Raw genomic sequence first — 109,106 nt, forward strand, 5'->3', positions numbered from 1 at the left:
GATGCCCGCGCCAGCAAGAACGTCCGCCTCGGCATCGCCCTCGAAGGCGCCGCCGGCGAAAATACCCGCGAAGGAAAGGCATCCGTCCGGGTCAAGATCGGGTTCTAACGAACCTGTAACGCGGCGCGGGTATGGAATCCCTCTTTCCCCGCGCCGCGTTTTTCGGGGCCTGTCTTCAGGCTCCAAGATGTCCACAGATTATGCCGGGGATCATCTGGACAGGAAGGGGGGCTGATCGGTACCCGGCGCCATGCCAGTTATCGCCACCATCATGAATTCCACCACCGGCCAGCCCATCCAGAAGATGACCTTCGGGCGGATGCCAAAGCCATGGGCCTCCTTCACGCTCGAAAGCGGCGAGCTGGTGTCCGCGGACCGCGTCGATGTCGGCAAGCCGGCACCGGGGAAGGTCGTAGTGCCGGTCTCGGTCTGGGTGACGCCAAAGGGCTAGTGCGCAGCCCCCGGACCGACTGCCCGGCGCGGACGCGGGGTTAGCCAGATGATCATCGCCGCGCCGACGAAGACGACAGCCGAGACCAGGAAGATGTGGCTCGTCGCCAGTGCATAGGCTTCCTTATCGACCAGCTGGGCGATTACGCTGCGCGCCTGGTCGATCGAGAAGCCCTGCGCAGTCATCGCGTTGACCGTGCCGTCGCTGTTCAGCCGAGAAACGATCTCGCTGCGCGAGGCGCGGGCGCTGTCGTCCCATGCCGTGGTCGAGATCGAGGTGGCGATCGCGCCTGCCATCGTGCGCAGGAAGGCCATCACGCCCGCCGCGGACGCCGTTTCCTGCGGCTCGACCGAACCCAGCGCCAGCGTGGTCAGCGGGATGAAGAAGAACGGCATGCCGAAGCCCTGGAGCATCTGCGGAAAGGCAAGGCTCCAGAAATCGGCCTGGCTGTTCCAGTGGACGCGCAGCAGCGAGGTGAGGCCCAGCCAGAGGATGCCGAAGCAGACCAGCGCGCGCGGATCGACCTTCGAGCTGAGCTTGGCGACGATTGGCGACATGATCACCGCCGCCACGCCGGTGAAGGCAGTGGCATAGCCGGCATAGGTCGCAGTGTAGCCCATGCTCGTCTGCAGCCATTGTGGGATGATCACCGCAGACGAGAAGAAGGTCCCGAAGGCGAAGGAAAGGGATAGCACCGACACGGTGAACCCGCGGTGGCGGAACACCCGCAGGTCGACGATCGGCTGGCTGTCGGTGGCTTCCCAGGCGACGAAGGCCACGAAGCCGATCAGCGCGATCACGCCCAGCATCACGATCGTGCCGTCGTTGAACCAGTCATGCTCGCGGCCGAGATCCAGCATGATCTGCAGCGCGGCGATCCAAAGCAGCATCAGCATCAGGCCGACCCGGTCGACGCGCAGCTTGCTCGTCGGTGTCTCGACCTTGGAGAGCAGCCGCATCGCGCCGAACGCGCAGCCGGCGGCGACGGGGATGTTGATGAAGAAGATCCAGTGCCACGACCAGGAATCACTGATCGTGCCGCCCAGGATCGGGCCCAGGATCGGCGCGACGACGGTGGTCATCGCCCATACGCCCATCGCCTGGGCGCGCTGCTGGGGTGGGAAGATGCGCATCAGCAGGGTCTGGCTGAGCGGCATCAGCGGACCGCCGCACAGCCCCTGGCCGATACGGCAGGCGACGAGCATGCTGAGCGTGGACGACAGGCCGCACAGCACCGAGAAGACGCCGAAACCGATCATCCCGAAGGTGAAGGTGCGTACCGTACCAAAGCGCCCGGCGAGCCAGCCGGTGAGCGGCACGCAAACCGCCTCCGCTACGGCATAGGACGTGATGATCCACGTCCCCTGGCTCGACGAGATGCCGAGGCTGCCGCCGATATGCGGGACCGAGACGTTGGCGATCGTGGTGTCCAGCACGACCATGAAGTTGGTGAGCGCGAGCACCACGCCCGCGAGGATCAATGGCAGCCCGGCCAGGGGCGCCATTGTCTCGGTCTTGCCGTTCATCGGGCCGGTCCTCAGTTCTTCGAGACGTCGATCTCGGCGTCCATGGAAAGGCCGATGCGTAGCGGGTGGTCGGCAAGCTCCTTCGGATCGAGCGCGACGCGGACGGGCAGGCGCTGAACCACCTTGATCCAGTTGCCGGTCGCGTTTTGCGCGGGGATCAGCGCGAAGGACGATCCGGTGCCGCCCGACAGGCCGACGACCTTGCCGTGATATTCGACCTGGCCGCCATAAAGGTCGGACTTGAGCGTCACCGGCTGGCCGACCTTGACGCTGTTGAGCTGGCCTTCCTTGAAGTTCGCATCGACATAGAGTTGGGCAACGGGGACGATCAGCATCAGCTGCGTGCCCGGCGCTACGCGCTGGCCGACCTGGACATTGCGACGGGTGATGACACCGTCGACCGGCGCGCGGATCACGGTGCGCTGAAGATCGAGCTGCGCCTGCGCTACCTTGGCTTGGGCTGCTAGCACCTCGGGTGCGGAATTGGCGGTGGCGCCGCTGATCAGCGCGTTGTTCGCCGCGAGTTCGCCGCTGGCCGCGCCCTTGGTCGAGCTCGCCTGGGCAATACCGGCACGGGCCAGTTCCAGATTGGCCTTGGCCGAGGAGAAGGCATTGGTCGCCGAGGAGAGCTCCTCACCCGACACCGCGCCATTGGGGGCGAGGCGCTGGCGCCGGGCGAGGTCCACCCGCGCCTTCTCATAGTCCGCCTCGGCGGCTGTGAGCTGGGCACGGGCTCGGGAAATATCGGCGCTGCGGGCCTGGACCTGCGCGGCGAGGGCGACGCTGGTCGCGGACGCCTGGCCGAACTGGCGGCGCGCCTTGGCGAGTTCGGCCTCGGCCTGGGCAAGCGCGATCTTCGCGTCGCTGTCGTCGAGCTGGACGAGGACATCGCCCTTCTTCACCACATGGGTGTCGGACACTGCGACGCCGGCGACCTGAGCCGCGACCATCGGAGTCACGCTGGCGGTGTCGGCGCCGACATAGGCGTTGTCGGTGCTGATATAGTGGCTGCCGACCAGCGCGTACCAGCCGCCATAGCCGACACCGGCGATAAGCACGGCACCGGCGATACCAGTGAGCAGGCGCTTGCGCAGGCTGGACTTGGCGGGAGCGGCCTCGGCTTCGGCGTTCGCGATGTGGAGAGTGGGTTCGGCGTCAGCCATGGGTCGAGTCCTTGGTTGCGGCGGCAGCCGCAGAGTTGGTGGAAAAGCCTCCGCCGAGCGCGCGGACCAGCTGGACGTCGAGCGTGAAGGCCCGCGCCTGGAGGTCGGCAACGATCTGGCGGTTGAGGAGCACGCTCTGTTCGGCGCTCAGCACATTGAGGAAGGTCGACAGGCCGCCCTCATAGCGCTGGCGGGCGATCGAATAGGCGGCTTCGGAATCGGCGAGCGCCTGGCGGCTCTCGGCAAGACGGGTGACGAGCGCTTGTCTGCTGGTCACGGCATCGGCGACTTCGCGAAAGGCAGTGGTGACGGTGGCGTCATAGGTCGCGACCGCCTCGTCATAGCCGGCGCGTGCGCCCTTGTACTGGCCGGCAAGCGCGCCGCCGCGGAAGATCGGCAGGCTCACCGCCGGGCCGACCGAGCCATAGGTCGATCCGCCCTTGAACAGGTTGTCGAGGCCGAAGGCCTGGAAGCCGATCAGCGCGCTGATGTTGACCGAGGGGTAGAAGTCGGCGCGCGCCACCTTGATGCGGCTCGCGGCGGCCTCGACCCGGGCGCGGGCAGCGGCGATGTCGGGGCGGCGACCGATCAGGTCGGTGGTGACGCCGGCCGGAATCCCGTGCGCCTCGGTGGGGCCAGCGGGTAGGGTGATGGTCAGGCCGCGATCGGGACCCTTGCCGAGCAGCGCCGCGATGCGGTTGCGGGTGAGGCCGATCGCCTCGTCCGTGGCGGCGAGATCTGCGCGCGCTGCCGGCACGGCGGCAGCGGCCTGCTTCAGTTCGGCCTGGGTATCCAAGCCGTTGGCGACGCGGTCGCCGACCAGCTTCTGCGTCTGGGTGCGCAGCGCGAGCGCGCGGACTTGCACGGTGCGCTCGGCGGCGAGACGGGCAAGATCGGCATAGGCGCTGGCGATGTTGGTCGAAAGCACGAGGCGCGACTGCTCGAGTTCGATCCGCGCGGCCTCGGCATCCGAAGTGGCGGCGGCGAGCGAAGCGCGGTTCTTGCCCCACAGGTCGAGGTCGAAGCTCAGATTCGCGGCGACCTGGCCGCTGTCGTTCCAGCCCCTGGGCACGAAGGCGGCAGGGATGCCGTTATTGTAGCTCTGCTTGCCTTCGGTCGCGCCTGCCTGCACGCCCACCGAGGGGAGCAGCGCGGCGCCGGCCTGCTGGGCATAGCCCTGGGCCGAACGGAGGCGTGCGGCAGCAGCGGCGAGATCGGGCGAGTCGGCCAGGCCCTCGGCGATCAAGGTGCTGAGCTGCGCGTCGCCATAGCCGCTCCACCAGTCGGTAGCGGGCCAGCTCGCAGCGTCGGCGCGAGCGCCGAGCGACTGGTCGGCGGCATAGCTCGTCGCGGCGCGCACTTCGGGGCGGCTGCCTAGCTGCGGCACCGGCGCGCAGGCGGATAGAAGGGCGGTCCCGGCAGTGGCGGTAAGCAGCAGCGGGCGGAGAAAAAAGCGTGTCATGATTTAAATACCGTACTGTCTGGTACGGCGATCAAATGGGCGTGACCTGCATCTTGTCAAGCTGAAATCGTACCCTATAGTACGGTTATGGAAAAAATATTGGAGAAGGCGCCCGGCAAGCGCGAGGCGCGAAAGGAGGAACGGCGCGAGGCGATCCTGGCCATCGCCCGGCGCGTATTCCTTGATCAGGGCTATTCGGGCGCTTCGATGTCGGCGATCTCTGTTGAGCTGGGCGGCTCCAAGGGTACTTTGTGGAGCTATTTCCCTTCAAAGGAAGATCTGTTCGCTGCGGTGCTGGACGACGCTACCAAGGAATATCGCCAGCAACTCACCGACCTGCTCAAGCCCGGCGAGGACGTGCGCGCGACCGTGCTGCAATTCTGTCGCAGCTTCATCACCAAGATCACTTCGCCTGACGGGTTGCGCCTCCACCGGCTGGTGGCCGCGGAGATCAGCCGCTTTCCCGAGGTCGGCGCGATCTTCTACCGCCGCGCGCCGCTGCCCACGCAACAGCTGCTGACGACTTTCCTGGCGGGGGAGATGGAAGCGGGGACGCTGCGCCGCGATGATCCCCTGTCCGCTGCGCGGGCTCTCACTGGCCTGTGCATCGGTGTGCAGCAGCGCATGATGTGGGGACAGGAGATAACGGCGGAGGACCGCGATCTGGAGGCACGGCAGGCGGCTGATGTGTTCCTACGGGCCTTCGCGCCCGATCCGGAGCCCTAGTCAGTCCTGCGGCAGCGCGAACTTGCGGCAATGTTCCAGATAGCCTGCCTCGTGTGTCCCGGCGAGATCGACGATGCTGCGCCATAGCCAGGAGGGCGCGTCCAGCTCTCCTTTGCGGCGCGCGAGCAATGTCCGGCGCCAGTCCAAGCGTTGTTCGTCGGTCATCTGACGCGCATGTGCCACGCCCACCACAAAGGCCAGATAGGCAGCCGCGGCTACCGCTTCCTTGCGCGTGAACTGCTCGACTTCGATCTTGAGATCCTGGGGAGCGAGCTCGCGCATTACCACTGGCTTGTCGAGCAGCCGCGCCGCAATCATCCGTTCGCCGAGGTTCGGTGCCAGCGCCCTGGCGCCTTCCAGAACACATTGCGCGCGGCCTCGCGGCATCGCTGCGCCTTTCGCCACGGGTACCACCGACGGTCCTGCTTCCTTGATATCGACCAGCGCTAGATATTCCTTGTCGGAATCCTTCGCCGTAGCGCCCAACAACACTGCGTAGCGCAGCCTGCCGAGCGAACTGCAGCCCTTGCGCCAATAGGCGGCATCGACAACACGCAGGCGGCCCTTGCGCCCGAGACCGGCGAGTTCCATCGCGCGGGTCGCGATCTTCGGTTCCTCGAACAGGGCGTCGATGGCGGCCCGCTCATCGCGATCAAGCTTCCAGAATCGCTTGCCAATCGGGATGTTGGGCTCGACGTCCTGAATCCGCTCCTTGGCGAGATGACGCCATCGCCGGCCGGTTGCCATCCTGCGAACGGACCGCACCACATCGGGCTCCGCCGGATCATCGGACAGATCCGGCGTCATCGCACGCGCATAGCCATCAATCATCGCTTCGACCATGCGCGCCGTCGTGACTCCGGGCAGGTCGGAGCTTCGGGCCGCCGTCTCCAGCGAAAGGCCGAGCCGGATGAGGTCATGCGCGGGATTGCCGATCACTGTCTGATCGAGATCGCGTATCTGGATGTCGAGCTTGTGATCCGAGTCTGCCAGAGGGCCCAGATTACCGAGGTGGCAATCGCCGCAGATCCAGATGGCGGGGCCGTGCGGGATGTCATCCCAGACGGGCGATGCTTGCAACCATTCGTAGAATTTGGCGGTGTTGCCGCGGACGTAGGCGTGGACCGAGCGCGCCATTTTCAGCGCGCGCCGCTGGTCCAGCAGCTTTTTCCTTTCGGCGGGGACGCTCAACCTGGATTCCAGGAGAGGCAGCAAGGCTTGTAGAACATGTCCATTGCCGCGCTAACCAGTCGTGCGGTGACGATGTTCCGGCGCGCATGGCAATCGCCGCTGGCCGTCAGCTTTCGCTCGCCTCGCCGGTCAGCGGAATGCGCACGGTGAAGCGGCTTCCCTGGCCGGGGCCATCGCTGGCGACTTCGATGCTGCCCTGGTGCAGATCGACGAGCTGCCGGACGAGCGCCAGGCCAATGCCGAGCCCGCCTGCCGGTTGGTTGGGCTCGCCATCGACCTGGATGAAGATCTCGAAGATGCCGGCTTGCTTCGCAAGCGGGATTCCCACGCCATTGTCCTGCACCGCGATCTCGACATGCTCGCCCACTTGGCTCGCGCTGAGCGTGATGACGCCGCCGGGCGGGGTATAGCGCGCGGCATTGTTGAGCAGGTTCGCGACGATCTGGGACATGCGGGTATGGTCCGCCTCGAGCCAGACCGGCTCGTCGGGCACGTCCATCGTGAAGCTGTGGTCGGACGCGTCGATATTGGCCTGGCTCGCCTCTACCGCCGAACGCAGGATGGTCTCCAAATCGATCCGCTCCTTCTGGAGCGAGATCTTGCCTTCGCTGATCCGTGAGGCGTCGAGCAGATCGTCGACGAGACGTCGCAGATGCGCCAGCTGCCGCTCCATCCGTTCGCGGATATAGGGGGCCTGGTCGGTATCGGCGCGCTTCTTCAGCAGGTGCATGCCGGCATGGAGCGCGGCAACCGGGTTGCGCAATTCATGCGCGAGGATGGCGATGAACACGTCCTTGCGGCGATCCGCGGCCTTGAGTGCGCGCGCCGCCGCTTCCAACTCGTCGCGCTGGTCGGCGAGGAGCTGGCGCTGGCGGTACAGGTCGAAGAACACCTCGGCCTTGCTGCGCAGGATATCGGCCTCGATCGGCTTCTGGATGAAGTCGACCGCGCCAGCCTCATAGCCGCGGAAGCGGCGTTGCGCGTCAGCGGTGCCGGCGGTCACGAAGATGATCGGGATGTGCCGCGTGCGCTCGTTGCCGCGCATGAATTCGGCGAGCTCGAACCCGTTCATTCCCGGCATCTGTACATCGAGCAGCGCGAGCGCAACTTCGTGGCCGAGCAGCAGCTCCAGCGCCTCGTCGCCCGAGCGCGCCCTGAGGATCTCGAGATCCTCGCGCTTCAGCAGCGCTTCGAGCGACAGGAGGTTCTCCTCCAGATCGTCGACCAGCAGAAATTTTACCGGCTGGCTTGCGCTGGTCATGCGTCGATATCTTTCGTGAGGAACTCGGTGATCGCATCCAGCGTCAGGACGCGCGCCGAAGGGCAGGCCTCGATCGCCGCCAATGGCATGGCATCGGCATAGGCTGTTTCGGGCTCTTCGATAAGGGCAATGCCGCCGGCATCGCAAATCGCCTTCAGACCCGCGGCGCCATCGGCGTTCGCGCCGGTGAGGACGATGCCGACCAGCGCGTCGCCAAAGGCATCGGCCGCGCTTTCGAACAATACGTCGATCGAGGGGCGCGAATGGAGGACGAGCTCATCCGTCGACAGCGAGAGGTTCCCGTCGGTTTCGACGAGCAGGTGATAGTCCGGCGGGGCGAAATAGATGACGCCGGGAAGTGCGGGTTCCTTGTCCTCCGCCTCGCGCACCGCCATCCGGCACTTGGGCTGGAAGAGCGGCGCCAGGATATTGCTCCGGTCGGCGGGGATATGGACGACGATCAGGATGGGGAGGGGGTAATCGGCAGGAAGCTCGGGCAGGATGAGCGACAGCGCCTGGATCGCCCCGGCGGACGCGCCGATCACCACTGCGCGCGGCGGTACCCGGCTCATCCTTCGCGCCTCTGGTAGATCTTCTCGGCCCGGACGAAGTCCGCGAAGCTCTCGGCATGGCTCGAGAAGCGCAGATTCTCCTTGGAGCCGAGCCCCAGGAAGCCGCTGCGCACCAGCGAATCCCGGAACAGCCCGATCGCGCGGTCCTGCAGTTCGCGATTGAAGTAGATCAGCACGTTGCGGCACGAGATCAGGTGCATCTCGGCGAAGACAGCGTCGGTCACCAGGCTGTGGTCGGAGAAGACGACGCGTTCCCTCAGGCTCTTGTCGAACACCGCGCCGCCATAGGCAGTGGTGTAATAGTCGGAGAGCGACGACTTGCCGCCGGAGAGGCGGTGGTTCTCGGTGAAGGTCTTGATCCGGTCGAGCGCATAGATGCCGCGCGAGGCCGTCTCCAGCGCTTCCTGGCTGATGTCGGTCGCATAGAAGATCGTCCGATCCTCCAGCCCCTCCTCGCGGAACAAGATGGCGAGCGAATAGAGCTCCTCGCCGCCGCTGCACCCGGCGATCCAGATCTTCAGCGAGGGATAGGTGCGCAGGTGCGGGACAACCTTCTCGCGGATCGCGCGGAAATAGCTGGGGTCGCGAAACATCTCGCTGACCTGCACGGTGAGATAGGCGAGCAGCTTCGGCAGCATCGCCTCGTCATGGAGCAGTGCTTCCTGCATCGCGGAGATGTTGGGGAAGCCGAGCTGCTGGCGCGCCTGCCGCAGGCGCCTGCGGATAGAGGCCTGGGCATAATCGCGAAAGTCGTAATGATAGCGCCGGAAGAGCGCCTCCAGCAGCAGCCGGACCTCGATATCCTCGATGATGTCGGACAAATGCTGGATCCTAACGCGGCATCCAGACCCGGACGAGCGAAAGCAGCCTGTCCACGTCCAGAGGCTTGGCCATATAATCGTTGGCGCCCGCTTCGATGCAGCGTTCCTGATCGTCGGGCATCGCCTTGGCGGTCAGGGTGATTACCGGCAGCGTCTTCCAGCGCCCATCCTTGCGGATCTCGCGGGTTGCGGTCAGGCCGTCCATCACCGGCATCATCACGTCCATCAGCACGAGGTCGATCGCGGTGGCGCTATCGGCGCTGGATTTCTCCAGCATGTCCAGCGCCTCCTTGCCGTTGCGGGCGATCTCGACCACGGCGCCGCGCGGCTCGAGGATGTTGGTCAGCGAATAGACGTTCCGGACATCGTCCTCGACCACCAGGATGCGCCGACCCTCCAGGATGGCGTCGCGGTTGCGCGCCGTCTGGATCATCTTCTGGTGCTCGGGCGGCAGGTCGGTGACGACCTGGTGCAGGAACAGGGTGACTTCGTCGAGCAGCCGCTCGGGCGAGCGCGCGCCCTTGACGATGATCGAGTCCGAATAGCGCCGCAGCCGCTGCTCGTCGTCGGGGGACAGGTCGTGGCCGGTATAGACGATCACAGGCGGGAAGCTGTGCGCGCCGCCTTCATGCAGCGTCTCGAGCAAAGTGAAGCCCGAGGAATCGGGCAGCGTCAGGTCGAGCACCATGCAGTCGAACGTCTCGGTCTTGAGCAGCTCGAGGCATTCGGCGGCGGTGCCGACGCCGACCGTCTCGACTTCGCCCGAAGCGAGCAGCTTGGCGACGGCGTCGCGCTGTACCGCATCGTCCTCGACGATCAGCACGCGCCGCGCATTGGTCGAGAGCTTGGCCGCCAGCGCCTCCAGCACGCCCGAGAGTTCCTCGCGCTTCACCGGCTTCACCAGATAACCGATCGCGCCGAGCGAAAGTGCGGTGGCGCTATGGTCGGCGGCCGAGACGACATGGACCGGGATGTGCCGCGTCTGGATGTCGCGCTTGAGCCGGTCGAGCACGGCGAGGCCGGACTGGTCGGGCAGGCCGACGTCGAGCACGACGGCGCTCGGCTTGAACCGGCGGGCGAGGTCGAGTGCTTCCTCCGCGGTGCCCGCGATCAGGCACTGGAAGCCCATCTCGTGCGCCAGGTCGCGCACGATGCCGGCGAAATTGCTGTCGTCCTCGACGACGAGCAGGACGCGCTCGCCGGTGGTCAGCTTGTCGCGGTCGTCCGAGACCTTTCGCGCCGGGCGGGGCGTGCCGAGGCGCTTGGCCGGCACGGGCAGCGGTGCCGGCGCGGCACTGCTCGGTGCCGGCTCCTCGCGCGCGGCGACGAGCGCCGGGTCGTAGACTAGGGGGATCGTCAGCGTGAAGCGGCTGCCCTTGCCGGGGGTGCTCTCCAGCACGATGCCGCCACCGAGCAGGCGAGCAAGCTCGCGCGAGATGGACAGGCCTAGGCCCGTGCCGCCATATTTGCGGCTGATCGTCCCGTCCGCCTGGCGGAAGGCGTCGAAGATCTCGCGCTGCTGCTCCTCGGCGATGCCGATGCCGGAATCGATGACGGTGAGCGCGAGCCGGTCCGCGCCGGCCGGCGCGATCTCGAAGCGGACGCCGCCTTCCTCAGTGAACTTGAAGGCGTTGGACAGCAGGTTCTTGAGGATCTGGTCGAGCCGCTGGCGATCGGTGTCGATCGTCTCGGGCAGGTCGTCGGCAAGAACGATGTCGAAGTCCAGGCCACGCTCGCCGGCGATCGGCTCGAACAGCTGGCGCATGTCGGAAACGATGCGCTCCAGCCCGACCGCTTCGGGCCGCACCTGGACATGGCCCGCCTCGATCTTGGAGAGGTCGAGGATGTCGTTGATCAGCTGGAGCAGGTCGTTACCCGAGGACTGGATGGTCTGGGCATATTTGATCTGCTCGTCGCTCAGCGCGCCGTTCGGATTGTCGGCAAGCAGCTTGGACAGGATGAGCAGCGAATTGAGCGGCGTCCTCAGCTCATGCGACATGTTGGCGAGGAAGTCGGACTTGTAGCGACTCGCCTGTTCGAGCTCGCGCGCCTTCAGCTCGACCGAGGCGTTGGACTTGGTGAGGTCGTCGCGCTGCGCCTCCAGCTGCTGGGCCTGTTCCTCGAGCTGGGCATTGGTCTGCTCCATCTCGACTTGCTGCTGCTCGAGCCGGACCTGCTGCTCCTTGAGCGCATTGCCCTGCTCCTCCAGCTCCTCGTTCGAGACGCGCAGTTCCTCGCTCTGGACCTGCAGCTCTTCCGATTGGCGCTGCGTTTCCTCGAGCAGATTCTGCAGGTCGGTGCGGAAGCGCGCCGAACGCAGCGCCACGCCGATCGAGCCGGCGGCCTGTTCCAGGAAGGTCATCACGTCCGGGCCGATCGGCTGAAGGAAGCCAAGCTCGATCACGCCTTGAGCCGTGTCGTCGGCGATCGCCGGCGCGATGGTCAAATGGCGCGGCTTGTCCTGGCCCAGTGCCGAGCCGATGATGAGATAGCCGTCTGGAATGTCGCTCAGCACCGTAGCTTCGCGATCGGCGGCGACTTGCCCTAGCAGACCTTCTTTCAGCGAGAAGCGATCTGGGATCTTGGCGTCGCCCGGGACGCCTAATGCTGCGACGCGGCGGAAATGCCCGCCATCGCCGGCGAACAGCGCGCCGCCCTGCGCGCCGAGGAACTTGGTCAGGAAGCCGAGGATACTTTCGCCCAGCTCCTTGTCCGATTGCTCGCCGAGCATCGCGGTGGAAAGTCGTGCCTGGCCTGATTCCAGCCATTGCTGGCGCTCGCGTGCAGCGTTGGCACGGCGCAAGAGCAGGCCGACAATGAGAGTGAGCGTGACGCCGAGCAATGCGCTCAGGATGCCGGTGACCCAGGCTGTCTTGTACGCGCCCTCCATTTCGTCGCGGCGCTCCTGGCGCAGGCGCGCCTCTTCCTGCTGCATCAGGTCGAGCTGGGTGCGGATCGCGTCCATCTCTGCCTTGCCGCGGTCGCTGTTGACGATCTCGAGCGCGGCGGTCGCGCCGCCGCCACGGCGCAGATCGACGGTCTGCTTGAGTTCGGAGAGCTTCGCGTCGCTATGGCGGCGCAGCGTGACCAGCCGAGCCTGCTGCGAGCCATTGTCGCCGGTCAGCTTGCCGATATCGTCGAGCTTGCGGCCGACGCGTGCCACGGCGTCATTATACGGGCCGAGATACTGCTCGCGACCGGTGAGGAGGAAGCCGCGCTGGCCGGTCTCGGCGTCCTGTACGGTCGAAAGCAGTTCGTCGAGCGCGACGATCACGTCGTGCGAGTGCTGGATCCTGAGGGAGTCCGTGCGCAGGACATTGATGTTCTGGTACGCAACGGCACCGCTTATCACGAAGAAGAGGATGACGAGCGCAAGGCCAAGGCCGGCGCCAAGGTTCATGCCTGAGCGGGGGGCGCCTGCGTCACGTGCGTTCGATACTGTCATCAGTGCCCATCTTCCAGATTTTCGCTCGGGCACGGCTATCGGCGATTCACCAGCCAAATCAAGCTTATCCGAACCGTTCGAAGGATCTTCGACGGTCCGATGATCGCTTCCTGCCCCGGGCGTCGCCGAATGAACCCGATTTGGGGGCGCGCACTGGTAAATCCGCGCGGTCTTCCCATATCCCGCTTATCGCATCGTTTCGGTCACGAGCAGGGTGCGGCTGAGAGATGCGTGCGCTCCCGCTCTGACGGGGGAGCCCTGCGTGCTTCTATCATCCCAAAGCCATTCTGCGCCCGTTCTCCGTCTGGCGCCACGCGTGCCCGTGGAGCGTCTTCGGCGCGTCCTTTCGCTTTTTCCTTCTGAGATGTCGGAACTGCGCCAACCGCGCGAGGCTCTCCCTTGTCCCGCGCTCTGAACGTCGATGCCACCGTCGCCGATGTGATGGCGGTAGCGGCGAAGCACGGCGCGGCGATCAGCGCGATCGAGCCGCTTCTGCCGCGCGGGACGCGCGTCGTGTTCATGAACGCTGCCGATACGGTGCTCGTAGCGCGCGCCTATGGCTCCCGCGTTCTCACTGGCGCGGTTACGCGCGAGCCATGGCAACAGCAGCGGATCAACTGAGCCTTTGCCGTCGTCGACTCCAAGCAAGGAAACGTCATGCAACCGAGATTCGATCCAGAGGTCCGACCGGTCGCCGAGGACCCGGCGGAGGCGATGGCCACCTATGGCATCCAGCGCATCCCAGTCGATTACTTCCACTGGCACGGCTTCCGCTACAGCGCGCTCAACGATGCGATCGCGGCGGCTAGGCGTGCGCAACGCGTGGGCGTCGCCGATGGCTAATCTGCTTCATGCGCTGTTCGGCACGCACCTTCCGGATCCGGCGCATACTCGCTGGGTGCAGGGCCATTTCGCCAGTGTCTGCATCCGGTGCCGGCGCGACATGGTGCAGATACCAGGCCTGCCATGGCGTGCGGGCAAGGCCGACTAGTAAAGACGATCAGGCTGGCCCGCCGGCGCCTGCTGTCACCCATCTCGCAAAGGAATTTTCGATGAAGCCCACCGCCAGCATGTGCCATGCGCAGGAAGCGCGGCAGCATCTTCTCGCCGAGAATGCCGTGCTGCCCAATGTGAAGCAAATCGCAACGCTGGCTGCTTTTGCCTGGGCCAAGGAGGGGATTCTGGCTGAAAAGCGAGAAGCTCGAGTGTTGCACCAGAGAACGGCGCCCGGCGGGGAGGATCGCGGTTTCAGCGAAAACCCCGATCGCGGTCATGCCGAGGCGGCGGCGCACGCATAGGCGGACCCTCCATCTACGCGGCCGTATTGATTATTGCGGCGGCGTACCCATATCCGACTCGCTATCGTCGCCTGCGACGGAAACCGACGCTTCCGGGCCGACTCTTCCCTTTCACGCTTCCTGGCTCCGTGTGCACCTGCGCGCGGACACTTCCATGTTCGCGAAAGGAACATCCCATGCCGATCGGCACAGTCAAATTCTTCAATATCGACAAGGGCTATGGCTTTATTTCTCCCGAAGGCGGGGGCAATGACAGCTTCGTCCACATCAGCGCGGTCGAGCGCGCCGGCATGACGACGCTGCAGGCCGATCAGCGTATCTCCTATGAGATCGAGAACGACCAGCGCGGCAAGTCGTCGGCGGTGAACCTTCAGGCTGCCTGAGCCAGGCGCCATATCGCGGGGAGGATGCGGCGAAATCGCATCCTCCTCGTTATAGGTACTCGCTTCCAGGGTGAATGCCGCCCTATAAGACCTCGACACTTCCCGGAGCTTCTGACGACATGACAGCCTATCGTGCGCCCGATTTCAACGAGCGTATCGCTCTTTCGCGCCAGACCAAGCAGAAGGCGCTCGAGCGCCTCCGCGCCAAGCCCGCGCCAAGCGAAGCCGAACTGGCCGAAGCCAAGGCAGCGCGGTTGAAGCGCGAAGAGGAGCAGGCAGCCGAGCGCGCCCAGCGTGCCGCGGAGCAGAAGAACGCGCGCGCCGAGGAGCGCAAGCTGGCGGCCGAAGCCGCAGCCCGCGCCGCCGAGGCGGCCAACGTCCCCGAAAAGACCGAGGCTGAGAAGAAGGCCGAGCGCGACGCGCGTTACGCCGCGCGCAAGAGCCGCAAATAACCGCTATTTGGTGGCGATCTCGTTGGTTTCGGCGCGGAACTGCTCGCGGACGAATGTCTTGGCGGCGGTCTGGGTCTTGAACACGTCTTCCAGTACTTCGCTCGTGACGATCGGATAGCTCTGCGAATTGTAGCGCGTCGTGCGCACGGTCACGCGGAACACGCCCTCCTCATCCTTGGAGACGAGATAGGGACGGAGGGGGACTCTGGACATTGCGATACTCCTGGAAGGGATGGGATTGGTGAGGGTTAGAAGCCGCCCGCCGGCGCCATCTCGGGCGTGGCTGGCGAGGTGTCAGTGAATTCCACGATGGCGACTTCGGTGGTGAGCAGCAGGCCCGCTACCGAAGCGGCATCCTGCAGCCCCGATCGCACGACGAGCGCGGGGTCGATCACCCCGGCCTGAACCAGATTCTCGTAGCGCCCGGCCTGGGCGTTGAAGCCGATATCCTCGTCACCGCCGTCAAGCAGCCTGCTCGCGACCACGCCGCCGTCCAGGCCGGCATTCTCGACGATCTGGCGCAGCGGCGCCGAGAGCGCCTTGCGGATGATGTCGATGCCGCGGCTCTGGCCGTCATTGGCGCCGCGCATGCCCTCGAGCCGGCGGGAAGCATAAAGCAGCGCGGTGCCGCCTCCGGGCAGGATGCCTTCCTCCGCCGCCGCGCGCGTCGCGTGGAGCGCGTCGTCGAGCCGGTCCTTGCGCTCGCGCATCTCGACTTCAGTCGAGGCGCCGACGCGGATGACCGCGACACCGCCAGCCAGCTTGCTCATCCGATCCTGGAGCTGCTGCTGGTCATGCTCGCTGTCGCTAAGGTCTATTTGCGCCTTGAGTGTCGCCACCCGCGCGGCGATCGCCGCTGCATCGCCCGCACCATCGACGATCAGCGTGTCGTTCCGGTCGATCGTCACCCGCCGGGCGCTGCCGAGCATGTCGAGCGTCACGCCCTCCAGCCGCATGCCGAGATCGGGCGATACGACCACACCCCCGGTGAGGATCGCGATATCCTCAAGCATCGCCTTTCGGTGATCGCCGAAGCCCGGCGCCTTGACCGCCGCGATCTTCAAGCTGCCGCGCAGCCGGTTGACGACGAGCGTGGCAAGCGCCTCGCCCTCCACCTCTTCGGCGACGATCAGCATGGGGCGGCCCGATTGCGCAACTGCCTCCAGGAGCGGAAGCAATGCGCGCAGGTCCGACAATTTCTTCTCGTGGATCAGGACGTACGGATCCTGCAGTTCTGCCGTCATCCGGGCTTCGTCTGTGACGAAATAGGGGCTGAGATAACCGCGCTCGAACTGCATGCCATCGACGATATCGAGCTCGAAGTCGGTGCCGCGCGCGTCTTCGACCGAGATCACACCTTCCTTGCCAACCTTCTCCATGGCCGCGGCAATCATGTTGCCGATCTCTGCATCGCCATTGGCGGCGAGGATCCCGACCTGTGCGATCTCCTCGGTACCGGATACCGGCCGCGCCCGCGCCTTCAGCGCCTCCACCACATGGGCCACGGCGATATCGATGCCGCGCTTGAGCTCCACGGGGCTAACCCCGGCCGAGATCGATTTCATCCCCTCGCGGGCGATCGCCTGGGCGAGCACCGTGGCGGTGGTGGTGCCGTCGCCAGCATGGTCCTGCGTCCGCGATGCTACGCTGCGCACCATCTGGGCGCCCATATTCTCGTAGCGATCCCTAAGCTCGATCGCCTTGGCGACGGTGACGCCGTCCTTGGTGATGTGCGGCGCGCCATAGCCCTTGTCGAGGACGACGTTGCGCCCCTTCGGCCCCAGCGTCATGCGCACCGCATTGGCGAGCTTGTCGACGCCGCGCATGATGCCGTCTCGCGCGTCGCGCGAGAACTGGATGTCCTTGACTGTCATGGATCGGCCGTTTCGGTCGCTGGGTCGCGACGGAGTGTCGCTTTCACAACCGGAGGCCAGCGCCGCCACATGCGAATTGGCCAGCCGCGAAGCGGCCTGCCGATGAATAGCATGTGGGCTTTGCAGGGGTACATGGCAAGGGCGGCAGGCCTCCAACGGCCCTGTTCCTCGCAAATCTTCGCGGGCGATTGCGCTGGTGCGGGCCGCTACAACGGCCTAGGCCCGGAATGCTGCTCCAATCCGGGTCAGAGCGTTGGCCCTCGGGCTCGAACGTCAAGGAGGAGCAAGCCGATGGCCAAGGGTCAGCAAAAGGGCAACAAGGAAGCCCGCAAGCCAAAAAAGGCCGGACCGCCGAAGCAGAACGCGGCCAACCAGTCGACCAAGGAATCGCCGGTTCCCAATCTGGTGAAGCGCGTCTGACCCGACGGCGCGGCGGGCTCGCTCCGTCGCGCTTGACCTTCAGGCGCTCGCGCGAAAGCTGCTCGTCAGGCGCTGATCGGAGACCCCCGCGGGAGACGAGTCCGTGCCGACAGCCAGGTGGACATCGCCTGTGGTCTGTTCGCCGAAGTATCGCTCGACAACCGAACAGCGCACTATTTCGCCGGCCAGGCCGGCCACAATCGCCTCCAGCCCAGCGTCGAGATCATTCTCACGCCCGCACATGAAGATATCGACGCAGGCGGTGCCATATTCGGGCCAGGTGTGGATCGAGATATGCGATTCCGCGAGCAGGGCCACGCCGGTCACGCCCTGACCGGGTCCGAAACTGTGGAGCCGAACCTCGAGCAGTGTCGCCCCCGCGGCCGCCGCAGCTGCGACCAGGCATGCTTCGACGTAAACCGAGTCCGTGAGCCGCGTGGCGCTGCGGAGATCCGCGATGAGATGGTGTCCGGTCACAACAGGCTTTCATGGGCGTGATCGAGCAGCGCCATCGCGTGTTCGGCTGCACGTACGCCGTGATAATGGGCTTCCTCGAACAGCGACAGGCCGCTCAGGTCCGAATGGGCGAGAAATAACGGCGGCTCGGGCAGCAGCGCCTCGGCGCGCCAGAGGAAGCCCGGCGTCGGGCGGATCATCGCATGACCCCAGCGCCACAGCTCGATGCCACGAATCGCGTCGTCCAGCTCGGGATGCATCGCCAGCAGGTCGTCGCGCACCATGCGCTTCCAGTCATCGGCCGAGCGCTCGATGAGCAGCCGGCGCGCGACCACCGGCTCCATATCCGACAGCGGCAGGTACCAGGTGAGCACCGTACCTGCAGCGATCGCATCGGGGCCCTGGTGCGTCGCGACGACATAGCCGAGCGAATTGCTCGTGCTCGACACATTGTCCCAGGCGAGCGGAACGCCGCGGCCCTGCGGCAGGCGGTCCAGCGTGATGTTGGCGATCAGCCAGGGCGCATAGCTGAACTCCTTCGCGCTGCCGATCGCGGGACATACCCGCGCCGCGACAAAATGCGGCATCGCCAGGATCGCGGCGCGCGCGCGGGTGCGGACGGTCTGGTTCGCGGCGACGTCGAAGCTGTCGACGAGCACGCTTTCCCCCTCACGCGAGACGCGGTGGACGATGTGGCCGGGGGCGATGCGATCCGGGAAGAAGCCGGCGAGGCCGCGAACCAGGCGCCCATTGCCCTCTGGCCAGGTCAGCTCATTCTCGCCCGCGCCATTCGCCGCCCAGCCGCGGCGACCGGCGAAATAATGGATGCCGGCCCAGGCGGAGACGTGTTGCGGCTCGGTGCCGTAATCGTCGCGCATTGCGTACCGCACATGCGCGCGCAGCACCGGCGAGTGCCAGCGTTGCAAATCAAGCCAATGTGCGAAGTCGAGGCCATCGAGCGCAGCGAAGGAGGCGTCGCGCGAGCTATAGGCCATAGGCACTGCGAAGGCCGGCTTGCCGTCGCTGCCCACCATCCTGGAATAGGCAGCCATCGTCCTTTCGAAGGCTGCCAGGTCGGCGCGATCCTGGGCGCTGATCCCAGTGCGCGGGATCAGTCCTTCCTGCCAGCGCCCCTGCCAGAACAGCCGTTCCTGCATGTCGGCACAAAGCTGTTCGGGATCATAGACCGGTGCGCCATCGCTATCGCCGATGATCATGCCGAGCTGGCGCAGCAGGTGCTGGAGCGCCTTCGCTTCCTTGTTCGCCACCGGCAGGTAATGCGCGCCGAGCGGATAGGCGGAGACGGCGTTGCGCCCATTGCGGGCATTGCCCCCGACTTGGTCTTCCAGCTCAAGCAGTTTGAAGCGGGTGAAGCCGGCATCCTGCAGCCGCCATCCGGCCGAAAGCCCGGCGACGCCACCGCCGGCGATGACGAGATCGACGTCCTCGAACCGGCTCGGCTCGGGAAAGCCGCCGTCGCGCAGCCGGTGCCCGCGCGCCAGGTCCGCCCCGCCAAGCGCTCCCGGCGGTAGCGGCGCCTCGCGCTCCAGCGCATAGGCCAGCCCGCCGCCCGCCGCGGCGACCGCTGCCGCGCCCAGGCCGAGCAGCGTGCGCCGGTCAGCCTTCATATTTGCTCCACGCGTCGGCGAATTCGCGGACGAGCACCTGGTTGTCGAGTCGGTTCACAGGTGCCGGACGCCGAGCCATGTCGGGCGGAAAATCGAAGAGCTGCCGGTCACCGGCGGGAGTCAGGAAGCGTCCGCCAGGCAGGATGCGCGCCTGGTCGGGGATCGAGCCGGCGGAAGCGAGGACGAAGCCCCATTCGCCGAAGCTCGGCACATAGACATGATAGCCCCGCGTCTGCAGCCCTGCTGCCTCGAGGGTGGAGGCGACGGTCCAATACGCCATCGGTGCGATGAGCGGGGAGGTGCTCTGCACCACCATCGCCCCGCCCGGGGCGATCAGCTTGCGCACCGCCCGGTAGAAGGTCTCGGTATAGAGCTTGCCGACCGAGTAATCGACCGGATCGGGGAAATCGACGATGATCGCGTCATAATGCCGGGCCTTGCTCGCCCCGGCCTCCCGCGCCCATCGGAAACCGTCGGCGTTGACCAGCGTCATCCGCTTGTCGGTCAGCGATCCCTTGTTGAGATCGGTCAGCATCGCGGTTTTCGAAAAGAGCCCGGTCATCTCGTCGTCGAGATCGACCAGGGTGAGGTGCTGCACCTCGGGATGCTTGAGCACTTCGCGCGCCGCCAGCCCGTCGCCACCGCCCAGGATCAGCACGTTGCGCGGGTTCGCGACGCGGCCGAGCACCGGATGCACCAGCGCCTCATGATAGCGATATTCATCGCGCGACGAGAATTGCAGATTGCCGTTGAGGTAGAGGCGCAGGTCGTCGTCGCGGCGGGTGAGCACGATCCGCTGGTACTTGGTGCTCACCGCATAGATCACCGGTTCGCCATAGCTCGCGACCTCGGCCCAGCGCTGCAGCCGGTCCGATGCGACGAAGCCGGCGCCCAGGCCAAGCAGCACGAGCAGCGCGGTGATCTTCTCCATCCGATATCCCGCGGCGCGGGGCAGGGTGAGCAGCACCGCCAGCGCGACGGCGGCGTTGAGGATGCCGAACAGGAAGCCGGTGCGGATCATGCCGAGATGCGGCATCAGCAGCAGCGGGAAGAGCAGGCTGGCGACCAGTGCGCCGACATAGTCGAAGGTCAGGACGTTCGACACGGTCTCGCGGAAATCGAAGACGCGCAGGATACGGATTAGCAGCGGGATCTCGAGCCCGACCAGGAAGCCGATCGCGAGTACCACCCCGTAGAGCGCCACGCGGAAATGCTCGACCAGCGGGAACAGCACGAACAACGTCGCCGCCGATGCGCCGCCGAGAACCGCGATCAGCAGCTCCACGCGGATGAACAGCCTGAGCTCGTCGCGATGCACATAGCGCGAGCACCAGCTCCCGACGCCCATCGCGAACAGATAGGTACCGATCACGGTGGAGAATTGAGTGACGCTGTCGCCGAGCAGATAGCTGGCCAGGGTGCTGGCGAGCAGTTCGTAGATCAGCCCGCAGGTCGATACGATGAAGGCAGAGGCAAGCAGCGCGGCGGCGGGTGCCGACGCGCGAGGTTTCGGCGCGGCGGGGTCTCCTTCAGCCATGAATGGCGGCGGCGACGATGATCGCCAACCCGATCGCGACCGCGCCCGAGAAGATGGCGACGGCGATATTCTGGTTCTCGCGAATCTCCTGCCACAGCTTTCCCGGCGTCAGCAGATCGAGCACGACGAAGCCGATCACGAACACGATGATACCGAGGAACGCGTAGAGCAGGGTGGCGAGAAGCGCCGGAAGCGTGGTGACCATGTTCGTCTCCCTATTTGTGGTGGGGGCCGTAGAAGCCGTAATGTGCGCGCGCGCCGCCGCCTTCGGCGAAGGGCGACCAGGCGAAGATGCCGGTAAAGATGAACAGGGCGATCACGCCGAGGCACCAGAGCCCGTAGATAAAGCTGCGCGTGCTCATCAGTCATCGTCTCCCTGGGGCGCGAAATCGCTTTCGCCCCGGCGTGCCTTTTCGAAGCTGAGGTGCAGGCTGAGGGCGATCAGCCACGGGCCGGCGAGCAGGATCAGCGCGATCAGGATGTTAGAGCCGAACAGCGTGCCATGGCGCACCTCCACCTCGACCTTGGGCGCATTGGCCTGGTCCATCCAGCCGCCACCCGAATCGGCGGAATAGGGGTAGGTGGAGGAATAGCTCGACGCGCCGGTCCAGCGATTGCCCTTGTACTCGACGACCAGGTCGTAGGTGCCGGCCGGCACGCTGGCGATCGAGATGTCGGAGTTGCGCGAACCTTCGTTCCAGGGGCCGTCGGAATCGCTGCCCGAATAGCGTTCGGCCGCGCCATAGGCTTCGTAAACGCGCTGGGTCTTGCGGTCGACCAGGCTGTATTCGAGGTCGACCCAGCCATTTTCGAGGCGCGGCACGTCGGCGCGGATCTCGACGCGCTGATAGCCACCGCCGAAGGTGATCGGGCCCAGCGTCGCCGTCTGCTCCCGCCCGTCCGAAGCCACTGCCAGCGTGCCCGCCGCCGACCAGCCGGAGCCGCCGAAGAGGAGCGCGAAGACGAGCAGGAAGGCGAGCGCCGCGCCGCCGATCTTGGCTCCCGTCATCAGCCATCCGCCCCAGGGCGAAGGCTGGTGCGGCAGGGGCGGCCAGACGGTGCCCGACGCCGGAACGCCGAACGCCTTGACGATCTCCTTTTCAGGCACCCATTCGTTGAGCGTCCAGCTGATCTCGCGGCCGTCCTCCTCGCGCGAAAGCATGGCGCCGGGGCGTACCCAGTCGCCTGTCTTCACCTGCTCGCCCACCTTGACGCGCCAGTAGAACTCGCCGAGCACGTCATCGACCTGCGCTTCGCCGGCGAAGAAGCGGGTGTAATAGCCGGCGTCGAGTTGGAAGGTGTCGTAGGTGGACCATGCGGGCGTGCGGGTCAGCATCGTGCCGAAGCTCCAGCCGCCGCGCACGTTCACCAGCCAGCGATAGCCATGATAGGGATTGAAGAGGAGGTACTCCTCCCATCCATAATAGCCATTCTCGGAGCGCCGCAGCCAGCCGATCACTTCCCATTCGACGCCGCGCAGCGTGCCGCGCGTGCCCAGCGGGATGTCGAGCGCGGTGTTCGCCTCGGTATATTGAGTGACCAGCTTCACCTGCGGATCGGTGACGTCGAGGATCGAGCCGCAATATTGGCAGGCGACATGGACGGTATAGCCAGCGGCGCGCAGCTCTACCGTGCCGCCACACCCCGGGCAGGCGAGCGCGCGCGCCGCGGGGACGGGCGCATCGGAACGGGGGAGATCAGGCTGCATAGTCGGGCAGGGCCCATCCCTCGATCGTGCGAAGTCCCCGCGGCGCGAGCGCGTCAAGTGTCACGTAGCGGCCTTCGTAGAAACTGGTTTCGCCGCGGTCGCGCTGCAGGTTTGCGCATTCATCACCGGTCCCGCGCAGGTCGACGCTATAGATCCGCCAGCCTGCCGGCGCGGTGAAGGGCAGTTCGCCCTCGGCCGCGACGCAGAACACGTCACGCGCGTCGGAGATCGTCAGCTTGCGGCCATCCAGCTGTACCTCGGCTCCCACCACCGCTTCGCCTCCGTTCGCCACCGTCCGCAGCGCCTTGGTCCGTACGCCGTCGAACGGCCGCTCCCACAGCAGCATGAACTGCCCCATCGCCTCGCCCAGCCAGGCATTGCTGTTGTCGTCGAACAGCAACAACCACTCGTTCCAGGCGCCGTCGTTCCAGCTCCAGCGAACGCGGCCGATGACTTCGAAACCCTTCTCCTCGAAGCGTCCCCGCATGCCGATCTGCACCGGGCTCACGTCGAAGGGCAGCACCGCCGCCTTGCCGACCTGGGTGAGCCCGGAGTCGCTGCGCACCAGCATCGAGTGGCAATAGTCGCACACCCGGCTCGGCAGTGCGGGCGAGCGGAACACGACGTCGGCGCCGCAATTGGGGCAGGGCAGGTGCAAGCTCATCGACGGATCAGCGGATACGGCCGAGCAGCTCGGTCTTCTTGGCGTCGAACTCTTCCTGGGTGATCGCGCCGATCGTCATCAGCTTGTGGAGCTTCTCGATCTGGGCATAGGCATCCTCGCCCGGCGCGGCCGTCGCAGGGGCGCTCGCCGCGGCGCCCATGCCGCCCGCCATGCTCTGGCCAATCGCCATGCCCGCGGCCATGCCGGCACCGGCGCCGGCCACGCCGCCGGACTGCGCCGCTGCGGTCTCGATTGCCTCGGCGCTCTGGAAGCGGATGAAGCGGTCCAGATCGCCGACCATGCGCATCGAGCTCGCCTTGTCGAGATGCGCCTGGACTTCCTCGGGCAGCGACAGGTTCTCGATGTAGAAGCTGGTGCAGCTCAGGCCCCATTGCGCGAAGGCAGGCTCGACCGCGGCCTTAAGCTTGTCCGACAGCTGAGACTGGTTCGCGGCGAGATCGAGGAAGGCGATCTCACCACCGCCTAGCGCCGTGGCGATGGCCGTGGAGATCGCGGCACGCAGCTGCGGCTCGATATCGCCGACGGTCAGCCGCTCGAGCGATCCCATCATCTTCACGGAAAAGGCGGCGACATCCTCGATCCGGAAGCTGTAGCTTCCGAAGGTGCGGATCCGCAGCGGCCCGAACTCCTTGTCGCGCACCGTGATCGGCTGGGCGGTGCCCCATTTGAGCCCGGTCTGCTCTTTCTGGCTGTAGAAATAGACATCCGCCTTGAACGGCGAGGCAAAGCCCTTGTCCCAGTGCATCAGCGACGTGAGCAGGGGCAGGTTGCCGGTCTGCAGCGTATGGAGGCCGGGCAGGAAGGCGTCGGCGATCGCGCCTTCGTTGAAGAACAGCGCGGTCTGGCCGCTGCGGACCGTCAGCTGCGCGCCGTTCTGGATTTCGCGATCCTGCATCGGATAGCGAATGGCGAGCGTGCCGGGCTCATCGACCCAGTCGATGACGTCCACAAACTGCTTCGAGAGAAAATCGAAAATGCCCATCACGCGCCCTCCTGCGACATACGATAGGCAATAAATGGCCCGCGCAAAACTGCAAAGCGACACACGCGCCCTGTTAAGCGAGGCGAGCGCCGCTGCTCACGGCGCGCGGTGCATCGATTGCCATCTGTCCACGGCCCTCTATTCTGAATCCGGCTGGACTGGGGGGAGGGGCAAGATCATGCGGGGCGTGTTTCAACTCATCGCCGGGGCCTCGATCATCCTGATGTCTCCGCCAGCGAGTTCACTCGCGCCGCCGGGACGCGCGCCTTTTGCCGAAGAGGGGCGGATCGCCAGCGACGCCGCCTTCGACAAGCTGGCGCGCGTGGAGGGTGCCGGCCGGTTCTTCGAGCTGCCGCGCGTGATGTTCGCCATCGATCGTAGCGGCCCCCGGCCGCGGGTCCACTGGATCGACACCCGGCGCTATCAATATCATTTCGACTATCTCCAGGCCCGTTACCTGACGCTCGCCGATGCCGACACCTTCACCGCGGCCAATTATTCGCGGCCTGACCGGCGTTTCATCCTGGGGGCGGTGGCCCGCTACCCACGGCTCGGCCGCTACGGCGTGGAGCTGTGGGAGGGCGATGTCGTCGAGCCGGAGCTGATCGCCACGATGATGCGCGCGCTCCAGGCGAGCTTCCACGCCCCGCTGACGTTCAAACCGAACTCGACGCAGCAGAGCGAGGCGGCGCAAGCCGCCGGACTGAAGATGATCGGCATCGACGAAGCCTATGGCGCGCGTGAGCAACTCGTGCTCAATGGCGGCCGCGCGGTGGGACGGCTCGTCGTCGTGGCCGATGGCGCGGAAGAGGATCTCCTCCCCGGCGATATCGCCCTGCTCCGGGCGATGCCGATCCGGCTGCCGCCGGTCGCCGGGATCCTGTCGTCCACCTTCACCACGCCGATCAACCATGTCAGCCTGCTGGCCAAGACCTGGGGCATCCCGAACGCCTTTCGCGCCGATGCCGATCAATTGTGGGGCAAGCTCGAGGGGCGTCATGTCGTCCTCGATACCCGAGGCAAATCGGTGAGCGTTCGCCTGGCGACCGCGGCGGAGATCCGCGCGGCGGAGCGAGACCGCACCGCGCGGCGGATCCGGGCGCCGCGTTCGGACCTGGCCTTTTCCGGCCTTCCCGCCCTTGCCGAGCAGGATGCCCGCTGGGCGCCGCGCACCGGCGCGAAGGCGGCGAACCTCGGTGACGTTGCGGTGCTGGCGGGCAAGCGCCCCGATCTCGGTTTCGTGGTGCCGCCCGGTTTCAGCATTCCCTTCGCCTTTTATGACCGCTTCGTCGCCGCGAACGGGATTGCCCCGCAGATCGAGGCACTGCTCAAGGACGCGCGGCGCGGCGATCCGGCATGGCGTCGCGAGGCGCTGGCGGCGCTGCGTGCGCGCTTCGCCAGCGGAAATATTCCCAAGGCCGATCTCGCCGCGATCGTCGCCCGGCGCCACGGGCTGTTGGGCGACAAGGGCGTCTTCGTGCGCTCATCGACCAATGCCGAGGATCTGCCCGGGTTCAATGGCGCGGGCCTTTACGACACCGTGCCCAATGTCGGCGCAGGCGATGCGCTCGCGGCAGCCGTCCAGGCGGTGTGGGGTTCACTATGGAACGAACGCGCCTTCGCCGCGCGGGAGAAGGCGGGCATCGATCACCGCGCGGTGCGCGCCGCGGTCCTGGTCCAGACCGGTATCGATGCCGACGCGGCGGGCGTGATGACCAGTATCGATCCGTTCGACGAGCAATCCACGGAGCGGCGCGTCTTCATCGCCGCCAAGCGTGGCATCGGCATCCGCGTGGTCGAAGGCAGGAAGATCGCCGAGCAGTTGATCTACCGGCCGGAACTGGATTCGGTGCAGGTACTCACCCGCTCGCAGGACGATGTCATGCTGCATTTCTCGCCCGGTGGCGGCGTGCAGGAAGTCAGGATCGAGTCCGGTCGGGCAGTGCTCTCCGACGATCTGGTCCGGCGGCTGAGCGCGATCGGGCTGGCCATTCAGGAAAGGTTCGGCGGTAGGCCGCAGGATGTCGAATGGCTGATCGTCGGCGGGCAGATCATGATCGTCCAGTCCCGCGACTATGTGAAGGGATAACGCACATGCGCAACGCCATCGGCATCGCCGCCATCCTGGCCCTGCTTCCCGTCAGCGCGGGATCGTCGCCGGCACGGGTCTGGCATCCGCCGCAGACCGTCGGTCCGCCGGATCTGTTGCTCGGTCCGTGCCCGGTGCAGGTGACGATGCCCGGTGGCAAGCGTTCGGGCGTGGACATCCCGATCCCCGCGCTCCGCCTGGGCGCGCCGGTCGAGCGGAACGCGAGCTCCTTTGCCACGGGCGGCGGCGCGACCGCGAATGCGACCGAGCGCTGGCGCCGGCAGCAGGCCGGGCTCCAGGCGGATCCCAGGACCTTCGATGTCGCAGCGTCGGCAAAACCTTCGGTGTTCGCCATCGAGCCGTCACAAGTGCCGACGCCGTGGATCTATCAGCGCTTGCCGATAAAGGCGGCGGACACTGCCTATGGCAAGGACGGCATGATCTTCGCGCAGGCGACATCGCCTGGCAGCGGTCGAATCGCCTCGCTGGCGCTGACGCTGCCGGCGAAACCAGCGGCAATGCCAAGGCTGACGATCGCCGGCGGCCGTCCAACGCGGGAAGGGTGCAAGCAGGACAATCCGATAGACGTCTATGCACCCGCCATGACCGCCGCGCAGCTCCGCCGGCTGTTCAGCCCGTCGGCCTGCCGCTGGAATGCACCAGGCGATTGCACGCGCGACGAACGGCCGCGCGGCCGCGTGCTTTTCGTGCAGAAGCAACAGGGTGACGCGGGTTACGAATATCGCTGGGTCGATTATGACCTGCTTGCCGCCACGGGATCGAAGCGGCGGTAAACGGCTGAGCCCAGGCGTCTCGTGCGTATTGATCGCTCGTATCGGGCCGGGCAGCAATCAGGTCGATGACATGGCGCCCCGATATATCGGATCCTCGAGCGCGCGCCCGGCGCCGGTTGCCACGCACATCAGGGCATTCTCCGCGACCATGACGGGCAATCCGGTTGCCTTCGATAGCACATCGTCCAAATGCGCTAGCAGACTGCCGCCGCCGGTCATCACGATGCCCTGATCGAAGATATCGGAAGCAAGCTCCGGTTCGGTCTTCTCCAGCGCGGAATGGACTGCCTCGACGATCTGGGCCGTAAGGTCTGCAAGGGCATTCGCGATCTCGCCCTGGTTGACCTCCACTTCCGAGGGCATGCCTTTCACAAGGTCCCGGCCTCTGACCTTGGTGGTCAGGCCGATGCCGTTTTCCGGAAGCTGGGCGGTGCCGATCTCGACCTTTATCCGCTCGGCCGTGGCTTCGCCGATCATGAGATTGTGCTTGCGGCGGATAGCGGAGGCGATCGCTTCGTCCATGCGGTCGCCGCCGACGCGAATGGACGCGCTGTACGCCAGGCCCTTGAGGGAGAGGACGGCCACTTCGGTCGTGCCCCCGCCGATATCCACGACCATGGCACCGAGCGGTTCGGTGATCGGCAAGCCTGCCCCGATCGCCGCCGCCATGGATTCCTCGATCAAATAGACCTTGCGAGCGCCGGCATTGGTAGCCGCTTGCTGGATCGCACGCCGCTCGACCTGGGTCGCGCTGCTCGGGATGCTGATCGCGATCTCGGGGCGACGGCCGAGCCGCCGCGAGCCGCCGCGGACCTTGTCGATGAAATATTTGATCATCTGTTCGGCCACGTCGACATCCGCGATCACACCGTCGCGCATGGGGCGGATCGTGCGGACATTGTCGGGGGTCTTGCCCAGCATCAGCTTCGCCTCCGCGCCGACCGCGCGTACGCGCGAGATCCCGCCGGTCGTTTCCATCGCCACCACCGAAGGTTCGCTGAGTACGATGCCGCGGTCCCGCAGGTAGATGACTGTGTTTACCGTGCCGAGGTCGATCGCGAGGTCATAGGAGGCACCTGGGAAGAAACGAGGAAATCGCATCAAGTTCAATCTGTTGGCATCGCTTGCGCTTCGCAGGGTTGCGGGGAGCGATATCGACTGCGCGGGCCGGTGCGGTGGGCCGGCACTCCGCCCGGGTCAAGCCGTTAGCGGCTGGATGAGCGGCTGTGGCGCCGGTGCGAGCGCAGATGCTCATGAGGACATAGGCGCCCCAGCATGTCACCCCGGCGGACAAGGCCGGCGGCTGCGCCCTACGATTTCTGCCAAGTCATTGAAAGGATGGTGGACGCACTTGGGCTCGAACCAAGGACCCGCTGATTAAGAGTCAGCTGCTCTACCAACTGAGCTATGCGTCCATTCCGGGTTGTTTCGGCGCTCTTGGTGAGTGCGCCTCCGCAGTGGAGGGGCGCCTTTAGCGTCGCTGTTCGCGGCTTGTAAACCCCTAAATCCGGAAAAAATTACCAGCGCTGCACGCGGCGGCTCTGGCGGTCTATCGAGAGCAGGATGCCGAAGCAGATCATGAAGGTCATCACGGCCGTACCGCCGAAGCTGATCAGCGGCAGCGGCACGCCCACCACAGGCGCCAGGCCCATCACCATCGCCATGTTGATCACGCAGTAGAAGAAGATCGTCGCCGAAAGCCCCGAGGCGGTCAGGCGTCCGAAGCGGCTCTGTGCGCGCAGGCTCACGCCGATGCCCCAGCGGATCAGCAACCCAAAGGCGCCAATCAGGAAGAAGCCGCCCATCAGGCCCCATTCTTCCATCATCGTCGCGAGCGCGAAATCGGTATGGCCCTCCGGCAGATAGTCGAGATGGCTCTGCGTGCCTTGCAGAAAGCCCTTGCCGAACACACCGCCCGATCCGATTGCGATCTTGGACTGGCTGATGTGATAGCCGGTGCCGAGCGGATCGCTTTCCGGATCCATGAAGATCAGCACGCGGTTGCGCTGATAGTCGTGCAGCACGAAATTCACGGCCAGCGGTGCCGCCACCGCTACCGCCAGCGCGCCGCCGATGAACAGGCGCAGCGGAATGCCCGCCAGGAACATCACCGTCACGCCGCCGAAGCAGATCATCAGCGCGGTGCCGAGATCGGGCTGGAGCATAACGAGCGCGGCCGGCACGCCGATCAGCACGCAGGCCGGCCAGATCGCGCCGAACTTGCGGATCTCGCCCGCCGGCAGGATCTCGTAGAAGCGCGCCAAGGCGAGCACGATGAACGGCTTCATCAACTCGGACGGCTGCAATCGGATGAACCCCAGGTCGAGCCATCGCTGGCTGCCGCCTGCCACCGCGCCCAGCGCCTCCACGCCGATCAGCATCAGCACGATGCCGCCATAGATGGGCAGGGCGCCCAGCGCCCAGAAGCTCTCGGGCACGCGCGACATGGCGATCGCCATGGCGAGGAACACGAAGAAGCGCAGCCCCTGGTTGAGTGCCCAAGGGGTCATGCTGCCACTCGCCGCCGAATAGAGCACGACCAGCCCGAACATGCCGATCGCCACGACCAGGCCGATGATCCGCCAAGGCAGCTGGGCAAGCGGGCCGGGAACGATGCCCGAGGGACCCAGGCTCGAGGTATGCAGCGTGGCCATCAGTCTTGCTCCACGCTGCCGCGTTCGGCCGCGCTCGTGTCGATCGTGTTGCTGGTCGTCGCGTTGGCCGCCTCGGCGGCGACCGTGCTGGCGGCTTCGGCGGCGTCCTCCGGCGCTTCCGGCGGCGGCGCGTTCTGGGTGACTTCGAAGGCCTTCGCCTGGTCGGCCATCCGGGTGCGGTAATCGCCGCCCCAGGTCGGCTCCTCGCGGTGCAGCGATTCCATCGCGAGCTTACGGTCGAACAGGAAGGTCATGATGTCGCGGCCGATCATCGGCGTGTCGAGGTTGCGCACGGTATGGCCATTATGCTCGAGCACGATGCCCGCGGCGTATTTGGGATTGTCGGCAGGCGCAAAGCAGACGAGCAGCGCGTGGTCGCGCAGCTTGAACGGCAGCGATGCGTTCTTGAGCACGCCCGATGCGCGCTCCGCCATGGTGATGCGGCGCACCTGCGCGGTGCCGGTCTTGCCGGCCAGCGTCACGCCGGGCACCTGGATTCTCGCCGCGCCGCCGGTGCCGCCCGAATTGATCACGCCGAACATCGCGTCGCGGATGATCGCAAGCTGCTCGGGGGTCGAGGCGAGCGGTGGAGCCTCGACGCGCGGCGCGTCGGCGATCAGCCGGGGGACGAGTTGGCGCCCGGAGGCCAGCCGGCTGGCCATCACTGCGAGCTGCAGCGGATTGGCGAGCACATAGCCCTGGCCGATCGAGGCGTTGAGCGAATCCGCCACCGTCCAGGCCTGCTTGTAGCGCTTCATCTTCCAGGCGCCGTCGGGCACCGTGCCGAAGCGCTGGGTGGAAAAGGGCAGGTCGAACCGCTGCCCAAGGCCGAGCGCGCGCGCCATCGGCGCCACCGCGTCATAGCCCACGCGGCGCACCATCTCGTAGAAATAGATGTCGCAGCTCTGCATGATCGCATTCTTCAGGTCGAGCGCACCATGCCCACCGCGCTTGTGGCAATGGAACACGCCATTGCCGACGCGCATCGCGCCTGTGCAGACAACGCGGGCGTGCGGATCGACGCCCGCATGCATCAGCGCCAACCCGTTCATCGGCTTCACCGTCGAGCCGGGCGGGTAGAGGCCCTGCAGCGCCTTGTTCATCAGCGGAACGTGATCGTCCTCGCTCAGCATCTTCCATTCGTTGCGGCTGATGCCGTCGGAAAAGCTGTTGGGGTCGTAGGCCGGCATCGAGACCATGGCGAGGATGTCGCCATTGCTCACGTCGATCACCGTTGCCGATCCGGAGTTGGTGCCCAGCCGTCGCGCGACATATTCCTGGAGCAGCGCGTCGATGGTGAGCTTCACCGTCTCGCCCGGCGAATCCGGGCGCGTCGCCAGCTCCTTGACCAGCCTGCCATGCGCGGTGACCTCGACGCGCTTGGCACCCGGTGTGCCACGGAGGCGGTCTTCCAGCGTCTTTTCAAGCCCATCCTTGCCCAGCTTGAAGCCGGGGGCGACGAGCAGCGGATCCTTTTCCTTCTGATACTGCTCGGCTGAAGCAGTGCCGACATAGCCGACGAGATGCGCCACGCCGGCTGCGAGCGGATAATTTCGCGAGAAGCCGCGGGTGGGCTGCACGCCCGGCATCTCGGGCACGCGCACGCTCACCGCGGCGAACTGCTCCCAATTGAGATTGTCCGACACCTGCACCGGCTGGAAACCCGCCGCGCGCTTCAGGTCGGTGCGGATCCGCGCCATCTCTTCCTCGGACAGGCTCAGGATCTGCTGGAGCATGCCCAGCGTCTTTTCCTTGTCCTCCATCCGGTCGGGGATCATGTCGACGCGGAATGCGGTGCGGTTGTTGGCGATGGGGATGCCGCTGCGATCGACGATCCAGCCGCGCCGCGGCGGGGTGAGCGTCAGGCGCACGCGGTTGCTCTCCGCGGTCAGGCGGTAGCGCTCGTTCTCGAATACGGCGAGCCAGGTCATCCGTCCGGCCAGCGTCAGCGCCGCAGCGCCCTGGATCCCGCCCAGCACCAGCGCGCGGCGAGAGAAACTATAAGCCTGCGCTGCCTCGGTGATCCGTACCATTATCGCTGCTTCTTATCCCGATCCAGCCACGCGCAGAAGCGCGCGATTACGGGAAAGAGCGCCGCCGAGACGCAGATCTGGATGAGCAGAGCGGTATCGACATGCGCGGCAAAGGGCGAGGCGATCAGTCGCCCGGCGATCAGCACGAACGCGATCGCGCCGCTGGCGATCAGCCAGTCCTGCCAGAAATCGCGCCACACCAGCCTGGTATCGAGCACGTCGATCATCAGCACCGCGGCCGACCAGAGCAGCATCGCGCTGCCCAGCGGCTGGCCGCTCAGCATGTCGTCGAAGAAGCCGAGTGGCACCGGCATCCAGACCTTCATCGAATCACCGCGCACCAGCCGCCAGCCGAGCATCATCATCAGTCCGAACGGCGGCAGGAAGGGCACGGTGGCTACCAAGGGCAGCAGCGTCATCATCGAGCCGAGCACCACCGAGAGCGGCGCGAGCCACACGGCGCGCGGGCCCCGCTCGCGGCGGCCCAGCGGGATGAAGTCGGTCGCCACTATTTCTTGCTCGTCTTGGGCTTGGCGCTGGGCGAGGGGGCAGGGGTGGGGGCGGGCTCGGGCAGGAAGGTTGCCTGGACGAGCGCGAAATCGAGCGCGTCGGGATTGGCCGAGGGCTCTGCAACCGCGATGTCGCGCGAGGTGCGGATCACGCTTGCCACCGGGATATTGGGGGGGAAGATGCCGCCGGTGCCGGAGGTGACGAAGGTGTCGCCCGGCTGGAAGATCATCGTCGAGACACTCGCCGAGCGTATGTCGAGCAGTCCGTCGCCACGGCCGTTTGCGATCGCGGGCAGACCATCGCGCGTACGGCGCACCGGCACGATGCTTTCCGAATCGACGATCAGCAGCACGCGCGCCGTGTTGGGGCTGGTCTCCACCACCTGGCCGATCAGGCCGTCGGGCTGGCGCACGGGCTGGCCGGCCTTCACGCCTTGCCAGTTGCCGGCGTTGAGCGTGGCATAGCGGCGGGTGCTCGCCATCGAGCTCGCCACCAGCCGCGCCACCACCACAGCGTCGGTCGAGACGTCGCGCAGCTTCAGCATGTCGCGCAGGTGCCGGTTTTCCTGGTTGAGCGTCCGCGCGCGCAACACCAGCAGCTGATCATCGGCGATCTGCTTCTTCAGCCGCGCGTTCTCGCCGCGCACGTTCCAATAGGAGGACACGCCCGAAGGCACGCCGGCCACGCTGGTGCGCACCCAGGTGAAGCCGCTGGCGACGGGCGTGGTGATCTCCGAGAAGAAGCCACGCACCGCGCCGAAGGCCGGTGGGTTGAACGTCGAGAGCAGCAGCAGGGCGACGCCGACCAGCATGCCGCCGACCACGCCCACATATCCAAGGAAGAGCCCGTATTGCGCCCGTCGCGAAAACCCCGGGCGCCGGTTGCGTGGCGGCGCCATCTCCCCTTACCTTTCGCTCAGACCTGGATCAGCACGCCGCGGAACACCGGATCCTCGAGCGCACGTCCAGTGCCGAGCGCCACGCAGGTCAGCGGGTCCTCGGCGATCGTCACGGGCAGGCCGGTCTCGTCGCGCAGCACTTCGTCGATGCCCTGCAGCAGCGCGCCGCCGCCGGTGAGCACGATGCCCTGGTCGACGATATCCGCCGCCAGCTCCGGCGCGGTGTTCTCCAGTGCGATGCGCACGCCTTCCACGATCGTGCCGACGGGCTCGCTGAGCGCCTCTGCGATCTGGCCCTGGTTGATCTGGATTTCCTTGGGGACGCCGTTGACCAGGTCGCGGCCCTTGATGTGGATCGTCTGGCCGATGCCGTCCGCGGGCGGCTTGGCGATGCCGACTTCCTGCTTGATGCGCTCGGCCGTGGCTTCGCCGATCAGCAGGTTGTGGTTGCGGCGGACGTACGAGACGATCGCCTCGTCCATCTTGTCACCGCCGACGCGCACGCTGGTCGAATAGGCCAGGCCGCGCAGCGAGAGCACGGCGACTTCGGTGGTGCCGCCGCCGATATCGACAACCATCGAGCCGATCGGCTCGGTCACCGGCATGTCGGCGCCGATCGCGGCCGCCATCGGCTCCTCGATCAGCCACACCTGCGAAGCGCCCGCGTTCGACGCGGCGTCGCGGATCGCGCGCCTTTCAACAGAAGTAGAACCGGAGGGGACGCAGATCACGATCTGCGGCCAGCGCATGAAGCGCCGCTGGCCGTGCACCTTGCGGATGAAGTGCTTGATCATCTCTTCGGCGATGTCGATGTCGGCGATCACGCCGTCGCGCAGCGGGCGGATCGCCTCGATGCTGCCCGGGGTTTTGCCCATCATCAGCTTGGCGTCGTCGCCGACTGCCTTCACCTTCTTGACGCCGTTCAGCGTCTCGACCGCCACCACCGACGGCTCGTTGAGAACGACGCCGCGGCCACGCAGATACACCACGGTATTCGCCGTGCCGAGGTCGATCGCCATGTCGTGGGACATGAAATTGAAGAAGCGGGAAAAAGCCATCTATGTTTCCGTCCTGCCGCGCGGGCGCCCGCCACGCGGCTAATCACAAGATTCTAATCCGGCCCCTTCCGGGTCGGACATAAAATCCGGCCTGGTGCGATGCGGTTGGGGTCGCGGGATGCCGCCGCTTGGGCTAGAGCAACGACCATGTCAATACGCCGTCTGCCCGAACATCTTGTCAACCGAATAGCAGCGGGAGAAGTGGTCGAACGCCCTGCCAGCGCGCTGAAAGAACTGGTCGAAAACGCAATCGACGCCGGGGCCACCCGGATCGCCGTCAAACTCAGCGGCGGCGGCACCGATCTGATCGAAGTGACCGACGATGGCTGCGGGATGTCGCCGGCCGAAATGGCGCTCGCCCTGGAGCGCCACGCCACATCCAAGCTGCCCGATGACGAGATCGACCAGGTCACCACCCTGGGCTTCCGCGGCGAGGCGCTGCCCTCGATTGCCAGCGTCGCGCGGATGAGCCTGGAAAGCCGGGTGCGCGGTGCCGAGGGCTGGAGCCGCGTGGTCGATAACGGCGCCGTCGTCTCCGAAGGCCCCGCAGCCCTTCCGCCGGGCACCCGCGTCCGCGTCGAACAGCTGTTCGGCCGCGTGCCGGCGCGCCGTAAGTTCCTGCGCTCGTCCCGCGCCGAATATGCCGCCAGCCTCGATGTGATGAAGCGCCTCGCCATGGCCCGGCCCGACATCGCCTTCTCGGTCGAGCATGACGGGCGCAAAGCGCTCCAGGTCCAGGGTGGCGAGACCGGGCCCGAGCGTGTCGCCGGCCTCACCGACCGCGCGCTCGCCGAGAACAGCGTCGCGGTGGATTTCGAGCGGGAAGGGGTCGTGCTCGGCGGCGTCGCCGGCCTGCCGACCTTCAATCGCGGCGTCGCCGACCACCAATATCTCTTCGTCAACGGCCGCCCGGTGAAGGACCGCCTGCTGATCGGCGCCCTGCGCGGTGCCTATGCCGAGATGCTGGCGCGCGATCGCCACCCGGTCGTCGCGCTGTTTCTCGACGTCCCCGCCGACCAGGTCGACGTCAACGTCCACCCCGCCAAGACCGAAGTCCGCTTCCGCGATCCCGCGCTGATCCGCGGCATGATCGTCTCAGGGCTGCGCCGCGCGCTCGATGAAGCCGGCCACCGCAGCGTCCAGCGCCCGAGCGAGGCGGCGCTGGGGATGTGGACCAGCGAGACCAGTGTGGCCACGCCCCAGCTTTGGGATGCCGCGCCCAGCGCAGAGCCGGCCTACAGTCCCGCGCCGTCCTACAATTATACCAGCGTGATGGATCGCCGCCCGCACTTCTCGGCCCCGCCGCCGCTCGCCCGCGCCGAACCCGCCACCGAGCCGGTCCCGCAGAGCATCCAGCACCCGCTCGGGGTCGCCCGCGGCCAGGTCGCCAAGACCTACATCGTCGCCGAAGCCGAGGACGGCCTGGTCCTGGTCGACCAGCACGCCGCCCACGAGCGCCTCGTCCTCGAGCGGATGCGCCGCGCCATGTCCGAAGGCGGCGTCGCCAGCCAGGGGCTGCTGGTGCCCGAAGTCGTCGAGCTCGACGAGCCCGGTTGCGACCGTCTCGAAGCCCGCGCCGGCGAACTGACCGCGTTCGGCCTCGACCTCGAGCGCTTCGGCCCGCGCGCGATGCTGGTCCGCGCGGTCCCCGCCGCGCTCGGCAAGGGCGATGTCCACGCGCTCGTCACCGATCTCGCCGACGAGCTCGCCAGTTTCGACGAGGCGCTGAGCCTAAAGGAAAAGCTCGACCATGTCGCCGCGACCATGGCCTGCCACGGTTCGGTGCGGGCAGGGCGCGTACTCTCGGTCGCCGAGATGAACGCGCTGCTCCGCGAGATGGAAGTCACGCCGCATTCGGGACAGTGCAACCACGGCCGCCCGACCTGGGTGAAGCTGGCGCATGGCGATATCGAGAAGCTGTTCGGGCGGAAATAGGAGGAATTTATGCTAGCGCTTTTGCTGCTACTCGTCGTCCAAGCTGAGCAAAGTCCTGGCAACCTGGACGAAGAATTATACCGTGCGAGCAGTCGGGCAACGGGCGCGCGCCTCTGCGACCGTCAACATTCCATGCGCTACCAGGCTAAGTTCAATCGCCGCTATGCCGAACGTGTGCGAGCGCTACACGACTATCACATCGGCAAATTCGGTGCCGATCCCGAGTTCATCATCATATCGAGTTGTATCCTGCACAAGGGATCCTGGCGGGACTGGGATCGAGTGCAAGCGGTGGCCCTTGATGCCTTTGACGGCCAACTCCGTGACCTGGAACGCAAATACGGGCCGAAATAAACTACCGCCGCACCTTCCCAAAATGCCAGGCGCAATAGCTCCCCAGCACCAGCCAACCCGCGATCACTGGCCACACACCATAGATTCGCAGCGAAGTGCTGAGCAGCGCCGAGATCCCGATCAGCAGGTTCGCCGAGCCCCAGTAGAAGTTCATCAGCGGCGAGGAGTGCCCCACGCCGCGCGGCCGGGCGAAGGGCGTAGGAAAGGGCTCGCCGCGCAAGCCAGAGGCGAGGTGCGGGATCGCGTTGCAGAGCAGCGCGCCTGCAAGGAACAGTACCAGATAGCCCATTGGCGGTGATCCTCACCGATAAGTGAGCATCTGGCAATGGAGCTCAGCGCGTGGGCGTAGCCGGCATCCGGAAGACCTGGCCGCCGCGCGCCTTGGCCCAGGCCGGCAGCACCGGCGACCCGTCGGCGGTGCCAGCGAAATCGACCACGCAGATATTGCCGAAGCGGCGATGCGCGCCGCAGCCGACGCCGGCGAAGCGGAAGTCCGACTGGAACAGCAGCGCCCGGTGCCCGCGACTCCGCACGCCGTCGTCGACGATCAGGCTGCGCACCACCGCGCTTGCGCCGCCGCTGCCATACCAGATGCCTTCGCCGACATAGATGTCGCCGCCGCGCCGGCGCACCCGGTCGCCCGGGTTCATCCCGTCGCGCGAGACATGGCCGGTGCCGCCGAAGCTGCCCTGGTCGTCGGCATGGTCCTGCGCCGCCAGCACCAGCAGCTCGCCGCGGCTCAGCGCTGGCAGCGGATCCTGGCGCTCCAGGAAGTCGATCGCCTCGTCCACCGCGTCGGGGCCTTCATTGGTGATCACGCCGTTGCGGTCGCCCGGCAGGAACAGCACGCGGCCGTCGAAATAGCGGCGATATTCGCGCAGCGCCTCGGCATATTCGCGCGGATGCTGGCGCGCCTGGTTGATCTCGGCGAGCACGTCGCGCTCGAGGCGCGATGTATCGGTGGCGCGCTCGCCGGCAGTGGCGGCGGCGCTCGACAGCAGCATCCCGCACGCGCCCAGCGCGCCAAGCCAACGGCCCTTGGCAGTCATGATGAAGCTCCCCCCGGAGCCGCACGGGCCCCGCGCCCGTCCGTCATCTACCGGTAGCGATACTGGCTTAACCGCTTGAGAAGGCAAGCGGATATTCGGGAGTTAACCTTAGGGGCGTTCAGGGGTTTCCGTCGGGCTTGCGCCCCAGGTCCGCCACGCACATCACCCGGTAGTCCCGGTGCGGCCCGCACGCGACGCCCGCATAGGCCATCTCGGCGGAGAACAGCGTCTTGCGATGCCCGCGCCCAGGCACGGCATCGTCGACGATCAGCTGGCGCACCACCTCGATCGCGCTGGGCGGGCCATAGGTGATCACCTCGGCCACATAGGCGCCGCCGCCGCGCCGCTGCACGCGCGTCCTGGGGTTGCCGCCATCGGCCGAGATATGCCCGGTTGCTCCCGTCGGGCCCTGCTCGCGGACATGATCCCGCGCGGCGCGGGCGAGCAGGTTGGCGGAGGCGATCGGCGCCAGAGGAGCCTGCCGCTCGAGGAAGCGGATCGCCTCGTCCACCGCGCGCGTCCCTTCGGTGGTGCGCAGCCCGTCCGGATTGCCCGGATACCAGACGATCCTGCCCTTGAAGAACTTGCGGTACTCGCGCAGCCGCTCGGCATAATCGCGCGGCCGGGTGCGGGCGAAGTTGATCTCGGCGAGCACGGCCTCCTCGATCCCGGGCTGGGGTGCGGCGAGAGCCAACGCTAAGGGCAGGAGAAGCGGCATCGCGGCCCTATAGACCGGATCGAGGTGAACACGCCCCGAACAAAAGATTAACGTACGCTGCAACCTTGCTCGATTGGGCTCGTTTCATACTCCGAGCGACAGAAAAGGTCCGGGTTGAAATGGCTAAGGTTTTTCCAGTGGTACTTGCCCTGATCCCGCTATTCGCGGTGATCGGTGCCTGCGTTTCGTGCCCGTAACGCCGTAGCGTTACTTCGGAGGCGCGCGGATATACTCGGTTATTCGCTTCCCTCGGCGGTCGCACCAAGGAAAAAGGGCCGCCCCGGCATCCCGGGGCGGCCCTTTCTTTTTCTCGCGAAAGGCGATCAGCCCTCGGCGGTCTCGCCTTCGTCCGAAGCCGGAGCTTCTTCACGGACTTCGGCGGTCGCGCCCGGCTCGGCGTTGGGATCGTAATCCTCAACGAAGCCAGCTTCTTCCTTCTCGAACATCGCGGCCATCACGTCGACGCCCTGCGACTGCATCTCGGCCTCTTCCGGCGAGCGAGCGACGTTGACCTTGACGGTCACCGACACCTCGGGGTGCAGCGCGACGCGGACTTCGTACACGCCGATCGACTTGATCGGCTTGTCGAGGACGACTTGCGCCTTGTTGACCTTGTGGCCATCGGCGACGAGCGCCTCGACCAGGTCACGCGCGGCGACCGAACCATAAAGATGGCCGGCGTTCGAAGCCTGACGGATCAGAGTGATCGAAACGTCGTTGAACGAGCCGGCTTCCTTCTCGGCGTCCGAGCGACGCGAAGCGTTCTCGGCTTCGAGGCGCGCACGGTTGGCCTCGAAGACCTTGCGGTTCGCGGCGTTCGAGCGGAGGGCCTTCTTGTTCGGGAGCAGGAAGTTACGGGCGAACCCGTCCTTGACCTTCACCACGTCGCCGATGGCGCCGAGCTTCTCGACGCGCTCAAGCAGAATGACTTCCATGGGTCGAGCCTCCCTTACTTAACGATGTAGGGCAGCAGGCCCAGGTGACGGGCGCGCTTGATGGCCTGGGCCAGCTCGCGCTGCTTCTTGGCGCTCACCGAAGTGATGCGCGACGGGACGATCTTGCCGCGCTCGGACACGAAGCCCTGGAGCAGACGGACGTCCTTATAGTCGATCCGAGGAGCGTCCTTCGCGGAGAAGGGGCAGCTCTTGCGACGGCGGAAAAACGGGCGTGCCATGGTTCTATATCTCCCTTATTCGCCGCCGAAACCGGTGTTGCCGCCGGCATCGTCGCGATCGCGACGGCCACGGCGCTCACGGTCCTGGCCCTTGCGCATCATCACGGTCGGACCTTCTTCCAGCGCATCGACCTTGACGGTCATGTAGCGGATCACGTCTTCGTTGATCTGCGTCTGGCGCTCGAGCTCGGCGACGACACCCGCGGGGGCGTCGATTTCGAGCATCACATAGTGCGCCTTGCGGTTCTTCGCGATGCGATAGGCGAGCGAACGAAGACCCCAGGTCTCGGTCTTCACGACCTTGCCGTTGTTGTCCTCGATGATCTTGGTGGCGGCTTCCGCCAGGGCGTCCACTTGCGCCTGTGCCAGATCCTGGCGCGCAAGGAACACGTGCTCGTACAGAGCCATAATTCTCTTCCATGTTGGCCGATCGCTGACGCGCACCCCATGTGCAACGCCCCTCCGGCTGTCGTCTCAGTCAAGGTTTCGAAAGGGCGGGAATCGCTTCCCACGCGAACGAAGGCGGGCCCTTAGCTCAGGGCGCCTCCGCTGGCAAGCCTAGTAGCGGTCGGCCGAGCCATTGCCGCGTGGCCGCGGCTGGGGGCGGGGCGGTTCGCTGGAGGTGATGATCGGCGCCGGGCTGCGCGATAGCCAGCCGCCGTCATCGTCCACGCGCGGCTTGGGGAAGTCCTGCGGCGGGTGGATCGGGCCGCATGCCTCTTCGTCCCAGGCGATGCAGCGCAGCCGGTCGTTGAAGATCACGCCGTGCACATTGCCCGTGCTGCCGTCGCTCCGCGTGTAATGGCTGTCGAGATACCATTCGCGGTTCTTCTTGCGCTTGCCCGACTGGACCGGATCGGAGACCCGCCCCATGTCCACGCCGCGAAAGTGGCGCGAATAACTGTCGAGCTCCACGCCCGCGCGGAACCGCGATTCCGGGGCGCCGACTCCGTCGAGCTTCAACGTCAACCAGTTGATCCGCCGGTCCCGCCGCGCCTCTTCCTCGCCGAGCCTGGTGATCCAGCCGGTGTCGCGCAGGAACATGCCGACCGTCGAGAAGCTCACTTCGGATTGCTTGGGAATGCCGCGCACGGAGACGATCTGGCCCTGGAAGCCCTTGCTCCCGCAGGTCGTGGCCTGCCACATCGTGCCGTCCGCCTCGTAAAGCTCGCAGCCCACTGCGGTGCGCCGTCCGATTAGCGTGCCTTCGCGCAGTCCGTTCGGCCCTTCGAACCCGCCGACCGAATAATAGAAGCCGGTGACGTGCTCGCCGTCGAAGGTCAGCACCACCTTCACGCCGCCGCCCACGACCTGCTGGTAGCAGCGCTGGTCCTGATAGGGGCAGGGGCCCTGGTCACGCCGGCGCTGGTCCGCGGTGACGGAGGTCTTGCCGGTATAATTGCCGAAATAGGCGACCTGGCCCTCGAAATCGGGAGCAAGGCCGCCATCAGTGCGATCGTCCGCGAGTGCCGCGAACGGCATGAGCATCGCGATAGCAAGAGCCGTAAGGGCTGCCCGGAACATCCTGCACTCCTCCCAGTCGATTGCGTTAACCATAACACTAACGGGGCCGAAACGAGGAGTCGGATTCTTCTCATACCTGTAAAACGGCAGGGCATGGCCCTGCCGTTTCATGCATTTTCAGGTGTTTACTTAGCGGATCGCGTTGGCGAACACCGCCGCGATGATGCCCGAGGTTATTCCGACCAGCACCGCGTCATTGCCCGACTGCACATAGCGATAGCCGCGGGGCGGGGCGCGCAGGCCGCGATAGTGGCGGTAATCGACCTGGCGGTAGTTGCGGGCATAGCGGCTGTCGAAACGGTCGCCCTTGTGCCAGCTGCGATAGTTGGGCTGCTGCACGACCTTCTTCTTGACGATTACCTTCTGGACCGGCGGGCGGCCGTGATATTGCTGCGGGGCTGCGGCGAGCACCGGCGTCGCGACCAGCGATGCAACGGTAGCGGCGAGAATGAACTTCTTCATGGCTGCACTCCTCTTTCTTGTCGGCGCCGGTTTTGCTCCGGCGTTGAGGTCAATCTGGGGATGCCGTGTCGCAGGGGTTTGTCCCTGGCATTGCGAAATGGTCGCAATGTTTCGCAATCCTGTCCGGAGCGTTCATCTTGAAGGTTCGCGGGGTTGCGCGGGGCAGGGCAGGGTTCTAACCCGCGCCCCCAATATAGCGTCGCCGATTTAGGAGAGAGACATGCGCGCCTTCATCTTCCCCGGTCAGGGCAGCCAGGCCGTCGGCATGGGCAAGGCCCTTGCCGATGCGAGCGCCACGGCGCGCGAAGTCTTCCAGGAAGTCGATGACGCGCTCGGCCAGAAGCTGTTCAAGCTGATGAGCGAAGGCCCCGAGGATCAGCTGACCCTTACCGCCAATGCCCAGCCGGCGATCATGGCCAATGCCATCGCGGTGCTGCGCGTGCTGGAAAAGGAAGGCGGCATCGCCCTTGCCGACAAGGCCGATTTCGTCACCGGGCACAGCCTGGGCGAATACACTGCGCTCTGCGCCGCCGGCGCCTTCGATCTCGCCACCACCGCGAAGCTGCTGCGCATCCGCGGCGACGCCATGCAGGCCGCGGTGCCGGTGGGTATCGGCGCGATGGCCGCGATCCTCGGTGCCGACCGCGAGAAGGCCCAGGCGATCGCCGATGCCGCTGCCGAGGGCCAGGTCTGCACCGTCGCCAACGACAATGATCCGTCGCAGGTGGTGATCTCGGGCCACCGCGAAGCCGTTGAGCGCGCGCTGCCGATCGCCAAGGAAATGGGCGCCAAGCGCGCCTTGCTCCTGCCGGTCTCCGCGCCTTTCCACTGCCCGCTGATGCAGCCTGCCGCCGATGCGATGGCAGAGGCGCTCGCTGCCGTGGCGATCCAGGCGCCGCTGGTGCCGGTCTACGCCAACGTCACCGCCGCCCCGGTGGCGGATCCGGACACGATCGCCAGGCTGCTCGTCGAGCAGGTCACCGGCATGGTCCGCTGGCGCGAATCGGTGCTGGCGATGTTTGCGGCCGGCGTGACCGACTATGTCGAGTTCGGCGGCAAGGTGCTGGGCGGCATGGTCAAGCGCATCGCCCCCGACGCCGCGCCGGTGAGCGTGGTGACGATGGACGACATCGAAGCGCTGGTGAAGGTGCTGTAAGGTAGATTTGTTCGCGCAGAGGCGCAGAGAGCGCAGAGGAAGATGGCTTGGAGGATATCGATCGTATCAGTGGTGATGTGGTCGATGTCGCGATTCGAATTCATCGCGAACTCGGTCCTGGCCTCTTAGAGCGTGTCTACGAAACGATACTCGCTTCGCGTCTGGCAGCCATTGGGTATTCGGTGGCGCGCCAGCGCGCCATCAATATCGAGTTTGAAGGAACACTCATCGAGGGAGCCTTCAAGATCGATCTCTTGGTCGACGAAAGGCTGCTCGTCGAGATCAAGTCGCTTGAACGTCTTGCGCCGGTGCATGCGAAACAGCTGCTGACATATCTCAGGCTCACTGGTCAGCCCGTGGGGCTGCTAATCAATTTCGGCGGCGAGACGCTCAAAGAGGGCATCCGGCGGCTGGTCAACAACCACAACCCCTCTGCGCTCTCCGCGCCTCTGCGCGACTAAAAAAGGAACGAAACCATGTTCGACCTCACTGGCATGACCGCACTCGTCACCGGCGCTTCGGGCGGTATCGGCTCGGCCGTCGCCAAGGCGCTGGCCGCGCAGGGCGCCCGGCTCGCGCTTTCGGGCAGCAATGCCGAGAAGCTCGAGGCCTTCCGCGCCGAGCTTGGCGGCGATCATGTTGCGCTGCCTTGCAACCTGTCCGACGCGGCCCAGGTCGATGCGCTCGTCCCCCAGGCAGTGGAGGCGCTCGGCGGCAAGCTCGACATCCTCGTCAACAATGCCGGCGTCACCCGCGACAACCTCACCATGCGGATGAAGGACGAGGAGTGGGACCAGGTCATCACGGTGAACCTTGAAGCCGCCTTTCGCCTGATCCGCGCTGCAGCCAAGCCGATGATGAAGGCCCGATTCGGCCGCATGATCTCGATCACGTCGGTTGTCGGCGCCACCGGCAATCCCGGCCAGGCCAATTACGCCGCCTCCAAGGCCGGCCTGGTCGGCATGTCCAAGGCCGTCGCGCAGGAGCTCGCCAGCCGCAACGTCACGGTGAACTGCGTCGCCCCGGGCTTCATCCGCTCGGCGATGACCGACGTGCTGCCCGAAGCGCAGAAGGCCGCGCTGCTCACCCGCATCCCGGCCGGCGACCTCGGCACCGGCGAGGACATCGGCGCCGCCGTCGTCTATCTCGCGAGCAAGGAAGCAGGCTATGTCACCGGCCAGACCTTGCATGTGAACGGCGGGATGGCGATGCTGTGAGTCTGGCGGGGGCTGGAGTAATTAAGTCTATGCGTCTCTTCGGAATCGCGGCGCTCGCCGTCGTAGCCCTTTCAGCCCCGGCCCATGCCGCCGATCTCGCGACGATCGATTGCGTGATCGGCAAGCTCAAGCCCGCGCTCAGCCAGCAGATCGAGAAGGATATCACGCGCAACATGGGCGAGCCCGCGGTGCGGCCCACTTATGATCCGGCGGTGGGCAGCGGCATCTCTATCGCGGCCAGGGAATGCGCCGACGCGAATAAATGGTCCGATGCGGCGCTGGAGGCCGCGCGAATCTACACGCTCGCCAGGCTCGGCCAGCCGATCGCCGAAAAGTCGGTCGTCGCCCAGGGTTTCGAGACCGGCGAGCTCGAGGCGCAGTTCGACGCGTTGCCCGAAGACACAAGAAATCGCCCGCTTACCAATGAGGAAATGCAGCAGTTGGTGATCGCGTCGGTCACCGAGGAAGCGAAGCAGACTCGCGCAAACGCGTCGCTTCTCAACAAATATTTCCTCTTCCTCAGCACCGTGCGCTACGCTGCCTGGCAGTTTTCGCAGGCCTGAACCGCACGGTGCAGGCGCGCACCCTCTTGCAACGGCACAATGTGCGATCTAGGTGCGTTCCAACGAATTGAGCCCCTAGCTACAAAGGAAAACAGGGACCATGGCCACTCAGGAAGAGATCACCACCCGCGTGACCGCGCTTGTTGTCGATCATCTTGGCGTCGACAAGAACGATGTCACGCTGACGGCGAGCTTCATCGACGATCTGGGCGCAGACAGCCTCGACATCGTCGAGCTGGTGATGGCGTTCGAGGAAGAATTCGGCGTCGAGATCCCCGACGATGCGGCTGAGAAGATCAGCACCGTCGGCGACGCGGTCAACTACATCTCCGAGCACCAGGCGGGCTGATCGCCCTCCAGGCGATCGTGCCCGTATGGGCCGAGCTTGAATCAGCGGCTCCCCGTCCCGGGCTCGAAAAGAGTTGGGCGGGGAGCCGTTTTGTTTATGGCCATGGAGCGATTTCGATCGTTCCCATGCGCGAATATCGTGAAGTTTGACGGAGAAGACGGATGCGCCGTGTAGTTGTCACCGGCCTTGGCCTCGTCACCCCGCTGGGTGCTGACGTCGAGACTGCCTGGAAGAACATCATCGCCGCCAAGTCCGGCGCGGGCACGATCACGCGCTTCGACGCGACCGACTTCCAGAGCAATTATGCCTGCGAAGTGAAGCCGGCGGACCATGAATATGGCTTCGATCCGAACAAGCGCGTCGATCACAAGGTCCAGCGCCAGGTCGATCCGTTCATCATCTACGGCATCGATGCCGCCGGCCAGGCGATCGAGGATGCCGGGCTGCTCGACATGGACGAGGCGACCCGTTTCCGCGCCGGCTGCTCGATCGGTTCGGGCATCGGCGGCCTGCCGGGCATCGAGAGCGAATCGCTTGTGCTCGCCGAAAAGGGCCCCAAGCGCGTTTCGCCGCACTTCGTCCATGGCCGCCTGATCAACCTGATCTCGGGCCAGGTCAGCATCAAATACGGCCTGATGGGCCCGAATCATGCGGTGGTCACGGCTTGCTCGACCGGCGCCCACTCGATCGGCGATGCCGCGCGGATGATCGCGATGGACGATGCCGACATCATGCTCGCCGGCGGTGCCGAGAGCACGGTCTGCCCGATCGGCATCGCCGGCTTCGGCCAGGCCCGTGCGCTCTCGACCGGCTTCCGCGACGAGCCGTGGCGCGCCAGCCGTCCCTGGGACCAGGGCCGGGACGGCTTCGTCATGGGCGAGGGCGCCGGCGTGGTCGTGCTCGAGGAATATGAGCATGCCAAGGCGCGCGGCGCGAAGATCTATGCCGAAGTCGTCGGCTATGGCCTGTCGGGCGATGCCTACCACGTCACGGCGCCGCATCCCGAGGGTTCGGGCGCGTTCCGCTCGATGCAGATGGCGGTGAAGAAGTCGGGCCTGGCCCTTTCGGACATCGATTACATCAACGCCCATGGCACTTCGACGCCGCTCGGCGACGAGCTCGAGCTGGGCGCGGTGCGTCGCCTGTTCGGCGATGCGATCGGCGATCTCTCGATGAGCTCGACCAAGTCGGCGATTGGCCATCTGCTGGGCGGCGCGGGCGCGGTGGAGAGCATCTTCTGCATCCTGGCGCTGCGCGACCAGATCGTCCCGCCGACGCTCAACCTCGACGATCCGAGCGAGAATTGCGCGGGTGTCGATCTCGTCCCGCACAAGGCCAAGGAACGCAAGGTCAAGGCCGTGCTGAACAACTCGTTCGGCTTCGGCGGCACCAATGCCAGCTTGGTGATGAAGGCTGTCTGAGGAGACGCCAGCGCCGGCAGCACGGCCCGTCAGGCCCGCCAGGAAGCGGCGGCTTGGCGGCTGTGCGCTGCTCGTCGCGATCCTGGTGCTGGTCGCCGTCGGCATGGGCGTGCTCCAGCTCTGGGGCGGGGCAGGGCCTGCGAAGCAGAACCTCTCGGTCCTGATTCCCGAGGGTTCCAGCCTGTCGCGCGCTGCCACCGAGCTGGAAAAGGCCGGCGCGATCGGCTCAGCGCGCCAGTTCCTCGTGCTCGCCAAGATCCTTGGCGGCAAGGATCCAATCAAGGCGGGCGAATATCGCGTGCCAGCGCATCTCAGCCAGTCCGACATCCTCAAGATGATGCAGGGCGGCCGCACGCTCCAGCGCTTCGTCACCATCCCCGAGGGGACGCCCTCGATCGTGGTCTATGAGACGCTGATGAAGGCGCCGCAGCTGAGCGGCACGATCGAAGTGCCCGTCGAAGGCACCGTACTGCCCGACTCCTATGCCTATAATCGCGGCGACACCCGCCAGGGCGTGCTCGATCGCATGCAAAAGGCGATGGCCAATTACCTCGCCAAGGCGTGGGAGGCCCGCAAGCCGGGCATCGCGGTCAACGATCCCCGCGACGCGCTGACGCTCGCCTCGATCGTCGAGAAGGAAACCGGCAAGGCCGAGGAGCGCAAGACGGTCGCCGCGGTCTATTCGAACCGCCTGCGCCAGAACATGATGCTCCAGGCCGACCCGACCTTCATCTACCCGATCACCAAGGGCAAGCCGCTGGGCCGCCGCCCGCTGCTCTCCGAAGTGCACGCGAAGAACGCCTACAACACCTATGAGATGACCGGCCTGCCCGCCGGCCCGATAACCAACCCCGGCCGCGCCAGCATCGATGCGGTGCTCGATCCGGCGTCCTCGTCGGCACTGTACTTCGTGGCCGACGGCACCGGTGGCCATGTGTTCGCCGACACGCTCGAGCAGCACAATGCGAATGTGCAGAAATGGTACGCCATCCGCCGCGCGCGCGGGGAGATGTGATCCAAAACTCCCTCTCCCTTTGGAAGAGGGAAGGGCCCCGCCGCCGCAGGCGGTGGGAAGGGTGAGGGCAACCTCACCGCTCGACCCTCACCCTTCCGCCGCTTCGCGGCTCCCTCCCGCTCCCAAAGGGAGAGGAATTGGATCAAGCAAACCCCTCGCCCGGCCCCAGACCCAGCTTCCCGTGGTGATGGATCGCGATTCCGTTGAGGAAGCTGTTGGCGATCGTCCGGGCGCGTTCATGCACATGTTCGGCAGCATCCCCTCCGCCGATCTCGGCCAGCGTTGCAGCGAACAAGTCCAGCCAGCGCGCGAACATCGCCTTGTCGAGCCCGGGAATGGCCAGGTGCACCGGCATCGGCCGCCCGAGATACTCGCCGCTGCTGAACAGGATCGAACGCCAGAAGCGCTTCATCTGGGCGAGGTGCGGTCCCCAATCGGCGATCCGCTCGGCAAAGATCGGGCCGAGCACCGGATCGGCCTGGATGCGGCCGTAGAAGCGATCGACCAGTTCCGAGACGAACACGTCGTCGATCCCCATCTTGGCGGCCGCGCGCCGCTTCTCTTCGCGCATCGCGGTGGCGTGGGGAGAGGGGGTGCCGGTCTTTTTCATCGCGGCTATCTGGGGGCGCCGGCCGCCGATGCAAATGGGACATTCTGTCCCGTAGCACCCGCTCCCGCTGGGAGCGGGAACGCGCCCACGAGCGTAGCGAGTGGGAAGGGTGAGGGCAGCCTTGCCTCTCGACCCTCACCCTTCCGCCGCCTTCGGCGGCTTCCCCCCTCTCCAACGGGAGAGGGACCTAGGCCTTCAGCGAAGCCGCTTCGCGCGCTAGCGCCTCGACCTGCTCGTAGCTCGCGCCCTTCGGCGTAACCCAGCTGCCACCCACGCAAAGGATCGGATCGAACGCCAGCCACTCGGGCGCAGTCGCCGCCGAGATGCCGCCGGTCGGGCAGAACTTGCACTGGTAGAAGGGTGCCGCCAGCGCCTTCAGCGCCTTGAGTCCGCCCGACGTCTCCGCGGGGAAGAATTTGAAGTGGGTTAGCCCCAGGTCGAGCCCGCGCATGATGTCGCCGGCATTGGCGATGCCGGGCAGATAGGGCACACCGCTGCGAGTGATCGCGTCGCCCAGGCGATCGGTCAGCCCCGGCGAGACGATGAACTCGGCATCCGCCTTCATCACCTGCTCGAACTGGTCGGTGTTCACCACCGTGCCCGCGCCGACGATCGAGCCTTCGACCTTCTTCATCTCGGCGATCGCTTCCAGCGCCGCCTCGGTGCGCAGCGTCACCTCGAGCACGCGCAGGCCGCCCTTGACCAGCGCTTCTGCCAGCGGGCGCGCCGTGGCGGCGTCTTCGATCACGAGCACCGGGATCACCGGCGCGGTCTTCATGATGGCTTCGATATTCAAAGTGCGTGCTCCTGCGCGAACGCCGCGGCGGCACCGTACAGGCCCGGCTGCGGGTGCGTGATGAGCTTCACCGGAATGGAAGACATCAGACCCTGGAACCGGCCCTTGGCGACGAACCGCTGGCCGAAGCCCGACTGCAACAGATGGTCCTTCAAGCGCAACCCCAGACCGCCGGCGATAACGACGCCCTTGGGCCCGTGCGACAGCGCCAGGTCGCCCGCGACCGCGCCCAGGCTCAGGCAGAAGCGGTCGAGCGCGGCCACGGCCAGCTCGTCCTTGCCTTCCAGCGCCAGCGTCCAGATCGCCTTGTCGTCCAGCCGGCTGACCGGCTTGCCTTCCAGTTCCGCCAGCGTCTCGTACAGCGAGACGATCGCCGGTCCGGCCACCACGCGCTCCTTGGAAACGCGGTTGTAGATCTTGCGCAGCCGCTTCACGAGCGCGTCCTCGATCGGGTCGAGCGGGGCGAAGTCGCTATGCCCGCCTTCGGTGGCGATCACGTCATATCCGGCGCGGTGCCGGAACACCTGCGCGACGCCCAGGCCGGTGCCCGGCCCGCACACGGTTATCGATCCCTTGTCGGGCAGCGCGCTATCGGGCCCGCACAGGTGCAGGAAATGCTCCTCGCCCATCTGCGCGACCGCATGGCCGATCGCCTCGAAGTCGTTGACCACCGTCCAGGTGTCGGCGCCCAGCCGCTCGGGAATCAGGGCAGGGCGGATGATCCAGGGATTGTTGGTCAGCTTGATGATGTCGCCGCCCACAGGCGATGCCACCGCCAGCGCCGCCGCCTTGGGCAGCGGCCGGCCGAGCGCCTCGCCATAGGCCTGCCAAGCGAGCTGGAGGCTGGGATGCTCGGCCACCTTCTGCGTGATCGGCTCGCTGATCGAGACGACGCGGCCGTCCGCCACTTCGGCAACGGCAAAGCGGGCATGCGTCCCGCCGATATCGACCGCGACGACTTCCATGCCTTCTCCTCACGCCTCTCCACACACCGCCTTGGTATGGCAGCGTTGTCGGCGCCCTTCTCTAGGTTAGCGGCCCGGAAGTAAAGCGGCATCCGGTGTCGCGGGCGATCCATTTTTTGCGCGCGGTCAAGTTGCGGCGAGGGGCGCGGGCGTAACGCGACCTCCTCAACCAAGGAGACCCATGATGCGCCGCGCTTTCCCTCTCGCACTGGCACTCGCCGCCGGCATCGCCATGCCTGCCTACGCACAGGACGAGACCGGCATCGCGGCCGGCGACGTCCTCGTCCGCCTGCGTGGCATCCTGGTCTCGCCTACCGAAAAGGCCGGGCCGATCACTCCGGGCGTACCCACCGGCTCGGTCAAGGTCGATGACGGCTACATGCCCGAGATAGACTTCACCTATATGGCGACCGACCATATCGGCGCCGAGCTGATCGTCTCGACCACCAAGCACAATATCCAGGGCACCGGCGCGATCGCCGGCCTCGGCAAGGTCGCCGACACCTGGGCGCTGCCGCCTACGCTGACACTGCAGTACCACTTCGCCCCGAAGAGCCATGTCCGGCCCTATGTCGGCGCGGGCGTCAACTACACGATCTTCTATTCGAGCGATGCCAGCGACTCGCTCAACGGCGCGCTCGGCGCGACCAAGGTTAAGCTGGACGACAGCTTCGGCTATGCGCTCCAGGCCGGCGTGGACGTCGACATCACCAAAAAGGTCTTCGTCAACCTGGACGTCAAGTTCATCGACATCGACACCACCGCACGGCTGACCACCGGCGGTGCGGTCAACAAGATTAATGTCAGCCTCGATCCGTTCGTGTTCGGCGCGGGCATAGGGTTCCGCTTCTAGGGAGCGGGGGAGGCGTCTTTCGGGTTCACCCCAACCAAAGGGCCCGGAAGGCGTCGGGCGGCGGCTTGCCCAGGTCGCCGCCCGTTTTCCGTTTTAGAGCCCGGCTTCGGCCAGCATCGCCGATCCGCCCTTTTCGGCTTCGTCGCAGTGGTTGCGCAGCATCGCGAACAGCTCGCGGCCGGTGCCGATCGCCGGCGGCGGCGTCTCGGCCTGTTCGCGGGCATCCCACTCGGCCGCATCGACCAGCGCCGTCAGCACGCCTTCCTCTGCGCAGACGCGGACGATATCGCCGTCGCGCAGCTTGCCGATCGGCCCGCCGCCCAGCGCCTCAGGGGAGAGATGGATCGCGCACGGCACCTTGCCGCTCGCCCCCGACATCCGCCCATCGGTCACCAGCGCGACCTTGAAGCCGCGATTCTGCAGCACGCCCAGCGGCGGCGTCAGCTTGTGCAGCTCGGGCATGCCGTTCGCCTTGGGGCCTTGGAAGCGCACTACCACCACGATATCGCGGTCGAGTTCGCCCGCCTTGAAGGCTTCCTGCACGCTCGCCTGGTCCTGAAAGACGCGGCACGGCGCTTCGATCGTCCAGCGCTCGCGCTCGACGGCGGACACCTTGATGCAGGCGCGGCCGAGATTGCCCTTGAGGATGCGGAAGCCGCCTTCGCTCGAAAAGGGCTCGGCGGCCGTGCGCACGATCGTATCGTCGCCGCTTGCCGCGCCGTGCTCGGTCCAGACCAGTTCGTCACCGGCCATTTCAGGCTTGCGGCCATAATCGGCCATGCCGCCCTTGCCGACGGTCAGCACATCGCCGTGCATCAGCCCCGCGCCCAGCAGCTCGCGGATCACGAAGCTCGGGCCGCCGGCATCCTCGAAGCCGTTCACGTCCGCCGAACCGTTCGGATAGACCCGCGCCAGCAGCGGCACGACGCGCGAGAGCCGGTCGAAATCGTCCCAGTCGATCGAGATCCCCGCCGCCCGCGCGAATGCCGGCACATGGATCAGGTGGTTGGTCGAGCCGCCGGTCGCCAGCAGCACGATCGCCGCGTTCACGATCGCCTTCTCGTCCACGACATGCCCGATCGGGCGGTAGTCATCGCCGTTCCAGCCGATCTCGGCGAGCCGGTGTACGGCCGCGCGGGTCAGCTCCTGGCGCAGCTTGGTGCCGGGATTGGCGAACGCCGCGCCCGGCATGTGCAGGCCCATCGCCTCCATCATCATCTGGTTGGAGTTGGCGGTGCCGTAGAAGGTGCAGGTGCCCTTGGAATGATAGGCAGCGATCTCGGCGTCGAGCAGTTCGTCGCGGCTGACCTTACCCTCGGCATAGAGTTCCCGGATCTTGGCCTTTTCCTTGTTGGCCAGCCCCGATCGCATCGGGCCGCCGGGCACCATCACCATGGGCAGGTGCCCGAAGCGCAGCGCGCCCATCAGCAGCCCCGGCACGATCTTGTCGCAGATGCCGAGCAGCGCCGCGCCTTCGAAGGTGCGGTGCGAGAGAGCGATCGCGGTGCTCAGCGCAATCGTGTCGCGGCTGAACAGCGACAGCTCCATGCCCTGATAGCCCTGGGTCACGCCATCGCACATCGCCGGCACGCCGCCCGCTACCTGTGCGGTGGCGCCGGCCTCGTGCGCCCAGATCTTCATCTGCTCAGGGTATCGGTAATAGACCGCGTGCGCCGACAGCATGTCGTTGTACGCGGTCACGATCCCGATGTTCATCTTGCGCCCGGCCTTGAGCTCATCGCGCTGCTCGTCGGTGCCGGCATAGGCATGGGCGAGGTTGGCGCAGCCGAGCTTCAACCGGTCGTTGCCCGAGGCCAGCTCGGCCTCGACCAGCGCGAGATAGGCCCGGCGCTTGGCCTTGGACTTCTCGATGATGCGATCGGTAACCGCGGCGATTTCGGGATGCAGCGACATAAATTACTCCGTTCGCCCTGAGCTTGTCGAAGGGCGGTTCTTCCGACCCGTCGCGCTATGGTGCTTCGACAAGCTCAGCACGAACGGGTGTTCAAGTTCAGGCCGCCCAGTGGATATCCACCGGCAGCTCGACATCGGCGAGTACGCGGCCGACCGGGTAGGACGAAGATGCGCCCTGTTCGATCGCCGATTGGAGCACTTCCTTCTTGGTGTCGCCGGTGATCGCGATCATCAGCGCGCGCGCCGTGGTGATCGCCGCGCGCGACAGTGTCACGCGGGCAACCGGGGCTTCCGGGGGAAGCGGATCGGGCATCACGCCCAGCGCGCGGCGCTCCTTGGGGCCGTTCAGCGCCTCGTCGAAATCGGGCCCCGGGAAGATTGAGGCGCAATGCCCGTCGCCGCCCACGCCGAGCAGGCACAGGTCGAGCGGCCAGTGCACATCCTGGAGCAGCGCATCGGCCGAGCGGCCCGCCGCCTTGTAGTCCGGCGCCTTGTCGCTCACGAGCGGGATCACCCGCGCGCCCTTGGGGATGAAGATCTTGCCGATCGCGGTGACATTCGACAGCGGATCGCCGAGCGGCACCAGCCGGTCGTCGCCCGGGATGATTGTCACGCGCTTCCAGTCGATCTTGGCCTTGGCGAGCTTCTCGTAGATCGGAAGCGGAGTCTTGCCCCCCGCCAGCGCGATCACCGCGGCGCCGCGCGCATCGATCGCGCTCTCGATGATGAAGCCGATATCGCCCGCGACGGCCTCGGCCATCTCGTCGGCATCGTCATAATCCCACCATTCGATTTCGGTCGTCATGTTCTTTCCTTGCGCTTCAGGTGGGTATCCAGGGTTGAAAAATCATCGTCATGCTGAACTTGTTTCAGCATCCAACCCGCCCCCGGCGATATCCCTTGCGGAGAGTTGGACCCTGAAACAAGTTCAGGGTGACAGCTACCCCTCAAAAATCACTCGTTCCACGTCACCCCGTCGCGCTCCGTCAGCGCGACCGAGGCGCTCGGCCCCCAGCTGCCCGAGGCATAGGGCTTGGGCTTCACGCCGCTGGCCTTCCAGCCGTCGCGGATCGCGTCGATCCATTCCCACTGCGCCTCGACCTCATCGCGGCGGACGAACAGCGTCGGGTCGCCTTCGATCAGGTCGAGCAGCAGCCGCTCATAGGCGATGCGGCGCCGCGTGCCGGCGAATTCATGCTCCAGGCTCAGGTTCAGCGGCACTTCGGCCAGCCTTATCCCGTCGCGGTCGAGCCCGGGCTGCTTCGCCATCACCAGCAGCTGGATATATTCCTCTGGTTGCAGGCGGATCACCAGCGTGTTGGGCTTCAGCGCCCCGCCGCGCTCCTCGAAGATCGAGTGCGGCACCGGCTTGAAGGTGATCACGATCTCGCTGCGGCGCTCGGCCAGGCGCTTGCCCGTGCGCAGGTAGAAGGGCACGCCGTGCCAGCGCCAATTGTCGACATGCGCCTTGATCGCGACGAAGGTCTCGGTGTCGGAGGGCTTCTCCAGGTCGGTGTCGTAGGAACGGACGATCTCGCCCTTCACCGCGCCGCCGCCATATTGGCCGGTCACGGTCAGGTTGGGCACATCGGCGCCCTGGATCGGGCGGAGCGAGCGCAGCACCTTCACCTTCTCGTCGCGGATCGCGGTGCCGTTGAAGCGGGCAGGGGGCTCCATCGCGATCAGCGCGAGCAGCTGGAGCATGTGGTTCTGCACCATGTCGCGCAGCGCGCCGACATCGTCATAATAGCCCGCCCGGCCTTCCAGTCCGACCGTCTCGGAGACGGTGATCTGGACATGCTCGATGCCCTGCGCGTTCCACACCGGCTCGAACAGCGAATTGCCGAAGCGCAGCGCCAGGATGTTCTGCACCGTCTCCTTGCCAAGATAATGGTCAATCCGGAAGGTTCGGTCCTCCGGGAAGGCCTCCGCGACGATGTCGTTGACGACGCGGCTGGAGGGCAGGTCGAAGCCCAGCGGCTTCTCCAGCCCGATGCGCACGTTCGATCCGGTCAGCCCGGCCGATTCAAGCCCCTTGATCGTCGGCCCGAACAGCGAAGGCGCTGTCGACAGGAAGATCGCCAGGCCGCCCGAGATATCGCCCAGCTTCTCCGCCAGCGCACCGAAGCCGTCGGTCTTCGACGCATCGAGCGCCTGGTAGAACAGCCGATCAAGAAAACCCCCGACAGCGCTGTCATCCTTGCGGTCGGCAGGAAGGAAATGTTCGAGCGCTTCGCGGGCGAATTCGCGGAAGCCGGCATCGTCATGATCCGATCGCGCGGTGCCGGTGATCGTCAGGCCTTCGGGCAGCAGCCCATCGGCATGGAGGCCATAGAGCGAGGGGAGCAGCATCCGCTGGGAAAGGTCGCCGGTGGCGCCGAACAACAGCAATTTGCCCGCGGGCTGGCTCATGGGTCGCCTCTCTTCTTCGTTTCGCGCCCCGGAGACACCAACGCGCAGGAAAGATCAAGGCTGGTGGCAAAGGTTACTGACGGAAACCGGTGGCATCCATTCCGTCTTCCCGGCCTTTCCCTTCGTCATCCCCGCGAAGGCGGGGATCAGGATAACAGCGCGATGTCCTTCGTGGCTCTGGAGCCCGCCTCGCGGGGATGACGGGAAGAGAGCTTTTCGGCTTAAAGCACAAGTCCCTCGGTCTGTTCGAACCCAGCCATGATGTTGAGATTCTGCACTGCGGCACCCGCGGCACCCTTGCCGAGATTGTCGAGCGTTGCCACCAGCCGCGCCTGGCCGGTCTCGGCATTGCCGAACACCCTGAGCGATAGCCGGTCGGTGCCCGCATCTTCCTCGATCGTCACCGCGGTCACGTCGTTCGGCAGCACCCGCACGATCGGCGAATCCTTGTACGCTTCGCGCAGCGCGTTCTCGATCGCCTCCAGCGACGGCCGCCGGGTGAAGGCGTGGAGGGGCAGGGGCACTTCGACCAGCATTCCGCGATAGGTCCGCACCACCGCCGGCTGGAAGATCGGCGGATGCACGATACGAGCATGCTTGGTCATTTCGGGCACATGCTTGTGCCCCAGGCTGAGCCCGTAATTGCGGAACGCCGTCTCGGTATAGGTCGCGCCCTTGGCGTCCTCGAACTCGGCGATCATGTTCTTGCCGCCGCCCGAATAGCCCGAGACGGCGTTGACGCTCAGTGGAGCATCGTGCGGTACGAGCCCGGCACGGACCAGCGGGCGAATCAGTGCCAGGAAGCCGGTCGGGTAGCAGCCTGGATTTGAGACGCGCGCCGCCTCGGCGATCTGCGCCGCCTGGCCCGGCTCCAGCTCGGGAAAGCCATAGGTCCAGCCATCGGCGACGCGGTGCGCGCTCGATGCGTCGATCACGCGGACCTTGGCGGCCTTGATCATGTCGACCGCTTCGCGCGCCGCTTCGTCGGGCAGGCACAGTATCACGAAGTCCGCCGAATTGAGCGCGTCCTCGCGCTTTGCGGCGTCCTTGCGGTCCTTGTCGCCGAGGATGATCTGCTCGATTCCCGCGCGGCCATCCAGCCGTTCGCGAATTTCCAGGCCCGTGGTGCCAACGGCGCCGTCGATGAATACCCGGATGGTCATGCCGCCGGCCGCTCCAGCACCGAAGCCGGAACATAGCCCACCAGCTTCTGCCCCGGGGCGACACCCCAGGCATGGTCGCCGGCGAGCTCGAGCACTTCGAACACGTCGCCGCGCTGCAACTGGGTCAGCACGTCCGAATCGGGCCTGGGACCCGCATGCAGCGAAACGGTGGAGGCGATGGCACGTGGCATAGGTGCAGCATAATGGGGTGCGAACACCCGATCCGCCAGACGCACGTCTGCCAGGTCACGACGCACGGCATCGACCTTGGGATCGATGGCTACCGAACGACCCTTCAGCGAGAAACGCTTACGCGCTGGCCCTGCGGGCGACTGGCTCGGCGAGGTGCCCGCCGGCGAGGAAATGCCCGAATTCTGCAAGAAACTCTGCCCCTTCTGCGGTCTTGGCGACGAAGATGTTCCGCTTGTCGGTATCGTCGCGCTGACGGCGCAGATAGCCGAGCGTGCCCAGACGATTCAAGGCACGCGTGACGACGGGCTTAGAGACGTTCAAAGCCCGTGCCAATCCACGCACGGTATGGGGGCCGGGATCCAGATAGACGAGCATCAGCAGTGCCATTTGCCGATTGGTAAGGTCCGGTTCGCCAGATCGCACATAGTCGATCAGCGTGTTCTTCCACGAAGAAAGCGAGCTGTCGGTCATTGCGTTCACGGCATATACTCTGTTGTTACGCCCCCGGTACGCCAAGGGTCTTCATCTCAACGCGCATGAAACGATCCGGTTTCGCTCCGGCTGCGAAATGTTACATCTTTGTTGGGCATGTCCGGCATGAAGGGGCGAGCCGGTGGTTGATCGCGGCGGGCTGCTCCCCTATGTGCCGCCTTTCTTGAAGAGGTCCGCGCGCTACATGTTTACCTTCCTGCTCATCATCCAGGCCTTCATCGCGGCGGGTCTCGTCGGCGTGATTCTCGTGCAGAAGTCGGAGGGCGGCGGCCTCACTTCGAGCGGCAGCCCATCGGGCCTGATGTCGGCGCGCAGCGCGGCGGACTTCCTGACGCGCAGCACCGCGGTCCTCGCGACGATGTTCATCCTGATGTCGATCGCGCTCGCCTTCCTGGCGGCGAGTCGCCACGGCTCGACGATCGATGCGTCGCTCCAGCGCGCCACCCCGGCCACTGCGCCCCAGGCGCTGCCGACCTCGGCTCCTTCGGGCAGCGCGCCGTTCGCGCCGGCCCAGGGCAACGCCACCGTGCCCGCCGCTCCGGCGGCCCAGGGCAACAGCGCGGTTCCGATCGCCCAATAATTCGCCGACCCGGGGCGATCCCGGGTTCGTCCACAAAAATAGTGCCCGGTGGCGTGATTCGCACGCTTCCGGCGCGCGTCCATTCACGTTAGGCGTTTTCTCCCATGGCGCGGTATATCTTCATCACCGGCGGCGTGGTCTCCTCGCTCGGCAAGGGTCTCATGGCAGCGAGCCTCGCAGCTTTGCTCCAGGCTCGTGGCTATCGAGTCCGCATCCGCAAGTTCGATCCCTATCTCAACGTCGATCCCGGCACGATGTCGCCGCACCAGCATGGTGAGGTCTACGTCACCGATGACGGCGCCGAGACCGATCTCGATCTGGGGCATTATGAGCGCTTCACCGGCGTTCCCTCGCGCCAGAGCGACAACATCACCTCGGGCCGGATCTACAAGACGATCATCGAGCGCGAGCGCCGCGGCGACTATCTGGGCGCCACCGTCCAGGTGATCCCGCACGTCACCGATGCGATCAAGGTCTTTGCCCAGGCCGATACCGAAGACCTGGATTTCGTGCTGTGCGAGATCGGCGGCACGGTCGGCGACATCGAGTCGCTGCCCTTCGTCGAGGCGATTCGACAGCTCAGGAACGATCTCGGCCGCGGCAACTCGGTCAGCGTCCACCTGACCCTGGTGCCGTACATCGCCGCCGCCGGCGAGCTGAAGACCAAGCCGACCCAGCACAGCGTGCGCGAGCTCGCCTCGCTCGGCGTCCATGCCGATGTCATCGTCTGCCGCAGCGAAAAGCCGCTGCCGGAGAGCGATCGCGCCAAGATCGCGCTGTTCTGCAACGTGCCCGCCTCGTCGGTCATCCCGGCGCTCGACGCGAAGACCATCTACGGCGTGCCGCTCCAATATCATGCCGAGGGGCTCGACATCGAAGTGCTCCGCGCCTTCGGGATCGAAGCCGGCGAATCGCCCGATCTCACCCGATGGGAGCAGATCGTCGATCGCATCGAGAATCCCGAGGGCGAAGTCACGATCGGCGTGGTCGGCAAATATATGGGCGTGCCCGACGCCTATAAGTCGCTCACTGAAGCGCTCACGCACGGCGGCATCGCAAACCGGGTCAAGGTCAATATCCGCTGGCTTGACGCCGAGCTGTTCGAGCATGACGACCAGGAAGAGATCACTGCGCAGCTCGAGCCGCTGCACGGCATCCTGGTCCCTGGTGGCTTCGGCGAGCGCGGCAGCGAAGGCAAGATCGCCGGCGTGAAGTTCGCGCGCGAGCGGGGGGTGCCGTTCTTCGGCATCTGCCTCGGCATGCAGATGGCCTGTATCGAAGGCGCGCGGGCAGGCGGCGTAACCGACGCGTCCACCACCGAGTTCGGCCCCACCGCAGAGCCGGTGGTCGGCATGATCACCGAATGGATGACCACCGACGGCCTCCAGACGCGCGAGGCCGGCGGCGATCTCGGCGGCACGATGCGCCTCGGCGCCTATCCGGCCAAGCTGGGCGGCAATTCGGTGGTTTCCTCGATCTACGGCGCGGACGAGATCAGCGAACGCCATCGCCACCGCTACGAGGTCAACACCCATTACAAGCCGGTGCTCGAAGCCGGCGGCCTGGTTTTCTCCGGCATGTCGCCCGACGGGGCGCTGCCCGAGATCGTAGAGCGACCGGACCATCCCTGGTTCGTCGGCGTGCAGTTCCACCCCGAACTCAAGTCCAAGCCCTTCGAACCGCACCCGCTCTTCCGCGGCTTCATCGAAGCCGCGGTGCGGCAGAGCCGGCTGGTTTGACGATTTAGGAAAGGCCGGGCCGCAACGCCCGGCCTTTTCTTTTGAACCGCGCCCACGCTACAGCCCCAACAAAAGGGGCGCCGCATGTCGGATTTCGAATTCATCTTCTCTTTGTTCGGCCTGCTGCTCGGCCTGTCGCTCGCCGAAGTGCTCGGCGGGCTCGCCAAGGCGATCGAGGCGCGGCTGCGTCCCGACTCCGCGATCCGCATCGGCTGGCTGACCCCGCTGCTTGGCGCCTTCGTGATCCTCGACCTGCTGTCCTTCTGGCAGGCCGCCTGGGTCGTGCGCGACGTGGTCGCCGTCTCGGGCAAGGCGCTGATGGCGATCACTGCCTTTGCCGGCGCCTATTATCTCGCCGCCCGCCTGGCCTTCCCCCGCGAGGCCGACGAGCAGCCGGACTTCGACGCGCATTTCTTCCGCGTCCGCCGTGTCGTCATCGGCGTGATGTTCGCGCTGCTGCTCTGCCAGCTCGGCTGGTACGCCAGCCTTCCCAAGCTCGCTCCGCACTTGGTCCGCCCGCTGCCGCTCGGGCTCACCGGGGTCCTTGTTGCGCTGATGCTCGCCGCGATGTTCGTCCGCGGAGAGCGCTGGGCGCGGGCGGTGATGCTTGCCCTCGTCGCGCGCTATGTCGTGGTCTATCTGCTCTAGCTCCATGCGGCGGCGCGAAACACCGGAGAACGAGGCTACCAGGCAGGCACTGATCGGCTGGTCGGCGCTCGTGCTGGTGCCGGGCATGCTTTTCGTCTTCGGGCTGATCTATCTGGTCATGCCGCCCTACAAGCCACCGCCGCAGAACTGGGCCAATGGCACCTATACCAATCCCTGCTGCGCCCCGCTGGTCCTGCGCGACGGCGTGCTGGCGACGGGAGACAGCGACACGCACTATGTCGTTTCGGACGACAAGTCCGGACACCAGATCGAAGTCGCAACCGGCATCGGCGTGCGAGGCGGCAAGGTGGAGTTCGGCGGAACGCTCGCGTTCGTCCACTTCAACGACCCGCCACGCTATGTGCATGGTGCGGCGAAGTCGCTCCATTTATATGGGCTCGACGATTATCGCGCCTACACGTTTGTCAGGCAGGAATAGCGCGCGCCTCCACCGCCGCCCGGATCTTCGCTGCCACCTCGGGGGTGGCCGGATTGTAGATCATCAGGTTGAGTTCCGGCCGCCCCTCCACTGCGAAGGTCGAGAATTCCAGCTCGATCATGCCCAGCTCGGGATGCCGTAGCCGCTTCACCCCGTCGCCGGTGTGTCCGGCGACGTCGTTGCTCCGCCACAGCGCGTCGAACACCTCGCTGGTCCGCGACAATTCCTCGACCAGTGCGCTGATCTCCTGCGATGCGCCCGCCCGGGTGACGTCAGCCCGGAACGAGGCGACGACGAAGCGCGCCACGCGCATCCAGTCCTCCTGTGCCGCCTGCACCCGCGAATCGGAGAACATCCGCCGCAGGATGTTGCGTTCGGCCGGGGGCAGGGTGCCATAGTCGGCTAGCGTCGCCGCTGCCGCGTCGTTCCAGGCGACCACGTCCCAGGTCGCCGTCCGGATCATCGCCGGCACATATCCCATCGCATCGAGCACCCGCTGCAGCCGCGGCGAAATCCCTTCGGCTCCGCGATACTTAGCTTCGGGCGGATGGCCGAAGGCGAGCATGTAGAGATGCTCGCGCTCGGGCTCGGTCAGCATCATGCCCGCAGCGAGCCGGTCGAGAACATCGGCCGAGGGCGCTCCGCCGCGGCCCTGTTCCAGCCAGGTGTACCAGGTCGCGCTTATGTTCGATCGCTGCGCCACTTCCTCGCGCCGCAGCCCCGGCGTCCGCCGACGCCCGGCACCGAAACCGAAGCTCGCCGGATCGAGCCGGGTGCGCCGGTCGCGCAGAAACCTGCCCAGGGGGGTGCCGATCTCTTCCACAAATGATCCTGTTGTTCGTTATACTAGGATAAGCTCACTACTTTAACAGGAAGCGAACCGGGGCCACAACAGTCTTTCGAACGACAAACGGAGTATTCCCCATGCGTGTCTTCCTCACCGGCGCCACTGGCTTTATCGGCTCGCGCATTGTCCCCGAGCTGCGCGCCGCCGGCCATCAGGTGCTCGGCCTCACGCGATCTGATGCCGGCGCCGCCGCGCTCGAAGCGCAGGGTGCGGAGGTTCATCGCGGCACGCTCGAGGATCCCGCCAGCCTCGCCGCCGGAGCGGACGCCGCGGATGCGGTCATTCACACTGCCTTCGATCACGACTTCTCGAACTTCGTCGCCAATTGCGAGAAGGACGGGCGGGTGATCGCGGCGATGGGCGAGGCGCTCAAGGGCACCAGCCGCCCGCTGATCATCACCTCGGGCACCGGCATGGGAACGCCCGGGCCGGGCCAGCTTGCCGATGAGGATGTGTTCAACCTTGACCACCCCAATCCGCGCTCGATCTCGGAGATCAGCGGTGCGAAATTGCTCGATGCTGGCATCGACGTCCGGATCGTCCGTTTGCCCCAGGTGCACGACACGCATCGCCAGGGGCTGATCAGCCCGATGATCGACATCGCCCGGGCAAAGGGCTTCGCCGCTTGGATCGGTGATGGCGCCAATCGCTGGCCGGCCGGGCCGGTTGACGCCGTGGCGAAGCTCTACCAGCTCGTCCTCGACAAGGGCGAGCGCGGCGCGCGCTATCATGCAGTAGTGGAGGAGGGCGTGGCCGCCCGCGAAATCGTTGAGACCGTCGCCGCCGGGCTCGGCCTTCCGGCCCGTTCGATCAGCCCGGAAGAGGCCCCGGCCTATTTCGGCTGGCTCGGCATGCTCGCCGGCCTCGACATGCCCGCCTCCAGCGCGAAGACGCGCCAGCGCCTGGGCTGGCAGCCGAGCGGACCGAGCCTGATCGAGGACCTCAAGGCGATGGATTACGCGGCGGTCTGAACGCTCCGGCCTTCGAAGTTTGCAGCTCCAGCGATTCCCCTCCCTGCAAGGGAGGGGCCAGGGGTGGGTTAGAAAAGGTCGGGCTCGATGCCCGGCCTTTTCTTTTTTTTCGAGCCGGCTGGCTGGGCGCCCCCGGCGTTCGCCGGGGGCGCAACCCACCCCGCCCCCTCCCTTGCAGGGAGGGGAGAGTTCGGGCCTACTCCTCAAACCGCCCCACACCCTCCCGATCGCGCACATAATGATGCGCAAGCGGGAAGGGCGGCAGCCAGGATTCGCGGCGGATCGTCCAGTTCTCATAGGTGGGAACGAACTGGTCCGGAGCATCCAGAGAACCCAACGTCACTTCGATCTCGTCGGCATAGCGCGCGAACACCGACGAGCCGCAGGTAGGGCAGAAGCAGCGCCCCTTGTAATCGCGCGTCTCGCCGGTGATCGTCACCGCGTCCTGGGCGAAGATCGCCGTGGCGTAGAACAGCGCGCCATGGTGCTTGCGGCAGTCCAGGCAGTGGCACAGCCCCACGCGATAGGGCGCGCCGACAGCCTCGATCCGCACCGCGCCGCACAGGCACCCGCCGGTAACTCGTTCCATGCCGTTGTCCTTCTTGATCCTTCGGTCGCGGAGCTTCACAGCCCCGTTCCCGCCTCCATCGGCAGCAAAACCCTTCCAAACGCCACCCGGTTTCGACTAGCGGGAAGGGCATGCGCATCTTGTTCGCCTTCCTCGCCCTGCTCTTCGCCACCGCCGCCGCCCCGCAGCAGGCTGGTACGATCCGCGTCCGACTGGTCACCTCGGCGGGCAATATCGTCGTCGCGCTCGATGCGAAGCGCGCCCCCAAGACCGCCGCCAACTTCCTCGCCTATGTCGATGACGGCCGGCTCGACGGCACCGAATTCTATCGCTCGGCCCGGCGCAAGGGCGATGCCATCCACGGCTTCGTCCAGGGCGGTATCGGCACCGATGCGCGCCGCATGCTGCCCTCGGTGCCGCTCGAATCGACCGCGCAGACCGGTCTCAAGCATCTCGACGGCACGATCTCGATGGCCCACGGCCCCAATCCGGACGGCGCCAACTGCAACTTCTCGGTCATGGTCGGTCCGAACCCCGGGCTCGACGCGCGGGGCCAGTTCCGCGGCTTCGCGGCGTTCGGCAAGGTGATCTCGGGCATGGACGTGGTGAAGCGCATCCTGGCGATGCCCACCGGCGGCGGCCGCGATGCGATGAAGGATCAGATGATCCTCCAGCCGGTCAAGATCCTGCGTGCCGAGCGGCTCGACGGCGTGGCGCGGCCCACCGGCCGCGTGAAGCCCTGGCTGATCGGCGTGCCCGCGTCGCGATGATTCCGCTCCGGGAAGCCCTCGGTACCACCGGAAACAATCCGGACATTAATTTTCATCCATTTTGGAACGATCGCCCGCGCCCTTCCTAAGACGGGAGTGGGATAGATCGAAAAAGCCCTCCGCTCGCAGGCTCCTCGCGTCTTGCCCGAATCTGTTCGGATGCCGTCCCCCTGGGGTGCGGCAAGGAGGAAATTGATGTTCATTCGGAATATGCCGATCCCGCGAAAGCTCGCGGCGGCCTTTGTCACGCTCGTCTGCATCTTCGCCGGCATCGGCTGGCTGCTCTTTTCCAGCCTGCAGACGGTCGGCGCCGCCTCCGCGGACAAGGAGCGTGCGTTCGACGTCACTGCCAGTGCCAACCAGATCATGACCCAGATCCTCGAGGAGCAGAGCGCGATCCGCGCCTTCGTCATTCTCCGGAACGCCGACTTCCTGGCCACCTATGGCGATGCCCGCAAGAAGGTCGATGCCTCCGCCACCGCGTTTCGCAGCGAGACCAGCCTGCCTGAACAGCGGGCGCGGATGGACAGGCTCGTCGCCGCCGTCGCGGAACTCGACGGCAAGCTCGATCACATGGTCGCGCTGGCGAAGAACCCGGCAACGCAGGGCGAGGCGCAGCAGCTGGCTGGCGTCAAGCAGCTCGGCAAGATCCGGGACATCATGAGCGAGATCAACACGGTCCAGGAGGATCGCATCGCCTCGACCCGCAAGGTGGAAGCCGAAGCGCGTGCCGGCGCGGTGGCTGCCCTGTCGATCGGCGGCGCGTTCGGCATCGCCATGGCGGTGCTGCTCGGCTGGCTGCTCACCTCGATGATCGCGCGTCCGATCAAGCGGATGACGTCGCTGATGGGCCGCCTCGCCGGCGGCGAGAATTCGATCGAGGTGCCCGGCACCGAGCGCAAGGACGAAGTCGGCGGCATGGCCAAGGCGGTGCTGGTGTTCCGCGATGCTGCCGTCGCCAAGGAAAAGGCGGATGCTGCGAAGCTGGTCGCCGATGCCGAGCAGAAGCACGTCGTCACCGAGCTCACCAACGGCCTGGACAGCCTGGCCAAGGGCGACCTGACCGCGGAGATCAACAGCGAGTTCGCGCCCGACTATGGCGCGCTCAAGACCAACTTCAACTCGGCGTTGGCTTCGCTGCGCACGTTGATCGGCTCGGTCGTCGAAGGTGCCGCGAGCATCCGCACGGGATCGGGCGAGATCGCCCAGGCCTCGGAGGATCTGGCCCGCCGTACCGAGAGCAATGCCGCCTCGCTCGAGGAAACCTCGGCGGCGATCAGCCAGATGGACGGCCGGCTCAAGGCGACTGCCCGTGCGGCGGGCGATACGCTGTCGCGGGCCGACCAGGCGATCGCCACCGTCGGGGATGGCCGCTCGGTCGCCGATGAGGCGGTCCAGGCGATGGGCCGCGTATCGGAAAGCGCCAAGGGCATCGACAGCGTGATCGAGGGCCTCGACAAGATCGCCTTCCAGACTCGCGTGCTCGCCATGAACGCCGCTGTCGAGGCGGGCCGTGCGGGTGAGGCCGGCCGCGGTTTCGCGGTCGTCGCCGATCTCGTCAGCGCGCTCGCGATGCGCGCCGAGGAAGAAGCCGGCCGCGCCCGCGACCAGCTGACCGCCACCCAGACCGACATCGTCGCGGCGGTGGAGATGGTCCAGAAGGTCGACGGCGCGCTCGTCGCCATCTCGGGCGATGTCGACCAGGTCCACGACCTGCTCGCCAACATCGCCGGCGACAACGAGGCGCAGTCCTCCGCCGTCACCCAGATCGCAGTGGCGATCGGGACGATGGACCAGGCAACCCAGCAGAATGCCGCGATGGTCGAGGAGACCTCGGCAGCGGCGCGTAACCTGAGCTCCGAAGTCCAGCTGCTCTCCGAACAGGCCTCGGCGTTCAATATCGGCTCGGGCCAGGCTCCGGCGCGGCGCCCTGCCGCTTCCGGGCGCGGCATTCGCGAGAAGGTCGCGCCGGGCTATGCGTCGCCCGTCAGGCCGCTGCCGGCCGCCGCGGTCGCGGCGCTCACGCCGTCGGACGACTGGGCCTCCTTCTGAGGAAATCTCGGAAATCAAGTGAACCTGATGCAAGTTAGGAACGCAGCTCACCTATATTGAACTGCGAGCATGGAAGAGGGGAGGGCGGAAGTCCTTCCCTCTTTTTGCTTTCCGGGAGCCGACGGCAGGCCATAGCCCTTTCCTACACACAAATGTTCCACTAATGTTCCGACGTCCCGCAAGGGCCGCTCTTTGAACTGGTGAAGCAGCAGCGAAGGACTGTGCGAACTTTCGTGTCCGCAACTGTCCGCTCGTGCGTCCTCCCGCTCTCGCGGGAGCGATACGGAATGGGCCGCGACACCCCGCGAGCGGCACAAACTCCGCCAACATCGGCGCCCGACGCATCCGTTTCGCGCGCACAAAACAAAGGGCGCCCGAACCGAAGTCCAGGCGCCCCCCGCTGCGACGTCCAAAGGGAGGAAGACGTCGCTAGCTCCGGTGTGTCAGCTCAGGCGGCGTCCGCCTCGCGATGCTCGATCGGGGCAGGCGCGCTGCCGCCGTTCACGGCGATCTTCTTGGGCTTCATCGCCTCGGGCACTTCGCGCAGAAGTTCGATCACGAGCAGCCCATCGGCCAGGTCGGCATTCTCGACGCGGACGAAGTCGGCCAGCTCGAAGCGGCGCTCGAAGCTGCGGGTGGCGATGCCCAGGTGCAGATAGGCGCCCTGGTTGTTCTCGTTCTCCTCGCGCTTCTTGCCGGCCACCAGCAGCAGGTTCTGCTGCGCGGTGATGTCGATCTCCTCGGCCTTGAAGCCGGCGACGGCGATCGTGATCCGGTAGCGGTCCTCGGCGACTCGCTCGAGGTTGAACGGGGGATAATTCTCGGATGCCTGCTGGCGGGCACTGGCCTCGAGCAGGTCGAACAGCCGGTCGAAGCCGATGGCCGAGCGGCGGAAGGGAGTGAAATCGAACTGGCGCATATCAAGACCTCTTGTTGGAGCGAATTGAGCGATATTCCGGGCGCCCGGTGATCCGCGACGCCGCGTCCGCGGCCCTTTCCGGCACCGCGTGAAGCTCAGATTGTGTTGGAGATCGGGGCTTTCAAGTGCGCCGAAACGAGCGGCTTAAGCGACGATCAACCAAGGCTAGGCATCGCTAAACATCTCCTTGCTCGCTAATACCCATCAAAGAAGTGGAGATTAAGCGCAACACGGCCAAAGGGGATGATCATGAGCCTTGCTTCGCTATCGCTGCTACTTCTAGCCAGTACTGCCACGACGCCGATCGGCGTCACCCGCGACGATCCGGCGCCCGTCGTCGCCACCGCCGACGAGCAGGACAAGGCCAAGCCCGCGCAGGACGGCAGCGGCGAGATCGTCGTCACCGCCCGCCGTCGTGAGGAGCGGGCGCAGGACGTGCCGATCGCCATCTCCGTGATCGGCGGCTCGACGATCGAGAATAGCGGCAACACCAACCTCAACCGCCTCCAGACCGCGTTGCCGGCGGTGCAGTTCTACTCGAGCAACCCGCGTAACTCCGCGATCAACATCCGCGGCCTTGGCGCGCCGTTCGGCCTCACCAATGACGGCATCGAGCAGGGCGTCGGCTTCTATCTCGACCAGGTCTATATCGGCCGCATCGGCGCCTCGACCTTCGACTTCGTCGATGTCGAGCGGGTCGAGGTGCTGCGCGGCCCCCAGGGCACGCTCTACGGCAAGAACACCACCGCCGGCGCGATCAACATTACCACCCGGGCGCCCAGCTTTACCCCTGAGAGCAAGGTAGAGCTGACCGTCGGCAATTACGACCTGATCTCGGCCAAGGCGTCGGTCTCGGGCCCGCTCAGCGACACGGTGGCGTTGCGCGTTTCGAGTGCGGTCACCAGCCGCGGCGGGACGATCGACAATGTCCGCACCGGCGAGGACCTCCACAAGCTGCGCACCAGCAGCTTTCGCGGCCAGCTCCTGTGGAAGGTGAACGAGGATATCGACCTGACCTTCTCGGGCGATTGGAACCTCCAGAACCCGCTGTGCTGCGTCCAATATTATGTCCGCACCGGCACGACCCAGCGCCCGCTCGCCCGCCAGTACGCCGCACTCGCCACGGCGCTGGGCTATGCGCCGCCGAGCACCGACGCGTTCGACCGCAAGACCGATCTCGATGCCGAGATCAACTCGCGCCAGGAGATCGGCGGCGCGTCGCTGGTCGCCAACTGGAACCTCGGCCCGGCGACGCTGACCTCGGTCACGGCGTGGCGCTATTGGGACTGGCAGCCGAAGAACGACCGCGATTTCATCGGCCTGCCGATCACCACCATCTCGCAGAACCCGTCGCAGCAGAAGCAGTTCAGCCAGGAACTGCGCATCGCCTCGAACGGCGATGGCCGCCTCGACTACACGCTCGGCGCCTTCTTCTTCCATCAGACGATCAATACCCAGGGCTCGCAGGTCCAGGGTGCGGCCGCCAGCCGCTGGCTGCTCTCGGGCGCCGATGCGCTCAACCCGAACGTGCTCAACGGGCTGACTTCGACCAACACGATCAGCTTCGACAACACCAGCTTCGCGCTGTTCGGCAAGCTCAACTGGGAGCCGGTGGACGGCTTCCATATCGCACCGGGCCTGCGCCTGAACTACGACAAGAAGTCGGGCTATTACGACTCGGTCGTCAGCATCCACAACGCGCAGTATAATTTCGATGCCAATGCCGATAACGTCGCGGCGCTTTTCGCCGCCACTTCGGGCGCGGCGCGGACGACCTTCCAGAACCAGATCAACACGCTGGCGCCGCAGCGCTACAGCCCTAGGTTCAGCGACTGGAACGTGTCGGGCGACATTACCGCCTCGTACGACATCTCGCCCGACGTCCATGCCTATGCGACCTATGCGCGAAGCTTCAAGTCGGGCGGCATCAACCTGTCGGGCCTGCCGCTCAACTCGACCAGCACCGGCGTCGATCTCGCCACCCAGACGGTGAAGCCCGAGAAGGTCGATCACTTCGAGATCGGCCTCAAGACCCAGTTCCTCGATCGCCGTCTGACGCTGAACATCGCCGGCTTCTGGACCGAGGTGAAGGACTATCAGGCGACGGTGAACAACAACGCGATCAACGTGATTCGCGGCTATCTCGCCAATGCCGGCAAGGTCCGCTCGCGCGGGTTCGAATGGGACGCCTCGTTCCGCCCGAGCCGCCAGGTCAACTTCTACTTCAACGGCGCCTATACCGACGCGAAGTATATCGACTTCAAGAATGCTCCGTGCCCGCCCGAACTGAGCGGCGGCACCGCCACGGCACCGGGCGGCGTCACCGATCCGGCAGGCACACCTGGCGGCCGCAGCCCGGCCTATTGCGACATTTCGGGCCAGGTGCTGCCGGGCATCTCGAAATGGGCGCTGAGCTGGGGCGGAGAGGTTCGCCAGCCTGTGGGCGATGGCGATGTCTATCTCGGCTATGACGGCAGCTGGCGCGACCGGTTCTCGTCCAACCCGTCGCCTTCGGCTTACACCTGGATCGAAGCCTATTCGCTGTCCAACGTCCGCCTCGGCTGGCGGCGCGCGGACTTCAATATCTATGGCTGGGTCCGCAACGTCTTCGACAAGCAATATTTCGAACTGCTCTCGACCCAGTCGGGCAGCACCGGCCTGATCGTTGGCCAGCCCGGGGATCCCAGGACCTATGGCCTGACGGTGAGCAAGAGCTTCTGAGGCTTCACGATCTGACCTCCTGCCATGGCCGGGGGAGGTTAGGGGAAGGGAGGCGGCGCCCGCACCGTCTCCCTTCTTTACCTGAGCGGTCGCGGGTGCGATTTGCGGGAGGCGGGGATTTCAGGGCCCTGAAACGGCAAACGCCCGGACCGTTTCCGATCCGAGCGCCTGCGTGACGAATGCTCGTCAGCCCCCTTTGTCAGGTCCATGCCCACACACTCGTACTTGCCTACGAGCGGGACTTGGAACCTCCCCGAACCACGGCCTTTCGCCTGCGTTTCGACGAGGGTTTTGCTAGGCGCACGAACCCGCTTTGTCACTGGCATTACAAAGGGTAGGCGCAGATTGGTGTCACCCTGTGTTGAATCGGCAACATAGTGGTCGGCAGTAGGAATTCGCCGCAGCCGTTGCGGGAATTCGTTACACCCCCTAGAGCAAGGGCAGGGCACCCTTCTCGGCGAGTTACCGGACGCGCATGCTGCTTTCACGTTACGAACGGATGATCGCCCGCCGCTATTTGCTGCCCGGGCGGAGCGAGGCGTTCATCGCCGTCGTCGCCGGGTTCAGCCTGGTTGCCGTCATGCTGGGTGTGGCCGCGCTGATCGTGGTGATGAGCGTCATGAACGGCTTTCGCGCCGAGCTGTTCGACAAGATCACCGGATTGAACGGCCATGCCGTGGTCCAGGGCTATGGCGGCCAGCTGCGTAATTGGCAGGAAGTGCTTGCGCAGGCCAAGGCGACGCCTGGCGTCACCAGCGCCACCCCGCTGATCGAGCAGCCGCTCTTCGCCACCTATAGCGGCCGCGCCGAGGCCATCCAGCTGCGCGGCATGCGGATCGAGGATATCCTCGACAATCCTACGCTCAAGGGCAAGGAAGTCGTCGGCTCGCTCAAAAGCCTGAAGCCCGGCGGCGAGCAGATCGCGATCGGCTCGCGGCTGGCGGAATCGCTGGGCGCCACCGTCGGCAGCGAGGTTTCGATCTTCAATCCCGCCGGCGCGGCCACGCCCTTCGGCACGATGCCGCGGATCGTGAAGTACAAGGTCGCCGCGATCTTCGAGATCGGCGTATACGACTATGACAAGGTGTTCGCGATCATGCCGCTCGAGGACGCGCAGACGCTGCTGCTGCTCGGCGATGGCGTCTCGATGATCGAGCTCGAGACGACGGACGCGGACCGGGTCGGCGAAATCCTCCAGCCCTTGGGCGACAAGGTGAGCAGTGTCGGACAGGTCACCGATTGGCGGCAGATGAACTCGCAACTGTTCGAGGCGCTGGCGGTGGACCGCGTCGTCTCCTTCACCATCCTGTCGATCATCCTGGTGGTCGCGGCCTTCAACATCGTCTCGTCGCTGATCATGCTGGTGCGCGCCAAGACCCGCGACATCGCGGTGCTCAGGACGATGGGCGCCACCCGCGGCGCTCTTATGCGTATCTTCGTCACCGTGGGCACCACGATCGGCGCGCTGGGCGTGGCGGCGGGCGGTGTACTCGGCTTCCTGTTCATCACCTTCCGCGAGCAGGTGGTCAGCTTCATCGGGCTGGTGACAGGTCAGAATATCTGGGATCCCTCGATGCGCTTCCTCACCGAACTGCCGGCCAAGACCGATCCGTTCCAGACGATCGGGATCTGCGTGATGGCTTTGATTTTCTGCTTCCTCGCCACCCTCTATCCGGCCTGGAAGGCCGCGAGCACCGATCCGGTGCAGGTGCTTCGCTATGAATAGCCTTGAGGGACGCGCCGTAGACGGCGCTGGGCCGGTGCTCCAGACGCGTGGCCTGAAGCGCAGCTTCAGTCAGGGCGGCCAGACGATCGAAGTATTGCGTGGTGTCGATCTCGACGTGCAGCCGGGCGAGATCGTCGCGCTGCTGGGGCCGTCGGGTTCGGGCAAGTCGACCCTGCTTCAGGCAGTGGGCCTGCTCGAAGGCGGGTTCGAGGGATCGATCCGCATCGCCGGCAAGGAAGCCGCGCAACTGCAGGCGGGCGGGCGTACGGAAGTCCGGCGGGATCATCTGGGCTTCGTCTACCAGTTCCACCACCTCCTGCCGGACTTCAGCGCGCTCGAGAATGTCGTGCTGCCGCAGATGATCCATGGTGCGCTGCGCGCCGATGCGGACAAGCGCGCCGAGGAATTGCTCACGGCGCTCGGCCTGGCGCAACGGCTGACGCATCGCCCGAGCCAGCTTTCCGGCGGTGAGCAGCAGCGCGTCGCCGTTGCCCGCGCGCTCGCCAACAAGCCGGCTTTGGTGCTGGCCGACGAGCCGACGGGCAACCTCGACGAGGCGACTGCGGACAAGGTGCTTGCCGAGTTCCTCACGCTGGTCCGCAACCAGGGCTCCGCCGCGCTCATCGCCACGCACAACGAGCGCCTCGCCGCACGGATGGACCGGGTGATGCGGCTGCATGAGGGTCATCTGGAGTGAATCCCTGGCGTGAGGTGCCGACGCTTGCGGGCCGTCACGTCACGCTCCGGCCGATGGTTCGCCAGGATCGCGCCGGGCTGCTGGATGCGTTCGAGGGGCTTCCCCAGCTCTTCCACACCACCGTGCCCGACCAAGACAATATCGATAGTTGGTTCGACCGGATCGGGGGCGATGTTGCGGCAGGTCGTGCCTTGCCCTTCACCGTCCTTGATGCTGATGGACGCATTTCCGGCGTCACCCGCTTCATGCGGATGAGCCAGAGCCATCGCCGCGTCGAGATCGGCGGCACGCTCTATGCACCGCGCGTGCAGCGCACCGGGCTCAACACCGAGGCGAAGTACATGCTGCTCCGTCATACCTTCGAGGTCCTCGACGCGAACTGCGTCCAGATCCGCACCGATTTCCTCAACCACGCCTCGCGCCGTGCAATCGAACGGCTGGGTGCGCGGATGGATGGCGTGCTGCGCGGGCATCTGATCCTGAAGGACCATATGCGTGACAGCGTGGTCTATTCGATCCTGGCGCATGAATGGCCGGGCGTTCGCCGCAATATCGAGCTGCTGATGGCGCGTTACGAAGGAGAGACCGCATGACTGCGATCACCGATATTCCCGTGACCAAGTCGGGCGGGGAGGCGACAACGCTCGCCGATCACGCCGGCGAAGTGCTGCTGATCGTCAATACCGCATCCAAATGCGGCTTCACGCCGCAATATGCCGGGCTTGAGGAACTCCATCGCAAGTACAAGGATCGCGGCTTCTCGGTGCTCGCCTTCCCATGCAACCAGTTCGGCGCGCAGGAGCCCGGCGATGCTGCGGAAATAGCGAACTTCTGCTCACTAACTTACGATGTGAGCTTCCCGGTCTATGCCAAGATCGACGTCAATGGCGACAATGCCGCGCCCCTGTTCGAAGCGCTGAAGAAGGCGGCGCCCGGCGTGCTGGGCAGCAAGGGGATCAAGTGGAACTTCACCAAGTTCCTGGTCGACCGCGCTGGCGACAAGGTCGAGCGGTTCGCGCCGACGACTAGCCCCGACGCGATTGGCCCCGAGATCGAGAAGCTGCTGTAAGCCGGTTTGGCGCCGGCAGCAGACGTACCGGCGGCGGCACCGGCCGGGCCGGACGGCGCAGGCTATCGAAGATGCTCGCCATCACGAAGCGGCTGGTCAGGCCGAGAAGCATGGCTGCGCCCGCCCGCTGCGGCCGTGCACGGCGCGTGCCACGTCCCTCCATGGGGGCGGCGTTACGCGGGCGGTGACGGCGCGGGGCAGGGGCTAGGGTCATGCGCTCGGCTACCGCAGCAGCGCTGGCCCCGGTCGCCCGGCGCCGCCAGACGACCTTTTGACCGGTCGGAATCTCTTCCCAATCCTCGCTGCCGATCGGGCGCAGTAGATCCTCGCCGCAGCGGATGCAAAGCGTGAACTCGGTCTCGCCGTTGCGATAATGGGTCGGCATCGCCGCATGACCAAGCAGGTGGCAGCGCAGCCCGGCCATCAGCGGCGGACCGGGCGGGCGCGGCGGCTGCCAGCGCGGGGTGCGTGGCGGTGCGTCAACTGCCAGGTCGCAAGCTCGCGGAAACGGCCATCTGTATGGGCCACGGCAAGCTGCGGATTCCATATCTCGAACCGATCACCGGCACCGACGACCAGCGCCACGCTTTCGATTCGGCCGAGATGGCGCATCACCGCTGGAAGCAGCAGTCCGCTCGTGCTGCGCGGGGCGACTTCGACGATGCCGAACAGCCGACGCATCCGTTCGTGATGCGCGCGGGCGTCGCGCCCGGCATCCTCGTCGGCGAGCCGCCAGCGCTCGGTGCGCGTTTGGATCTCGCCCAGATGCGATTTTGCATAGCCGACCAGGCACTGGTCGCGTTCATGGGTGGAGAGAAACAGGGGCTCGTCGGCGCCGGGGAGGCCGAGCGCATGAGCGGTGGGTTCTGCCAGCAGGACGTTACCGTCAGCATCCACTTCGCAAAGTGCGCACCCGAGATACAGCGAGCCCATTTTACCCCTTCCAACGCAACGCGTTACGCCACTGTCCACAAACTTATCCACAGGGTTAACGCACATCAACCAAAATATGCGCGATAAGGTGTTTCTGGTGCGAGACGAGGTGTGCGTGCGGCGGGCCGGGCGGCCCGGGCCGGGACAGCTGTTAAATCGGCATTCATCGCAAACCCGGCATCGACGTCGGGGATCGGCTTGAACGGCGGGGAAGGGGCAACTAGAGGTGCCCCGGAAAGCCCCCCGCTCTTTCCCCGTCTATGGAGAGTTTCGCATGAACTTCGCTTCCAAGCTCGCGCTGGCCGCCGTGCTGTCGCTGGGCACAACTGCGCTCACCGTGGCTCCGGCCGCCGCGCAGAAGAAGAAGGATGAAAAGGCCGACCCGAACGCGCTCAAGGTGAGCGACGAGTTTCGGAAGCCTGCCGCCCTCGCCGAAACCGCGGTGAAGGCCAAGGACTGGGCCACTGCCGAGCCGCAGATCGTCCTCGCCGAGGCTGCTGCCAAGAACGAGGACGAGAAATATTACTCGGCATGGCTGCGCCTGCAGCTCGAGATGGGCCGCGGCAACGAGAACGCCCAGATCGGCCCGCTCCAGGTCCTGTCGGTCAGCCCGCGCACCGCGCCGGACGCCGTCGGTCCCTACACGGCTCGCCTCAACTTCCTGCTGGGCAAGAATGCCGCCGCCGGAAAGAAGTATGCCGACGTCATCACCTACATGACCAAGGCGCGTCAGCTTGGCGAGAAGAACGTCGACGTTTCTCTGATGATGGCGAACGCCTACGGCGCCACCGGCAAGAACGTCGAGGCTGCCGCCGAAGCGCGCAACTCGATCGAGTTCGCCAAGTCGCTGGGCCAGAAGGCGCCGGAAGCCTGGTATCAGTTCGCCATCCCGAAGGTGAACGCCACCGGCAACCGCGATGCGATCGCGGACTGGCTGGCCTATTACCTGAAGGACTATCCGACGGTTAAGAACTGGCGCTGGGCGATGGAAGTGCTCGGCCAGGGCGCCAAGGGTACCGACCGCAATGCCAAGATCGAGCGCATCGACCTGTATCGACTGCGCCGTTCCACCAACGCGCTGGCCGATCGCGGCGACTATTCCGACTATGCCTATATCGCCCAGTCATCGGGCCTGCCCTGGGAAGCGATCTCGGTGATCGACGAAGGCCGCAAGTCCGGCAAGGTGCCGACAGCGGATCCGGACAGCACCAAGATCTATGGCGCGGCTCAGGCTGGCGTGAAGAGCAGCCCGTCGCTGGATACGCTGGCGAAGCAGGGTGGCGTCAACAACGCGGATGCGCTGCTCGCCGCTGGTGACAACGCGCGCGCGCTGGCACTGTACGATGCGGCGCTGGCCAAGGGTGGCGCCGACCTCAATGAGGTCAACTTGCATCGTGGCATCGCGCTGAGCCGACTGGGCCGCAAGGATGAGGCGAAGACGGCGTTCCAGTCGGTCAAGACCGGCCCGTTCGTCAACGTCGCTCTGCTCTGGCAGGTCTCGCTCGAATCGCCGCCGCTCAGCTGAGCGCGGCTTCGGCTACCGATAAGGAAGGGGCGGCCGCCGTGCCGCCCCTTTTTCGTTCAGGCGACCGGAACGCCGGGCAGCGCCTTGGATGTGCGAATGGTCAGCGAAGTCTTCACATGCTCGACATTCGGTGCCGGCGTGAGGCGCGTCGTCAGGATATGCTGGAAGCTCTGCAGATCGGGGGCGACGATCTTGAGGATGAAATCGATCTCGCCGTTGAGCATGTGGCATTCGCGGACCTCGGGGATCTCGGCCATCATCTGCTCGAACGCGCGCAAATCTGCCTCGGCCTGGCTTTTCAGGCTCACCATCGCGAACACGGTGAGATTATAGCCCAGCGCGGCGGGGTCGAGCGCGGCGTGATAACCGGTGATCGCGCCCTGCTGCTCGAGTGCGCGAACGCGCCGCAGGCACGGCGGCGCGGTCAGCCCAACACGTTCGGCAAGCTCGACATTGGTCATCCGGCCATTATCCTGAAGCAGGCCAAGAATCCGTACGTCGATATCGTCGAATCGCATTTATGTTCCTTTTAGCTTGTGATTCGTTTCCTTGTGTTGCGTTTAGACATAATATTATTACGTCGCAACGCAATTGTCCCACAATGCGACGTGCCGAAATGGGCGGTTCCGATCGGGCGTTTGGCGAGTTAAGGAATCGTTACGGCGCGCGTTGCAGCGCTGGGTAAAGGGTGGGCACGCGTTGCGCTTCGACGATACATTGGAGACCGTGCTCGCTTCGGATCTGAGCACGCCCTATGGCGTCCAGTCCGCATGGCGCCAGCTCGTCGATCTGATCGGGCGTCGCCGTGCCGTGGCCGGCAATCGCGCAATGGCGGTACTTCGCGCGATTCGCGATTCGGTGCCGCTGACGGTGCGCGCGGCGAGTGCTCGTGCACTCGAATTCTCCGATCCGCCGCCGCCCTTGGTTCGCCTGTTCGCACTGGATGAGTTGCAGGTCGCCTTGCCGGTGCTGCGCAGCGCCCGGATGAATTCGGCGGAATGGATCCAGCTCCTGCCCGAACTCGCGCCCGCGGGCCGCGCCGTGCTGCGCAACCGTCGCGACCTGAGCCCGGTGGTCCGCCGTGCGCTCGAGAGTTTCGGACCGATCGACTTCGTGCTGCCGGACGAGACGGTGAAGGAAGTCGCTGCGCCGGCCGAGCCCGCAGAAGCTGTGATGGCGGAAGAGGAGGTTGCGGAGGCCGTCGTCGCGATCGACTGGTCGGAAGTAGTCGAGTCCCCGGTTCCCGCCGAGCCCGAACCCGGCTTGGCCGAGGTGGAGCCGCAGCAAGAAGTTGTGCCCGATCCCGAGCCTGCTGAGGCTGAAGCGCAGTCGATCGTCTATTGGAGCGCCACCGCGCCGGTGCGCGACACCAGCCTGTCCGCGCTGCTCGCACGGCTACCGGAGCCGGCCTACGCTGTTCCCGTCGAAGCCGAAGCGCCGGCTCCGGCGGTCTTGGCGCCGCTCAATCCCGCGGAGGATCTGTCCTTCGTCGCACTGGCCGGCCTCGCCCCGTCCATGGCGCATTCCGCAGCGCAAGCCATTGAAGCATCGCAAAATCTGATCCGCTCGGTCCAATCCGGGACAGACGAGTCACTCGTTTCCGCTGAAGCGATTGCACCTCCCAAACCCGCGGCGCAGGGTCTGGCCATGGACTACGGAAACGCTCTTGTTGCGCAGAATGCGCAGCGGCTCGCGGAAGGCGCGGCGCACGACGACGGCACTTTCGAGATTGCCGAAGTCGTCGCGAGGATCGATGCGTTCTGGCGCCATCGGGAGGAAGCCGGCCCTGCCGAGTTGCCGATATTGCGCCCTGCCGACGAATTCCGTTTCGAGACCGATGCCAAGGGCATGATCCGTTGGGTCGATGGCGTCAGCCGCGCGCCGCTGGTTGGCGTATCGCTCGACAGCCAGGCCGCACCGGGCGCGACCGAGGCCTCACGTGTCGATGGCATCGCCGCCGGCGCCTTCCGCCGCCGGGCCGGCTTCTCCAATGCGCGGCTCGCCGTGGAAGGCGAATCGGATGCGGCGGGCGATTGGCTGATATCGGCGATTCCCGTCTTCGATCCGGCAAATGGCCGCTTCACCGGCTATCGCGGCACGGCGCGCCGACCGCGCGTGGATGAGCGCGCCGAGCCGCTGCGGACCCCGACGCCGTCGATGCCCGCCGATTCGCTCCGCCAGCTCGTCCATGAGCTGCGCACGCCGACCAACGCGATCGCCGGCTTTGCCGAGATGATCGAGGCGCAGATGCTCGGCCCCGTGGGCGATGTCTATCGTGATCGCGCCCAGGTGATCCGCGCCCAGGCGCGCGAGTTGCTTGGCGCTATTGATGACATCGACCTGGCTGCGCGGATCGACAGCGCCGCGCTGTCACTTGTGCCTGGCCAGATCGCGTTGCGCCCGGTGCTGGCGATGATCGTCGATGATCTCGCGCCGCTTTCGGAGCTGCGCGGCTCGGTGATCGCGCTGCCGATCGCCGACCTTTCCGTTACCGGCGATCGCCGTGCCGTCGAGCGGCTGCTTGCACGCCTTCTCGCTACGCTCGTATCGGCGAGCGGGCAGGGTGAGCGGATCGGTGTGCATGTGGCCGCCGAGGGCACCGACAAGGTGGCGATCACCATTGACCGTCCGCAGGCGCTGGCTGACTATCCGGGCGACCAGGTGCTCGACATCGATGACGAGCATGAGGACGCCACCTTGCTCGGCACGGGTTTCGCGTTGCGTCTGGCGCGCAATCTCGCCCGCGAACTGGGCGGCGCGCTGGTGATCGGGCCGGAGAGCTTGACTTTGCGGCTTCCGGCCGCCGTAAACGAGCAGGTGGGTCAGGCACATCTGAGCTGAAGTGGGCGAAGGGGCCCCCAATCGTGGCGGCTATCGCGTGCCGGCGCCCGATTCGGGTGCACGCGTGCATTGGCCGGATGATTTCGGCACGCGTTTCACGATCTTCGTCGATACCGAGGAGGAGTTCGACTGGGGAGCGCCGCTGCGCTCGGACGCCGACGGCACCAGCCATCTTACAGCGCTACCGCCGGTCCATGCGCGCTTCGCCGCGGCCGGCGTGCCGCTAACCTATCTGGTCGATTATCCCGTCGCGTCCTCCCCACTCGCCATCGAAGTGCTGGGCGGGGTGCTGGAAGATGGCCGCTCGGCGATCGGCACGCAGCTTCACCCCTGGGTGAACCCGCCACTGGAAGAGGAGGTGAACGGGTTCAACAGCTTCACCGGGAATCTCCCGCTCGCGCTGCAGCGTGCGAAGCTGGTGGCGCTCAGCGATCAGGTGACGCGCGCGTTCGGTAAGCGCCCGATCGTGTACCGCGCAGGTCGCTACGGGATCGGGCCGGAGACGCCCGCGCTGCTTGCCGAGCTGGGTTATCGGATCGATAGTTCGATGCGCGCCGGCTATGATTATTCGGCTGAAGGCGGCCCCGATTTCACCGGGATTGATAGGCACGCGTTCCGGCTCGGCAATGGAGTGATCGAGCTACCCTTTACCACCGTATTTACCGGTCGCATGCGGCGGGGCGGAGCCGGGCTGCACCGGAGGCTGGGGCGCTTGCCACGCGGGATCGGCGTGGCGGCGCGGTTGGGGCTGCTCTCGCGCGTTTCGCTCACGCCGGAGGACATGCCGCTGCACGAGGCGAAGGAGGCGGTGCGCGTCGCGCTGGGTGAGGGGCTGCGGTTGCTGAACTTCGCCTTCCACTCGCCTTCGGTCGAGCCCGGTCATACGCCCTATGTCCGCACGCAGGCCGATTTGACTGCGTTCCTACGCTGGTGGGACGAGATCCTCGCCTTGCTCGACCGGCTGGGCGTGCGGCCGGCATCTGTGGACGAGATCGTCGCAGCGTCTTGCGGCCCGGCCTGACCTTCCGCTAGGGCCGGATTGCTGGGGGCCTGTAGCTCAACTGGTTAGAGCTGGCCGCTCATAACGGCTAGGTTGCGGGTTCAAGTCCTGCCGGGCCCACCAGCGCCCCTTGTGTCTTCGGCTTCTAACGCCTAGGGCCGCAATCCGCGTCGGGGAGTGGCGCAGTCCGGTAGCGCGCCTGCTTTGGGAGCAGGATGTCGCAGGTTCGAATCCTGTCTCCCCGACCATTTCCTTACAATAGCGTAGCCGGCGCCGCTTCGCCGTCGAGCGCGCGGCGCAGGGCGTCGCGGTCGAGTCGGCCTTCCCAACGTGCCACCACGATCGTCGCCACGGCATTGCCGATGAAATTGGTCAGGCTGCGGCATTCGCTCATGAAGCGGTCCACACCCAGGATCAGCGCCATGCCGGCTACCGGGATCGAGGGCACCACCATCAGCGTCGCCGCCAGCGTGGCGAAGCCCGCGCCGGTCACGCCCGCGGCGCCCTTCGAGGTGAGCATCGCGGTGCCGAGCAGAATGAACTGGTCGGCGAGGGACAGGTGCACGCCGGTCGCCTGGGCGATGAACAAGGCTGCGAGCGTCATGTAGATATTGGTGCCGTCGAGATTGAACGAATAGCCGGCGGGGACGACCACACCGACCACTTCCTTGTCGCAGCCTGCGCGCTCTAGCTTGTCGATAAGGGCGGGCAGGGCGGCCTCGGACGACGAAGCGCCAAGGACGAGCAGCAGTTCGGCCTTTAGGTAGCGCAGCAGCTTCACGATGGAAAAGCCATTCAGCCGGGCGACAATGCCGAGCACGCCGAGGATGAACAGGAGCGAGGTGAGGTAGAAGGTCGCGACCAGACCGCCCAGGCTGACCAGCGCGGTGAGGCCGTATTTGCCGATGGTGAAGGCCATGGCGCCGAATGCGCCGAACGGGGCCAGGCGCATCAGGATGGCGACGATGCGGAACACCATCTCCGAGGCTTGCTCGAGCAGGTCGACCAGCGGGCGGACGCGCTCGCCGATGCTGGCCAGGGCGATGCCGCAGAGAATCGCGACGAACAGCACCTGGAGGATAGAGCCAGCGGTCAGCGCCGAGACCAGGGTGGTCGGGATGATCGCCATGATGAAGCCGGTGATGCTGGTCTCATGGGCCTGCTTCTCGAAACCGGCGACCTTGGCCTCGCTCAGGCTGTGCGGGTCGATGTGCATGCCGGCACCGGGCTGGACGACATGGGCGACGACCAGGCCGAGGAGCAGGGCGAGGGTGGAGAAGAACAGGAAATAGGCGAGCGCCTTGAGCACGACGCGGCCCAACGAGCCCAACTCACGGGCGCCGGCGATGCCGGTGACCAGGGTGAGGAAGATCACCGGAGCGATGATCATCTTGACCAGGTTGACGAAGGCGAGGCCCAGCCACTCGAGCGACGCACCCCAGGCGGGCCAGAGCGCGCCGACCAGGACGCCGGCGGCGATGCCGATCAGAACCTGGATGTAGAGGACCCGCCACCAGGGCTGGGGGGCTTGGCCCGTCGTTGCTGCGCTCATTTCCTCTCCCCCATTTGCCCCGGCATAGCGGAGCGCGCGTAAGGCCCAAACGGAAAAGGACGCCCCCTTGCGGGAGCGTCCTTCCTATCTCTCGGTCCGGCCGGGGCCGGGTGCCGAAAAGAGATCAGTGCGCGTTCGCGTTTGCCGCGTCGGCCTTGTTCTCTTCCACGTTCGCGGCGTTCTCGAGGACAGCCTCGGTGGTCGCGTTGGTGGTGTTGTCGGCAGCTGCTTCATACGCAGCGGCATTCGCCTCGTGCGAATCGGCAACGTTCTCGGCGGTGGTGTTGGTGGTGCCACCGTTGCAAGCCGCGAGCGACATCAGGCCGGCGGTCGCAGCAACAATCAGGATCTTCTTCATGCGGTTGCTCCTAAAGGAACTCAAACGTTTCGCAGCCGGCCCGATTAGCCGTCGCGAACCGTTGGAATAGCGGTCGTTGCGTTTGCGTCAATCGCAAATTCACCCATAGGCAAGATTTAGGACATTTTTTCGCCCAAATCTCGCCCGCTGGCGGCCATCAATGGCTCAGGCCGCCATAGGTTCCCTCACTCTCCCTCACCCTTGGGGATCGGCCCAATATCCTCCGGCGCGTTCGCTGTCACGGCCAACATCGTCGTCCAGGCTGCCACATTCTGCCGCAGCTGCTCCGGATCGATCTTGTCGAGCGTGTCGTCCGGCGTGTGATGATAATCGAAATAGCGCAGGCCCGACTGGCTGAGGTCGACGACGCCGACGCCGGTGTTGATCACCGGGCCGACATCGGTGCCGCCATGCGCGACTCCCCGCCCGCGCGAGATGCCGAGCGGGGAGAGGGCGACGGCCAGGCGGTCCGCGATCGGCTTGGCAGCGGCGGGCAGGTTCACTTCGAACTTCCAGACGCGGTCCGCACCGAAATCCGATTCCTGGGCCAAGACATGGCGCTCGTTCGCATGCGCCTTGGCATAGGCCGCGCCGCCGAAGCCGCCGACTTCCTCGGCACCGAACCAGACGACCCGGATCGTGCGGCGGGGCTGGCCGGCATCCATGATCCGCTTGGCGGCGGCAGTGGTGATCGCCACGCCAGCGGCATCGTCGATCGCGCCGGTGCCGAGATCCCAGCTGTCGAGATGCCCGCCAACCAGGATGATGCCCGCGGAGGGATCGCTGCCCGGCACATCGGCGATGACGTTGCCCGATTCGGCCTCACCCTTCATCCCCGCGGTGATCTGCACGCGCAGCTTCACCGGACCGCGCTTGAGCAGGCGGACGAGCTGCTCGGCATCCGGGAGAGACAGCGCGGCGGCGCCGATCGGCTTCACGTCCTTGGCCCAGTTGGTCACGCCGGTGTGCGGGTTGCGGTGATAATCGGTGCCGATCGAGCGGATCAGGATCGCCACCGCGCCCTTGGTCGAGGCGATGTTCGGTCCGGCGCGGCGGGCGCCGCCATAATAGCCATATTGCGAGCCGTCCTGCGTGGGCGTCATCGCATTGCCGACGAAGACGATCTTGCCCTTCACCGCTTCGGCAGGGGCTGCCTGGAGATCGGCGAGCGTCGGGAAATAAGCGACTTCGGCTTCGATGGGCTTAGGCCCCGTCGAGCCCGAATTGCCGAGTGCGGCGATGGTCAGCTTCTGCGCCGATGCGCCGAGCACTTCGGCAGTTTCGATCCCGCGCTCCCAGACCGGCATGCGGTAGGTCTCGATATGGACGTTCTTGAAGCCAAGCGCAGTGAGCTTCTTGACGGCCCAGGCGCGGGCCCGCGCTTCCGCCCCGGTCGCTGCCAGGCGCTGGCCGACTTCGGTGGTGAGGCCTTCGGTGATGTCCCAGGCGACATCGTCCTTGAGCGCCGCGTCGCGCAATGCGGCGACATCATGCGTCTGGGCGAGGGCGGGAAGGGGCAGGGCGAGCGCGGCGACAGCCGCGAGCAGGGTGCGCTTGGTCATGGCGGCGGACGCTAGTCGCCCCCGAAACATTTGCCAATGTGCCGCTGGTTTCCGGCACATTTCCAGGTGCCCGGCAGGCGAATATTCAACCGATTGGTTGTACAATTCCTTGAATCCCTTGATAGTCCAACGTGTGCGGGGGAAGCTCAACCGATTGGTTGAATGACACCCCGGACGCGGTCTTTTCTCTCCGGAAAAGGGCAACACACGAAATCCAACATTGCAAGCGCTGGGGTGACGCAGGTTAGTTTTCTCAAGGTCCGTCATCCCGGCGAAAGCCGGGACCAGAGCCACAAGTGGAACGGCGGAGAAACCCTGGGTCCCGGCCTTCGCCGGGATGACGAAATTGAGGCGTGCGCCTTGCCCGTGCCCGCGTTGCCATTTGGCCGGGTGATCGCTACATCGCGGCCAAACTTCCTGCACATCCAGACCTGCGAACGGAGACCGCCACGTGGCCGCCCAATACGCCTTCGTCATGAAGGACATGACCAAGACCTTCCCCGGCGCCAACAAGCCGGTGCTGAGCAACATCAACCTGCAATTCTATCAGGGTGCCAAGATCGGCATCGTCGGCCCGAACGGCGCCGGCAAGTCGACCCTGATGAAGATCATGGCGGGCGTCGACAAGGATTTCACCGGCGAGGCATGGCCGGGCGAGTATATCTCGGTCGGCTATCTGGAGCAGGAGCCCCAGCTCGATCCGACCAAGACCGTGCTCGAGAACGTCAAGCAGGGTGCGCGCGAGACCGCGGACCTGGTCGATCGCTTCAACGCGATCTCGGCCGAGATGGGCGATCCCAAGGACGACACCGATTTCGACGCGCTGATGGAAGAGATGGGCGAGCTCCAGACCAAGATCGACGCCGTCGATGGCTGGACGCTCGACAACCAGCTCGAAGTCGCGATGGAAGCGCTGCGCTGCCCGCCGGGCGACTGGTCGGTCGAGAATTTGTCTGGCGGTGAGAAGCGCCGCATCGCGCTCACCCGCCTGCTGATCCAAAAGCCGTCGATCCTGCTGCTCGACGAACCGACCAACCACTTGGATGCCGAAAGCGTCGAGTGGCTCGAGAACCACCTGAAGGAATATGCCGGCGCGGTGCTGATGATCACCCACGACCGCTACTTCCTGGATAACGTGGTGGGCTGGATCCTCGAGATCGATCGCGGCAAGTACTTCCCGTACGAGGGCAATTACTCGACGTACCTGGAGAAGAAGTCCAAGCGCCTCGAGCAGGAGGAGCGCGAGGAATCGGGCCGCCAGACTGCGATCAAGAACGAGCTGGAGTGGATCCGGCAGGGCGCCAAGGCCCGCCAGACCAAGTCCAAGGCGCGTATCGCCAAGTTCGAGCAGCTGGTCGAAGCGCAGAAGAACCGCACGCCGGGCAAGGCCCAGATCGTCATCCAGGTTCCCGAGCGCCTGGGCGGCAAGGTGATCGAAGTGGAGAACATCTCCAAGGCGTATGGCGACAAGCTGCTGTTCGAGAATCTCTCGTTCACGCTGCCGGCCGGCGGCATCGTCGGCGTGATCGGCCCGAACGGCGCCGGCAAGTCGACGCTGTTCAAGATGATCACCGGTGCCGAGACGCCCGACACCGGCTCGATCGAAATGGGTTCGACCGTCCGCCTGGGCTATGTCGACCAGAGCCGCGATCACCTGGACGACAAGAAGAACGTCTGGGAGGAAATCTCGGACGGCCACGACTATATGAAGATCAACGGGCACGACCAGTCGACCCGGGCCTATGTCGGCGCGTTCAACTTCAAGGGCGCGGACCAGCAGAAGAATGTCGGCAAGCTGTCGGGCGGTGAGCGCAACCGCGTCAACATCGCGAAGATGCTGAAGCGCGGCGGCAACGTGCTGCTGCTCGACGAGCCGACCAACGATCTCGACGTCGAGACGCTGGGCGCGCTGGAGGAAGCGATCGAGAATTTCGCGGGCTGCGCCGTGGTGATCAGCCACGATCGCTTCTTCCTCGATCGTCTCGCCACGCACATCCTCGCCTTCGAAGGCAACAGCCATGTCGAATGGTTCGAGGGCAATTTCGAAGCCTATGAGGAAGACAAGCGCCGCCGCCTGGGCGATGCGGCCGATCGTCCCACGGCGCTGTCGTACAAGAAGCTGACCCGCTAAAAAAGCGGTGCCGATCGGATATGAGCGCTGGCAGGGCGCGGTGGCGGATGCCGCCGACCCCTTGCTGGCGCTCTGCCGATCGATCTTCCCGGACTTCTCCGACGCCTATCTGCTCGACCGGCTGGCCAAGCTGGACGATCCGATGCTGTGGCTCGCCGTCGAGGCGGGCGAATGGAAGGGCTTCAAGCTCGGCTATCGACGTGGCGATGCGTTGCTCTACAGCTGGCTGGGCGGGGTCTCGCCCGACCTTCGTGGGCAGGGTGTCGCTTCCGAGCTGATGCGGCTGCAACATGCGGACGCCGGGAGCGAGGGCTATCGCTTCGTCGAGACCCGGACCCGCGCCGCCAACAATCCGATGATCCTGCTCAATTTGAAGCACGGCTTTCATGTCGCAGGCTTCGAGACCGATGCGCGCGGCATTCCCGTGGTGATCCAGCGCAAGGCACTCGCTTGATAATTAACTTGGCGATTAAAATTCATTAAATACAATTGTTTGCATCGCATATCTGAAGCGGATTATGCGATCCGGCCATAGGCGTTTTCGGTGCGCGCCAGTCGATTGCTCCGTTTTGACCTATAATTCCGGGAAAGACCTTACCCCCGGAGTTTAGAATGACGTTGAAGCAGAAGCTGCTCGCCGCGCTAGTGATGCTGGGGATCGTCCTCGGCGCCCTGATCGCCGGCTTTTCCTGGTCCGCGACGACGAGCCGGAACGCGCTGCATACGGTGCTTGCCGACCGCGTGATCCCGCTCAAGGATCTCAAGCTGGTCGCCGACAGCTATGCGGTGAACATCACCGATTCCACCCACAAGGCGCGCAACGGCAATCTCTCGTTCGCGCAGGCCCTCAATAACATCCAGAAGGGCAAGCGCGATATCGACGCCGCATGGAAGCGCTATGCGGCCACCGACGCCACGCCGGAGGAAGAGGCGCTCGCCAAGCAGGCCGAGGACGTCATGGCCAAGGCCAATGATGGCGTCGCCAAGGTCGAGGGCTTTCTGCAGGCGGGCGACCGTGTCGGTCTCGATCAGTTCGTGACCAAGGAACTCTATGCCGAGATCGATCCGGTTTCGGACAAGGTCGGCAAGCTGGTCGACATGCAGATCAGCGTCGCCAGCGACGTGACCACCGATGCGCTGGGCTGGGCGAAGGTCGCCAGCGCCATCGTGATCGTGCTCGGCCTGATCGCGCTCGGCGTGCTGGGCGGCGCCTTCTACATCGTCAGCCGCAAGGTGGTGGCGCCGATCAAGGGGCTGGCCGAGGTGATCCACGGCATGGCGCGCTCGAGCGGTGTCACCAAGGTCCCGCATACCGACCAGCGCGACGAGATCGGCGACATCGCCCGCTCGGTCGATGCCTATCTGGAATCGGTGATCGCCAAGGAGCGCGATGCCGCGGCCGCTGCGGCCAAGACGCAGAAGATCGTCACCACCGCGCTGGCCGATGGCCTTTCGGCGCTGGCGGCCGGCGACCTGACCGAGGAAATCCGTGTCGATTTCCCGGAGAGCTATGCGACGCTCAAGACCAACTTCAACAGCGCGCTGACCGCGTTGCGTGCCCTGATCGCTTCGGTGAACGAAGGCGCGTTGGCAATCCAGTCGGGTTCGACCGAGATCGCCCAGGCTTCGGAAGACCTGGCGCGCCGCACCGAAGGCAGTGCTGCCAGCATCGAGGAGACCTCGGCTGCGCTCACCCAGATGGATGCGCGCCTGCGCGGCTCGGCCGAGGCGGCCGGCCAGACCGTGCGCAGCGCCGACGAGGCGATCCGCGTGGTCGGCGACGGCCGCACGCTCGCCGAGCAGGCCGTCACTGCGATGGGCCGGGTCAGCGACAGCGCGCGCGGCATCGACGACGTGATCGAAGGCCTCGACAAGATCGCCTTCCAGACGCGCGTCCTTGCGATGAACGCGGCGGTCGAGGCTGGCCGTGCGGGTGAGGCGGGCCGTGGCTTCGCGGTCGTCGCCGATCTCGTCTCGGCACTGGCGATGCGCGCCGAGGAAGAGGCAAAGCGGGCGCGCGAGCAGCTGACGGTGACGCAGGAGGAAGTAGGCTCGGCAGTGGACGCGGTGCAGCGGATGGACACGGCGCTCGAGGCGATCTCGGGCGGCGTGGGCGCCGTGCACAAGCTGCTCGACGCCATGGCCGCGGACAATCAGGCGCAATCGACGGCGATCACCCAGATCGTCAGTGCCGTGAGCGAGCTCGACCGCGGCACCCAGCAGAACGCGGCGATGGTCGAGGAAACCTCGGCTGCCTCGCGCAACCTGGCGGTGGAAGTCGCCAATCTCGCCGACCAGGCCGGGCGCTTCCGCACCGGCCCGGCGACCAGCGCCACGCCGCGTGCCCGTTCGGCACCGCAGCTGCACAGCGTCGCTGCCTGAGGCTATCCCGGGGATCGCGCGCGGCTCGCTAGAAGCGGCGGGCGATCCCCAGATAGAGTTCCACGTCCGGGCTCGCGGCGTTGAGCCCGGCGACGGCGCCCATGTCGAGCTGGAGGTTCGACTTGGGCTGCCAGGCGATGGACAGGCTGGCGAGCGCCTGGGTGGCGTGCCCGGCGGGATCCCGGTCGCGCACCGCTTCGAGCTCGAGCGCGCTGCTCACCGACTTGGTCAGCGCCGCGCTGAGGCCGACCGCACTGCCATAAGCCAAGTGGCGGCCGTGGCGGTCGCTGTCGGGCGCGGCATTGACTTCCGGGGTCAGGGTCAGGCCGAACCTGTCGCCAAGGCTGTAGCTGAGCGGGACGATCAGCCCGCCGCCCCAATCGCCCGCGCCGAGCATCGCTCCGCCGGTGGGCAGGGTAGCGTAGGGCATCACTGCCAGCGCGAAGCCCGAACCGTCCGGATGCGAGAGGTTATGGCGCACGGCGAGGGTCGTGTCGCCGGTGCCGCTGGCGTGCGTGACGGCGCCCCCCTCGCGGGTGCGGACCGCGCCGAGCGCTGTCCAGCCGACCTGCACTTCGGTGTTTGGCGAGACGCCGTAGCGCAGCAGCAGGTCGCCAAAGGTGAAGCTGTCGCTGCGCTGGCCCGGCGCACGGTCGAGCGACCAGTCCAGCATGCCCATCTCCGCCACCAGATGCCCCGGATCGACGGTGCAGGCGGGCGTGTCGAGGCCGGGCCGGTCGGGGCAGAGCGGGCGAAGGTCCTGCGCTTGCGCGGTACCGACCGTAGCAAAAGCTGCGAGCGCCAGCAGGGGCAGATGCTTGATCATCCGCCCCTTATAGCCCTAGCCTTCGCGCAAGGGGAGCCGCATGCACATGATGAAATCGATCTTCCTCGCAGCCGCGCTGCTGGTGGCGGCACCCGCCGCGGCGCAGACGCCGGCGCTGCGATCCACCACCGATGCGTTCGACGCCTTCGCGACGTCCACCGTGACCCTGTCGCCGGCCGAGCGCGTGAAGCAATTCCGCGCGAAGTTCGACGCGCTGGTGCCGGGCTTCTACGAGCCGCGCTTTGGGGCGACCGAGGCGGAGTATGACGCGCGCGTCCAAAAGGTGCTGGAAGGCTATCCCGCGACGCGCGAGAAGTTCCTGGCGGTCGCGAAGAGCTTCTCGGCCGCCTACGCCACGGCCGGCACCCGCTTCCGCACCTTCTTCCCCGACTATGCGCCCGACATGCCGATCTATCTGGTCCATTCGCTGAACGAGATGGACGGCGGCACCCGCGAGCTGCGCGGCAAAATCGTGGCGATCTTCGGGGCGGACGTGATCGCGAAGATCCACGACCCCGCGTCGATCGGCCCGTTCCTCGACCATGAGATGTTCCACTTCCACCACGCGAAGTATTTTCCGGACTGCCCGGCCTTGTGGTGCTCGCTCTGGCAGGAGGGGCTGGCGACCTATGTCGCGGGACGGATGAACCCGGGGGCGGACGATCGCGCGCTGCTGCTCACCATCCCGCGGCCGATCCGCGCGGAAGTGGAGCCCCGGCTGGCCGAGGCGATGTGCCTGGTGCGCTCCAAGCTCGGGTCGACCGACCAGGACGATTATTCGATGTTCTTCTTCGGCAGGGGCGGGAAGGCGCAGGACGGCTGGCCGCCGCGCTTCGGCTATTATCTGGGCTATGTGCTGGCGAAGCAGCTGGGCGAGGGCATTTCGCTCGACGCGCTGGCCAAGCTGCCGCCGGAACAGGTCAAGGCGAGGCTGGAGGCGGCTCTGGCGGCCTATCGCTGTCCGACGATCAACTGACGCGCCGGACATAGGGATGGCCGTCGCGCCGGTCGACCTGGAAGCCTGGTACGGCCGCGAACAGATCGGAGAGACGCGAAAAACCGTAGTTGCGACTGTCGAAGCTCGAGCGATTGCCGGCGCGGGCACCGATCTCACCCAAGCTCGCATAGCCGTCGGCATCGTGTCGCGAGGCCTCATAGGCGTCGATCAGCAAGCGGACGACGTCTTCGCTGACCGCGGCCTTGGAAGGGATCGCGGCTTTGACCTCGGGCACCGCTGTTTCGGTGCGCTCGAATGTCTCGACGTTGATGAAGCGATTGCACGCCTGGCGGAAGCCTTCGGGTGTCTTGGTTTCGCCGAAACCATAGACTTCGAGCCCGTTCTGCCGGATTCGCGTAACGAGCGGCGTGAAGTCGCTGTCGGACGACATGATTCCGAAACCGGCGACGCGGCCGCCCCAAAGTAGGTCCATCGCGTCGATCGTCATCTTCATGTCGGCAGCGTTCTTGTGCTTGGTCAGGTCGAACTGCTGTTGGGGTTCGAGGGCATAGCGCAGCGCCACGTCGATCCATGGCTTGAGCGTGGGCTTGCTCCAATTGCCGTACATGCGGCGGATGTTGACCGTGCCGAGATCTGCCAGCACGGCCAACACCGGATCGATATGCTTCGCGGACGCATTGTCCGTGTCGATGAGCAGGGCGACGTTCCCGGTGGGTGGCCGCTCCTGCATCGCCTCAGGCCTTCTTGGCCGTCGCCGCGTCCACGCTCCACACGCCGCCGCCGGTGGCTGCGAGGTAGAGGAAGATGAAGCAGTAGAGCATGATCGCCTCGCCGCCGTTCGCGGCGGGGAAGAAGCCGCCCTTGGCGTGGATCAGGAAATAGCCGACCGCGCACATGCCCGAGGCGATGAATGCCACCGGGCGGGTGAACAGGCCGATCACGAGCAGCGCGCCGCCGACAAGCTCGATCACGCCCGCGGCGGTGAGCAGGGGGTTGAGCGGCATCGGGAAGGGCGGCAGGCCGAAGAACTTCGAGGTGCCGTGCTGCAGGAAGCCGAGGCCTGCGACGATGCGCAGGGTGCTCAGCAGTCTACCGGACCAGCTTGCGGGAATGGGCATGGGCATTTCTCCTCACGGCCACGCCCTTTGCGCGCCGTTTCGAGGCTGAAATGTTTCATCTCATGTCCGCCTGGTCAACCAACGCCCGGGAAACCGTGTGTTTCCGTTTCCAGAGCAGGGTTGGGCCCTTACGCCGTGAAGCGCTTGGTGAAGCCCTTGGCATGCTTGTCGCCGGCGCTCTGGAAAGCCTCGACATGATCGACCACCGCCATGGGCGGACCCTCCCGAAGCGCTTCGGTGAGCGAGACGAGCACCTCGTCATCGCCCTCGGCGAGCAGCTCCACACGGCCGTCGTTCAGATTGCGGACCCAGCCCTTCACGCCAAGCTGCTTGGCAAGGCGCACCGCCCAGTCGCGATAGCCGACACGCTGCACGCGCCCCGACACCAGAATACGCTGTGCCGTCATATATCCCCACGCTCTTTTACCCGGCCGGCGTCCCTCGCGGCCTGGTGCAACTCTATCATTTTGAAGATGCGAGGGAATCGCCTGCGGGTGCGGCTCATCGCGCCTTAGGGGTAAGTGATCGCAATCACTTCATATTCGCGTTCGCCGGTGGGCAGGGTGACGCGCCGGAGGTCGCCGATCCCGGCGCCGCGCAGCGCACGGGCGATCGGCGAGTTCCAGCCGACCAGACCCTTGCCGGCATCGGCCTCGTCATCGCCGACCAGGGTCAGCGTGCGGTGATTGTCGTCCTCGTCGGCGATCTGGACGGTCGCGCCGAAATAGACGCGGCTGCGGTCTTCCTGCTGGCTGGGATCGACGACCTTGGCCGCCTTCATCCGCCGGGAGAGGAAGCCGAGGCGCCGGTCGATCTCGCGCAGGCGCTTGCGGCCATAGATGTAATCGCCATTCTCCGAGCGATCGCCATTGCCCGCGGCCCAGGAGATGGTCTCGACCAGGGCGGGGCGCTCGGTGCCGAAGAGGGTGTCGTACTCGGTCCGGAGCACGGCATAGCCGGCGGGGGTGATGTAGTTGGGGCGGTCCATTGGCCTCTTCTAGCGCCAAGTTCGTCATGCTGAACTTGTTTCAGCATCCAAGGTGCCGCGAGGGATATCGCCTGTGGAGCGTTGGACCCTGAAACAAGTTCAGGGTGACGATGGGGGGTGGCTGACGGCAGGGCTCAGCCCGGCCGGTTCTTCCCCAAGTACCAGCTGGTATTCGCCGGCCCGCGCGAGCGCGCGCGCTCGGGGTTGAGCAGGTCGTAGACCACGGCGTTCTCGATCACGCGCTGGACGTAGTTCTTGGTCTCGAAGATCGGGATCTGCTCGATCCACTGGACGATGTCGCCGCCGGGCAGGCGGGGATCGCCATTGGCCCTGATCCACTTGTTCACATTGCCGGGGCCGGCATTGTAGGCGGCGATCGCCAGCGGATAGCTGCCATAGAGATTGTACATCCGCTGGAAATAGGTCGAGCCGAGCTGGATGTTGTAATCGGTGTTGGAGTTCAGTGAGCCCGGATCATAGCTCATGCCGAGCCGGGTCGAGACTTCGCGCGCCGTGCCCGGCATCAGCTGCATCAGCCCGCGCGCGCCGGCATGGCTGACCGCGTCGCGATCGAACTGGCTTTCCTGGCGGGCGATGGCGTGGACGATCGTCCAGTAATCCTGTTGCGACGCGGGTACCGCGACGGTGGGATAGCCGGCGGCGGTATAATCGGAGAGTCCGTTGGACATCGCGCTCTTGCCGACCAGCACGCCTAGGTCCGGACGGCCGATCGCGCGGCTCAGCTCGGCGGCGAGGATGTGATCGGTGTCGCTCGTCGCGTCCGTGGCGATCTGGCGGATGAACAGGCCCTGGTCCTGGCGATTGCCCATCGTGCCGAGCAGCTGGGCGGCGCGCACCGTCTCCTTGCGGAAGAATGCATCGCGCACCGCCGGATCGCCGACACGGGCATTGAAATCGGGCGGGCGCTTCAAGGGATTGCCGAGCCGTTCGGTGGCGAGCTGGCCGTAATAGACGTCGGGAAAGCCGGCAGCCTTGGCGAAGAACTTCGCCGCGGTCGCCTGGTCGCCGGCGACTTCGGCGGCGCGGCCGGCCCAGTAGAAGCCCTTGGACTGGGTGGTCGGCGTCTTCGAGCCATGGCCGTAGCGATCGAACATGCCGATCGCGTCGCGCGACCGGCCGAGATTGTTGAGCGCCACCGTGCCGGCCAGCCAGGTGAGGCTGGTATAATCGTCGCGCTCGCCAAGCGGCTGCTCGCTGATATCGGTGCCGGCCGGGAAGGCGTCATCGACTTGGCTGGCGATCTGATAGGCGAGGCTGAACTGGCCGTCCGACTGGGCGCCGCGTGCGGCGGTGAGCAGCACTTCGTACCATTCCTCGGCATCGCCCGGGAAGGAAGCGAGCTGGCGGGGCTGGGCGAGATAGGACCGCATCGCCGGGCTTTGGCCGGTGTCGCGCAGCCACAGCGCGCGATCGGCGATGAAGCCGGGATTGGTGCGGCCAAGCGCGAGCGCGTTCGAGCCCTTCAGGTCGGCATCGGGCGCCTTGGTGCGGAAGGCGATGCGTGCGTCGAACACCGGGCGCATGGCGGACGAGACATAGGAAAGCTGGCGCTGAGCGGCACTGAGCGAGCCCGACCAGAGCAGCATGTCCATCCGCGCGTCATGATCGGCTGGGGTGAGCGCCGAGGAAAAGCCGCCGAGCAGCGCGGTTTCGTCGCGCGGGCGCAGCACCCCGTGGCGCCAGGCACGGCGGGCCTGTTCCTCACCCTCGCTGCGGCGGCCGGATGCGACCAGCGCCTCGGCATAGCGCAGGCGACCGGCGGCGGTGAGCGGCGGAAACCGCTCGAAATAGCGGCTGACGAGGCCGGGCGCCCAGGTGCCGCTGTCCAGAATGGTCTCGGCAGCGGCGCGGCGGCCCTTCTCGCCGGGCCAGCCGGGGTGCATGAGCAGGAAATTGGCGTAGTCGGAAAAGGGGTAATTGTCCGACTGCTGGAGCCGCTTCCATTCGACCAGCGCATCGGAGAGCTGATCGGCCTGGATATAGGTCGGCGGCACGCGGGGAACGCCGGCTTCCAGCGCCACCTTGTACCACTGGATCTGTTCCTGCGTGAGTTGCGACGAGGCGGCGAGCCCCGAAACCCCCGCGAACAGCAACGCACTTTTGAACAGCGGAGCAAGCATACTGGACATGATACGCGTGTCGCCCCTATCTGCCAGCCCCGAATTGGGGAATTAAGGAAGATTCTGAGACCATGTTTTCGGGCTCCATTCCCGCGCTGGTGACGCCGTTCCGTAACGGCAGCTTCGCGGAAGAAGACTATCGCGCGCTAGTTGAATGGCAGATTGCCGAAGGGTCTGCCGGGCTGGTGCCGTGCGGCACCACCGGCGAGGCGGCGACGATGCCGAAGGACGAGCATTTCGAAGTCGTCCGCGTCTGTGCCGAGCAGGCCAGGGGCCGCGTGCCCGTGCTCGCCGGCGCCGGATCCAACGATACGCTGGTCGCGGTCGAGAATGTGAAGGCTGCGAAAGCCGCCGGTGCGGACGCCGCGCTCATGGTCCCGCCTTATTACAACCGCCCGAGCCAGGAAGGCATCTTCCGCCATTTCGAAGCCGTGGCGGAGAAGACCGATCTGCCGATCGTGCTCTATAACGTGCCGGGCCGCACCGTGACCGACATCCAGCCGGCAACGATGACGCGGATCGTCAAGGCGTTCCCGGGCAAGTTCATCGGCGTGAAGGATGCGACCGGCGCGCTCACCCGCGTGACCGAGCAGCGCGCCGGCTGCGGGGCCGCGTTCACCCAGCTTTCGGGCAATGACGAGACTGCGCTGGCCTTCAATGCGATGGGCGGCATCGGCTGCATCTCGGTGACCGCGAACGTCGCGCCGAAGCTGTGCGCCGAGTTCCAGGCGGCCTGGGCGGCGGGGGACACCGCCAAGGCGCTGGCGCTGCACGACCGCCTCTATCCGCTGCACCTGGCGATGTTCACCGATGCCTCGCCGGGGCCGGTGAAGTACGCGATGACCCGCGTGCGTCCGGGCTTCCCGGAGGAGCTGCGCCTGCCGATGACGCCGGCGGGCGAGGCGAGCCGGGCGGCGGTGGACACGGCGCTGGCGCTGGCGGGGTTGATCTAGGCGTCAGGTCCGCTGCTCGCCGCCGGCATAATAGGTCGGCACGTGCCCCTTGATCCAGGCGTGCTCGCGGAACCATTTGGTGACGATGTACTTCGTCCCCTCGATCACGCGCATGCCCTCGTGGAGCGTGTCGTAATTGGGGGTGCCGTCTTCCATCATGTTGTTCCAGATCAGCATCATGCCCTTTTTGGGCTTGAAGCGGACGCCGGCGCGCGGGAACCAGGTGGCGCCGCCTTCCTCGACATCGTTGAGATAGACCATCGCGGTCCAGGTGCGCTGTCCGCCGGATTCGAGCATGCGCTCCCAATATTCGGCTTTCTCGTGGAAATAGTCGCAGTGCGCGCGGAACTGCTGGCCGGGCTCGTAACGCTGGCCCTGCAGTGTCTCGGCATTGACGGGGGGCAGGCCGAGCGTGAGGGCGATGCGGTCGTCGATCGGCCAGATCTCGTCCGACCAGCGATCGAGGTCGGTCGAGCTGCTGGTGCGGAATTCGGGATCCTCGTGCGCCGCTAGCAGGGTGGAGGGGCGTGCGGCGTCATCGATCAGCCGGATCAGCATGGCGCACTCGGCGTCGCTGAAGAAATCGGGATAGGTGAACATCTGCGCGGCCTCGACCTTGGCGCGCTTGACGTTCGGATCGGCCTCCAGCTTGGCCACGACCTCACGGGCCATCCGTGCCCGGTGGGGCGAGGGGGTTCCCGATACGTTACCGATATTCTTGCTCACGGGAGGCCAATTCGCCCCTGGCGCGGGTAAAAGCAAGAGGCCCGGTCCTTTCGGGCCGGGCCTCCCGTTTCTGGCAGGATGCGGGCGTGAACCTACCAGAAGATGTCGTAGATCGTGTCGACCACTTCGCCGGTCTCGACATCGACGAGCAGCGCATCATTGTAATAGCGCACCCAGCGATACGGGCCGTACGCCTCCGGCAGGCGGTAGTAGAAGGGATCGTTGATCCAGTATTGCGACGAGAACAGGATCGAGTTCAGCGTGAAGCCGATCCCGAAGCGGCGATAGCCATAGCCCCAGCCCGACGGCGCATAATAGCGCGGCAGGCGATAGGCGCTGCGGTTGGAGTTGCGGTAGCCGCGCCAGTCATAGCGATTGTCGTTGCGCCAGCCATTGTTCCAGCGCCCGCCATTGTTGCCGCCCCAGCCGCGGTTGTTGTCGTAGCCGCCGCGGTTGTTGCCGCGATAGTCGGATCGGCCGTTATTGCGGTTGCGATCGTTCCAGCCGGGATTGCCGCGGTTGAACTGGCCATTGTTGTTGCCGCCGCGATTGTCGTTGCGGTTCCAGTCCTGGCGATCGTTGCCGCCCTGGTTGCCGCGGTTCCACTGGCCGTTATTGCCGGGATTGCCACGGTTGCCGCTCCAGCGCTGCTGTGCCTGGGGCGGCGAGACCTGGGTCTGCGCCTGCGGGGTGCCGCGCGGCTGGCCGCCGTTCCACTGCGAGCGATCGCCGCCGCGGTTCCACTGGCCACCGCCATTGCCGCCGCCGCCGTTCCAGTCGCGGCGCTGCTGCTGCGGTTGGGCCGACTGCTGCTGGCCCGACGGACGGCTCCAGTTGCCGCCGCCGCGGTTCGACGGAGCGGGGCTGGGAGCCGGGGTCGACTGCGCCGACTGGCCGCCGCCCGAGTTTCCGCCGTTACGGCCGCCACCGTCGCCACGGTGCCCGCGATCCTGCGCCAGTGCCGGCGGGACCAGGGCTGTTGCGGCGATCAACACCGCGAGCAAGGTCTTCTTCATTATGTGTCTCCGCTGGGACCGGCACGACGCCGGGCTCTGAAGGTAAACACCCTTTAAAGCCCGCTGGCTGTCACGACCCTGAATTCAGCTGTCAGCTTATTGAAAGCATTTGAAATATTAGGATTCCGGCGTGCTCGGCCTATCCTGGCCGGCAACCGGTTCGGGCGCGTCGCCGCGGGTGATCCGGGCGGCATCCTGGATCGCGTCCATCAGCCGGGGATAGATGCCGCAACGGCAGATATTGGGGATCGCATCCTTGATGTCCTGCTCGCTCGGGTTGCGGTTGACGCGCAGCAAGGTCGAGGCGGCCATCACCACGCCGGGGATGCAATAGCCGCATTGCGGCACGTTCGCTGCGATCAGCGCCTGTTGCACGGGGTGGCTGCGATCCTTGGACAGCCCCTCGATCGTAGTGACGAACGTGCCCTCGAGCGCGCCGATCGTCACCTGGCAGGCGAGACGGGGATCGCCGTCCACGTCCACGGTGCAGGCGCCGCAATCGCCGGTGCCGCAGCCATATTTGGTGCCGGTCAGGTTCGACGCGTCGCGCAGGGCCCAGAGCAGCGGCGTGCGCGGATCCATCCTGTAGGCGATCGGCTGGTTGTTGACGGTGAAGCGAGTCATGACCGGGGTTTAGCGGGAAACGCGGTGTTTCCGAAACCGCCATTGTGCCGGGCCGGGCCAGGCGCGACATCAGGTGCATGACACTTCCCACGCTCTTCATCCCGCATGGCGGCGGCCCCTGCTTCTTCATGGACCCGAATGGCGGCCCTGCCGATCCGATGTGGCAGAAGATGCAGGCCTATCTCGCCGGGCTGATCGACTCGCTGCCCGAACGGCCCAAGGCGATCCTGCTCGTCTCGGGGCATTGGGAAGAGAGCCAGGTCACTGTCCATGCCGGCAACGGCCAGCCCTTGCTGTTCGACTATCATGGCTTTCCCGAGCACACCTATCGCCTGCGCTGGGACGCGCCGGGCTCGCCGGGGGTTGCGGCGCGGGTGAAGACGCTGCTCGAGGGTGCGGGTTTTCCTGTCGGCGAGGAGCGCGAGCGCGGCTGGGACCACGGGGTGTTCATCCCGATGATGGTCGCAGTGCCGGGAGCCGACATCCCGCTCGTCCAGTTGTCGCTGCGCAAGGACCTCGATCCCGCCGACCATATCGCAATGGGCAAGGTGCTGGAGCCGCTTCGGAACGAGGGCGTGCTGATCGTCGGCTCTGGCATGAGCTTCCATAACCTGCGCGCCCGTGGGCCCCAGGTGACGCCGGTGGCGGACGAATGGGACGATGCCCTGACTGCGGCGGTGACCGACGCCGATCCGGCAAGCCGGGCGGCGCGGGTGGCCGATTGGGACAAGCTTCCCCATGCGAAGTTCGCCCATCCGCGCGAGGAGCATCTCCTGCCGCTAATGGTCGCGCTCGGCGCGGGCGGCGAGGGGCCGGCGGTGCGCGATTACCGCGACCATGTGATGGGGTGGACGGTGTCGGGCTATCGGTTTGGTTGACGCTCGCTGTTACAATTTGTGGTGATGGTGGTCATTCAACGGCATTCCAGCCGCCACAAATTGATCTGAGAGATCTTCGACCATCGGGATCGACCATTCGGATCCTTTCTTGAAGAGCCGCTGGTTACCATTCGTAGCGGTTCCAGGATTGGCGTGGACAAGATCGTTTCGGCGCCCAACCAATCGTTTGAACTCTGTCGCCGCGCTGCTGAGGCTGGCCACGATCGCTTGATCGCTGTGACCCGCTGCGAGTGCGAGAAGATCGTTTGCGATCTGCCCAGCCGTTTTCGCGCTAATCGTACCGATATAACCGGGCTGAATTTTTTCACAGCACCAGACGGCATCCCATTCCAGGCGAGCGAAACATATCGTCGCCAATCCAAGCGCATGAAGATAGGGTTCATCTATTGGAACCCTCAGACGATCGTCTTTCACAGGCGCACCGTTTCTACTCCCGCCAGCTCTTGTCCGTCCGATCGACGAGCCGCACCATCGCCGTGAAGTCCGCCGCGCCCGGGCCGCCGGGGACCTGGGCCATGTGGAGGTCGCGCTGGTGGACAGCGACCACTTCGTCGGAAACCGTCAGCGGTTCGCCCATCGAGGCGGTGGCGATCTGGATCTCGCAGGCGCGCTGGAGCGACCAGTGCTTGATGAACGCTTCGGGCAAGGTGCGGCCCATCACGAGGATGCCGTGGTTCCTAAGCAGCATCACCCGCTTGTCGCCGAGATGCTCGAGCAGGCGCGCGCCTTCCGCATCGCGCACCGTCACGCCCTCGAAGTCGTGATAGGCGATCTGGCCGGCGAAGCTGCAGGCGTAGAAATTGGTAGGTCGGAGCCCGCCCTCGACGCTGGAGACCGCCATGCCCGCAGTGGTGTGCGTGTGCGCGATGCAGTGTGCGTCGGGCAGGTGCCGGTGGAACAGCGCGTGCTGGACGAAGCCGGCGCGGTTCACCGGATAGGGCGAATCATCGAGCTTGTTGCCGTCGATGTCGATCTTGACGAGGTTCGACGCTTTCACTTCGCTGAAGTGCAGCCCGAACGGGTTGATCAGGAACGCGCCTTCCTCGCCCGGGATCTTCAGCGTGATGTGGTTGTAGATCATCTCGGACCAGCCCAGCATGTCGAACACGCGGTAGCAGGCGGCGAGCTGCTGCCGGGCCTCCCATTCGGCTTCGGTCATTTGCTTGCTTGCCAGCGCGGTGGCCATGTTACCTCTCCCAAGGCTTTTTCTTTGGGTATGCCACGCGCGAGGCGCCTCGGGCAACAGGCTCCGGATCGAATGCGCAAGTGGCGGGTTACGCCCTCGTAACGGTCGAGGGGTGTCTATTACATGCTGAATCTCAAGATGCGCCAGGGTGTCGTCCTGGCGGGGTTGCTGACGCTGGCTGCCTGTGGCGGCACGGGTGGCGGCAATGGCGCCGCCGGTACGGTGGCGACGACGCCGGATGTAGCGACCAAGGTCAGCGGCTATACCGAAGCCTATAACGCGCTGATCGGCACGTTCGGCGTGCCGGAGACGGCGGACACCTACAAGAATGCCAGGATCGCCAGCCGGTCTCCTTCGGACAACATCACGATCAGCCAGGGCTGGGTCGAGACTGCCCAGGGCAAGCTGAAGACGGCCCGCGCGCTGCCCGGTTCGCGGGGGGAACTGGATGCCAGGGCCGAGGCGCTCGACAATGCGCTGCTCAAGGTGCTGGCGCGGCTCAACCCGCTGTACGCCTATTACACACCAAGGCGTATCGCGAGGACGCGCTGAAGCGCGGCAAGGCCGAGGACGCGCAGATGATCGCCGAGTTCGATGCGGCGCTGAAGGCGATGGAGGACTTCAACGCGGTGCTGGTGAAGCAGCGCCGCGCGGGCGTCGAGGCGGAACTCGACCGGCTCAAAAAGGCCGGCGACATGGCCGGCTACAACAACAAGCTGGCGATGCAGCAGGCCGAGGACCTGGTGACGCTGTTCAACAAGCCCGAGGATTTGAAGGACCCGGCGATCTTCGCCAAGGGCGACGCGATCATAGGGTCGCTGGAAAAGCTGCTGGCCGACCAGCAGAAGACGATCGCCGCGGCCAAGGCCAAGGAAACCGAAGCGGTCGCTAAGGCCAGGCTCGGCACCTATGGCACGGTGACCGACATGCTGGGATCGATGATCGGCAATTATCGCCAGCTCAAGCAATCGCATTCGGGCAGCGACATGAAGTCGATGGTCGATTCCTATAATCGCGCGGTCAGCATGGCGAACATGTTCAATTGAGGGATAGCGGCGGCTGCAGCTGACCCAGTGCGATCTAGGCGTACGGCTGGATCGCAGCGGCGCGGGAGAGGCGCGGGGTGGCATACGCCATCGCCAGATGCGCGGCGGTGGGATGGAGGACCTTGGACGGGCGACCCTCGGCGCGCATCCGGGCATCGGCCTCCGTCCAGTCCGGAAGCTCGGCGCCCGGCTGCTCCCAATGGACGATGCTCGCCTCGTCGCACCAATGCTTGAGCCTGGGCATGGCGACCCTGTGCACGCCGGCGGTGATATAGGCGCGCATGTCCTCGGCGCTGTCCCACAAAGTGAGCGTCCAGAAGGTGAAGCGGCGATCGGGCAATAGCGAGCCCGCGCGAAAGCCGGCGGCGCCGCGAACCTGGCGGTTGGTTCGCAGCGTGAGCAACGCAAAGGCGGGAAGGAAGCGCCACGAACGAATACGGAGGCGAGTAACGCTTATGAACATGGTCCCTCGCTGCGTGGCTTTCCTGGCATATTGGGTGCGCGGCAGCGCTTTACCACGCATGCGGCACGATGCCGTACCGGCCTCGATCAATCGCGATTGCGAGCAGGCGGATGTTAAGCGGGGACAACTGCGCCGGCGACAGCTGTTGCATCGTGGCAGCTTGGGCGTCAGCATTCCGGCCATGCAATATAAGCGCATTGGATGGACGATCGCCCGGGTCCTGTTCGGGCTCTTCTTCCTCTATGCCCCGATCATGATCATCATCATGTTCGGCGGACAGCATCCGCCGGAAACGGCGCCCGCCGCGGCGCATTTCACCACGGCGCTGAACGAAACCGGGTTCATGAACCCCTCGCTCATCGCCGCCCTGCTCATCGGCGGCGCGTGCATGCTGTTCGATCGCACCGCCCCGGTCGGGCTGATCCTGCTGGGGCCGCCGATCTTCGTGATCGCGTGCTTCCACTGGTTCCTGACGCACCAATATCTGTGGGGAAGCATCTGGCCTGTATGGTTCGCGGTGCTGGCCTGGCATTATCGCGCGGTGTTCGCACGGCTATGGGCGCGCGGCTGAGCACTCAGCGGAAGCCGTAAGGGACGACGCTGCGCCGGTCCGGATCAATCGCGATTGCCGAGCCCGCCGGCGGGAACGCCCGCTGGTCGCAGTCCGTTCGCGGGCAGATGCGGCAGCTGGCGCCGATCGGTGTCGCCGCGCCGCCAGGGCGCAGATCGTCGGCATAGACGAAGTCCGCCGCGTGCATCTCCTCGCAGCCCAAAGCCACGGCATAGCGGCGCGAAGGGCGGGCATAGCTGCCCGAGGGTTTCACCAGCCCCTTCGCCATCGAGACATAGCGCGTGCCGTCGGGCATCTCGGCATGCTGGACGAGGATGCGGTCGGGGATCGCCACCGCCTCGTGCACCATCCACAGCGGGCAGGCGCCGCCGAAGCGGGCGAATTGCAGGCGGGTGGCCGAGTGCCGCTTGGTGATGTTGCCGGCCATGTCGACCCGGCAGAAGAAGAAGGGCAGGCCCTGCGCGCCGGGGCGCTGGAGGGTGGAGAGGCGGTGGCAGGCCTGTTCGAAGCTTACCCGGAAGCGCTGGCGCAACCGATCGATGTCGTGGCGGACGTTGCGCGCGGTGTCCTTGAAGTCGCCATAGGGCATCAGCAGCGCGCCGGCGGCATAGTTGGCGAGGCCGATGCTGAGCAACTCGCGTGACGCCGGCGTGGCGAGGCCCGAGCCCTCGACCACATGGCGCATCTCGTTCTCGAACTCGTAGCGGACCAGCCGGTGGGCGAGCAGGAAGGTGCGGCTCTCGGGTGGGAGCGCGCTGTTGAGCGCGAGCGTGCGGTCCTGCGCGTCGAAACGGCTCAACTGGCTGCCGTCGCCGTCCTCGCTGGTGACCTTCACGCCGTGCCAGCGCAGCCGATCCTCGAGCCCACGGGCAGGGCGATCGGGGTCGAGATCGGCGGCTAGCGTCTCGGCCGAGAGGTCGATCGTGTCGATGTAATTGCCCTCCGCCTGGAACCAGTCGCGGACTTCCTCCCAGGGGAGCGGGGCGGCATCGGAGGAGCCGCTGTCGAAGCGGTCGTCGAGGACGCGGAGCTGCTCCTGGCTGCGGCGCCAGGCATCGTGGAGCGCGACCATGCGGCGGGCGAGCAGGGGCTGCTGCTCGATGCCGCGACGCACATCGGCTTCCTCGATCCGCTCGGCGGGGACGCTGGCGTCGGTGGCGGCATCGATCGTGCGGAGCAGCGCGGCGCTGTCGGCCGCGTCGCCGAATACCTCGAGCGGGAATTCGCGGGAGAGCGCGACCAGCACGATGTCGGTGATCGGACGGTCGTTATTCTCGATCTGCGACAGGTAGGAGACGGAGATGCCGAGGCGCGTCGCCATCGCCGCCTGGCTAAGTCCGACTCGGCGGCGCAGGTCGCGCAGGCGAAAGCCTTCGAACAGGCGGCGACGGGGAGAATTGCTCATGCGTGCAATATATCTGCAAACCCGCACGCTGCAACTTCGCAACATTGCATTTGCCGTAACGGCATGTCCCGATGCAGAAGCCGCCGCTACCCAAGGGGAACCGCATGTCGTCGACGATCGAGGAACTGGAACGCCGCCGCGCCGCCGCCCGCCTGGGCGGGGGGCAGAAGCGGATCGACGCGCAGCACGCCAAGGGCAAGCTCACCGCAAGGGAGCGCGTCGAAGTGCTGCTCGACCAGGGATCGTTCGAAGAGCTCGACATGTATGTCGAGCATAACTGCGTCGACTTCGGCATGCAGGACCAGATCGTCCCCGGCGACGGCGTCGTCACCGGATCGGGCACGATCAACGGTCGCCTCGTCTTCGTGTTCAGCCAGGACTTCACCGTGTTCGGCGGCTCGCTTTCCGAGCGCCACGCGCAGAAGATCTGCAAGATCATGGACATGGCGATGAAGGTCGGCGCGCCCGTGATCGGGCTGAACGACAGCGGCGGCGCGCGCATCCAGGAGGGTGTCGCGTCGCTGGGTGGCTATGCCGAGGTGTTCCAGCGCAATGTGCTCGCGAGCGGCGTGGTGCCCCAGCTGAGCCTGATCATGGGCCCCTGTGCAGGCGGGGCCGTCTATTCTCCCGCGATGACCGACTTCATCTTCATGGTGAAGGATTCATCGTACATGTTCGTCACCGGCCCGGATGTAGTGAAGACCGTTACAAACGAGATCGTCACGCAGGAGGAACTGGGCGGAGCTGTGACGCATACCACGAGGTCGGGGGTCGCCGATGTGGCCTTCGATAACGATATCGAGGCGCTGCTCGCGGCCCGCGACTTCGTGGACTTCTTGCCTGCCTCCAACCGCGAGGCCGTTCCGGAACGTCCGTGCGACGATCCCTGGGATCGGATGGAGCCGAGCCTCGACACGCTGATCCCGCCAAACGCGAACCAGCCGTACGACATGCACGAGCTGATCCGGAAGACGCTCGACGAAGGCGAGTTCTTCGAGCTGCAACCGAGCCATGCCGGCAACATCCTGATCGGCTTCGGCCGGATCGAGGGGCGCACGGTGGGCGTGGTGGCGAACCAGCCGATGGTGCTGGCCGGGTGCCTGGACATAAACTCGTCCAAGAAGGCCGCGCGGTTCGTGCGCTTCTGCGACGCGTTCGACATTCCGATCGTGACCTTCGTCGACGTGCCGGGCTTCCTGCCGGGTGTCGGGCAGGAGCATTCGGGGATCATCAAGCACGGCGCGAAATTGCTCTTCGCCTATGCCGAGGCGACCGTGCCCAAGATCACCGTGATCACGCGCAAGGCCTATGGCGGCGCGTACGACGTGATGGCGAGCAAGCATCTGCGCGGCGACTTGAACTATGCCTGGCCGACCGCCGAGATCGCGGTGATGGGCGCGAAGGGTGCGGTGGAGATCATCTTCCGGGGCAAGACGCCGGAGGAGATCGTTGAGCGCACCGCGGAATATGAGGCGCGCTTCGCCAATCCGTTCGTGGCGGCGAGCAAGGGGTTCGTCGACGAGGTGATCATGCCGCATTCCACGCGGCGGCGCGTGGCGCTCGGGCTTCGCAAGCTGCGGGGCAAGCAGCTCGAGAACCCGTGGAAGAAGCACGATAACATCCCGCTGTGAGCGAGGTGGGGACATTGTTGTTTGTCGGCTTCTGGCTGGCGTGCGTTGCGTGCTTCACCTTGTGGCTGCAACGCGAACTGAAGCTTTCCATTGAACGGGGCTATTTCAGTCATGGAAGCCGGAAGACTTATCGTGATCAACGCCCACGGACTTTCAGAGCCTGTATCGGCTGGTACAAGTTCTTGATCGGCTTTGGCTGTCTCATGTTTCTGACGGGCGCCATCGGCACTGTGTTTGGACTGGTCCAGAGGAATGGGTGGATAGGATGAAACTCGGCCGCCTCAACCATGTCGGCATCGCGACGCCTTCGATCGAAGCGTCGATCGCCTTTTACCGCGACGTGATGCGTGCGGAGGTGATCCGCGCGCCGTTCGACCTGCCGGCGCAGGGCGTGAAGGTTTGCTTCGTCGATACGCCGAACAGCCAGATCGAGCTGATCGAGCCGTTGGGCGATGCCTCGCCGATCCATGGCTTCCTGGCGAAGAACCCGGCGGGCGGGCAGCATCATCTGTGCTATGAGGTGCCGGATATCGCTGAGGCCAAGGCCTGGTTCGAGGCCAAGGGCGCCAAGGTGCTCGGCGAGCCGCGCATCGGTGCGCATGGCACGCCGATCTTCTTCGTCCACCCCAGGGACATGGGGGGGGTGCTGACCGAGATCATGGAGACGCCGAAGGGAGAGGGGCATTGATCTCCTTCGTCATCCCCGCGAAGGCGGGGATCCAGAGCCGCGAAGGACGCTGCTCTGTTACCCTGGCTCCCCGCCTTCGCGGGGATGACGGTGGGAATTTGGGATGACGGACGAAACACATCTCGATGCGTGGAAGGCCGCCGCCTCGAAGGAGGTCAAGGGCAAGGACCTGACCTGGCACACGCCCGAGGGTATCGAGGTCAAGCCGCTCTACACCGCCGAGGATGTGGCGGGAATCGATCCCGGCCTGCCGGGCTTCGCGCCGTTCACCCGAGGCGTGCGCGCATCGATGTATGCCGGGCGGCCCTGGACGATCCGCCAGTACGCCGGCTTCTCGACCGCCGAGGCGTCGAACGCATTCTACCGCCGCAACCTGGCGGCGGGGCAGAAGGGGCTGAGCGTCGCCTTCGATCTCGCCACCCACCGCGGCTATGACAGCGACCATCCGCGCGTCACCGGCGATGTCGGCAAGGCGGGCGTGGCGATCGACAGCATCGAGGACATGAAGATCCTGTTCGACGGGATCCCACTCGATCAGATGTCGGTCAGCATGACGATGAACGGCGCGGTGATCCCGATCCTCGCCTTCTTCATCGTCGCGGGCGAGGAGCAGGGCGTCGACAAGAGCCTGCTCGACGGGACCATCCAGAACGACATCCTCAAGGAGTTCATGGTCCGCAACACCTACATCTACCCGCCCGAACCGAGCATGCGAATCATTTCGGACATTTTCGCATATACGTCTGCCAACATGCCGAAATTCAACAGCATTTCCATTTCCGGCTATCATATGCAGGAAGCCGGGGCGACGCAGGTGCAGGAGCTTGCCTTCACCATCGCCGACGGCATGGAATATGTGAAATACGGCGTCGCCAGCGGCCTGGATATCGACAAGTTCGCAGGGCGTTTGAGCTTCTTCTTCGCAATCGGCATGAACTTCTTCATGGAGATCGCGAAGCTGCGGGCTGCGCGCGTGCTGTGGCACCGGGTGATGACCCAGCTCGGTGCGGCGGACGAGCGCTCCAAGATGCTGCGCACCCACTGCCAGACCAGCGGCGTGTCGCTGACCGAGCAGGACCCGTACAACAACGTCATCCGCACCACGATCGAGGCGATGGCGGCGATGCTCGGCGGCACGCAGAGCTTGCACACCAACGCACTCGACGAAGCGATCGCGCTGCCCACCGACTTCTCCGCCCGGATCGCGCGCAACACCCAGATCGTCATCCAGGAAGAGACCGGGATGACCAAGGTCGTCGATCCGCTGGGCGGCAGCTACTATATCGAGAGCCTGACCCAGGAACTGGTCGACAAGGCCTGGGAGATCATCGAGCGGGTCGAGGCCGAGGGTGGCATGGCCAAGGCCGTGGCGGCGGGCTGGCCCAAGGCGATGATCGAGGAAGCCGCCGCCGCCACTGCCGCGCGGATCGATCGCGGGGAGCAGGTGATCGTCGGCGTCAACAAATATCGCAAGGCCGACGAGGACCCGATCGACATCCTCGATGTCGACAACCATGCGGTGCGCGAGGCGCAGATCGCGCGGATCAAGCGCGTGAAGGCGTCGCGGGACGAGGCGGCGTGCCAGGCGGCGCTCGAGGCGCTGCGCCAGGGTGCCGAGGGCAGCGACAATCTCCTCGCGCTTGCCGTGGATGCCGCGCGCGCTCGCGCCACGCTGGGCGAGATATCCTCGGCGATGGAGGCCGGCTTTGGCCGCTATGCTACCAAGCCTACGCCGGTGCAGGGCGTCTATGGCGGCGCCTATCGGGACGACGCGGTGTGGGAGCGGCTCAAGGACGGCGTGAACGCCACCGAGCGGCGCCTCGGCCGCAAGCCCCGCATGCTCGTCGCCAAGATGGGGCAGGACGGGCATGACCGCGGCGCCAATCTGGTCTCTTCCGCCTTTGGTGATTTGGGCTTCGAAGTGGTCCCGGGGCCGCTGTTCCAGACGCCGCAGGAAGCCGCGGTGCTGGCGATCGAGAGCGATGTCGATGTGGTTGGCGCCTCCAGCCTCGCGGCAGGCCACAAGACGCTGATCCCGGAGCTGATCCGCGAGCTGAAGGACGCCGGCCGGGCGGACATCAAGGTGATCGCCGGCGGCGTGATCCCGGCGCAGGATTACGAGTTCCTCCGCGAGGCGGGCGTTCAGGCCATCTTCGGGCCCGGCACCAATCTGGTGAAGGCGGCCGAGGAAGTGCTACGGCTGCTCGGGCACAACATGCCCCCCACGGAGGAAGCTGCCGAATGACCGAGATCGACGAGGAGCTGGTGGAGGCCGGAGACGGCGAGACCTTGCTCTACGATTATTTCAAGCACCTGACCTCGCTGTGCATCCTGTCGCTTGGAGGCGTGCTGGCGCTGATCCCCAATGCGCACGGCGTGAAGCCGGGCCTGCTCGTCGGCGTGCTTGCAGTGCTGGGCGTCGCTGGCCTGCTTTCCTTCGCCGGCACCTCCGAGATCGTGCGTGCGCGCTTCCTGCGAACGCCGATGCACAACACCGTCAATTTCTGCCGGATCGTCGCGCCCGTGTTGCTTTCCATTGGCGTCGGCATGTTCGTCTATCTCTTTACCCGGACCCTGCAACCATGACCCGTACCGACTGGACCCGCGAAGAAATCGCCGCGCTGTTCGATCTTCCCTTCACCGAACTCGTGTTCCGTGCGCAGACGGTCCACCGCGAGAACCACGCGCCGAACGAAGTGCAGCTCTCGACGCTGCTCTCGATCAAGACCGGCGGCTGCCCGGAGGATTGCGGCTATTGCAGCCAGTCGGTCTCGGCCGAGACGGGGCTGAAGGCGACCAAGCTGATGGACGTGCGCCAGGTGCTGCAGGCTGCGGCCCAGGCCAAGGATCACGGCTCGTCGCGCTTCTGCATGGGCGCCGCCTGGCGCAACCCCAAGGACCGCGACATGCCCGCCATCGTCGAGATGGTACAGGGCGTCCGCGCGATGGGGATGGAGACCTGCATGACGCTGGGCATGCTGAGCGAGAAGCAGGCCGGGATGCTCGCCGATGCGGGCCTCGATTACTACAACCACAATATCGACACTTCGCCCGAGCGCTATGCCGAGGTGATCACCACGCGCAGCTTCGAGGATCGGCTCGATACGCTCGAGCATGTCCGCGAGGCTGGGATCAACGTGTGCTGCGGCGGCATCGTCGGCATGGGCGAGACGCGGCCGGACCGCGTCGGCTTCATCCACGCGCTGGCGACTTTGCCAGTGCATCCGGGCAGCGTGCCGGTCAACGCGCTGGTGCCGATCAAGGGCACGGTGCTGGGCAACATGCTGGCCGACACGCCGCTGGCACAGATCGACGACATCGAGTTCGTCCGCACGATCGCGGTGGCGCGGATTACCATGCCGGAGAGCATGGTGCGGCTCTCCGCCGGGCGCGAAAGCATGAGCGACGCGACCCAGGCGCTGTGTTTCCTGGCCGGCGCCAACTCGATCTTCACCGGCGACAAGCTGCTGACCGCGGGCAATGCCGGCGACGACAAGGACGCGGCGCTGTTCGCGCGGCTGGGCGTGGTGCCGATGCAGGCGGAGGTGAAGGTCGAGCTGGAGGCGGCGGAATAGTGCCAATGCACGCTTCTTCGGCCTGTCACCCCGGCCTTGAGCCGGGGTCCCGCTGCGGATCGGAGAAGGCAAGAAGCGGGACCCCGGCTCAAGGCCGGGGCGACATAAATAGGAAAGCCGGAGAGGCCTGATGTTCAAGAAGATCCTGGTCGCCAATCGCGGCGAGATTGCGTGCCGCGTGATGCGCACCGCCAAGAAGATGGGGATCGCCACCGTGGCGGTCTACTCGGACGCGGACGCCCGCGCGCCGCATGTGCTGATGGCGGACGAAGCGGTGCGGCTCGGGCCGGCGCCGGCGGCGGAATCCTATCTCAAGGCCGAGCTGATCCTGCTCGCTGCCAAGGAGACGGGCGCGGATTGCATTCACCCTGGATACGGTTTCCTCTCGGAGCGCGAGAGCTTTGCCAAGGCTTGTGCCGAGGTGGGGATCGCTTTCATCGGGCCACCGCCCAATGCCATCGCGGCAATGGGCGACAAGATCGAGTCCAAGAAGCTCGCCAAGGCGGCGGGGGTGAACGTCGTCCCCGGCTATGTCGGCGAGATCGACGATACCGAGCATGCGGTGCGGATCGCCGGCGAGATCGGCTATCCGGTGATGATGAAGGCTTCGGCCGGCGGCGGCGGCAAGGGCATGCGGCTGGCCTGGAGCGAAACCGACGTGCGTGAAGGCTTCGAGGCGACCAAGCGCGAAGGCCTGGCGAGCTTCGGCGACGACCGGGTGTTCATCGAGAAGTTCATCGAGCAGCCGCGCCACATCGAGATCCAGGTGCTGGGCGATCGGCATGGCAATATCGTCTACCTGGGCGAGCGCGAATGCTCGATCCAGCGGCGGCACCAGAAGGTGGTCGAGGAAGCGCCGTCGCCCTTCGTTTCGCCGGAGATGCGCAAGCGCATGGGCGAGCAGGCAGTCGCACTGGCGCGGGCGGTGGGCTATTTCAGCGCCGGCACGGTCGAGCTGATCGTCTCGGGCGCCGACAAGACCGGGGCGGGCTTCTACTTCCTCGAGATGAACACCCGACTCCAGGTCGAGCATCCGGTGACCGAGGCGGTGACCGGCATCGACCTGGTCGAGCAGATGATCCGCGTCGCGTACGGCGAGAAGCTGGCCTTCGGGCAGGACGATATCACGCTGACCGGCTGGGCGATCGAGAATCGCGTCTATGCCGAGGATCCCTATCGCGGCTTCCTGCCGAGCACGGGCCGGCTGGTGCGCTATCGCCCACCGGCGAGCGAGGAGACGCCCTATGGCCCGCCCGGCACGCGCGGCGACCAGGGCTATGTCCGCGTCGATGACGGCGTGGTCGAGGGCGGTGAAGTCTCGATGTTCTACGATCCGATGATCGCAAAGCTGGTCACCTGGGGCGAGACGCGCGATGAAGCGGCGGACCTGCAGGTGGCGGCGCTCGACCGCTTCCGGATCGACGGGATCGGCCACAATATCGATTTCCTCTCGGCGCTGATGCAGCATCCGCGCTTCCGATCGGGCAACATCACCACCGGGTTCATCGCCGAGGAGTATCCGGAAGGGTTCCACGGCGCGCCGGCGTCCGACGCGCTCAAGCGCAAGCTGGCCGCGCTGGCGGCGGTGATCGACCTCGAACGCGCCGAACGCGCCGCCGCGACGTCAGGCCAGCTCAACGGACCAGTCGCCATCGGCGAGGACCGCGTGGTGCTGATCGACGGCGAGCGGTTCGAGGTCGCGGTGGACGAGGATGTCACGGTCGACGGCCAGCCCATCGAAGTCGATGGCGAATGGCAAGCGGACAATCTGATCCTCACTGCCGTGATCGACGGTTCGCCGCTCAGCGTCGGAGTTGCGCGCAAGGGCGGGAAGTGGCTGCTCACGGCGCA

At 65.8% G+C, this 109,106-nt stretch carries 113 protein-coding genes and 3 tRNA genes (1 of these 116 running past the window's edge); 53 read left to right on the top strand and 63 right to left on the bottom strand.

All coding sequences use genetic code 11. From position 1 onward, the window contains the following. Positions 1 to 250 precede the first annotated feature (250 nt). Positions 251 to 451: a hypothetical protein gene (locus tag AC1RPL_RS00005; RefSeq protein WP_493067209.1), complete on the top strand. Its 201-nt coding sequence runs from the start codon at positions 251 to 253 to the stop codon at positions 449 to 451. Here AC1RPL_RS00005 and AC1RPL_RS00010 read toward each other — a convergent pair. From AC1RPL_RS00010 to AC1RPL_RS00020, 3 genes are read right to left on the bottom strand one after another with little or no spacing between them, the layout of a single operon-like run. Continuing rightward, positions 448 to 1,977, bottom strand: coding sequence for a DHA2 family efflux MFS transporter permease subunit (locus AC1RPL_RS00010; protein WP_493067210.1), 1,530 nt, complete (start codon positions 1,975 to 1,977; stop codon positions 448 to 450). The two genes, AC1RPL_RS00005 and AC1RPL_RS00010, sit on opposite strands and share 4 nt — an antisense overlap. Positions 1,978 to 1,988: 11 nt before the next feature. Further along, on the bottom strand, positions 1,989 to 3,140 hold the full coding sequence (locus AC1RPL_RS00015; protein ID WP_493067211.1) for an HlyD family secretion protein: 1,152 nt from the start codon (positions 3,138 to 3,140) through the stop codon (positions 1,989 to 1,991). Further along, positions 3,133 to 4,602 (bottom strand): efflux transporter outer membrane subunit, encoded by a 1,470-nt coding sequence (locus tag AC1RPL_RS00020; protein ID WP_493067212.1) that lies wholly within the window; start codon positions 4,600 to 4,602, stop codon positions 3,133 to 3,135. Before AC1RPL_RS00020 ends, AC1RPL_RS00015 begins: the two co-directional genes overlap by 8 nt. A 99-nt stretch (positions 4,603 to 4,701) precedes the next feature. On the opposite strand from AC1RPL_RS00020, the gene AC1RPL_RS00025 reads away from it, so the two are divergent. Next, complete coding sequence (locus tag AC1RPL_RS00025; protein WP_493067213.1) at positions 4,702 to 5,328, top strand: TetR/AcrR family transcriptional regulator; 627 nt, start codon at positions 4,702 to 4,704, stop codon at positions 5,326 to 5,328. Here AC1RPL_RS00025 and AC1RPL_RS00030 read toward each other — a convergent pair whose 3' ends face one another. From AC1RPL_RS00030 to AC1RPL_RS00050, 5 genes are all read right to left on the bottom strand, one after another. Further along, positions 5,329 to 6,519, bottom strand: a complete 1,191-nt coding sequence (locus AC1RPL_RS00030; protein WP_493067214.1) for a DUF2252 family protein — start codon at positions 6,517 to 6,519, stop codon at positions 5,329 to 5,331. Between the two features lie 106 nt (positions 6,520 to 6,625). After that, on the bottom strand, positions 6,626 to 7,780 hold the full coding sequence (locus AC1RPL_RS00035; RefSeq protein WP_493067215.1) for a hybrid sensor histidine kinase/response regulator: 1,155 nt from the start codon (positions 7,778 to 7,780) through the stop codon (positions 6,626 to 6,628). Beyond that, positions 7,777 to 8,352, bottom strand: a complete 576-nt coding sequence (locus tag AC1RPL_RS00040; protein ID WP_493067216.1) for a chemotaxis protein CheB — start codon at positions 8,350 to 8,352, stop codon at positions 7,777 to 7,779. The genes AC1RPL_RS00035 and AC1RPL_RS00040 overlap by 4 nt, the downstream gene beginning before the upstream one ends. Then, positions 8,349 to 9,173 carry a CheR family methyltransferase gene (locus AC1RPL_RS00045; protein ID WP_493067217.1) on the bottom strand — a complete coding sequence of 275 codons (825 nt, stop codon included), beginning with the start codon at positions 9,171 to 9,173 and terminating at the stop codon, positions 8,349 to 8,351. The genes AC1RPL_RS00040 and AC1RPL_RS00045 overlap by 4 nt, the downstream gene beginning before the upstream one ends. Positions 9,174 to 9,183: 10 nt before the next feature. After that, on the bottom strand, positions 9,184 to 12,573 hold the full coding sequence (locus AC1RPL_RS00050) for a response regulator (RefSeq protein ID WP_493067218.1): 3,390 nt from the start codon (positions 12,571 to 12,573) through the stop codon (positions 9,184 to 9,186). A 444-nt stretch (positions 12,574 to 13,017) separates the two neighbouring features. On the opposite strand from AC1RPL_RS00050, the gene AC1RPL_RS00055 reads away from it, so the two are divergent. The 6 genes from AC1RPL_RS00055 (at position 13,018) to AC1RPL_RS00080 (ending at position 14,751) form a co-directional block, all read left to right on the top strand. Then, positions 13,018 to 13,239: a hypothetical protein gene (locus tag AC1RPL_RS00055; RefSeq protein ID WP_493067219.1), complete on the top strand. Its 222-nt coding sequence runs from the start codon at positions 13,018 to 13,020 to the stop codon at positions 13,237 to 13,239. Positions 13,240 to 13,275: 36 nt separating this feature from the next. Then, positions 13,276 to 13,461, top strand: coding sequence for a hypothetical protein (locus AC1RPL_RS00060; protein ID WP_493067220.1), 186 nt, complete (start codon positions 13,276 to 13,278; stop codon positions 13,459 to 13,461). Continuing rightward, positions 13,454 to 13,609 (top strand): hypothetical protein, encoded by a 156-nt coding sequence (locus AC1RPL_RS00065; protein WP_493067221.1) that lies wholly within the window; start codon positions 13,454 to 13,456, stop codon positions 13,607 to 13,609. Before AC1RPL_RS00060 ends, AC1RPL_RS00065 begins: the two co-directional genes overlap by 8 nt. Before the next feature lie 61 nt (positions 13,610 to 13,670). Beyond that, the gene (locus tag AC1RPL_RS00070) at positions 13,671 to 13,916 is read left to right on the top strand and encodes a hypothetical protein (protein WP_493067222.1); all 246 of its coding nucleotides are present in this window, start codon (positions 13,671 to 13,673) and stop codon (positions 13,914 to 13,916) included. Positions 13,917 to 14,092: 176 nt separating this feature from the next. Next, positions 14,093 to 14,299, top strand: a complete 207-nt coding sequence (locus AC1RPL_RS00075) for a cold-shock protein (protein WP_493067223.1) — start codon at positions 14,093 to 14,095, stop codon at positions 14,297 to 14,299. Between the two features lie 119 nt (positions 14,300 to 14,418). After that, positions 14,419 to 14,751, top strand: a complete 333-nt coding sequence (locus AC1RPL_RS00080) for a DUF6481 family protein (protein ID WP_493067224.1) — start codon at positions 14,419 to 14,421, stop codon at positions 14,749 to 14,751. A 3-nt stretch (positions 14,752 to 14,754) separates the two neighbouring features. Here AC1RPL_RS00080 and AC1RPL_RS00085 read toward each other — a convergent pair whose 3' ends face one another. Next, complete coding sequence (locus AC1RPL_RS00085; protein WP_493067225.1) at positions 14,755 to 14,964, bottom strand: hypothetical protein; 210 nt, start codon at positions 14,962 to 14,964, stop codon at positions 14,755 to 14,757. Positions 14,965 to 14,999: 35 nt separating this feature from the next. Beyond that, on the bottom strand, positions 15,000 to 16,625 hold the full coding sequence (gene groL, locus AC1RPL_RS00090; protein ID WP_493067226.1) for a chaperonin GroEL: 1,626 nt from the start codon (positions 16,623 to 16,625) through the stop codon (positions 15,000 to 15,002). 291 nt (positions 16,626 to 16,916) lie between these two features. Here groL and AC1RPL_RS00095 point away from each other — a divergent pair, with 291 nt between their 5' ends. Next, positions 16,917 to 17,045 carry a hypothetical protein gene (locus AC1RPL_RS00095; protein WP_493067227.1) on the top strand — a complete coding sequence of 43 codons (129 nt, stop codon included), beginning with the start codon at positions 16,917 to 16,919 and terminating at the stop codon, positions 17,043 to 17,045. A gap of 39 nt (positions 17,046 to 17,084) precedes the next feature. Here AC1RPL_RS00095 and speD read toward each other — a convergent pair whose 3' ends face one another. The 8 genes from speD to AC1RPL_RS00135 are packed head-to-tail and all read right to left on the bottom strand — an operon-like array spanning position 17,085 to position 24,041. After that, the gene (speD, locus tag AC1RPL_RS00100; RefSeq protein WP_493067228.1) at positions 17,085 to 17,522 is read right to left on the bottom strand and encodes an adenosylmethionine decarboxylase; all 438 of its coding nucleotides are present in this window, start codon (positions 17,520 to 17,522) and stop codon (positions 17,085 to 17,087) included. Continuing rightward, positions 17,519 to 19,129 carry an FAD-dependent oxidoreductase gene (locus AC1RPL_RS00105; RefSeq protein ID WP_493067229.1) on the bottom strand — a complete coding sequence of 537 codons (1,611 nt, stop codon included), beginning with the start codon at positions 19,127 to 19,129 and terminating at the stop codon, positions 17,519 to 17,521. Before AC1RPL_RS00105 ends, speD begins: the two co-directional genes overlap by 4 nt. Further along, entirely contained in the window at positions 19,119 to 20,666 is a 1,548-nt protein-coding gene (locus tag AC1RPL_RS00110; protein ID WP_493067230.1) for a polyamine aminopropyltransferase, read from the bottom strand. Before AC1RPL_RS00110 ends, AC1RPL_RS00105 begins: the two co-directional genes overlap by 11 nt. Next, complete coding sequence (locus tag AC1RPL_RS00115) at positions 20,659 to 20,871, bottom strand: DUF350 domain-containing protein (RefSeq protein WP_493067231.1); 213 nt, start codon at positions 20,869 to 20,871, stop codon at positions 20,659 to 20,661. The genes AC1RPL_RS00110 and AC1RPL_RS00115 overlap by 8 nt, the downstream gene beginning before the upstream one ends. A 10-nt stretch (positions 20,872 to 20,881) precedes the next feature. Further along, positions 20,882 to 21,028, bottom strand: coding sequence for a hypothetical protein (locus AC1RPL_RS00120; protein WP_493067232.1), 147 nt, complete (start codon positions 21,026 to 21,028; stop codon positions 20,882 to 20,884). Further along, positions 21,028 to 22,374, bottom strand: coding sequence for a DUF4178 domain-containing protein (locus AC1RPL_RS00125; protein ID WP_493067233.1), 1,347 nt, complete (start codon positions 22,372 to 22,374; stop codon positions 21,028 to 21,030). Before AC1RPL_RS00125 ends, AC1RPL_RS00120 begins: the two co-directional genes overlap by 1 nt. Next, on the bottom strand, positions 22,364 to 22,996 hold the full coding sequence (locus AC1RPL_RS00130) for a DUF4178 domain-containing protein (protein WP_493067234.1): 633 nt from the start codon (positions 22,994 to 22,996) through the stop codon (positions 22,364 to 22,366). The genes AC1RPL_RS00125 and AC1RPL_RS00130 overlap by 11 nt, the downstream gene beginning before the upstream one ends. A 49-nt stretch (positions 22,997 to 23,045) precedes the next feature. Next, entirely contained in the window at positions 23,046 to 24,041 is a 996-nt protein-coding gene (locus AC1RPL_RS00135) for an SPFH domain-containing protein (protein WP_493067235.1), read from the bottom strand. A gap of 178 nt (positions 24,042 to 24,219) precedes the next feature. Here AC1RPL_RS00135 and AC1RPL_RS00140 point away from each other — a divergent pair, with 178 nt between their 5' ends. Together AC1RPL_RS00140 and AC1RPL_RS00145 are read left to right on the top strand one after the other, a co-directional pair. Further along, positions 24,220 to 26,130 (top strand): PEP/pyruvate-binding domain-containing protein, encoded by a 1,911-nt coding sequence (locus AC1RPL_RS00140; RefSeq protein WP_493067236.1) that lies wholly within the window; start codon positions 24,220 to 24,222, stop codon positions 26,128 to 26,130. A 5-nt stretch (positions 26,131 to 26,135) separates the two neighbouring features. Next, entirely contained in the window at positions 26,136 to 26,924 is a 789-nt protein-coding gene (locus AC1RPL_RS00145; RefSeq protein WP_493067237.1) for a hypothetical protein, read from the top strand. 57 nt (positions 26,925 to 26,981) lie between these two features. On the opposite strand, the gene AC1RPL_RS00150 is transcribed toward AC1RPL_RS00145, so the two are convergent. The 7 genes from AC1RPL_RS00150 to AC1RPL_RS00180 form a co-directional block, all read right to left on the bottom strand. Then, positions 26,982 to 28,025 (bottom strand): rod shape-determining protein, encoded by a 1,044-nt coding sequence (locus tag AC1RPL_RS00150; RefSeq protein WP_493067238.1) that lies wholly within the window; start codon positions 28,023 to 28,025, stop codon positions 26,982 to 26,984. A gap of 238 nt (positions 28,026 to 28,263) precedes the next feature. After that, a tRNA-Lys gene (locus tag AC1RPL_RS00155) sits at positions 28,264 to 28,339 on the bottom strand. 102 nt (positions 28,340 to 28,441) lie between these two features. Beyond that, on the bottom strand, positions 28,442 to 29,578 hold the full coding sequence (gene rodA, locus AC1RPL_RS00160) for a rod shape-determining protein RodA (protein ID WP_493067239.1): 1,137 nt from the start codon (positions 29,576 to 29,578) through the stop codon (positions 28,442 to 28,444). Next, a complete protein-coding gene (gene mrdA, locus AC1RPL_RS00165) occupies positions 29,578 to 31,611 on the bottom strand; it encodes a penicillin-binding protein 2 (protein WP_493067240.1) in 2,034 nt (677 codons plus the stop codon). The genes rodA and mrdA overlap by 1 nt, the downstream gene beginning before the upstream one ends. Continuing rightward, entirely contained in the window at positions 31,611 to 32,120 is a 510-nt protein-coding gene (gene mreD / locus AC1RPL_RS00170; RefSeq protein ID WP_493067241.1) for a rod shape-determining protein MreD, read from the bottom strand. Before mreD ends, mrdA begins: the two co-directional genes overlap by 1 nt. Next, positions 32,120 to 32,950, bottom strand: coding sequence for a rod shape-determining protein MreC (gene mreC / locus AC1RPL_RS00175; RefSeq protein ID WP_493067242.1), 831 nt, complete (start codon positions 32,948 to 32,950; stop codon positions 32,120 to 32,122). The genes mreD and mreC overlap by 1 nt, the downstream gene beginning before the upstream one ends. Positions 32,951 to 33,036: 86 nt before the next feature. Further along, entirely contained in the window at positions 33,037 to 34,077 is a 1,041-nt protein-coding gene (locus AC1RPL_RS00180; protein WP_493067243.1) for a rod shape-determining protein, read from the bottom strand. 147 nt (positions 34,078 to 34,224) lie between these two features. Here AC1RPL_RS00180 and mutL point away from each other — a divergent pair, with 147 nt between their 5' ends. Further along, the gene (gene mutL / locus AC1RPL_RS00185; protein WP_493067244.1) at positions 34,225 to 36,012 is read left to right on the top strand and encodes a DNA mismatch repair endonuclease MutL; all 1,788 of its coding nucleotides are present in this window, start codon (positions 34,225 to 34,227) and stop codon (positions 36,010 to 36,012) included. Between the two features lie 9 nt (positions 36,013 to 36,021). Further along, positions 36,022 to 36,366, top strand: a complete 345-nt coding sequence (locus AC1RPL_RS00190; protein WP_493067245.1) for a hypothetical protein — start codon at positions 36,022 to 36,024, stop codon at positions 36,364 to 36,366. Position 36,367: 1 nt separating this feature from the next. Here AC1RPL_RS00190 and AC1RPL_RS00195 read toward each other — a convergent pair whose 3' ends face one another. The 8 genes from AC1RPL_RS00195 to AC1RPL_RS00230 form a co-directional block, all read right to left on the bottom strand. Beyond that, a complete protein-coding gene (locus AC1RPL_RS00195) occupies positions 36,368 to 36,655 on the bottom strand; it encodes a hypothetical protein (RefSeq protein WP_493067246.1) in 288 nt (95 codons plus the stop codon). A 43-nt stretch (positions 36,656 to 36,698) separates the two neighbouring features. Continuing rightward, a complete protein-coding gene (locus AC1RPL_RS00200; RefSeq protein ID WP_493067247.1) occupies positions 36,699 to 37,415 on the bottom strand; it encodes a CAP domain-containing protein in 717 nt (238 codons plus the stop codon). Positions 37,416 to 37,533: 118 nt separating this feature from the next. Further along, positions 37,534 to 38,109 (bottom strand): CAP domain-containing protein, encoded by a 576-nt coding sequence (locus AC1RPL_RS00205; protein WP_493067248.1) that lies wholly within the window; start codon positions 38,107 to 38,109, stop codon positions 37,534 to 37,536. A gap of 347 nt (positions 38,110 to 38,456) precedes the next feature. Next, positions 38,457 to 39,068 (bottom strand): 50S ribosomal protein L9, encoded by a 612-nt coding sequence (gene rplI / locus AC1RPL_RS00210; protein ID WP_493067249.1) that lies wholly within the window; start codon positions 39,066 to 39,068, stop codon positions 38,457 to 38,459. A gap of 14 nt (positions 39,069 to 39,082) precedes the next feature. Next, complete coding sequence (rpsR, locus tag AC1RPL_RS00215; protein ID WP_010543816.1) at positions 39,083 to 39,307, bottom strand: 30S ribosomal protein S18; 225 nt, start codon at positions 39,305 to 39,307, stop codon at positions 39,083 to 39,085. A gap of 15 nt (positions 39,308 to 39,322) precedes the next feature. After that, a complete protein-coding gene (rpsF, locus tag AC1RPL_RS00220; RefSeq protein ID WP_493067250.1) occupies positions 39,323 to 39,715 on the bottom strand; it encodes a 30S ribosomal protein S6 in 393 nt (130 codons plus the stop codon). 150 nt (positions 39,716 to 39,865) lie between these two features. Next, a complete protein-coding gene (locus tag AC1RPL_RS00225; protein ID WP_493067251.1) occupies positions 39,866 to 40,795 on the bottom strand; it encodes a hypothetical protein in 930 nt (309 codons plus the stop codon). Between the two features lie 165 nt (positions 40,796 to 40,960). Next, on the bottom strand, positions 40,961 to 41,293 hold the full coding sequence (locus AC1RPL_RS00230) for an RcnB family protein (protein WP_493067252.1): 333 nt from the start codon (positions 41,291 to 41,293) through the stop codon (positions 40,961 to 40,963). A 220-nt stretch (positions 41,294 to 41,513) separates the two neighbouring features. On the opposite strand from AC1RPL_RS00230, the gene fabD reads away from it, so the two are divergent. From fabD to mltG, 7 genes are all read left to right on the top strand, one after another. Then, positions 41,514 to 42,449 carry an ACP S-malonyltransferase gene (fabD, locus tag AC1RPL_RS00235; protein ID WP_493067253.1) on the top strand — a complete coding sequence of 312 codons (936 nt, stop codon included), beginning with the start codon at positions 41,514 to 41,516 and terminating at the stop codon, positions 42,447 to 42,449. 47 nt (positions 42,450 to 42,496) lie between these two features. After that, on the top strand, positions 42,497 to 42,910 hold the full coding sequence (locus AC1RPL_RS00240; protein WP_493067254.1) for a GxxExxY protein: 414 nt from the start codon (positions 42,497 to 42,499) through the stop codon (positions 42,908 to 42,910). A 15-nt stretch (positions 42,911 to 42,925) separates the two neighbouring features. Beyond that, positions 42,926 to 43,666: a 3-oxoacyl-[acyl-carrier-protein] reductase gene (gene fabG / locus AC1RPL_RS00245; protein ID WP_493067255.1), complete on the top strand. Its 741-nt coding sequence runs from the start codon at positions 42,926 to 42,928 to the stop codon at positions 43,664 to 43,666. A 29-nt stretch (positions 43,667 to 43,695) separates the two neighbouring features. Then, positions 43,696 to 44,229, top strand: coding sequence for a hypothetical protein (locus AC1RPL_RS00250; RefSeq protein WP_493067256.1), 534 nt, complete (start codon positions 43,696 to 43,698; stop codon positions 44,227 to 44,229). A 100-nt stretch (positions 44,230 to 44,329) separates the two neighbouring features. Next, complete coding sequence (locus tag AC1RPL_RS00255) at positions 44,330 to 44,578, top strand: acyl carrier protein (RefSeq protein WP_180140491.1); 249 nt, start codon at positions 44,330 to 44,332, stop codon at positions 44,576 to 44,578. 161 nt (positions 44,579 to 44,739) lie between these two features. Continuing rightward, positions 44,740 to 45,999 (top strand): beta-ketoacyl-ACP synthase II, encoded by a 1,260-nt coding sequence (gene fabF, locus AC1RPL_RS00260; RefSeq protein ID WP_493067257.1) that lies wholly within the window; start codon positions 44,740 to 44,742, stop codon positions 45,997 to 45,999. A 103-nt stretch (positions 46,000 to 46,102) separates the two neighbouring features. Then, positions 46,103 to 47,014, top strand: a complete 912-nt coding sequence (gene mltG, locus AC1RPL_RS00265) for an endolytic transglycosylase MltG (RefSeq protein WP_493069053.1) — start codon at positions 46,103 to 46,105, stop codon at positions 47,012 to 47,014. Between the two features lie 142 nt (positions 47,015 to 47,156). Here the strand turns inward: mltG and AC1RPL_RS00270 are convergent, their stop codons facing one another. The 3 genes from AC1RPL_RS00270 to glk form a co-directional block, all read right to left on the bottom strand. Next, positions 47,157 to 47,624, bottom strand: coding sequence for a group III truncated hemoglobin (locus AC1RPL_RS00270; RefSeq protein ID WP_493067258.1), 468 nt, complete (start codon positions 47,622 to 47,624; stop codon positions 47,157 to 47,159). Positions 47,625 to 47,811: 187 nt separating this feature from the next. Then, positions 47,812 to 48,402, bottom strand: coding sequence for a bifunctional 4-hydroxy-2-oxoglutarate aldolase/2-dehydro-3-deoxy-phosphogluconate aldolase (gene eda, locus AC1RPL_RS00275; RefSeq protein WP_493069054.1), 591 nt, complete (start codon positions 48,400 to 48,402; stop codon positions 47,812 to 47,814). Between the two features lie 14 nt (positions 48,403 to 48,416). After that, on the bottom strand, positions 48,417 to 49,385 hold the full coding sequence (gene glk / locus AC1RPL_RS00280) for a glucokinase (RefSeq protein WP_493067259.1): 969 nt from the start codon (positions 49,383 to 49,385) through the stop codon (positions 48,417 to 48,419). 184 nt (positions 49,386 to 49,569) lie between these two features. Here glk and AC1RPL_RS00285 point away from each other — a divergent pair, with 184 nt between their 5' ends. Then, a complete protein-coding gene (locus AC1RPL_RS00285; protein WP_493067260.1) occupies positions 49,570 to 50,238 on the top strand; it encodes an OmpW/AlkL family protein in 669 nt (222 codons plus the stop codon). A 93-nt stretch (positions 50,239 to 50,331) separates the two neighbouring features. Here the strand turns inward: AC1RPL_RS00285 and edd are convergent, their stop codons facing one another. The 6 genes from edd to AC1RPL_RS00315 all read right to left on the bottom strand — a co-directional run bounded on the left by edd (position 50,332) and on the right by AC1RPL_RS00315 (position 56,390). Beyond that, positions 50,332 to 52,152 carry a phosphogluconate dehydratase gene (gene edd / locus AC1RPL_RS00290; protein WP_493067261.1) on the bottom strand — a complete coding sequence of 607 codons (1,821 nt, stop codon included), beginning with the start codon at positions 52,150 to 52,152 and terminating at the stop codon, positions 50,332 to 50,334. Between the two features lie 97 nt (positions 52,153 to 52,249). Further along, positions 52,250 to 52,957, bottom strand: coding sequence for a 6-phosphogluconolactonase (gene pgl / locus AC1RPL_RS00295; RefSeq protein WP_493067262.1), 708 nt, complete (start codon positions 52,955 to 52,957; stop codon positions 52,250 to 52,252). A gap of 149 nt (positions 52,958 to 53,106) precedes the next feature. Beyond that, positions 53,107 to 54,564: a glucose-6-phosphate dehydrogenase gene (gene zwf / locus AC1RPL_RS00300; protein ID WP_493067263.1), complete on the bottom strand. Its 1,458-nt coding sequence runs from the start codon at positions 54,562 to 54,564 to the stop codon at positions 53,107 to 53,109. Positions 54,565 to 54,785: 221 nt separating this feature from the next. Then, a complete protein-coding gene (gene argC / locus AC1RPL_RS00305; RefSeq protein WP_493067264.1) occupies positions 54,786 to 55,727 on the bottom strand; it encodes an N-acetyl-gamma-glutamyl-phosphate reductase in 942 nt (313 codons plus the stop codon). Beyond that, the gene (locus AC1RPL_RS00310; RefSeq protein WP_493067265.1) at positions 55,724 to 55,918 is read right to left on the bottom strand and encodes an SH3 domain-containing protein; all 195 of its coding nucleotides are present in this window, start codon (positions 55,916 to 55,918) and stop codon (positions 55,724 to 55,726) included. Before AC1RPL_RS00310 ends, argC begins: the two co-directional genes overlap by 4 nt. Positions 55,919 to 56,036: 118 nt before the next feature. Further along, positions 56,037 to 56,390: a MarR family transcriptional regulator gene (locus AC1RPL_RS00315; protein ID WP_116840806.1), complete on the bottom strand. Its 354-nt coding sequence runs from the start codon at positions 56,388 to 56,390 to the stop codon at positions 56,037 to 56,039. Between the two features lie 205 nt (positions 56,391 to 56,595). On the opposite strand from AC1RPL_RS00315, the gene secG reads away from it, so the two are divergent. The 4 genes from secG (at position 56,596) to AC1RPL_RS00335 (ending at position 59,817) form a co-directional block, all read left to right on the top strand. Further along, positions 56,596 to 56,991 carry a preprotein translocase subunit SecG gene (gene secG / locus AC1RPL_RS00320; protein ID WP_493069055.1) on the top strand — a complete coding sequence of 132 codons (396 nt, stop codon included), beginning with the start codon at positions 56,596 to 56,598 and terminating at the stop codon, positions 56,989 to 56,991. Between the two features lie 104 nt (positions 56,992 to 57,095). After that, entirely contained in the window at positions 57,096 to 58,730 is a 1,635-nt protein-coding gene (gene pyrG / locus AC1RPL_RS00325; RefSeq protein WP_493067266.1) for a CTP synthase, read from the top strand. 84 nt (positions 58,731 to 58,814) lie between these two features. After that, positions 58,815 to 59,378, top strand: a complete 564-nt coding sequence (locus AC1RPL_RS00330; protein ID WP_493067267.1) for a hypothetical protein — start codon at positions 58,815 to 58,817, stop codon at positions 59,376 to 59,378. Between the two features lie 4 nt (positions 59,379 to 59,382). Beyond that, entirely contained in the window at positions 59,383 to 59,817 is a 435-nt protein-coding gene (locus AC1RPL_RS00335; protein WP_493067268.1) for a hypothetical protein, read from the top strand. Here AC1RPL_RS00335 and AC1RPL_RS00340 read toward each other — a convergent pair. Continuing rightward, positions 59,804 to 60,640, bottom strand: coding sequence for a helix-turn-helix transcriptional regulator (locus AC1RPL_RS00340; RefSeq protein WP_493067269.1), 837 nt, complete (start codon positions 60,638 to 60,640; stop codon positions 59,804 to 59,806). The genes AC1RPL_RS00335 and AC1RPL_RS00340 overlap by 14 nt on opposite strands. A 101-nt stretch (positions 60,641 to 60,741) precedes the next feature. On the opposite strand from AC1RPL_RS00340, the gene AC1RPL_RS00345 reads away from it, so the two are divergent. After that, complete coding sequence (locus AC1RPL_RS00345; protein ID WP_493067270.1) at positions 60,742 to 61,635, top strand: SDR family oxidoreductase; 894 nt, start codon at positions 60,742 to 60,744, stop codon at positions 61,633 to 61,635. A 196-nt stretch (positions 61,636 to 61,831) separates the two neighbouring features. Here AC1RPL_RS00345 and AC1RPL_RS00350 read toward each other — a convergent pair whose 3' ends face one another. After that, the gene (locus tag AC1RPL_RS00350) at positions 61,832 to 62,224 is read right to left on the bottom strand and encodes a GFA family protein (protein ID WP_493067271.1); all 393 of its coding nucleotides are present in this window, start codon (positions 62,222 to 62,224) and stop codon (positions 61,832 to 61,834) included. Positions 62,225 to 62,334: 110 nt separating this feature from the next. On the opposite strand from AC1RPL_RS00350, the gene AC1RPL_RS00355 reads away from it, so the two are divergent. Both AC1RPL_RS00355 and AC1RPL_RS00360 read left to right on the top strand, forming a co-directional pair. After that, the gene (locus AC1RPL_RS00355) at positions 62,335 to 62,973 is read left to right on the top strand and encodes a peptidylprolyl isomerase (protein ID WP_493067272.1); all 639 of its coding nucleotides are present in this window, start codon (positions 62,335 to 62,337) and stop codon (positions 62,971 to 62,973) included. Positions 62,974 to 63,168: 195 nt separating this feature from the next. Beyond that, entirely contained in the window at positions 63,169 to 65,025 is a 1,857-nt protein-coding gene (locus tag AC1RPL_RS00360; protein ID WP_493067273.1) for a methyl-accepting chemotaxis protein, read from the top strand. A 448-nt stretch (positions 65,026 to 65,473) separates the two neighbouring features. Here the strand turns inward: AC1RPL_RS00360 and AC1RPL_RS00365 are convergent, their stop codons facing one another. Continuing rightward, positions 65,474 to 65,944, bottom strand: coding sequence for an Hsp20 family protein (locus AC1RPL_RS00365; protein ID WP_493067274.1), 471 nt, complete (start codon positions 65,942 to 65,944; stop codon positions 65,474 to 65,476). Between the two features lie 249 nt (positions 65,945 to 66,193). On the opposite strand from AC1RPL_RS00365, the gene AC1RPL_RS00370 reads away from it, so the two are divergent. From AC1RPL_RS00370 to AC1RPL_RS00390, 5 genes are all read left to right on the top strand, one after another. After that, entirely contained in the window at positions 66,194 to 68,665 is a 2,472-nt protein-coding gene (locus AC1RPL_RS00370; protein WP_493067275.1) for a TonB-dependent receptor, read from the top strand. A gap of 475 nt (positions 68,666 to 69,140) precedes the next feature. Next, positions 69,141 to 70,391, top strand: a complete 1,251-nt coding sequence (locus AC1RPL_RS00375) for a lipoprotein-releasing ABC transporter permease subunit (RefSeq protein WP_493067276.1) — start codon at positions 69,141 to 69,143, stop codon at positions 70,389 to 70,391. Then, on the top strand, positions 70,384 to 71,088 hold the full coding sequence (locus tag AC1RPL_RS00380) for an ABC transporter ATP-binding protein (protein WP_493067277.1): 705 nt from the start codon (positions 70,384 to 70,386) through the stop codon (positions 71,086 to 71,088). Before AC1RPL_RS00375 ends, AC1RPL_RS00380 begins: the two co-directional genes overlap by 8 nt. Next, the gene (locus AC1RPL_RS00385) at positions 71,085 to 71,681 is read left to right on the top strand and encodes a GNAT family N-acetyltransferase (RefSeq protein WP_493067278.1); all 597 of its coding nucleotides are present in this window, start codon (positions 71,085 to 71,087) and stop codon (positions 71,679 to 71,681) included. Before AC1RPL_RS00380 ends, AC1RPL_RS00385 begins: the two co-directional genes overlap by 4 nt. Continuing rightward, the gene (locus AC1RPL_RS00390; RefSeq protein WP_493067279.1) at positions 71,678 to 72,157 is read left to right on the top strand and encodes a glutathione peroxidase; all 480 of its coding nucleotides are present in this window, start codon (positions 71,678 to 71,680) and stop codon (positions 72,155 to 72,157) included. The genes AC1RPL_RS00385 and AC1RPL_RS00390 overlap by 4 nt, the downstream gene beginning before the upstream one ends. A gap of 423 nt (positions 72,158 to 72,580) precedes the next feature. Here the strand turns inward: AC1RPL_RS00390 and AC1RPL_RS00395 are convergent, their stop codons facing one another. After that, positions 72,581 to 73,090: a hypothetical protein gene (locus tag AC1RPL_RS00395; protein ID WP_493067280.1), complete on the bottom strand. Its 510-nt coding sequence runs from the start codon at positions 73,088 to 73,090 to the stop codon at positions 72,581 to 72,583. A 274-nt stretch (positions 73,091 to 73,364) separates the two neighbouring features. Between AC1RPL_RS00395 and AC1RPL_RS00400 the strand changes: the two genes are divergently transcribed. Continuing rightward, positions 73,365 to 74,615, top strand: coding sequence for a tetratricopeptide repeat protein (locus AC1RPL_RS00400; protein ID WP_493067281.1), 1,251 nt, complete (start codon positions 73,365 to 73,367; stop codon positions 74,613 to 74,615). A 56-nt stretch (positions 74,616 to 74,671) separates the two neighbouring features. On the opposite strand, the gene AC1RPL_RS00405 is transcribed toward AC1RPL_RS00400, so the two are convergent. Then, positions 74,672 to 75,133: an Lrp/AsnC family transcriptional regulator gene (locus AC1RPL_RS00405; protein WP_180140546.1), complete on the bottom strand. Its 462-nt coding sequence runs from the start codon at positions 75,131 to 75,133 to the stop codon at positions 74,672 to 74,674. A gap of 181 nt (positions 75,134 to 75,314) precedes the next feature. Here AC1RPL_RS00405 and AC1RPL_RS00410 point away from each other — a divergent pair, with 181 nt between their 5' ends. From AC1RPL_RS00410 to AC1RPL_RS00425, 4 genes are all read left to right on the top strand, one after another. Further along, on the top strand, positions 75,315 to 77,456 hold the full coding sequence (locus AC1RPL_RS00410; protein WP_493067282.1) for a histidine kinase dimerization/phospho-acceptor domain-containing protein: 2,142 nt from the start codon (positions 75,315 to 75,317) through the stop codon (positions 77,454 to 77,456). A gap of 1 nt (position 77,457) precedes the next feature. After that, positions 77,458 to 78,477: a polysaccharide deacetylase family protein gene (locus tag AC1RPL_RS00415; protein ID WP_493067283.1), complete on the top strand. Its 1,020-nt coding sequence runs from the start codon at positions 77,458 to 77,460 to the stop codon at positions 78,475 to 78,477. Positions 78,478 to 78,502: 25 nt separating this feature from the next. Further along, a tRNA-Ile gene (locus AC1RPL_RS00420) sits at positions 78,503 to 78,579 on the top strand. Between the two features lie 48 nt (positions 78,580 to 78,627). Continuing rightward, positions 78,628 to 78,704 (top strand) — tRNA-Pro (locus AC1RPL_RS00425). A 5-nt stretch (positions 78,705 to 78,709) separates the two neighbouring features. Here the strand turns inward: AC1RPL_RS00425 and dctA are convergent. From dctA to AC1RPL_RS00440, 3 genes are all read right to left on the bottom strand, one after another. Next, entirely contained in the window at positions 78,710 to 80,008 is a 1,299-nt protein-coding gene (dctA, locus tag AC1RPL_RS00430) for a C4-dicarboxylate transporter DctA (RefSeq protein ID WP_493067284.1), read from the bottom strand. Between the two features lie 124 nt (positions 80,009 to 80,132). Next, a complete protein-coding gene (locus AC1RPL_RS00435; RefSeq protein ID WP_493067285.1) occupies positions 80,133 to 80,366 on the bottom strand; it encodes a hypothetical protein in 234 nt (77 codons plus the stop codon). A gap of 185 nt (positions 80,367 to 80,551) precedes the next feature. Beyond that, on the bottom strand, positions 80,552 to 81,928 hold the full coding sequence (locus AC1RPL_RS00440; RefSeq protein ID WP_493067286.1) for a M20/M25/M40 family metallo-hydrolase: 1,377 nt from the start codon (positions 81,926 to 81,928) through the stop codon (positions 80,552 to 80,554). A 451-nt stretch (positions 81,929 to 82,379) separates the two neighbouring features. On the opposite strand from AC1RPL_RS00440, the gene ettA reads away from it, so the two are divergent. The 3 genes from ettA (at position 82,380) to AC1RPL_RS00455 (ending at position 86,441) form a co-directional block, all read left to right on the top strand. After that, complete coding sequence (ettA, locus tag AC1RPL_RS00445; protein WP_493067287.1) at positions 82,380 to 84,059, top strand: energy-dependent translational throttle protein EttA; 1,680 nt, start codon at positions 82,380 to 82,382, stop codon at positions 84,057 to 84,059. A 7-nt stretch (positions 84,060 to 84,066) separates the two neighbouring features. Beyond that, positions 84,067 to 84,513, top strand: a complete 447-nt coding sequence (locus tag AC1RPL_RS00450; protein WP_493067288.1) for a GNAT family N-acetyltransferase — start codon at positions 84,067 to 84,069, stop codon at positions 84,511 to 84,513. A 158-nt stretch (positions 84,514 to 84,671) separates the two neighbouring features. Then, positions 84,672 to 86,441: a methyl-accepting chemotaxis protein gene (locus AC1RPL_RS00455; protein WP_493067289.1), complete on the top strand. Its 1,770-nt coding sequence runs from the start codon at positions 84,672 to 84,674 to the stop codon at positions 86,439 to 86,441. Between the two features lie 28 nt (positions 86,442 to 86,469). On the opposite strand, the gene AC1RPL_RS00460 is transcribed toward AC1RPL_RS00455, so the two are convergent. Continuing rightward, complete coding sequence (locus tag AC1RPL_RS00460) at positions 86,470 to 87,267, bottom strand: transporter (protein ID WP_493067290.1); 798 nt, start codon at positions 87,265 to 87,267, stop codon at positions 86,470 to 86,472. 40 nt (positions 87,268 to 87,307) lie between these two features. Between AC1RPL_RS00460 and AC1RPL_RS00465 the strand changes: the two genes are divergently transcribed. Further along, on the top strand, positions 87,308 to 88,243 hold the full coding sequence (locus AC1RPL_RS00465; RefSeq protein ID WP_493067291.1) for a DUF2268 domain-containing putative Zn-dependent protease: 936 nt from the start codon (positions 87,308 to 87,310) through the stop codon (positions 88,241 to 88,243). Here AC1RPL_RS00465 and AC1RPL_RS00470 read toward each other — a convergent pair. The 5 genes from AC1RPL_RS00470 to AC1RPL_RS00490 form a co-directional block, all read right to left on the bottom strand. After that, a complete protein-coding gene (locus AC1RPL_RS00470; RefSeq protein WP_493067292.1) occupies positions 88,236 to 88,955 on the bottom strand; it encodes an NYN domain-containing protein in 720 nt (239 codons plus the stop codon). The two genes, AC1RPL_RS00465 and AC1RPL_RS00470, sit on opposite strands and share 8 nt — an antisense overlap. A gap of 4 nt (positions 88,956 to 88,959) precedes the next feature. Next, a complete protein-coding gene (locus tag AC1RPL_RS00475) occupies positions 88,960 to 89,343 on the bottom strand; it encodes a DoxX family protein (protein ID WP_493067293.1) in 384 nt (127 codons plus the stop codon). Positions 89,344 to 89,471: 128 nt separating this feature from the next. Further along, positions 89,472 to 89,750, bottom strand: a complete 279-nt coding sequence (locus AC1RPL_RS00480; RefSeq protein WP_493067294.1) for an acylphosphatase — start codon at positions 89,748 to 89,750, stop codon at positions 89,472 to 89,474. A 104-nt stretch (positions 89,751 to 89,854) separates the two neighbouring features. Beyond that, positions 89,855 to 90,331, bottom strand: a complete 477-nt coding sequence (gene greB / locus AC1RPL_RS00485) for a transcription elongation factor GreB (RefSeq protein ID WP_493067295.1) — start codon at positions 90,329 to 90,331, stop codon at positions 89,855 to 89,857. A gap of 134 nt (positions 90,332 to 90,465) precedes the next feature. After that, positions 90,466 to 92,472, bottom strand: coding sequence for a lytic transglycosylase domain-containing protein (locus AC1RPL_RS00490; protein ID WP_493069056.1), 2,007 nt, complete (start codon positions 92,470 to 92,472; stop codon positions 90,466 to 90,468). Between the two features lie 71 nt (positions 92,473 to 92,543). On the opposite strand from AC1RPL_RS00490, the gene dapA reads away from it, so the two are divergent. Next, positions 92,544 to 93,425 carry a 4-hydroxy-tetrahydrodipicolinate synthase gene (dapA, locus tag AC1RPL_RS00495; RefSeq protein ID WP_493067296.1) on the top strand — a complete coding sequence of 294 codons (882 nt, stop codon included), beginning with the start codon at positions 92,544 to 92,546 and terminating at the stop codon, positions 93,423 to 93,425. Positions 93,426 to 93,428: 3 nt separating this feature from the next. Here dapA and AC1RPL_RS00500 read toward each other — a convergent pair whose 3' ends face one another. From AC1RPL_RS00500 to AC1RPL_RS00510, 3 genes are all read right to left on the bottom strand, one after another. Beyond that, on the bottom strand, positions 93,429 to 94,151 hold the full coding sequence (locus AC1RPL_RS00500) for a 2OG-Fe(II) oxygenase (protein ID WP_493067297.1): 723 nt from the start codon (positions 94,149 to 94,151) through the stop codon (positions 93,429 to 93,431). A gap of 92 nt (positions 94,152 to 94,243) precedes the next feature. Then, complete coding sequence (locus AC1RPL_RS00505; RefSeq protein WP_493067298.1) at positions 94,244 to 95,167, bottom strand: RcnB family protein; 924 nt, start codon at positions 95,165 to 95,167, stop codon at positions 94,244 to 94,246. Positions 95,168 to 95,284: 117 nt separating this feature from the next. Beyond that, positions 95,285 to 95,791, bottom strand: a complete 507-nt coding sequence (locus tag AC1RPL_RS00510; RefSeq protein WP_493067299.1) for a (2Fe-2S)-binding protein — start codon at positions 95,789 to 95,791, stop codon at positions 95,285 to 95,287. Positions 95,792 to 95,868: 77 nt separating this feature from the next. On the opposite strand from AC1RPL_RS00510, the gene AC1RPL_RS00515 reads away from it, so the two are divergent. Next, on the top strand, positions 95,869 to 96,669 hold the full coding sequence (locus AC1RPL_RS00515) for a DODA-type extradiol aromatic ring-opening family dioxygenase (protein ID WP_493067300.1): 801 nt from the start codon (positions 95,869 to 95,871) through the stop codon (positions 96,667 to 96,669). 9 nt (positions 96,670 to 96,678) lie between these two features. Here the strand turns inward: AC1RPL_RS00515 and AC1RPL_RS00520 are convergent, their stop codons facing one another. Further along, complete coding sequence (locus AC1RPL_RS00520; RefSeq protein ID WP_493067301.1) at positions 96,679 to 97,104, bottom strand: hypothetical protein; 426 nt, start codon at positions 97,102 to 97,104, stop codon at positions 96,679 to 96,681. A gap of 13 nt (positions 97,105 to 97,117) precedes the next feature. Next, positions 97,118 to 97,876 (bottom strand): class II aldolase/adducin family protein, encoded by a 759-nt coding sequence (locus tag AC1RPL_RS00525; protein WP_493067302.1) that lies wholly within the window; start codon positions 97,874 to 97,876, stop codon positions 97,118 to 97,120. Positions 97,877 to 97,999: 123 nt separating this feature from the next. On the opposite strand from AC1RPL_RS00525, the gene AC1RPL_RS00530 reads away from it, so the two are divergent. Next, positions 98,000 to 98,428 (top strand): hypothetical protein, encoded by a 429-nt coding sequence (locus tag AC1RPL_RS00530; protein WP_493067303.1) that lies wholly within the window; start codon positions 98,000 to 98,002, stop codon positions 98,426 to 98,428. Positions 98,429 to 98,454: 26 nt separating this feature from the next. Further along, positions 98,455 to 98,922 carry a YiiG family protein gene (locus AC1RPL_RS00535; protein ID WP_493067304.1) on the top strand — a complete coding sequence of 156 codons (468 nt, stop codon included), beginning with the start codon at positions 98,455 to 98,457 and terminating at the stop codon, positions 98,920 to 98,922. 34 nt (positions 98,923 to 98,956) lie between these two features. Here AC1RPL_RS00535 and AC1RPL_RS00540 read toward each other — a convergent pair whose 3' ends face one another. Beyond that, positions 98,957 to 99,325: a DUF3291 domain-containing protein gene (locus tag AC1RPL_RS00540; protein WP_493067305.1), complete on the bottom strand. Its 369-nt coding sequence runs from the start codon at positions 99,323 to 99,325 to the stop codon at positions 98,957 to 98,959. Positions 99,326 to 99,566: 241 nt separating this feature from the next. On the opposite strand from AC1RPL_RS00540, the gene AC1RPL_RS00545 reads away from it, so the two are divergent. Next, on the top strand, positions 99,567 to 99,956 hold the full coding sequence (locus tag AC1RPL_RS00545) for a hypothetical protein (protein ID WP_493067306.1): 390 nt from the start codon (positions 99,567 to 99,569) through the stop codon (positions 99,954 to 99,956). Positions 99,957 to 99,960: 4 nt separating this feature from the next. On the opposite strand, the gene AC1RPL_RS00550 is transcribed toward AC1RPL_RS00545, so the two are convergent. Then, entirely contained in the window at positions 99,961 to 101,361 is a 1,401-nt protein-coding gene (locus AC1RPL_RS00550; protein WP_493067307.1) for a helix-turn-helix domain-containing protein, read from the bottom strand. 104 nt (positions 101,362 to 101,465) lie between these two features. On the opposite strand from AC1RPL_RS00550, the gene AC1RPL_RS00555 reads away from it, so the two are divergent. The 6 genes from AC1RPL_RS00555 to AC1RPL_RS00580 form a co-directional block, all read left to right on the top strand. Further along, the gene (locus AC1RPL_RS00555; RefSeq protein WP_493067308.1) at positions 101,466 to 102,992 is read left to right on the top strand and encodes an acyl-CoA carboxylase subunit beta; all 1,527 of its coding nucleotides are present in this window, start codon (positions 101,466 to 101,468) and stop codon (positions 102,990 to 102,992) included. Between the two features lie 265 nt (positions 102,993 to 103,257). Further along, positions 103,258 to 103,680: a methylmalonyl-CoA epimerase gene (gene mce / locus AC1RPL_RS00560; protein WP_493067309.1), complete on the top strand. Its 423-nt coding sequence runs from the start codon at positions 103,258 to 103,260 to the stop codon at positions 103,678 to 103,680. A gap of 103 nt (positions 103,681 to 103,783) precedes the next feature. Then, positions 103,784 to 105,925: a methylmalonyl-CoA mutase gene (gene scpA / locus AC1RPL_RS00565; RefSeq protein WP_493067310.1), complete on the top strand. Its 2,142-nt coding sequence runs from the start codon at positions 103,784 to 103,786 to the stop codon at positions 105,923 to 105,925. After that, positions 105,922 to 106,266, top strand: coding sequence for a hypothetical protein (locus tag AC1RPL_RS00570; RefSeq protein WP_493067311.1), 345 nt, complete (start codon positions 105,922 to 105,924; stop codon positions 106,264 to 106,266). Before scpA ends, AC1RPL_RS00570 begins: the two co-directional genes overlap by 4 nt. Beyond that, a complete protein-coding gene (bioB, locus tag AC1RPL_RS00575; protein WP_493067312.1) occupies positions 106,263 to 107,255 on the top strand; it encodes a biotin synthase BioB in 993 nt (330 codons plus the stop codon). Before AC1RPL_RS00570 ends, bioB begins: the two co-directional genes overlap by 4 nt. A 130-nt stretch (positions 107,256 to 107,385) precedes the next feature. Next, positions 107,386 to 109,106, top strand: the 5' portion of a protein-coding gene (locus AC1RPL_RS00580; protein WP_493067313.1) for an ATP-binding protein. The gene runs 298 nt beyond the window's last position; 1,721 of the gene's 2,019 nt are visible here — the first part of the coding sequence; the start codon lies at positions 107,386 to 107,388; its stop codon lies off the right edge, out of view.

The organism is Sphingomonas sp. GW821-FHT12D09, assembly GCF_058807215.1.

What these genes read in the sequence shown, in the direction of transcription:
- AC1RPL_RS00005 (WP_493067209.1), top strand. Translation starts at nt 251, where the DNA reads ATGCCAGTTATCGCCACCATCATGAATTCCACCACCGGCCAGCCCATC.
- AC1RPL_RS00010 (WP_493067210.1), bottom strand. Translation starts at nt 1,977, where the DNA reads ATGAACGGCAAGACCGAGACAATGGCGCCCCTGGCCGGGCTGCCATTG.
- AC1RPL_RS00015 (WP_493067211.1), bottom strand. Translation starts at nt 3,140, where the DNA reads ATGGCTGACGCCGAACCCACTCTCCACATCGCGAACGCCGAAGCCGAG.
- AC1RPL_RS00020 (WP_493067212.1), bottom strand. Translation starts at nt 4,602, where the DNA reads ATGACACGCTTTTTTCTCCGCCCGCTGCTGCTTACCGCCACTGCCGGG.
- AC1RPL_RS00035 (WP_493067215.1), bottom strand. Translation starts at nt 7,780, where the DNA reads ATGACCAGCGCAAGCCAGCCGGTAAAATTTCTGCTGGTCGACGATCTG.
- AC1RPL_RS00040 (WP_493067216.1), bottom strand. Translation starts at nt 8,352, where the DNA reads ATGAGCCGGGTACCGCCGCGCGCAGTGGTGATCGGCGCGTCCGCCGGG.
- AC1RPL_RS00050 (WP_493067218.1), bottom strand. Translation starts at nt 12,573, where the DNA reads ATGAACCTTGGCGCCGGCCTTGGCCTTGCGCTCGTCATCCTCTTCTTC.
- AC1RPL_RS00060 (WP_493067220.1), top strand. Translation starts at nt 13,276, where the DNA reads ATGCAACCGAGATTCGATCCAGAGGTCCGACCGGTCGCCGAGGACCCG.
- AC1RPL_RS00065 (WP_493067221.1), top strand. Translation starts at nt 13,454, where the DNA reads ATGGCTAATCTGCTTCATGCGCTGTTCGGCACGCACCTTCCGGATCCG.
- AC1RPL_RS00070 (WP_493067222.1), top strand. Translation starts at nt 13,671, where the DNA reads ATGAAGCCCACCGCCAGCATGTGCCATGCGCAGGAAGCGCGGCAGCAT.
- AC1RPL_RS00075 (WP_493067223.1), top strand. Translation starts at nt 14,093, where the DNA reads ATGCCGATCGGCACAGTCAAATTCTTCAATATCGACAAGGGCTATGGC.
- AC1RPL_RS00080 (WP_493067224.1), top strand. Translation starts at nt 14,419, where the DNA reads ATGACAGCCTATCGTGCGCCCGATTTCAACGAGCGTATCGCTCTTTCG.
- AC1RPL_RS00085 (WP_493067225.1), bottom strand. Translation starts at nt 14,964, where the DNA reads ATGTCCAGAGTCCCCCTCCGTCCCTATCTCGTCTCCAAGGATGAGGAG.
- groL (WP_493067226.1), bottom strand. Translation starts at nt 16,625, where the DNA reads ATGACAGTCAAGGACATCCAGTTCTCGCGCGACGCGCGAGACGGCATC.
- AC1RPL_RS00095 (WP_493067227.1), top strand. Translation starts at nt 16,917, where the DNA reads ATGGCCAAGGGTCAGCAAAAGGGCAACAAGGAAGCCCGCAAGCCAAAA.
- AC1RPL_RS00105 (WP_493067229.1), bottom strand. Translation starts at nt 19,129, where the DNA reads ATGAAGGCTGACCGGCGCACGCTGCTCGGCCTGGGCGCGGCAGCGGTC.
- AC1RPL_RS00110 (WP_493067230.1), bottom strand. Translation starts at nt 20,666, where the DNA reads ATGGCTGAAGGAGACCCCGCCGCGCCGAAACCTCGCGCGTCGGCACCC.
- AC1RPL_RS00115 (WP_493067231.1), bottom strand. Translation starts at nt 20,871, where the DNA reads ATGGTCACCACGCTTCCGGCGCTTCTCGCCACCCTGCTCTACGCGTTC.
- AC1RPL_RS00120 (WP_493067232.1), bottom strand. Translation starts at nt 21,028, where the DNA reads ATGAGCACGCGCAGCTTTATCTACGGGCTCTGGTGCCTCGGCGTGATC.
- AC1RPL_RS00125 (WP_493067233.1), bottom strand. Translation starts at nt 22,374, where the DNA reads ATGCAGCCTGATCTCCCCCGTTCCGATGCGCCCGTCCCCGCGGCGCGC.
- AC1RPL_RS00135 (WP_493067235.1), bottom strand. Translation starts at nt 24,041, where the DNA reads ATGGGCATTTTCGATTTTCTCTCGAAGCAGTTTGTGGACGTCATCGAC.
- AC1RPL_RS00140 (WP_493067236.1), top strand. Translation starts at nt 24,220, where the DNA reads ATGCGGGGCGTGTTTCAACTCATCGCCGGGGCCTCGATCATCCTGATG.
- AC1RPL_RS00145 (WP_493067237.1), top strand. Translation starts at nt 26,136, where the DNA reads ATGCGCAACGCCATCGGCATCGCCGCCATCCTGGCCCTGCTTCCCGTC.
- AC1RPL_RS00150 (WP_493067238.1), bottom strand. Translation starts at nt 28,025, where the DNA reads ATGCGATTTCCTCGTTTCTTCCCAGGTGCCTCCTATGACCTCGCGATC.
- rodA (WP_493067239.1), bottom strand. Translation starts at nt 29,578, where the DNA reads ATGGCCACGCTGCATACCTCGAGCCTGGGTCCCTCGGGCATCGTTCCC.
- mrdA (WP_493067240.1), bottom strand. Translation starts at nt 31,611, where the DNA reads ATGGTACGGATCACCGAGGCAGCGCAGGCTTATAGTTTCTCTCGCCGC.
- AC1RPL_RS00180 (WP_493067243.1), bottom strand. Translation starts at nt 34,077, where the DNA reads ATGGCTTTTTCCCGCTTCTTCAATTTCATGTCCCACGACATGGCGATC.
- mutL (WP_493067244.1), top strand. Translation starts at nt 34,225, where the DNA reads ATGTCAATACGCCGTCTGCCCGAACATCTTGTCAACCGAATAGCAGCG.
- AC1RPL_RS00190 (WP_493067245.1), top strand. Translation starts at nt 36,022, where the DNA reads ATGCTAGCGCTTTTGCTGCTACTCGTCGTCCAAGCTGAGCAAAGTCCT.
- AC1RPL_RS00195 (WP_493067246.1), bottom strand. Translation starts at nt 36,655, where the DNA reads ATGGGCTATCTGGTACTGTTCCTTGCAGGCGCGCTGCTCTGCAACGCG.
- AC1RPL_RS00200 (WP_493067247.1), bottom strand. Translation starts at nt 37,415, where the DNA reads ATGACTGCCAAGGGCCGTTGGCTTGGCGCGCTGGGCGCGTGCGGGATG.
- rplI (WP_493067249.1), bottom strand. Translation starts at nt 39,068, where the DNA reads ATGGAAGTCATTCTGCTTGAGCGCGTCGAGAAGCTCGGCGCCATCGGC.
- rpsR (WP_010543816.1), bottom strand. Translation starts at nt 39,307, where the DNA reads ATGGCACGCCCGTTTTTCCGCCGTCGCAAGAGCTGCCCCTTCTCCGCG.
- rpsF (WP_493067250.1), bottom strand. Translation starts at nt 39,715, where the DNA reads ATGGCTCTGTACGAGCACGTGTTCCTTGCGCGCCAGGATCTGGCACAG.
- AC1RPL_RS00225 (WP_493067251.1), bottom strand. Translation starts at nt 40,795, where the DNA reads ATGCTCATGCCGTTCGCGGCACTCGCGGACGATCGCACTGATGGCGGC.
- AC1RPL_RS00230 (WP_493067252.1), bottom strand. Translation starts at nt 41,293, where the DNA reads ATGAAGAAGTTCATTCTCGCCGCTACCGTTGCATCGCTGGTCGCGACG.
- fabD (WP_493067253.1), top strand. Translation starts at nt 41,514, where the DNA reads ATGCGCGCCTTCATCTTCCCCGGTCAGGGCAGCCAGGCCGTCGGCATG.
- fabG (WP_493067255.1), top strand. Translation starts at nt 42,926, where the DNA reads ATGTTCGACCTCACTGGCATGACCGCACTCGTCACCGGCGCTTCGGGC.
- AC1RPL_RS00250 (WP_493067256.1), top strand. Translation starts at nt 43,696, where the DNA reads ATGCGTCTCTTCGGAATCGCGGCGCTCGCCGTCGTAGCCCTTTCAGCC.
- AC1RPL_RS00255 (WP_180140491.1), top strand. Translation starts at nt 44,330, where the DNA reads ATGGCCACTCAGGAAGAGATCACCACCCGCGTGACCGCGCTTGTTGTC.
- fabF (WP_493067257.1), top strand. Translation starts at nt 44,740, where the DNA reads ATGCGCCGTGTAGTTGTCACCGGCCTTGGCCTCGTCACCCCGCTGGGT.
- mltG (WP_493069053.1), top strand. Translation starts at nt 46,103, where the DNA reads ATGGGCGTGCTCCAGCTCTGGGGCGGGGCAGGGCCTGCGAAGCAGAAC.
- AC1RPL_RS00270 (WP_493067258.1), bottom strand. Translation starts at nt 47,624, where the DNA reads ATGAAAAAGACCGGCACCCCCTCTCCCCACGCCACCGCGATGCGCGAA.
- eda (WP_493069054.1), bottom strand. Translation starts at nt 48,402, where the DNA reads ATGAAGACCGCGCCGGTGATCCCGGTGCTCGTGATCGAAGACGCCGCC.
- glk (WP_493067259.1), bottom strand. Translation starts at nt 49,385, where the DNA reads ATGGAAGTCGTCGCGGTCGATATCGGCGGGACGCATGCCCGCTTTGCC.
- AC1RPL_RS00285 (WP_493067260.1), top strand. Translation starts at nt 49,570, where the DNA reads ATGCGCCGCGCTTTCCCTCTCGCACTGGCACTCGCCGCCGGCATCGCC.
- edd (WP_493067261.1), bottom strand. Translation starts at nt 52,152, where the DNA reads ATGTCGCTGCATCCCGAAATCGCCGCGGTTACCGATCGCATCATCGAG.
- pgl (WP_493067262.1), bottom strand. Translation starts at nt 52,957, where the DNA reads ATGACGACCGAAATCGAATGGTGGGATTATGACGATGCCGACGAGATG.
- zwf (WP_493067263.1), bottom strand. Translation starts at nt 54,564, where the DNA reads ATGAGCCAGCCCGCGGGCAAATTGCTGTTGTTCGGCGCCACCGGCGAC.
- argC (WP_493067264.1), bottom strand. Translation starts at nt 55,727, where the DNA reads ATGACCATCCGGGTATTCATCGACGGCGCCGTTGGCACCACGGGCCTG.
- AC1RPL_RS00310 (WP_493067265.1), bottom strand. Translation starts at nt 55,918, where the DNA reads ATGCCACGTGCCATCGCCTCCACCGTTTCGCTGCATGCGGGTCCCAGG.
- AC1RPL_RS00315 (WP_116840806.1), bottom strand. Translation starts at nt 56,390, where the DNA reads ATGACCGACAGCTCGCTTTCTTCGTGGAAGAACACGCTGATCGACTAT.
- secG (WP_493069055.1), top strand. Translation starts at nt 56,596, where the DNA reads ATGTTTACCTTCCTGCTCATCATCCAGGCCTTCATCGCGGCGGGTCTC.
- pyrG (WP_493067266.1), top strand. Translation starts at nt 57,096, where the DNA reads ATGGCGCGGTATATCTTCATCACCGGCGGCGTGGTCTCCTCGCTCGGC.
- AC1RPL_RS00330 (WP_493067267.1), top strand. Translation starts at nt 58,815, where the DNA reads ATGTCGGATTTCGAATTCATCTTCTCTTTGTTCGGCCTGCTGCTCGGC.
- AC1RPL_RS00335 (WP_493067268.1), top strand. Translation starts at nt 59,383, where the DNA reads ATGCGGCGGCGCGAAACACCGGAGAACGAGGCTACCAGGCAGGCACTG.
- AC1RPL_RS00345 (WP_493067270.1), top strand. Translation starts at nt 60,742, where the DNA reads ATGCGTGTCTTCCTCACCGGCGCCACTGGCTTTATCGGCTCGCGCATT.
- AC1RPL_RS00350 (WP_493067271.1), bottom strand. Translation starts at nt 62,224, where the DNA reads ATGGAACGAGTTACCGGCGGGTGCCTGTGCGGCGCGGTGCGGATCGAG.
- AC1RPL_RS00355 (WP_493067272.1), top strand. Translation starts at nt 62,335, where the DNA reads ATGCGCATCTTGTTCGCCTTCCTCGCCCTGCTCTTCGCCACCGCCGCC.
- AC1RPL_RS00360 (WP_493067273.1), top strand. Translation starts at nt 63,169, where the DNA reads ATGTTCATTCGGAATATGCCGATCCCGCGAAAGCTCGCGGCGGCCTTT.
- AC1RPL_RS00365 (WP_493067274.1), bottom strand. Translation starts at nt 65,944, where the DNA reads ATGCGCCAGTTCGATTTCACTCCCTTCCGCCGCTCGGCCATCGGCTTC.
- AC1RPL_RS00370 (WP_493067275.1), top strand. Translation starts at nt 66,194, where the DNA reads ATGAGCCTTGCTTCGCTATCGCTGCTACTTCTAGCCAGTACTGCCACG.
- AC1RPL_RS00375 (WP_493067276.1), top strand. Translation starts at nt 69,141, where the DNA reads ATGCTGCTTTCACGTTACGAACGGATGATCGCCCGCCGCTATTTGCTG.
- AC1RPL_RS00380 (WP_493067277.1), top strand. Translation starts at nt 70,384, where the DNA reads ATGAATAGCCTTGAGGGACGCGCCGTAGACGGCGCTGGGCCGGTGCTC.
- AC1RPL_RS00390 (WP_493067279.1), top strand. Translation starts at nt 71,678, where the DNA reads ATGACTGCGATCACCGATATTCCCGTGACCAAGTCGGGCGGGGAGGCG.
- AC1RPL_RS00395 (WP_493067280.1), bottom strand. Translation starts at nt 73,090, where the DNA reads ATGGGCTCGCTGTATCTCGGGTGCGCACTTTGCGAAGTGGATGCTGAC.
- AC1RPL_RS00400 (WP_493067281.1), top strand. Translation starts at nt 73,365, where the DNA reads ATGAACTTCGCTTCCAAGCTCGCGCTGGCCGCCGTGCTGTCGCTGGGC.
- AC1RPL_RS00405 (WP_180140546.1), bottom strand. Translation starts at nt 75,133, where the DNA reads ATGCGATTCGACGATATCGACGTACGGATTCTTGGCCTGCTTCAGGAT.
- dctA (WP_493067284.1), bottom strand. Translation starts at nt 80,008, where the DNA reads ATGAGCGCAGCAACGACGGGCCAAGCCCCCCAGCCCTGGTGGCGGGTC.
- AC1RPL_RS00435 (WP_493067285.1), bottom strand. Translation starts at nt 80,366, where the DNA reads ATGAAGAAGATCCTGATTGTTGCTGCGACCGCCGGCCTGATGTCGCTC.
- AC1RPL_RS00440 (WP_493067286.1), bottom strand. Translation starts at nt 81,928, where the DNA reads ATGACCAAGCGCACCCTGCTCGCGGCTGTCGCCGCGCTCGCCCTGCCC.
- AC1RPL_RS00455 (WP_493067289.1), top strand. Translation starts at nt 84,672, where the DNA reads ATGACGTTGAAGCAGAAGCTGCTCGCCGCGCTAGTGATGCTGGGGATC.
- AC1RPL_RS00460 (WP_493067290.1), bottom strand. Translation starts at nt 87,267, where the DNA reads ATGATCAAGCATCTGCCCCTGCTGGCGCTCGCAGCTTTTGCTACGGTC.
- AC1RPL_RS00465 (WP_493067291.1), top strand. Translation starts at nt 87,308, where the DNA reads ATGCACATGATGAAATCGATCTTCCTCGCAGCCGCGCTGCTGGTGGCG.
- AC1RPL_RS00470 (WP_493067292.1), bottom strand. Translation starts at nt 88,955, where the DNA reads ATGCAGGAGCGGCCACCCACCGGGAACGTCGCCCTGCTCATCGACACG.
- AC1RPL_RS00475 (WP_493067293.1), bottom strand. Translation starts at nt 89,343, where the DNA reads ATGCCCATTCCCGCAAGCTGGTCCGGTAGACTGCTGAGCACCCTGCGC.
- AC1RPL_RS00480 (WP_493067294.1), bottom strand. Translation starts at nt 89,750, where the DNA reads ATGACGGCACAGCGTATTCTGGTGTCGGGGCGCGTGCAGCGTGTCGGC.
- greB (WP_493067295.1), bottom strand. Translation starts at nt 90,331, where the DNA reads ATGGACCGCCCCAACTACATCACCCCCGCCGGCTATGCCGTGCTCCGG.
- AC1RPL_RS00490 (WP_493069056.1), bottom strand. Translation starts at nt 92,472, where the DNA reads ATGCTTGCTCCGCTGTTCAAAAGTGCGTTGCTGTTCGCGGGGGTTTCG.
- dapA (WP_493067296.1), top strand. Translation starts at nt 92,544, where the DNA reads ATGTTTTCGGGCTCCATTCCCGCGCTGGTGACGCCGTTCCGTAACGGC.
- AC1RPL_RS00505 (WP_493067298.1), bottom strand. Translation starts at nt 95,167, where the DNA reads ATGAAGAAGACCTTGCTCGCGGTGTTGATCGCCGCAACAGCCCTGGTC.
- AC1RPL_RS00510 (WP_493067299.1), bottom strand. Translation starts at nt 95,791, where the DNA reads ATGACTCGCTTCACCGTCAACAACCAGCCGATCGCCTACAGGATGGAT.
- AC1RPL_RS00515 (WP_493067300.1), top strand. Translation starts at nt 95,869, where the DNA reads ATGACACTTCCCACGCTCTTCATCCCGCATGGCGGCGGCCCCTGCTTC.
- AC1RPL_RS00525 (WP_493067302.1), bottom strand. Translation starts at nt 97,876, where the DNA reads ATGGCCACCGCGCTGGCAAGCAAGCAAATGACCGAAGCCGAATGGGAG.
- AC1RPL_RS00530 (WP_493067303.1), top strand. Translation starts at nt 98,000, where the DNA reads ATGCTGAATCTCAAGATGCGCCAGGGTGTCGTCCTGGCGGGGTTGCTG.
- AC1RPL_RS00535 (WP_493067304.1), top strand. Translation starts at nt 98,455, where the DNA reads ATGATCGCCGAGTTCGATGCGGCGCTGAAGGCGATGGAGGACTTCAAC.
- AC1RPL_RS00545 (WP_493067306.1), top strand. Translation starts at nt 99,567, where the DNA reads ATGCAATATAAGCGCATTGGATGGACGATCGCCCGGGTCCTGTTCGGG.
- AC1RPL_RS00550 (WP_493067307.1), bottom strand. Translation starts at nt 101,361, where the DNA reads ATGAGCAATTCTCCCCGTCGCCGCCTGTTCGAAGGCTTTCGCCTGCGC.
- AC1RPL_RS00555 (WP_493067308.1), top strand. Translation starts at nt 101,466, where the DNA reads ATGTCGTCGACGATCGAGGAACTGGAACGCCGCCGCGCCGCCGCCCGC.
- mce (WP_493067309.1), top strand. Translation starts at nt 103,258, where the DNA reads ATGAAACTCGGCCGCCTCAACCATGTCGGCATCGCGACGCCTTCGATC.
- scpA (WP_493067310.1), top strand. Translation starts at nt 103,784, where the DNA reads ATGACGGACGAAACACATCTCGATGCGTGGAAGGCCGCCGCCTCGAAG.
- AC1RPL_RS00570 (WP_493067311.1), top strand. Translation starts at nt 105,922, where the DNA reads ATGACCGAGATCGACGAGGAGCTGGTGGAGGCCGGAGACGGCGAGACC.
- bioB (WP_493067312.1), top strand. Translation starts at nt 106,263, where the DNA reads ATGACCCGTACCGACTGGACCCGCGAAGAAATCGCCGCGCTGTTCGAT.